The sequence below is a fragment of the Ruegeria sp. BG11 genome (assembly GCF_056538565.1).
The window spans coordinates 57,672-168,663 of record NZ_JBQFTH010000002.1; the positions used below are offsets into that span (position 1 = coordinate 57,672).

The following is a 110,992-nucleotide window of genomic DNA, read 5'->3' on the forward strand; positions in this document are numbered from 1 at the left end:
CCTGAAACACCTTCCCGACATTCCAGATGACCCCTTTGTCTAGCATCGGCGCGCCGCATCCGTAACGGTCGGCGATTTCCAGCGTTCTCTTGGCAAAGCAGATGGCGCGGCTTCCCATGCCGATCCCTTCGTGATCATCCAGAACCAACGCCGGAATGCCCTGTCGACCAAGGTCCAGCGCGGCGGCCATACCGATAGGACCGCCTCCGACGATGACAACCGGGTGGCGCACCGCAACGGGCGCGTCTTGATCTTTTGATTTCTCATAAGGGTAAAGCTTGAAGGCGAGGGAATATCGGTCCTGAAGCATCGAAATACCTAGCTTGTTGAGTTCGGAGGAGATGAGTGGGTTCAGCCTTGCAGCTGCTCCCACATTTCCAGATCACGTTTGTCAGTCCAGATGCGAGGGTGGGCGATCCCCCGAGCTTCGTCATAGGCTCGGCTGACGTTGAATGGCAGGCAGTGCTCGTAGATCGCGTAGTCCTTGAACTTAGGATCGCAGGCGTCGCGCACGGCATCCCAAGCGTCTTTTAAGCTGCCACCTTTCATCGCCACTTTCTTGGCGGGCTCGTAGGTCGAATTGACAAAATCGCGGGTGCTTTCGATGGCCCGTTCGACCGCTTCCTTACCGATCAGCGCGCCGCCGCGCCCCGGAGCGATGGCGTCGACATCATATGCTTTGATGTTGTCCAGCGTCCGGCCCCAATCGGCAAAGTGACCATCTCCGCAATAGCAGGCCGAGTGGTCCTCGACGATGTCGCCGGTGAACATGACGTTCTGATCAGGCACATGGATCACCGCATCGCCTGCCGTATGGGCGCGGCCGATCTGTTTGATATCTACGCGGCGGTTGCCCAGATAGACCGTCATGCTGTCGCTGAATGTGGTGGTGGGCCAGGTCAGGCCTGGGATGCTTTCATGACCTTCGAACAGGCGCGGGAAACGCTGGAACTCGCTGTCCCAGTCCTCTTGCCCGCGTTCCACGACCATTGAGCGTGCCACATCCGACATGATCACCTGCGGCGCGTTGAAGGCCGAGGCGCCCAGAACGCGTACCGCGTGATAGTGTGTGAGCACAACATGGCTGATCGGCTTGTCGGTGACTTCACGCACCTTCTCGATCACTTTGTTCGCAAGACGCGGGGTGGCCTGTGCCTCGACAATCATGACGCTGTCGTCACCGACGATGACGCCCGAATTCGGGTCACCTTCGGCAGTAAAGGCCCACAGGCCCTCGCCGATCTCATCGAAGGTGATTTTCTTTTCTGTCATGTCGCCTTGCGATGCGAATGCTTTAGCCATGGGTTTCCTCCGGTGCCCGTACGGGCGATTTTCGTGTCAGTTGCGTTTGTAGGGATCGTCGAGTGCTGCGAGGACTTGCCCCGTGCATTCGCCGAAACCGATCCGATAGCCGTCGCCTATCGCCGCGCCCGTCAAGGTTAGGGTGTCGCCGTCTTCAACAAAGCTGCGGGTCTCACCTGTGTCGAGCGTAAATGGCTCCTTGGCACCCCAGCTGAGTTCCAAAAGGGAGCCGCGATTGTGCTTTTCCGGGCCGGAAATTGTACCCGAGCCCAGCAGATCGCCGGTATTCATCGGGCACCCGGACGTGGTGTGATGGGCCAGTTGCTGAGCCGCCGAATAATACATTTCGTTGTAATTGGTGCGGGCAATGATTGTAGCCACCTTGCCCTTGGGAGCCAACGTGACCGACAGGTCGATGTCGTAAAGCATCGGGCCACAATCCTTCAGGTGGCCCAGCAATTCGAACTCTCGCGCTGGGGTGTTGCAGCGGAATGGCTCAAGCGCAGCTTTGGTCACGATCCAGGGACTGATCGAGGTTGCCGTGGCTTTGGCCTGGAAGGGCCCCAGCGGCTGGTATTCCCAAGCCTGAATGTCGCGGGCAGACCAGTCGTTCAGCAATACGTAGCCAAAAATGTTGTTATCCGCCTCTTGCACGGAGATCGGACCATCCGAAGGGGTTCCAACGATGGCGCCCATTTCAAGCTCGATATCGAACCGTTGCGACGGGGCAAACCGGGGCAGGGTGTCGTTTGGACCTTTAAGTTGTCCCCAGGGGCGTCGGATGTCCGTGCCCGAAACAACCACTGATGAGGCGCGACCGTTGTAACCTATTGGGATGTGCAGCCAGTTCGGGGGCAGCGCGTTTTCCGGCCCGCGGAACATGGTGCCAACATTAAAAGCATGGTGCCGACCCGCGTAGAAATCGGTGTATTCGCTTACGGCGAAAGGCATATGCATCTCGGCATCGTCTTGCGCGACGAGCAGCGGTTCGATTTTATCTCGTTCTTCGGCGCCTTCGGCCAACAGGCTTGTCAGCCTGTCCCGCAATGCCGCCCACACAGCCGGGCTCTCTTCCATCAATGGATTCCAGAAAGGCAGATCGAACAAGGGTTCGTCGCTCAGCGCGATCAGGCCTTTGGCCTCGGCGGCGGAGACGTCCAGGATCATATCGCCGATGGCCACGCCACAACGGGGTTCGCCGCCTGGGGTCGAAAAAACCCCATAGGGCAGGTTGTTCAAGGGAAAAGGATGGGCTTCATCATTGGCCGATGTCAACCAGGAGTTCATCAAAGGCATTTTGTATCCAGACTTTTGTCACGAGCGGATTTGTTGCTTCACTTTTTGCCGGGCGTGCCGTCGAATTTCTTTTCGATGTCTGCCCAGCAGTCAATATAGTCGTCCTGCAAGGGGGCCTCGGTTGCGGCGAAGACGGTCAGATGCTGTGGGAAGCGTGTTTCGAACATGAAGGACATCGTGTGGTCCAGCTTGTCCGGCCCCAGATTGGCGTTTGAGGCTTTTTCGAACGCTTGGCGGTCTGGGCCGTGCGGGATCATCATGTTGTGCAGGCTCATGCCGCCCGGAACAAAGCCCTGAGGTTTGGCGTCATACTGGCCGTAGATATTGCCCATCAACTCGGACATGATGTTCTTGTGGTACCATGGCGGGCGGAACGTATCCTCAGCCACCATCCAACGCTCGCGGAACAGGACGAAATCGATATTGGCCGTGCCGGGCTGGCCCGAAGGGGCCGTCAGGACGGTGAAGATTGACGGGTCCGGGTGGTCGAACAAGATCGCGCCGACCGGGCCATAGGTGCGCAAGTCGTACTTGTAAGGCGCATAGTTGCCGTGCCAGGCCACCACGTCCAGCGGGCTGTGACCGATCTGAGTGACGTGGAACTGTCCACACCATTTGATCGTCACGGTTGAGGGCACCTCTCGGTCCTCGAACGCCGCGACGGGTGCTTTGAAGTCGCACGGATTGGCCATGCAATTGGCGCCAATCGGTCCGCGCCCTGGCAGTTCGAATTTCTGCCCGTAGTTCTCGCAGACAAATCCGCGCGCCGGACCTTCCAGCACTTCAACACGGTAGAGCAACCCACGCGGCAGGATCGCGATTTCCTGTGGCTCCAGATCTATGATCCCCAGTTCGGTCACAAAGCGCAGGCGACCGTCTTGCGGAACCACCAGCAGTTCGGAATCGGCCGAGAAGAAATAGTCATCCACCATCGAGTCGGTGACCAGATAGACATGGCTGGCCATGCCGACCTGCGTGTTCACATCCCCCGCGGTCGTCATGGTGCGCATACCGGTTAGCCAGGTCAAAGAGGTATCAGAATGCGGAACCGGGTCCCAGCGATACTGGCCCAGGCTGATCACGTCCGGATCAACGCATGGTGCCGATTTCCAGTAGGGCAGGTCGATTTTCTCATAGCGATGCGAGTGCTTGACCGACGGGCGAATGCGGTAGCACCACGTCCGCTCGGGCGGATTGGCAGTGAACGCCGTGCCGCTGAGCTGTTCGCCATAGAGGCCGTAGTTGCAGCGCTGCGGGCTGTTCATGCCCTGCGGCAGCGCGCCGGGCAAAGCCTCGGTTTCAAAATCATTGCCGAAGCCAGGCATGTAACCCTTAGAAATGGTGTTCCCATCTTCAGCAACGGTCAATCCGCTATGTTTAACGAGTGCATTCATCTGGATCTCCTGCTCACTCGATTCGGCAAGACTTTGGGTTCGCAGTAAATATTTGTTGCATTTGCAACGTTGTCAATATTTTAGTTGCAGATGCAATGAAAATCTGAATTCAATAACGCCGAAAGGAAATCCCTGCATGAGCACCAAAAACTTGCCCGAGTTCGATTTGGAAGGGTTCTTGCCATACCGGCTTACGGTGCTGGCCGCGCGACTGAGCGCAGAAATGGCGCAGAAGTATAAACACGAGTTTGGCGTATCGAACCCGGAATGGCGCGTCCTTGTGAACGTTGGATATGCTGAAAACCCGTCGGTTCGGGACATTGAGAAACGAGTCAGTCTAGAGAAGTCAAAGGTCAGCCGTGCGGCCGCACGGCTTGAATCCCGCGGACTGATCACCAAGGTTGAAGACCCTGCCGACAGACGACTTGTCAAACTCGACCTTACGGAAAAAGGCGCGGATCTTCTCAGCCAATTGGTCCCTATTGCACTGTCGTTTCAATCCAGCCTGGAAACCAAACTTGGTGAGTCTGAGGAAGCGCTGAATGCCGCACTCGATCTGCTGTCGGAAGAATGAATGATTAAACTTTATGACTATTGGCGCTCTTCAGCCAGTTATCGCGTGCGGATCGCGCTAGGCCTTGCCGGGGAAAGCTGGGAAACTGTCATCGTGAACCTGCTGGAAGCTGAGCAGCTGTCAGACGCGCATCTGTCCAGAAACCCTCAGGGTCTGGTGCCGGTGTTGGAAATAGACGGGAATAGGTTCACCCAGTCGCTAGCGCAGATCGAGTATATTGACGAAACCAGAGGCCTCGGCCTTTTGCTCGCGGATCCTGTGGATCGCGCCGAGGTGCGTGCCTTGTCTTATGCTGTGGCAATGGATATCCATCCGGTTTGTAACCTTCGAGTAGTGAAATGGGCCGTCGAACACTCAGGGAACCAGATTTCGAAAGAAGGCTGGATGCAGCATTTTATCGGCGAAGGTCTGGCGGCTTACGAAGACATGGTGCAGGGCGGTCCGTTTTCCTACGGTGACCGTATAACGCTTGCCGATGTTTGCCTGATGCCTCAGCTTTACAATGCGCAAAGGTGGGGTGTTAATTTGGCTGACCTGCCTAAGATTACTCGGATCAAGGACAGCTTGGATCAGATCCCGGCCTTTCAGAACGCACATCCGGACAACAGCCCGCATTAACTGTTTTCGTTCTCGCGACTCTGCCCATAGTCAGCCACAGCCTTTTCAAGAGCGCGAAGTCCATCCTTAAGCTTGGCTATGTCCTCATCGCTCATGCGTTCCAAAATCGAGTCAGCACAGTTCTGCACGGCTGGAAAAACTGCGTTGAATAGCGACTTGCCTGCCTCGGTGCAGGTGTATTGGCGCAGCCGCCGGTCACCGTCCGCGACGGCGCGGCCAATCAGGCCTTTGTTCTCTAACCGGGTCGCAGCACGGCTTACCTGAACTTTATCCAACTTTGTGCGCTGCGCCAGTTGAAGCGAGTTTGACTGACCCGCGCTGGCCAATAGAAACAGCAGACGCCATTCTTCTCGCGAGAGGCCGTAGGTTCGACCATAGACCTGAACAAGTTGGCGAGAAAACGCCTCGGCGGTCGATGCAAGCTGATAAGGGAAATAAGTCTCAAGGTTCATAGGATCGCCTCTTCTGCCAACATTATAATTCGTTGCAAATGAAACGATTTGATTTGGATCAAAATACTTCAAGGCGGGCTTGGATAATCATTGCAAACGCAATGAATCTGAAGGAGGTTTCAATGAACGCTCAGAATCTCAAGCTCGACCAAATTCATCACGTCGCATATCGCTGCAAAGACGCGAAGGAAACTGTCGAGTTCTACACCAAGATGCTGAATATGGAGTTTGTTCTGGCTATCGCCGAAGATCATGTTCCTTCGACGCATGAACCTGATCCCTACATGCACCTGTTTCTGGATGCCGGAAACGGAAACGTGCTGGCGTTCTTTGAACTACCGACCAAGCCTGAAATGGGGCGTGACCCGAATACCCCGAAATGGGTCCAACACATCGCGTTCAAGGTCAAAGACCGTGATACGCTTATCGAATTTAAGGACCACCTTGAAGCTAACGGTATCGACGTGCTTGGCGTCACCGATCACTCGATTTTCCATTCGATCTATTTCTTTGATCCCAATGGCCATCGCGTGGAATTGGCCTGTCCTGACCCAGAGGAAGCGGAAATGATCAAACGGCTGGATGCGGTGAAGTGGGAAATGCTCGAAGAGTGGTCGCGTACCAAGAAGGCACCTCAGCATGCGGACTGGCTTCATGCCAAAGAGTTGGGGAAAAAGTGATGCTGAACACCTACGATTTTCCCGAATTTCTTTATGTGCAGTCAGAGGAAAAGAAATCCGGCCAGACGGTTCGCCATCCCGTCGTGATCGTCATGGGCGGGCCGGTTGGATTAACCGCCGCGCTAGATCTTGCGGCGCAAGGGATCAAAGTTGTTTTGTTGGACTACAACAGTACGGTTTCGGTCGGTTCTCAGGCTGTCTGCTACGCCCGCTTGTCCGGGCGAGATATCTTAGCCGCCTTCTGCAAAAAGGGTGGTTTAAGGGGCGGTGGACACTCCCTTGTGGAGCAACTTGTTTACCCTCGAAGCCATGTGCGATTAGCTTCACGAACACTCTGGCACTCAGTGGGAAGCCGGCTAGCCACGGCTGACGACCCCGTTTTCGACCCATTCGTCAAATTTGGCCAGAACGGCATGGCAAAATGCGGCGTCGTTGATGTGGGCGTCTAGCTCAGTCATCGGCACCTGGTCCGGCATAACCTTGCGGGCCTCATCGAGCATGTCAGCAAGGGCTGCGGGGTCATGTGCCTCTTCGCCTTCCTTGTCCCATGCTTCAACGCCTTGCAACGGCAGGAAGAAATGAACCGGCCCGGTTGCTGCTTCCAGCCGGTTTGCAAGTTCCCTGATCCAGGCGCGGCGTTCCTCACCATTGAAGACCGAGCTTTTGATCAGGCGGTTATGTTCGTGAAACGGGCGATCTGCATATTGATCCGGGATCTCTTGCCAGCCCGCGAAATCCAGCAGGTCCAGAGCGCCCGGTGCAACCATCTGCGGCGTGCCAACGCGCCCGGCATTGGTAACGCGATCCTCTCCGCTTGAAACAACGGAACCGGCCAGCAGATTGCCAAATTCCTGCATGCAGAAATCCATCACGCAGACAAACGCGTTTTCGGCGGCCAGTTTTTCAAAGGCCATGCCACCCATGCCTGTCGAGTGGAATACCGCAACCTCAAAGCCTCGCTCTTCCAGCGCAGGTTTCAGAGTTTTCATGTAACGCAGGCAGGAGGAGCCAAGGCTGGTCATGCCAATTAGGGGTTTGCTACGATCCGGCGCGATGGAGGCTTTGGCAGCACCGACCACGGCCCCCGCAGCTTGTGCCAGCGAAGACCTGCAGATCGAGTTCATACCGTACAACCCACCAGCCCACAGGATCATCTGTATGTCGGGCGCCAACCGATGTGGGGGGATTAACGGTGAGAAACTGACTGTTGAAACAATGTATTTCGGAACCCCCATGGGCAGGGCCTGCGCACAATCCAGCGCAAGATCGGTGCCCATAGTTCCACCAGTGGCCAGCATCCCGTCAAACCGGCCATCGGCATAGGCTTTTGCCACGACCTTGGCAGCCCCGGCGGACATGACGCGAAAGGCCTTGTTCTCATCTCCAAGCGCAATCACCTCGTCGATAGTTCTGCCTTCGGCCGCTCCGACGTCATGTTTCGAGATATCGGTCGGTGTTTCAGGATCGCCAAGAACGGAGACGTCCATCGTCAGCACATCTGCCCCTTGCGCCCTTACGGCGTCTTCGATGAACCGCATCTCGGCGTCTTTGGTGTCGTATGTTCCAATCAGCAGGATCGTTTTTTTGGTCATGGTTTCCTCCCGTCAGTGCGGTTTATCCGAGGTAGCGCGTTAGCGACTTTCGGGCGGTATCTTTAAACCGCATGTTTCGTGCCTCTGATCCATCTTCGCCCATGCGGGACGAAATCCAGCCGACATAAGTGACCGCACGCAGGGCCATGAACAGATCAAGATGCTCGGCGTCTAGCGCACGTTCCGACCGGTATCCCTCAAGCAGGGCCGCTTGCAGGGCGTCGTAGTCCGGCTCGCATAGGTTTTTCAGCAGTGTCGTGGCGATATCGAACAGACGGAACCCGAACCCGGCATCGTCGAAATCAATCAGCCAGAGCTTGTCGCCTCGGACCATCACGTTTTCACGTACCAGATCGGCGTGGATCAGGCCGTAGTCCAGTTGGTTTTCGATCTGCAGAAAGTGATTGTTAGCTTTCTCGCGGAACGCAGTGAACAGGGCACGATCCTCGCCAGAAAGCGTGGGGTTTTCCCAGAACCGATCCCACAATGGGGCATCGCCCAGCAGTCCAACACGATCCCAGGACCAGCGCTCAAAGTCATCGGGACGCGTCCAGGCATTGCTGACTTCGTGCAGCTTCGCCATCTCATGCCCGAGGGCCCGAAACAGCCCGGTACGATCACTATGGTCGATCCCGGTTTCGGTCGATCCAAGCGGGCGACCGGGCAACCAGTCAAGCATATCGACCTGGATCCCGTCCAGCAGTTGTAGGTAGCGGCCATCCGTGGCCGGTACCGGTGTGGGTACACCGACGCTCTTTGCGCCTAGCTCGGCGATCCACTGCAGCTCGGACCTCAAGGCGGTGTCCGAATGCAAGCCTTTGCGGTGCAGGCGCAGGGCATAGCTTTTCGCGCCGATCTGAAGCCGGTAAACATGATTTTCGCGCGCCGCGACCAGCGACCATTCAGCACTGTCCATGCCCCAAAGGGTCAGGGCTTGCTCGACAATCGGGGTCATAGAGTCAGCGGGGTTTCGGCCAAAACTTCGTCCAATGTGTCAAACAGCAGATCTGCATTCTCTTTCGAGAATGGCATCGGTGGCCGGATCTTGAGCGTGTTCTTATGGCGGCCGAGTTTTGAATGGATGATGCCCCGGTGCCGCATCGCGTTGATGATTCGATCGGTGAATTCGCTGGCCGGTTCCTTGGTCTGACGATCCAGCACCATCTCGGCCCCGAAAATCAGGCCCGAGCCGCGCACATCGCCGATGAACTCGTATTTGTGCTGCAAAGCTGTCATGCGCGCGCGGGCGTGATTGCCCACGATCTTGGCACTGGCGACGAGGCTTTTGTCCTCAATCTCTTCCAATACCGCCATCGCTGCTGCGCAGGACACCGGGTTGCCACCGAACGTGTTGAAGTACCGATACCCCTTGCGGAAGGTGGCAAGGATTTCGTTGCGCGTTACGACACCGCCCACCGGATGACCGTTGGCCATGGGTTTGCCAATGGTCATGATATCCGGTACCACGCCCATCTTCTGATGCGCCCACATATGGGTGCCGGTGCGGCCAAATCCCGACTGGACCTCATCACAGATCAGCAGGCCACCGGCCTCGCGCACTACTTCGGCCACGGGTTTCAGCCAGCCCTCGGGATGGTCGGGGAAGCCTTCGTTCAGGAAATAGGGGCAGAGGACCAAAGCACCAAAGCCGATGCCGGATTTTTCATGCTCAGCAATCTGTTCGGTTACGGCGTCGGCAAACTTACTGCCGTCCGGGTCTGGTCTTCGATAGCTGTCGGGTGCCTCCACAAACCGGAAATACTGATCCAGACCAAAACCAACGGTCGGCACGTTTGATTTGCTCAGCTGGCTGACCAGAGAAGTGTTGCCGTGATAGGTTGCATCCGTAGCAATGATACCGCGTTTGCCGGTCATGCCTTCGGCCATGCGCAGGGCGATGTCGTTTGCCTCAGACCCGGTGCAGGTCAGGATGGCGGTGTCCAGCGAGGCATCCATCGTGCCCGTTAGCTTCTCAACATAGTCAAGAATGCCGTCATGCAAATAACGAGTATGGGTGTTGAGTGTTGACGTCTGACGGCAGATCGCCTCGACCACGCGGGGGTTGCAATGGCCGACATGCGGGACATTGTTGTAGCAATCCAGGTATTTGCGCCCGTCCGCATCCCACAAACAGACCCCTTCGCCCTTCACGATATGAAGCGGTTCGTCATAAAAGGTCGAGACATTCGGGCCCAGCAGCTTGGTCCGGCGTTCAACAAGCTCGGCGGATTTCGCAGGAAGTGTCATTTAGCAGACCTTTGGTCAGAGTTTTATCCAGGCGGTTTTCAGGTCGAGATATTTCTCGAACGCATGCAGGGACTTGTCGTGCCCGTTGCCCGACTGGCGCACACCACCCAGCGGCACGGTCAAGTCAGAGCCGCCATAGGTGTTCACATGCACCACGCCAGCGCGGATGCCAGCGATCATGCGATGCGCGCGACTCAGGTTGGATGTCCACACACCCGCGGAGAGGCCATAAACCGAGTCATTGGCCAATCTGATCGCTTCGTCCTCGTCCTTAAAGGGGGTCACGGCCAGAACCGGGCCGAAAACCTCGTTCTGGAACAGATTGTCCGTGGATTTGACCCCGGTCATTACGGTCGGGGCCATATAGTAGCCACCGGTTTCCTCAAGGATGCGCTTGCCACCAGTGCGACGCTCGGCGCCTTCGGCCTCGGCTTTGGCTACGAAGTCCAGATTGGATTCTAACTCGGGCAGCGAATGAACTGCGCCGATTTGTGTGTCCAGATCGAGCGGATTGCCGACCCGCATCGCTTCGGCATGTTTGACGAGTTCGGCAACAAAGTCGTCGTGGATGTCCTCTTGGACCAACAAGCGCGATCCGGCGATGCAGATCTGGCCAGCGTTGCGGAAGATGCCGCCCGCCGAAACCTTAGCTGCCTCGCTCAGGTCCGGTGCATCGTTGAAGACGATGTTGGGGGATTTGCCGCCCAGTTCCAGATAGCAGCGTTTCATGTTCGAACGCGCCGAATACTCCAACAGTCGTCGGCCTGTGGCCCCAGAGCCTGTGAACACCATGATGTCCACATCCATCGACAGCGCCAGCGTTTCGCCCACCACCCGGCCTGACCCGGTGACGACGTTCAACACGCCGTCGGGTATTCCGGCCTCGGCTGCCAGTTCGGCCAGTTTCAGCAGCGACAAGGATGCGCTTTCAGCGGGTTTCAACACGACCGAGTTGCCGGTAGCCAGCGCAGGGGCCAGTTTCCAGCTGCCGATCATCAGCGGCATGTTCCACGGCACAATCGCTCCGACGACACCAACCGGTGCGTGATGGATCAAGCCCAGTACGTTTTCTACCGTTGGCGCGATCTGCCCGTAGACTTTGTCAATCGCCTCGGCGTAGTAGCGGAATGTGCCAGCTGCCGACATAGGCTCGGCCTTCATGGCCATGGTGATTTCGGTGCCATTGTCGCGCACCCCCAGAACAGCCAACTCAAGAGCGTGTTTTTCGATCAGGTCGGCCAGCTTCAGCAGGGCCTTCTTGCGCTCGGCAGGGGAGCGGCGCGACCAGCGGCCATCCTCGAACGCAGCCCGCGCAGTGCTAATCGCGGCCTCCATATCTGCCGGAGTGCCTTCGGCAATTTGGGTCAGTACTGCGCCATCGACAGGCGATAGCACCTCCCGATGTCCACCTTCCGAAGCGGCGACCCAGCGCCCGCCGATGAAGTGAGATCGGGGGGACAGAATCTGAGAGCGAAGGGCGTCAATATCGGACTGGTTCATGGCAGAGTTACCCTTGCTGATTGGGGTGATCGGAGTCGACTGGTTGCGCGGTCGGCTCGGGTTTCAGCTTGTTGCGGAACTCGTAGTACAGCGTGCGGAAATGCAGCAGTAGGATCAGCACGATCAGCGCGGTCAGGATCGCCGCAATCGGGCGGTCGACGAAATCGAGCGGTGATTTGACCCGCGCCATGGCACTGCGCAGCTTGACCTCCATGATCCCGCCCAGAACCATGCCCAGAATGATCGGCACAATCGGGAGGTCCAGCCGTTTGAGGATCAGGCCGAACACACCAAACCCGGCGGCAATGGCGCAGTCGGTGATTGAGTTGCGCAAACTGTAGACGCCGACGAAGGCGAGGATCAGGATCATGATGCCCAGAAACCGCGTTGGGATCTGGATGATCTTCAGCAGCAGGTTGGTCGAGAAGAGCAGAAAAACCAGAACGATGACGTTCAGCAGGATCAGCGCCATATAGAGCGCCATCACAAAATCCATCTGGTTCTCAAACAGCTGTGGGCCGGGGATGACATTGTGCACGTAGAACACTGACAGCATCATTGCGGTCAGCGCTTCGCCCGGGATACCCAGCGCCAAAAGTGGGATCATGGCCGCGCCGGGCACTGCATTGTTGGCGGCTTCAGACGCGACCAGCCCTTCTGGCGAGCCATCACCAAATTTGTCGGGGTCTTTCGAGGTTTTCTGTGCATAGGTGTAGGACAGGAATTGCGAGGTGAACTCACCCGTGCCCGGCACCATGCCCATTAATACGCCGATGCTAGAGGACACGGTTGCGACGCGCTTGATGCCCAGCAGTTCCTTGAGGCCGGCGAAGATGTTGCCGCTGACATGCGTTTCGCCGGGTGCGTGGTTCTTTTCAAGCAGCAAAAGCAAGGCCTGACTGATGGCAAACAGGCCCAGAACGACCACAATCAGATCGACACCCGACGCCAACCAGCTTTGGTCAAAGGTAAAGCGGCGGGTGTATTTGACAGGCTCAAGCCCGACCGTGTTCAGGAAAATCCCGAAAGCGGCCAGCATACCGGCGGCAAAAATCTGGCCGCGGTGGGCGAGGATCACCAGAATGATACCCAAAAGGGCGGCCAGAAATATCTCTCGACTGCCGAAATGCGGTGCGATCAATGCCAGAACCGGCGAAAGGATCATCAGGCAGATGATGGCAAAGACACCACCAAAGAACGACGCGGAATAGGCCAGTGACAGAGCACGATGCCCCTGACCGCGTTTGGTCATGGGATAGCCGTCATAGGTGGTCAGCGCGTTCACCGCCGTACCGGGCGTGTTGATCAGAATAGCGGGGATGGCACCTCCATACATGGACGAGCCATAGATGCCCAATAACAGTGTCAGGCCGACAATGGGTTCAAAAGCGAAGGTGGCAGGCAGAAGGATGGCGATGGCAACCGCAGCGCCGACACCGGGCAGCGCGCCAATGATGACCCCACCGATCGAGCCAATCAGAAGGGCGACGATCACCTGCCATTGTGTCAGGATCGAAAGACCAGACAGAAGCGTTTCCATTTGCGAACCTCAGAGATAAGTCAGCGCAAAGGCGCGCACGGAATCGGGCAGGTATTCATAGGCGGCACCGGCCGGGATTTTCACTTGCAGGAAGGCTCGGAAAATAATGGTCACCGCCACACCGAAAGCCGCCGCGAGGCCAATTGCCCCAGCGCTTCGGAACCCGGTTCGGATTGCAAGGAACACTGCGAACAGAACGGTCGAAGGAAGGTATCCAAGAAGCGGCACAACGGCGACGTAGATCAGAAAATAGGCAACGTATTCAAGGGACCGCAGCCAGAACACGACTTCGGGCCAGCGACCCGGAATCCGGTCTGACATGGCGGAGCTGAGCCAGTGCAGAAAAGCAAAGGCGGCCATTGCCCAGAGCGAGACCATTGGCCAGAAGCTCGGTTGCGCAAACCACTTGGTGCGTTTGACAACCTCGGTCTGCGTGCCCAGTTGGCTCAGCAGAAAAACCGAAAACACCAGGAAGGCCAAAGCAAAAACAACATCGCCGGGTCGGCGGTATCGTTTGAACATGTCTTGCAATGTCTTTGCGATCATTATGGCCTCCTGCTGGATAGAAAAAGGCCCGACAGTATTGCAATACGCCGGGCCAGTTTCGCGTTATTCGCCTAGAATCTCTTCGATTTTAGAGAACGAGGCTTTGTCCTGTTCGATCTGTGCATTCGAGGCATCCGGATCCTGCCAGTAGATCAGTGCTCCGGTTTCTTCGGCAAGTTGCTTGGCCTTGTCAGATTCCAGCGCTTTCTGTGCAGCGGCAGTGATCTTTTCGCGTGCTTCGGCCGGAGTGTCCTTGTGGATGAACAGACCATTCCACAGCGCCAAAGGCAGTTCGGGGTGCAGCTCGGTAACCGTGGGCGTATCCGGGACCAAAGAGATCCGTTCGCCACCGATGCTGGCCAGGACATTCACTTGGTCCAGACAGGGGAGAACAAGTTGAAGCGTCGTGTTGATCACGTCCACGTCGCCCGAAGCGAGTGTGTTGCAGTCCAGTGCGTCGAAGGCGGCTTCGCTGGCGAAGTCAAACCCACTGCTGACTGCGGCCGCAAAGGTGACCTGTGTGGGCGGCAGAACCGAGCCGAAGTGACCAAGCGCGACATCGTTTTCTTTGCCATGTTCCACCAGCTCTTCCCATGTCGCGAACGGGGCATCCTTGCTGGAGGCAATGACGAAGGGATAGGTCAGAAAAATGCCAATCGGTTCGAACGGGTTGGGGTTTAGCTCGGGAATGCCAATGTCCGGGCCGATGACTGGTACGCCTATGACGAACGAGCCAACGGTGTAGCCATCTGCCGGAGCGGTCGCAACTTCCACCGCTCCGGGGAACGGACCACCGCCGCCACCGGGCTTGTTCACGACGGCGGCAGGAACACCATACATGGCCTGAAATTCGTCGGCGATCATCCGTGTGAGAACGTCTTCCAAGTCACCCGGAGGCCATGGAACGACAAAGGAAACCGGTTTCTCTGGATACTCGGCCAGTGCGGCGGTTGCAGAAGCAACAAAAGCGGCGGCTGTTAGAACTTTCTTCATTGACACCTCCCGTCAGTGGTTCATTATTTGATCCGCGTTAACAATAATAATGTTGCTTTGTTAAGCTTGTTCTGTCAAGTATTACCTTAACAGGAGGATGTGAATCGCATGGGTACTGCCCTGAACGCCCTGAAAATGCTCAACTACTTTTCAAACGCTCGGCCAGAAATTGGGTTGAGTCAGTTTGCGCGCCTGTCCGGATTGAACAAAGCCACGGCGCTGCGCCACCTGCGGGCGCTTGAGGAATACGGGTTGATCGAGCAGAACCCCATGACCAAATCCTATGCGGTCGGACCTGCTGCTTTGCGCCTGGCCGCGCTGCGCCAGATCGCCCGTCCCGGCATCGAGAGTGCCCGTCAGAGAATGCAGGTCGCGATGCAGGACGTTGGTGAAAGCCTGCATCTTTCGCTGCTTGAAAAGGAGTGGCTTCAAACAGCGCTAGTGGTCGAAACGAACCGCCACAGCGTGCGCGTCAGCCTCGACCCCAGCGAGCTTCTTCCGATCAATGCGACAGCATCCGGTCTTTGTATGCTCAGCTTTGGACCATCCTTTTTGCTGGACCGTCTCGATCAGAATGAACAAGTACGATACACGGACGCCACGCTGACCGACCCGGCCAAGATAAAAGAGCGGGTCGCGGCAATCAGCCAGGCCGGTTGGGCGAATAGCAGTGGAAGCTATGAAGATGGCGTCTATGGCTATGCGGCACCCATATTCGGCATTGATCAAGTGGCGCTGGGAACCATTGCGATTGCCGTTCCCGAAGGCCGCGCCGGAGACGAGCGGCTTCCTGAAATTCTGACCGCCCTGCACGCCCTCTCAACTGACCTGACCGCAAGTTTTGGCGGTCAACTTCCCGACACTTTCCCAACCGAATTCCACCCGTGAGCGGGTGGGCGAAAAACCCGGAGACCAGAGAAATGAAAGACTCGAACTTTCTCAAAGAAAATAACGCGCGTTACTTCTGGCACCCAATGGCGCACCCCGCCGACAGTCAGAAGAACCCGCCCACGATTCTGAATGGCGGTGAGGGTGTCAGTATTATCGATGTCGATGGTCACAAGGCGCTGGACGCGGTCGGGGGGCTTTGGAACGTCAATCTGGGCTATTCCTGCGAACCGGTAAAGCAGGCCATCGCCAATCAGCTGAATGCGCTGCCCTACTATTCGACCTTCCGTGGCACCAGCAACGACAAGGCAATCGAGCTGTCTTATGAACTGGCGCAGTTTTTTGAGCCCGACGGCCTAACCCGCGCTTTCTTTACCTCGGGCGGCTCGGATTCGGTCGAGATCGCGCTGAAAATGGCGCGGCAATACCACAAGGTGCGCGGCGAGGCCGGGCGCACAAAATTCATCAGCTTGAAACAGGGCTATCACGGCACCCATTTCGCCGCCGCTTCGGTCAATGGCAATCAGAAGTTCCGCGCGGCCTATGAGCCGATGATGCCGGGCTGTTTCCATGTGCCCGCGCCGTGGACCTATCGCAACCCGTTCGACGAGACTGACCCTGAGCGTCTGGCGCAGCTTTGCGTCAAAGCGTTTGAGGCCGAGATTGCCTTCCAGGGCGCGAACACGGTTGCAGCTTTCATCATGGAGCCGGTTCTTGGGGCAGGGGGCGTAATCCCGCCGCATAAGAGTTTCATGCCGATGGTGCGTGAGGTCTGCTCGAGACACGGAATTTTGTTGATCTCGGACGAGATCATCACCGCTTTTGGGCGTACCGGGAGTGAAAGCGGCGCACGGCATTGGGGGGTGCGGCCCGACATCATGACGACGGCCAAAGCCATTACCAATGGTTACTTCCCGTTTGGGGCGACGATGATTTCGGGTGCTGTTGCCGAGGTGTTTGAAAATGACACCACCGGCAAAGCATCGGTAGATCAGGGCTATACCTACTCCGGTCACCCGGTTGGGGCCGCAGCAGCGCTGGCTGCGCTGTCCGAGATCAAACGCCTGCGCGTCTGGGAAAATGCCGCCTCGCGCGGGGACGAGCTGTTTGCCGGGCTGCAAAAACTGGCCGAGAATCATGACGTGATCGGAGATGTGCGCGGCGGCGAGGGGCTGATGTGTGCGCTGGAACTGGTCTCGGATCGCTCGACCAAGGCACCCATCGCGAAACACCTGCCGCTGCAGGTTCAGAAAGCGGCTTATGAAGACGGTGTGATGGTGCGTGTGTCCGGCAACAATATCATCCTGTCTCCGCCGCTGATCATCACATCAGAGGACGTGGCCAAGATCCTGTCTGCGCTGGATACCGGTCTGGCGTCTCTTTAACCAACACTTACGTGACCTCGCCCGCCCTAGGGCGGGGTCAGACTTTAACCGCCTGTAACTCTTCAAGCAGGTCCAGCAGTTGGTTCAGCTTCTCGCGGCCCATCTGAGCCTCGATATTGTTTGAGATCGCCAGCGACGTTGCAAGGTTGTCTTCCAGAACCGCGCGGCCAGCATCGGTGATCTGAACCATGGTGCGGCGCTTGTCTTGTTTGTCCTGGCGACGGGTGATCTGGCCATCAGTCTCCATCGTGCGCAGAATGCGAGTAAGGCTGGGTAAAAGCAGGCAGGCCTCGTGGGCAATTGCGCTTTGCTCAACCTCGCCCAGTTCGTCCAAAACCCTCAGGATGCGCCACTTTTGTTCGGTGAGCTGAATGTCATGAAGCATATCCCGGATCGGTGCCATGACGGTTTCCCGTGCGCGCAATAGCGCTATCGGAAGAGATCGGGCGGTACTTTTTGTGTGGCTTTGCGTGTTCATGCGGCCTTCTAAATCGCCAATTCCGAAATTGCAAAGATTAACAAGGCAAGTTCTTGACAGCGTGCTTGCAAAAAAGTAAACATGTTAACCAATAAGGGAGGGCACATGCCACATTTTCACGTCGAGTATTCCGGGAACCTAGAGGACAAGGTCGACATGGATGGCTTGTGTGAGTGCATCCGAGCAAGGGCTGCTGAGATTGACACCTTTCCGATGCCGGGAATTCGTGTCCGCGCAGTGCGGGTCGATTATTTTGCAATTGCAGACGGTAATCCGGCGCATGGCTTTATCGATATCTCGATCCGCCTGCGCGCCGGTCGGTCCGACGACGTAAAACAGGATGCCACGCAGCGTATTTTTGAGGCGGTCAAAGCGTATTTGGCACCTGTCTTCAAACATCATTCGATCGCACTTTCGCTTGAGATGCGCGACATCGACCCGAAGCTTTCGCCCAAGACTGGTACGATCCGCGATCACCTTGGCGCCACCACGCAGGAGACCTGACCCATGAGCGTACTGGACACAAACATCGAGAAACTTGCGGGCTTTCTGGAGCGGTTCAAAGAGGCAGGCATTAAGAACCGTATCGCAGGTAAAGATTTCGCCGGGTCCGCCGGTGTATTTCAGTCCACCTCGCCGGTCGACAAGTCTGTGATCTGCGATGTTGCCCACGGCAATGCAGATGACATCGACAACGCTGCGAAAGCGGCTCATGCTGCCTTTGCAGAGTGGCGCGACATGCCTGCCAGCGAACGCCGCCGCATTCTGCTTAACGTGGCGGATGCCATCGAAGCACGTGCCGAGGAAATCGCGCTGTGCGAATGCTGGGACACGGGTCAGACCCTGCGATTTATGTCCAAGGCGGCTCTGCGCGGAGCCGAGAACTTTCGCTATTTTGCAGATCAGGTTGTGCAAGCACGCGACGGTCAGCATCTGAAATCGCCGACCCTGATGAATATCACCACCCGCGTGCCGATTGGTCCGGTTGGCGTGATCACCCCTTGGAACACGCCGTTCATGCTGTCGACCTGGAAGATCGCGCCCGCTCTGGCGGCAGGCTGCACCGTGGTTCACAAACCCGCCGAGGATTCGCCTCTGTCAGCCCGTTTGCTGGTCGAAATCGCCGAAGAGGCCGGTCTGCCCAAAGGTGTGCTGAACACTGTGAACGGCTTTGGCCCCGACGCGGGCAAGGCGCTGACCGAGCACCCTATGATCAAGGCCATCGCCTTTGTCGGTGAAAGCCGCACAGGTAGCATCATCACCAAACAGGGCGCGGACACGCTGAAGCGGATGCATCTGGAGCTGGGCGGCAAGAACCCGGTCATCGTGTTTGACGATGCCGATCTGGACCGCGCTTTGGATGCCGTGATCTTCATGATCTACTCGATCAATGGCGAGCGTTGTACGTCATCCTCGCGACTGCTAGTGCAGGACAGCATCAAGGAAGAGTTCGAGGCCAAGCTGATCGAACGTGTGAACAACATCAAGGTTGGCCACCCTCTGGATCCGGCAACCGAAATCGGTCCGCTGGTGACGGAAGAGCACTACAACAAGGTGACCAGTTATTTCGACATCGCCAAAGAGGACGGCGCGACAGTCGCAGCCGGTGGTGTCAAGCTGGGCGACGAAGGGTACTTCATCCGTCCGACCCTCTTCACCAATGCCACCAACCAAATGCGCATCGCGCGCGAGGAGATCTTTGGTCCTGTCCTGACCTCGATCCCGTTCTCGACCGAAGAAGAAGCACTGCAGATGGCCAATGACACGCCTTATGGTCTGACCGGCTATGTCTGGACCAACGACCTGACGCGGGCGCTGCGCTTTACCGACAAGCTTGAAGCCGGAATGATCTGGGTGAACTCGGAAAACGTACGTCACCTGCCGACGCCCTTTGGTGGCGTCAAAGCGTCCGGCATCGGGCGCGACGGCGGCGACTGGTCGTTCGAGTTTTATATGGAACAAAAGCACATTGGCTTTGCAACCGGTCAACACAAGATCATGCAATTGGGGAAGTAAATTAGCGGCACTGTCCCCATTGGGCGGGGACAAAGCTAGGATAGAAGTAAACGCGCACAAACTGGTCCAGCATTTTACGCTTACTGCAGGACCGAAGGATGTCAGGTGGCTTCAACTTTGGTTGCCAGGCATTACAAATGCGAGGAGGAACTGCCATGGGAAAGATTGTACAGGCCGCGAAGATAACGCATGTGCCAAGCATCTGGATGTCCCACACGATGCCGAAATACAAAGGCATCCGCCAACCTGCCATCGACGGCTATGCGCGTCTTCGTCAGGATGCGATCGACCGCAAAGTCGATACATTTGTCATTTTTGACACGCACTGGATCACCAATCAGGGCTTCCACCTGAACACGAAAGAGCACCACAAGGGCCGGTTCATCAGTCATGAACTGCCGCACATGTTGGCGGATATGGAGTTCGACTATCGCGGCGATCACGAGCTTGGCGAAACCATCCTTGACGTTCTGCGCGAACGTGGCGAGCGGGCCCTTGGGCATTCGCATCCCGATATGGGCATGGAGTACGGCACCTTGCTACCGATGCACTTCATCAACGAGGGTGTGAATGCGCGGGTTTTGCCCGTGGCGGTCAACCAGTTCTCGTCGATTGCTGAAAATCGCGTCTGGGGTGAAGCCATCGCCGAAGGCATCCGACGCTCGGACCGGAACGTCTCGATCCTGGCTTCGGGGTCGTTGAGCCACGACTTCACCCCCAATGAACGCTCGGTCGATGGACTAAACTCGGTAAACGGCGAGTTTAATCGCCAGATGGATATGCGCGTGTTGGATCTTTGGGAACAGGGCCGCTTCGAAGAGTTCCTCGAGCTTCTGCCCGACTACGCCAAGAAATGCGCGGGTGAGTGCGCGATGAACGATACCGCTTTGTTGTTCGGTGCCCTTGGATGGGGCAGCTACAAGGGCAAGATCGACATCTACACCCCGTATTTCGGAAGCTCCGGGACTGGGCAGGCCAATGTCAGCTTCTCGGTTTGAATCCGGAAATACAGGTAAATTCGAATGACTGAACTGCGTCTTGACGATCCCACTTTGCTTGCCGAAAAGGCGCGGGTCGGGTCCAGATGGGTTGATGCCTCAGACGTTGAACGCGTGATTGACGTGACAAACCCGGCGACGGGTGAGTTGATCGGTCGTGTGCCAAATCTGGGTGCTGCTGAGACGGTCGAGGCGATTGCCGATGCGCAGCGCGCGCAGAAAGACTGGGCCAAACGTACCGCGAAAGAGCGCAGCCAAGTCTTACGTCGCTGGTTTGATCTGATGATGGAAAACCAGGATGATCTGGGTGCGATCCTGACCGCCGAACAGGGCAAGCCTTTGGCCGAAGCGAAGGGCGAGATCGCCTATGGCGCCAGCTTTATCGAGTGGTTCGCAGAAGAGGCCCGCCGGGCCTACGGCGATGTCACACCCGGCCATGCGCCGGACAAGCGGATCATAACCGTCAAGCAACCCATCGGCGTTGTGGCCGCGATAACGCCGTGGAACTTTCCCAACGCCATGATCACCCGGAAGGCCGGACCGGCCTTTGCGGCGGGTTGTTCGATGGTGTTGAAACCTGCTAGCCAGACGCCGTTCTCGGCCATCGCACTGGCCGTTCTCGCCGAACGCGCGGGGCTGCCCGCAGGGTTGTTCTCGGTCATTACCGGTTCGGCGCGGGAGATTGGTGGAGAGATGACCTCAAGCCCGATCGTGCAAAAGCTGACCTTCACCGGCTCGACTGAGATCGGAGCGACGCTTTATGCGCAATGCGCGCCGACGATCAAGAAACTGGGGTTGGAACTGGGTGGCAATGCGCCGTTCATTGTATTCGACGATGCCGATCTGGATGCCGCCGTCGAAGGCGCCGTGATCGCCAAGTTCAGAAATAACGGTCAGACCTGCGTTTGCGCAAACCGCATTTACGTGCAAGCCGGGGTCTACAACGCCTTTGCAGAAAAGCTGGCTGCAAAAGTTGCGGCCCTGCCAACCGGCAATGGGTTTGATGAAGGTATAGTTTTCGGTCCGCTGATCGACCATGCCGCCGTGAATAAAGTTGCCGAACATATCGGTGACGCGACTTCAAAAGGCGCCAAGGTCGCACTTGGGGGTAAACCCCACGCACTTAGCGGCACTTTCTTTGAACCCACCATTCTGACCGACGTGACCTCGGATATGGCGGTGGCGACTGAAGAAACCTTTGGCCCTGTCGCTCCCATGTTCAAATTCGAAACCGAAAGCGAGGTTGTCGCCGCTTCCAATGATACCGAATTCGGCTTGGCCTCGTATTTCTATTCTCGCGACATGGCGCGTGTCTGGCGCGTATCCGAGGCTTTGGAATACGGGATGGTCGGTGTGAACACCGGTCTGATCTCAACAGCAGAGGCTCCATTCGGCGGCGTCAAAATGTCGGGTCTTGGACGCGAGGGATCTCGATATGGCCTCGATGATTTCATGGAGTTGAAGTACATCTGCATGGGCGGAATTTCCCCATCTGAGGAGGCTTAGTGCATGAATTGGGACGAATTTTCTCACTGGGGGCAGCAAATCTCCAACTGGGCTGCTGACTACCACAAGACTTTGGCGGATCGGCCTGTTAGGGCGCAGACAGCGCCGGGTGATATCGCCGCGCAGCTTGAGGTCTCTCCCCCGGAATCTGGTGAGCCGATGGAGGCCATAATGGCCGATTTCGAGCGTATCGTGATGCCCGGGATCACTCACTGGCAGCACCCTCGGTTCTTTGCGTATTTCCCGGCGAATGCCGCCCCGCCTTCGATGCTGGCTGAGATGCTGGTGACCACTATCGCTGCGCAATGCATGCTCTGGCAAACCGCACCCGCAGCGACTGAGGTTGAAGGCGTTATGGTGGACTGGCTGCGACAAGCGCTAGGTCTGCCGGATGGTATGACCGGTGTCATTCAGGACAGCGCGTCTTCGGCGACTCTGTCTGCGGTTCTGACGATGCGCGAACGCGCCACTGGGTACACGGGCAATCGCCAGGGGCTGAACACCAAAGGGGCGCTGCGGATTTATTGCTCGGACCAGGTACATTCCTCGATTGACCGGGCCTGCTGGGTTGCTGGCATCGGCCAGGATAACTTGGTCAAGCTGCCGATACAGGGACCGACCTACGCGATTGACGCCGTCGCGCTTGAGGCCGCTATCCGCGATGATATTGAAGCCGGTCATGTGCCAGCCGGGATCATTGCGATCACAGGCGGCACAGGCGTTGGGGCCTGTGATGATCTGGAAGTTGTGGCTGACATCGCGCAGAAACACGACCTTTATACCCATCTCGACGCGGCTTGGGCCGGATCGGCCATGATTTGCCCGGAGTTCCGTGAAGAGCTTTGGCCTGGGGCGGGGCGGTATGACAGCATCGTTTTCAACCCGCACAAATGGATGGGCGCTCAGTTCGATTGCGCCATCCAGTTTCTGCGTGACGCCACACCGCAACTCAACACGCTGAAGATCGAACCCGAGTACCTCAAAACCACCGGTGCCGAGGTGACGAATTATTCGGAATGGACTATCCCGTTGGGACGTCGGTTCCGCGCGCTGAAGATTTGGTTCTTGTTGCGTTCTTACGGGTTGGACGGTCTGCGTACACGAATCCGAAATCACGTCGTTTGGGCCAATGAGGTTGCCGAGAAGATTGGCGCGATGGAGGGGTTCGAGATCACGACCGGGCCGATACTCAGCCTGTTTTCCTTCCGCTGCCCGGGTGACGATGCGATGCAGCAGCGTCTGGTTGATGCGCTGAATGATGACGGCCGGATTTATCTGACCCAAGGCATGTTTGATGGTCGCAAGATCATTCGTTTTCAGGTCGGACAATTCGATACAACACGCGACGATGTACTGATGGCAGCAGATGTTATTCGTGAGGTTTGGGAGACACTTAAATGAAATTCGCAACCTTCTCTGCCGATGGGCAGACTTTTTTTGGTGCGATCACGGACGTCGGTGCAATTGCGTTGAATGATGCGTTCCCAGATCACGCGAGCCTTTATGAGGTAATCGCTGCTGGTGCGTTTGATCAACTGGCTGCAGCCGCCGAAGGTAAGGGCGTGACCCACACGGAATTCACCTACGAGATGGTGATGCCCGATGTCCGCCGCATCCTGTGCGTCGGCGTTAACTTCCCGGACCGCAACGCCGAGTACAAAGACGGTAGCGCTCAGCCTAAATACATGTCGTTGTTTCCACGTTTCGCAAGCGGCTTCACCGGTCACAACCGCCCTCTGATCCGTCCGCCGGAAAACCACACGCTGGACTACGAAGGGGAAGTGGCGATTGTCATTGGCAAGACCGGTCGCCGAATTTCACAAGAGAACGCCTACGACCACATCGCAGCCCTGACTCTGTGTAATGAGGGTACGATCCGTGACTGGGTGCGCCACGCCAAGTTCAACGTCACGCAAGGCAAGAATTGGGATAATACGGGTGCTATCGGCCCATGGCTGGTGCCGTTCACCAACGCCGCGCAACTGGATAATGCCCGTATTCAGACCCACGTGAACGGCGAGTTGCGCCAGGATGATACCCTGAACCGCATGATGTTCCCGATCCGGCGCGAGATCGAATATATCTCGACCTTTATGACCCTGCAGCCGGGCGACATCATCGTCACCGGCACGCCGACCGGGGCAGGGGCTCGGTTTGATCCTCCGAAATATCTGGCCCCGGGTGATGTGGTTGAGGTCGCTGTCGAGGGCATCGGTACGCTGCGCAACACAGTTGAGGACGAACAGCAATGACGCCCGAAGATCATGCTCGCGCAGCTGCTGATCTGCTGATGGCTGAACGGAATGGAGATCAGATCGGCCTGCTGACCCTGCGCCACCCCGAGATGGGCATGGACGATGCCTACGAGGTGCAGAACGCCATCTATCGCCAGAAACTGGCCGAGGGGCGCAAGGTGATTGGCTGGAAGATCGGTTTGACCTCGAAAGCGATGCAATATGCGCTGAACATCGACATCCCTGACAGTGGCATCCTGTTTGACGACATGGCGTTCGAAAATGGCGGGACTGTTCCGACGGGCCGTTTCATCCGGCCACGGATCGAGGCCGAGATCGCCTTTGTGATGAAGTCTGCCGTTGGAGGCGAGAACGTCACGCGCGAGGACATCATCGCTGCCACAGACTATGTAACGCCTTCCATTGAAATACTCGACACGCGTATTCAACGCGTGGATCCCGAGTCCGGCAAAGCTCGCACAGTATTCGACACGATCAGCGACAATGCCGCCAATGCAGGTATCGTGCTGGGCGCGGACCGGCACGCCGTGGATGCTTTTGATCTCCGCTGGGTCGGTGCTCTGACCTTCCGCAATGGTGAAATCGAGGAAACCGGCCTAGGTGCGGGCGTTCTGAACGATCCGGTCGAAAGCGTTGTCTGGCTGGCCCGCCGCATGGCGCAATACGGACAATACATCGAACCCGGTCAAATCATTCTGTCCGGCAGCTTTATCCGCCCGGTCGAGTGCCCGTCGGGTACTGAAATCCATGCCGATTTCGGGCCATTTGGCTCGGTCGATATCAATTTCGCCTGAAAGGAAAGCCGCATATGCCTGCGCCAAAGAATACGTTCAAAGCCGCTCTCAAGGCGGGGCAGCCGCAGATCGGCTGCTGGATCGGGATGGCCAACGCCTATACGGCCGAGATCGCAGCAACCGCGCAGTTCGACTGGCTGCTGGTTGACGGTGAACACGCGCCGAATGATCTGCGCTCGATCTTCGAACAGGTGCAGGTGATCGAAGGATCAGGTAGCACTCCGGTCGCGCGCCTGCCGATAGGCGAAACCTGGATGATCAAGCAGTATTTGGACGCGGGCGTGCAGAACCTTCTGGTGCCCATGGTCGAAAGCGGGGATCACGCGCGTGAGCTGGTTCGGGCAGTACAATATCCACCGCATGGCGTGCGGGGCGTGGGTTCGGCACTGGCGCGGGCCTCGCGGTTTTCAGCCATCCCGGACTACCTGAAAACGGCGGACGAACAGATTTGCCTGCTGGTGCAGGTCGAAAACCAAAAAGGTATGGCTGCGTTGGACGATATTCTGGCCACCGATGTGGATGGGGTGTTCATCGGCCCATCCGATCTGGCCGCCGATATGGGCCATCTCGGCAATGCTGGTCATCCCGACGTGATTGCGGCCGTTTTGGACGCGCTGGACCGCATCGTGGCGGCGGGCAAGGCGGCGGGTATCCTGACCCTGGATCCGGAAATGCAGCGCAAATGCCTGGACATCGGGGCCACTTTTGTGGCCACCAATATTGACGTGACATTGTTCGCCACCGCAATGCGAAACGCCGCCAAAGCCGGGTTGAGCCTGTTGCCGGATCAGACCGCCCCGGGCGTTGCGGAAACCGCTGCAGCCAGCAAATATCTGCAGCAGCTGTGTAAACACTGGTCGCACAAGGCCGAGGTGTTTTTTGACGAAAAGAAGGGAAGCGTGGCCTTCGCAGATGGCGACAGCGTGACCCTTGAAGCGAATGACGACAGGCTGACGATTAAAGCTGAGACCGGGCCGCGCGGGGACATGGAGCAGTGGAAAGGCGTGATCGAAGCCCATCTGGTGCGGTTTGCCTTTCGGGAAGAGTTCCGCATCGAATGGTTTAAGTAAGAGCGCCAAAAAATGCCAGAACCTATCTATGCCATTGGTGACATCCACGGTCAGTTGTACATGCTAAAGGACGCGTTGGCCCGCATCGAAAAGGACGGTGGGCCTGATGCGCAAATCGTCTTTATCGGTGATTACACGGATCGCGGCGCCCACAGTCGACAGGTTCTCGATCTATTGGTGAAAGGGCAGTCCGAAGGCAGAAACTGGACATTCCTGCGCGGCAACCACGATCAGATGTGCGCAATGTTCCTTGAGGACTACCCGCGAAACGACGCGCGTCTACTGGTCGGGTATCATTGGCTGCATCCTCGGATAGGCGGCGTTGAGACGCTAAACTCCTATGGCGTTAAGGTCAGCGAAGGGGATCGAATATATCAGGTCCATGCTCAGGCCAAAGCCGCCGTGCCGCAGGCCCATATCGATTTTCTGGCAGGTCTGTTGCCCTACTACCTGCGCAACAACGTGCTGTTCGTCCATGCAGGCATACAGCCCGGCATCCCCTTGCATCGTCAGGACCCCGACGACCTGATCTGGATCCGAGACGAGTTTCTGGACTGTCCGGACCCTCACCCGTGGCTGGTTGTTCACGGCCACACCCACGTCGCCAACCCTGAACACCATGGAAACCGTGTGAACATCGATACCGGGGCGGGATATGGCAAACCTCTGACGGTTGCGGTTTTCGAAGGATCGAAGTGTTGGCTGTTGCACGACGAGGGGCGCAAGCCCCTGACTTACATTGGCTCCCTATAGGTTTCGGTAAACAAGAAACTCTTCGTTGCTGAAACTTCAAAACGGTCTTGTCAGAAGAACTTTGTTTGAGCGGGGCAGGGCTGTTCCGTAGCTTTTGTCAACGACCAGACCCGACTCCTTAGGGTACCTCAAAATCAGTCCCGAGATCATCCGCCTTGTGGTGATGCTGTACATCCGTTTCCCTCTCTCGCTTCTGAATCTCGAAGATCTGCGGCACAAGCTTGGCAGCGACGTAAGTCCCGAAACTTTCCACCAATGTGCTTATTGATCCTTGTCAAGAATTGAGCGGGCAAGAAGTGGTACACTCAATGGCAATCTAGGGGAGGGGATTCATGGAAGAGTTGATTGAAATCGGTAGATCCTTTGTCCAGGCGATGCGTGAGCGCCGGGGCCTCGGAAGTGTTGACGAAATGTATGCCGAAAACGCACAGTCGATAGAGGCCGTTGTGCCTCCGGTTCGACAATTCCGCGTTTCAAAGGGTCGCGAAGCCATCAAGGGAAAAAGAGAGGATTGGTTGGCATCGCATGAAATCCAAGAACTAGAAGTGGATGGCCCTTATGTCCACCCACCCAACCGCTTTGGAGTCCGCTTCAGAGCCGAAGTGGTTCAGAAGGCGACAGGTGAGCGTATGACCCTGCGCGAGATCGCAGTGTATTCGGTGGCGGAAGGCAAGATTGTGCTGGAAGAGTTCTTCATGCTGCCGAAGTGAGAAGAGTGACCAACAACATCGACTATTTGTTGGCTTAATCAGTGCGCACGGCTTTCGGGCAAAGTTAAATTCCGGACGGAGGTCGGGAATGCAACACAGAACATTGGCATATTTTGTAGGAGTTGATGCTGACAACGCGTCGATTTTGGAATGCGCTGAAAATGCCCGTATCCAGAACGACCACTTGAATTGCGTAGTGACCGGGGCATTACCAAACCTGCCTTACCTGAAGTATGGATCAAATAGGTTCGTTGAAGCAGGTCTTCCCTCAAACTGGTTGGACGTTCTTCACGCGAAAAATGCCGCCTTGAAGTCTCGGGTCACTGAAGTTGAAGCGCTTCTTGCTAGGCAGTGCGTATCGGCAAATGTAACTGGCTTCATGGGACTTGGAGCGGAGTTACAGCAACTTGTAGCAGAACAAGCCAAATGCTCTGATATCGCTTTTCTAGACGCTGGATTGCGAAGAGACCCCGATTTATTTCACAAGATCGCGTGCGGAGTATTGTTTCATTCGCCTGTCGCTCTGATGATCAATGGAGACCTGTTTGCCCAACGCGAGCGCGTTTTTTTGGCATGGAATGACAGCTTGCCTGCGTCCAGGGCGACGCATTTAGCTTTACCCATTCTTGTGGCCGCCAAAGAAGTTGTGATTGGGTGTTTTGATTTGCCGTCGCCTGAGGACCTAGAAAGTAGCGTGCCCGGAACGGACCTAGCTGAATGGCTCGGCCATCACGGTTGCAACGTGACCGTGTCGCAGTTTCAGTGCGGGGGGAATTCAATTGCAGACTGCCTTCAAGAACGAGCAAGCGAAGCGCGGGCCGATCTCGTTGTTATGGGCGCTTACGGGCATTCCCATTTGCGAGAGTCAGTTTTTGGGGGCACTACGCAAGCAATGTTGGAGCAGCCAAGTTTACCAGTGCTTTTCGGACACTGATCAAGTGAGCCGAAGACTGTGACTTTCTGGGAGGCATAGCTACTTAAATTCATCGGTAAATCATTGAGAAACCACTTTTTTAAGAGTTTGCTTGAGGTTGAAGCGTGTTTGCCCGACCGTTATCGCCAAGGAACTCTATCACAATTGACGTTAGCTCATCCCAGTCCGTAAACTCTCGTGCTCCTTCTCGTGGATCGATTTTTCGACCGAGCAAGACGACGTGCTTAAGGATCTCCCTCTCAAAATACCCGTAGTTTTCGGGCCTCACCGCGCCTGCGATCAAAGCCGTCGTATTTGGTTTAAAACCTGTTCGCAGAAGCATTTCGTCAAGATAGTCACGGGCTTCTTCTCGACCTGACGCAAAAGCAGCTTTTAAACCGACGGAAAGCACGAGAGACTTTCGCTTCATTAAGGCATCTCTATTTGAAGCGATAAATGCCTCGAACGAATTTGGGTGCCTACGCTCGTGGACAGGGGCTAGGAGAATAACCTTGACCACATCGTCAAGCGAAACGTGGCTGGGTATTTCATCGGTATTGATCAGCTTTGCGTCGAAACCGGCATTCTTCGCGACATCGCTGATAAAGCGCGCAATCTTTGCTGTCTGGCCTTCGACCGTGGCGAAGGCGATAAGTACAGTCATTCCGATCCTCCCATAAATCGGTCTGAATAGATTGCTTATTATGAATAAGTGACGTGTGTTGCCCTTGATCTCCATCAAAGGCGTTTCTTGGGACCACATCGAGATCGTTGTCGTACGCTATTGCAGTCTACGCAGCGCATGTTTTTAGGGAAGTTCGCGACGGCATCCATCTCCAAAGAAACCTGCCTTTGCGGCCGACAGCTTTGAAGCTAGCCAATTCTCGGTGGTCTAGCTTGCTACCTTAAGCAAAAGGCCAAGACAGCGACGAAGACTATAAAACTGATGAACCAAACTGCGAGTTTCACTTGTTGGCGCGCGGGCAGGTTTCTGAGCGGTCTAATCATAGTCAAACCTTTCAGACAAAATCCGGTGTGACGCGGTGCCCCGCTCAATTAGATGATCTTCGACGGTGTCCATCATGGCAGGGGGGCCGCAAAGAACAAAAAGCCAGCTTTCAAATAGTTCAGAAGACAAATTGCGGTCCAACAGAGGACCGTCGATCAAGCCTTTCTCTCCGGACCAATCCTTTGGCGGTTCGGATAGAACAAAAACTGTGTCTTCTTTGGACAACTCCTGACGAAAAACAATCTGCTCCTCCACCCGGTTGCCATAGATAAGCTTGAGATCATGCTGTGTTCCACTCAGTCGAACTTGACGCATAATGCTCAACATGGGCGCGATCCCGACGCCACCTGCGATCAGGACAATGCCTGTCTCAGGGCGATGGCTGATCGACAGATTCCCGTGCGGGGCATCCAGATAGGCCGTGGTTTGCGGAGCGATTTGTCCGAGGCCGCATGTGAAATCCCCAAGCTCCTTTATCACGAATGAAACCTCAGGGCCTTCGGCTGGTGCCGAACTAATCGAGAATGGGTTCTCATGCAGCGAAAAAGCACTGTGGCCGACGTTTAGCCAAGCAAATTGCCCTGCTTCGAAGTTTAGTCCGTTGTGACCATGGGGCTTGAGGCGCAACTCCCATTGCTTCGGTGTTAGTCGAGACAAAGAGGTGACGCGCCATGGCCTTTTCTTCTGACGTAAAGGGCGAACGAGATAGACATACAGCAAAGTCCCGACTGCTATACTGGTCAGAGTAAGCCAGAGATACGTCAATAGCGGATGCCCACCATAGCGCCCGGCATAGACCGTGTGATGCAACAGCAAGCATGCGATCACCAAGGCTCCCAGCCCGTGTAAGAGGCGCCATGTTTCGTATTTGTAATCAAGGGATTTGCGGGCAATTGCCGAGGCGACCAGAATGAACAGCAAAAAATATGCGCCGATGCCCGATACCAGCGTAGAAAAGTCGGTCGAAATCGTAAGTTGGTTTGTTTCATCCCACGGGCGGCGTCCGCCTGAAGGCGTGCCCTGATACAGCAGCGGGTGTATCAGCGCAAAGCCGAGTGCTGTACGCGCCATCAACTGATGCACCCGCATGGTTACATCCATACCAAGACCGGAAGAGATGAACCTGAACCGCCCAGACAGCAGGAACTCGACTAAGATTATTGAAAAAGCAAGCATCCCAAGCCCGGACGCGATCTCTTGATGAAACGATCGTGGTGGCCATCCCAAAGACCAAGAAAAACCCAAGGGAGCCAAGATCAGCAAAACGTAAATCAGCGCCAGATAAGGCCATTTCATACGGTTTTGCTCCACTGTGCTAAAGCTAGGCAGCTCGGGCTTATTCAAAACAAACGCTAAGCTGACCTGGGATTCCGATCAAGACTACTGAGATTGGTGTTAACTCCGGCGCGACGAGGCAAGTTTAGTGAGCGAAGTTTCCCGTTTCAGTTCGTTCAGCCGGTGCGTTCGGTCTGGCTGATGCTGAGGTTGCATGCTTGCGCAAGATCAAGGTCCTTGACCGCTTTTCCTGTCATAATGTTGCGCGCGCGAAATCCGACCAAAGGAGGAGGCTCAAAATGTTGGAAGACAAAAAGTCACCGCAACTTTTCACTGGAATGCATCCGCTCTCTGACAACTTTCGGCGTGAAATGGAAACCTTGATGTCGCGTTTTTTGGGGGGAGGATCACCCTTCCTGCCGATGGAAACGGCTGCGCAACGCACGGGTTTTCCGTCTCTTGATATGACGGGCGCGATTTCACCGGCAATCGATGTCCAAGAAACGGATTCTGCGATTGTCCTGACGGCTGAATTGCCGGGGCTCGAAGAGGATGATGTGGAAATTGAAATCAAGAACCGCAGGCTTATCTTAAGCGGTCAGAAGAAGATTGCGCATGGTGAAACGGGCGATTTGCGTGTCAGCGAAAGAAGCTATGGCAGCTTTTCCAGAGCCATGTCGCTGCCGGACACTGTAGAAATCGACAGGATTTCAGCCACATTCGACAAGGGCGTTCTGCATGTAGAAATGCCGAAGACTGAACCTCAGGATCCAAGCCGTAAGATCAAGGTATCTTCGAAATAGACGGTCTGGTGGCTCGATGCCGTGCATAAAAATGCCAAGGTAGAGGGTCGATCATGGATCGGCCTTCTTAGAGTTGCGGCCTGAAAAGTGTCTTTGGTTGAATCCGGGCGGACATCTTAAGTGTTTGTAAAAACGTGTTTCTTGCACATTCGTACCAGACCATGGGTTTGGCGTTGAAGCGTGGTAGAATGCCCTCACGCGTTTGGGTAGGGGGCCACAATGCGAAAACCAGAAGAGAGTGGCATGACACCCTCAGGACATGCTGGTGAAGGTGAGGTGCGGGCCTTTCTGGAGAGCCTGACCGGACCTTCGCGCGGAAACGTGAACTGGCTGGTCGATAGTGCCCTGACCGTTTCTGTTGACGATGGCAGGGTGTTAAGCATTCGACCCAAATACGACCTGCCTCCACATGATAACGATATTGCCACACTGCAGTGGGCTGACGACGGTTACACGATAACCGCGTCCGTTGGGCGCAATGTGTGGGTAAACGGGCAAAAAGCCTCGTTAGCGTCTCTTAGGCATGGCGACATGATCGAGTTCGGTGAAAAGGGTCCTATGTCTCGATACAGGCTGTGCGATCACTCATTTCCCGCGCACCATACAGTCGAGGATATCCTCAGTGATGCATATGCTTACACCCGAATGAGCCGCCGACCTTTCGCTAAAAAGATGTCTGGTGCCCTACGCGATAGCGGGCGGCGGCTTGCCTCTCAAACCACGATATTGTTCAGGATCACGGTTCTTGCGACGCTTCTTGTGGTCGCGGGGTTTGGGTACCTGCTTTACCAAAACGACCGGCGCTTGGCGACTATTATCGAGCAGGAGTCCCGCAAGATTGAAGCGGTCGCGGTTATGCTCGCCCAGACGCGAGAAGACGCACTTACGCCTGATGACTTGGCTTCGTTACGCGACGCTTTTGAGAACCAGGTCTTATCGACCGAGGAGCGTCTTGGAACGTTGGAGCAGCGGGCGGGAGCACCCACGCGCGTGATCGCTGCGTCAATTCGATCCGTCGCTTTCCTCCAGGGGGCTTATGGGCTGCGCCACGTGGAAAGCGGCAAGATTTTGCGGCATGTGTTGGGACCGAACGGAGAAAACCTGAAAACTCCGTTTGGCCAGCCTTGGATCGAACCGGACGGGACCGGTGAACCTGCAGAATTTCAATTCACCGGAACCGGCTTTTTGATTGCTGGGGTTCCGTTGATGGCCACCAATCGCCATGTCGCTTTGCCTTGGACTTCGGGGAACCGAGAACAAGCGCTGATAGACGCGGGTCTTGAGCCAGAGATGTTGAGGCTGCTGGCCTACTTGCCTGATCAAACGGAACCAATAGAGGCGCGTCTGGTCCGATTCAGCGACGCGGCAGATTTGGCGATTTTGGCAGTTGAGCCAAGCCGCGTTCAGGACCTCGGAATTCCTTTGGCGGATGCCACGTCGCGCGTAGGTGAAGAGTTGTATCTGTTGGGATATCCAACGGGTTTGAAAGCTTTGATCGCGCAGGCTGGTCCGGGCTTTTTGGAGGAACTGGAAGCAGAAGGAACGTTGAACTTTTGGTCGATCGCGTCCCGGCTTTCTACACAAGGCAAGATACACCCGCTAGCAAGCCGAGGGATTGTCGCGCGGACAAGTGGGAACGCCATTGTTTATGACGCCGAAACCACGACCGGTGGGAGCGGGGGGCCAGCATTGAATCGGAGGGGTGAGGTCGTTGCCATCAATGCTGCGATCCTGCCCGAGTTTGGTGGCTCAAACATCGGCGTCCCGGTCTCACATCTCAGAGCACTGCTGGCAGAGTTCGAAAGCCAATGATTATTCGCTCGTTCGGAAGCGCGAGTTTTGAACGAAAAACACTGTGACCAGTGGGACGATCACCGAGATCACGGCCACGGAGATCAGTAAGTATCCAAGTTGACTGTAGTCCGCGGTAGACGTGACCTCACCGGTTTCTGGATTTGTGACAGCGCGCGTGACGACGTATGTCTGGTTTAGGTATTTGGTGCTGAGGCTGCTGGCCGACAGAGCCATGTTTGTGAACGATGCCATCACCGCAAAGAAGGTCGCTTTCAACTGAACAGGGGCATTGCGAGCAATCCAAGCCAACATCGGGACCATGGCGATCTGTCCAAGCGGCGACTCAACTGCTGTATCAAGAATGGCAATGAACCTTGCATCGACAACTCCGCCGGTACGCGCCGCCGTCCATTCGTGCACGCCATAGTAGAGCGCAAGGTTGGGCAGGGCGAGAACGCCTGCCGCAATCGTCAGCAACACCACCACATGCGCAATGGAGCGATTGGCCATAAATGGTCGAAGGACAATTAACCCGAGCAGGGCCAGCATCGAAGTTAACAAAGCCAAAATTGCCAGGAATTGCTCATCGAACCCCAGTTCATCGATTTCAAACCATGTCAGGCCTGGCCCCGGTAGCGGCACAGCGCGAAACACAAAAATGATTGTCCCTGTCCCGATCAAGGCTTTGGCTTGGGCCGGGTCCAGCTCTTTCAGTAGACGCGACATGAGGTAAAGGATCACCGTCAGGGAAACCGCAAAAACAGTCTCTTGCGCAAACTCGAAATCCGCGGTTCCCAGCACGATGCTAAGTAAAACGAATGCAAGACCGCCTAGCAATATGGACCATTTGACTTCGGTGACTTCATCCGGTGTATGAGGCGGGTGGCCACGTTTGACAAGCTGACGCTGGATAAAGCTGTGAAGAGCCACTCCACTGGCGGACAACACCGGGATGGCCAGAGCTATCAGGTATACTTGGCCATAAAGTGCAAGGCGTTCGGTTTTTTGCAGGTCTTCGGTTCCAGAGAATATCCAGATGTTTACAGCCGCCACCACCGCAAACCCGGAAATGATCGAAACTCTGCCTAAGGTCTGCATCGTCGTGTGCTGAGCACGGGTTTCTTCAGGCGTAAACGGTAGGCCGCGCTGGTCCACCTTTGGGACCGCCTCAACCGTCATGGCGTCAGCGACAACATCCTGAATGGCATAGCCGGAAGGCGCCAATAGCAGGGCAACAACATACCAGTCTTCCAACGGCATAAACTTGGACATCTGCGCAGGCGCGGTCACTAGACCGTACATTGTGAGCAAAGACAACGTGATCAAAGACGCGCCAAACAGGATCAGCAGGGACTTCCAGCGCCAGAACAAGTCCACGATATGGCCAAGTGGCATTTTGAGGATCCAAGGTAGACCGGCCCAAAATGCAAGTCCTGCAACGAAAGAGGCGGATAAATCGAGATAATCTTTTAGAAAAAAAGCGCCAACGACCGAGGTCAGGCCGGACACGCCCGCCGCGAAATAGACCATCAATGGCGGCAAATAGGACCATTGCAGCTGCTGAACCAGATCCACAAACGTTCTTTGCCACCAGGTCGATAGCTTTGATCCTATGGAAGTTTCGTCAGTCGTCATATGCCGTGGCAGCTCGTTGTGGCCTTTGGGTCGTTGTATCTAGTTAGAGAAATCCAGATCCGAAAAGCAATGCACTGGTGATCACCCCAAGGATCGGTACCACAAGAGGAACGCGGAAGTGCTTGGCGGCCTCGTCCGGCTTCATCTTCAGCAGGATCAGCGAAATGTTGACGAGCACAAAGACGCCGAGAACGATCTGAGACGTACGCTCTGCCAGCGTACCAATCGGAATTGTTTGGGTAAGCAGAACGATGATCGCCACGACCAGCAAAGTAGCTACAACTGGTGTCTGAGTTGCTTTCGGGACAATCGCCAGAACCTTCGGCAAATGGTCACGGTCCGCCAGGCCGTAGATCACCCGCGAGGCCATGATCATCTGGATCAATACTCCATTGACCGTCGCCACAATCGCGACTGCGGAAAAACCCTGTTTGATTACCTCGGGTGCGTTTGAAAACACAAGCGCGAGGGGGGCTGCGGATGTCGAAAGAACATCGATCGGAACAACAAGTAGAACCGTCATTGAGGTTCCTAGATACAATACGGTCGCCAGAACGAGCGTTAGTAAAATCGCTTTTGGGATCGTGCGGACCGGGTCTTTGACCTCTTCTGCGACATTGGCCATATCCTCGAAGCCAACAAATGCAAAGAAGGCGAGGAGTGATGCCGCGAAAATGCCTCTCCACGCCTCGAGTTCAAGCGGGGGAAGCATCGAACTGATCCCGTATCCCTGCGGATCCTGAATTGACATGCCCCAGCCAATCACAAAGAGAAGGCCTGCGATCTCGATGATCGTAATGACAGCCGCAACAAAGACCGACTCAGTGATCCCCCAGAGCGCGATTAGACCCATGATCAAAACGACGCTGACGGTCAAAACAGGGATCGCAAAACCGGTTAAAGCGTGCAGGTATGACGCTGCGCCAATTGCAACTGCAGAGGCAGAGATAATCCCCGAAGCTGCGACCGCGAGCCCGACGAAAACCGCCATCCATCTCTTCTGAAATCCCGCCTCAACATAGGCTGCTTCACCTGCGCTGACGGGAAATCGTGTTGCGAGTTCTGCATAGGAAAGCGCGGTGAGTGATACGACGAGCGCGGCTACAACAAACGAAAACGCTGCAAACGGTCCGGCAATGTCTGCTGTCGCGCCGACTAAAACATAGATGCCCGCTCCGACCGTTACCCCAAGGCCATAGAGCGTGAGCAACGGGGTAGTAAGGGCTCGTCTGAGTTTCTGTTCGTTTGGATCAACAGAGTTCATAAGCGTTTTCCACCAACTGCCCATTCAGAACGTCGTCAGTGGCGTCCTTCCCAGTTTTGTCCGCGATTGGCGGAGCGGTGCGATCCGATGGTCAAAGCTGCACCGAATGCCTTGTATCTCAACGTCTGGGCGCATAGGGCGCCAATAAACTAACTGGGGGCTCGCCACCACTTCTGCCGAGCCCCCAATGGGTGGAACTTCCACTCCTTAAGAATTCCGTTCACCTTTGTGTTTGCTTGGGGACAGACCGGTGAACGTAGAACAAGCTGAAACATTCGTATTTCACTATGTGATTCCTATTGGTGCTTTGATCTATGTCAATCAACTCGCGGTCGCCGGTCTGCGAGGCTGAATCCCAACCAACTGTCGTTTGCCGTCGAACTTAAAGGCAAAGCAAACATGTCAGGCGGTTTGAGATTTAGGGTGGAAGGCAATTCGCAATGCTCTGGAACCTGTTACCAGCACTGGGCGGCATCGGCCTGTTCCTTATCGGCATGCTGTTGATGACGGACGGTTTGAAGGCGTTGGCAGGGGCGCGACTGCGAGATATTTTGGGTCGGTTCACGTCGACACCGTTTACCGGGGCGATAACAGGCGCGGTCACGACAGCTGCGATCCAGTCTTCCAGCGCGACGACTGTCGCGGCCGTCGGATTTGTCGCGTCTGGCCTGCTCACCTTTCCCCAAGCGCTTGGGATCATCTTTGGGGCCAATATCGGAACGACCATGACAGGTTGGCTCGTCGCGCTCTTGGGGTTCAAGCTGGACTTAGGGCAAGTGATGTTGCCCGTTGTTTTTGTTGGGGCTTTGCTGGCGCTTTCAGGAAAAAAAGCGGTTGCCGGCCTTGGGCTGGCGTTGGCCGGATTCAGCTTGATTTTTATTGGGATCGAGCAGCTCAAGTCTGGGCTGGACGCCTTTCGCGGCGTAGTTACCCCAGCCGATTTTCCACCTGACACATTGCTGGGCAGGCTGAAGCTTGTATTGATCGGCGTCCTTATCACGATGGTGACGCAGTCTTCGAGTGCTGGTGTTGCAACGGCATTGGCTGCGTTGAGCGCTGGTGCCGTGAACTTCCCTCAAGCAGCAGCTCTCGTCATTGGAATGGACGTGGGGACAACTTTCACTGCTGTTCTGGCTACCTTGGGTGGGGGCACGATGGCGCGTCGAACCGGTTTTGCGCATGTGATCTACAATGTGATGACAGGAGCAATGGCATTTTTTCTGCTGGGGCCGTTTACTTCGGTCTTAGTAAGTGGGACGGGGGCCGGAAACTCACTGACTGCGCTTGTCGCGTTCCATAGTTTCTTCAACGCAATAGGCGTAGCGCTGATCTTGCCGTTCGCGAAACCCTTCGCCAGATTTATCGAGGCGCTCGTACCCGACAGAGCTACTGAGTTGACGAGGTCTCTGGATCCGCTCGTTCTTGGGGTGCCGGAAATAGCGGTGGACGCAGCAAAAGCTTCAGTCGAACAAATTGTAAGGGCCGAAGTCGCGCACCTTCGGTCATGTATGGGGGCATCTCAGCCGAGCGGACCTGACTACGGGCGGGACAACATTGAGATAGCTGTTTCTGAGGCGCGCTCGTATCTAGACAAGATTGAACTGCCCGGCAGGTCCGACGCAGAGATATCCAGCATCAAGGGTATGTACCATGTCCTCGACCATCTTGACCGGCTGCTTTACCGGTGTAGCCAAGATGATCGGATAAGCGAGTTACCGAAAGACCGGCGTTTGAAGCGGCTCGCTTCGGTGTTGATTACAGCAACGGATGGCTACTTGGAGATCGACAATCCGGTGCAGTGTGAATACACGCTGAACCGTCTTCGCCGTTTTCTGCGGCGACAGAGGAAACTTCGCAGAGACTTGCTCATTTCCGACGCGGCAACTGACAATCTGCCGGACGACGTGGTTTGGGCTCGGCTGGATGCCCTCAGATGGTTACATCGCGTGTCTTATCACCTCTGGCGAATTCGTTGGCATTTGAACGCATTGGAACGAGAGTCGCCTGGGCGCAAGGGCGGCGAGGTCAATGACGAAGCGGCGTAGTTGGAGGCAGGCCTGGATTAGACTCGGCACTTGCTCAAACGTTCTTCGACTGAAACGCCAATCTTCGCGCTTAAGAGTGCAACATGAGCAAGGTCAAAGAAGTTTCTTAAGGATGCGGTTTAATTTGATCTGCATCCAGGGCAGCAAATTGGAGGAGCATATGAAGATTGTTCACGGGATTTTACTGGCACTGTTCGTCACGGGACCTGCTTTAGCGCAGGACATCAGCGTCGATGAGGGACGTGATTTGTACCGGACGTATTGCTGGCAATGTCATGGTTTCGAAGCGACTGGAGACGGGCCGATGGCGGAAATGATGGCTATTCGAACGCCCGACCTTACCAAATTGGCAGGCCAAAACGACGGTGTTTTTCCAACAGATGGCATAGCTGAGCAGATTGATGGTCGTTCACAATTGCTCGCCCATGGGGGCGAAATGCCGATCTTTGGCGCGGTGTTTGAAACAGACCAACAAATCGCGGTGGCTTTGCCCAACGGGCAACGAATGATGGTTGGCCTGCCGTTGGCGAATTTGCTTGCCTTTTTGGACTCGATCCAAGCTGACTAGTCACGGGCCAACCTGCTAGTCCGTATCAGCCGTGCGTCTGATTGACATGAGAGTCAGTGGCGGCCCCAACACTTCGAAGGCCACAGTGCTGGCAAGAGTAAAGGCCATGATGGACGTGGCCCAATTCGGAAATTGCTCTCCGGCGACGAGGGCCATTCCTACCGCGACACCAGCCTGTGGCAACAGAGCGGGGCCGTACCAGCGGGTCTGATGGCGAGGCACGCCGCCCAGTCTCGCTCCGCAATACCCTCCGACAAGACGGGCCACGGCGCGTAAGATCAGGAAAAGAGCACCAGCCCAGCCCATCAAGCCGAAGGCTTCGATATCCAACGTGGCGCCAGCCAACAGGAAGAACAGGATCATGAATGGCCACTGAATGTGCTCGATCTCATGAAAAGCACGGTCGTGATGGCGGGCAAGATTCCCGATCACTGCGCCTGCAACCATGCCCGCTACCAAGAAGGAAACCTCCAGCCAAAGCGCGAGGCCCGCTGTAAGAAAAACTATGCCCACTGCTTCTGCCTGCATTGGCTCTCCCGGTTTCAAGCGGCCGGTCAGGTAAGCGGATGGCACACCTAGTGCGGTACCCAACAAAATAGCCCCTCCGAAATCCCACATCGCTGTGGTCGTGACGGTTGCCCAACCATCCGAATGACCGGCCAGAACCAGGGCGATACTGAATACGATCAGACCCCAAGCGTCATCAATTGCGACGACGCCCTTTAATGTCTCGGTGAAGCTGTTGGACACTCCAGATTGTTTGATCACGTCTGTCATGGCGGCCGGAGCCGTAGCCGTAGCAATTGCCGCCAGCACCAATGCCAACCCGAAGGGTACGCCGATTGCGGTCAATCCAGCAGACACGATAACAAGGGTTGCAACCACGATTGAAATCGAAATCGTCAGAATGGCTCGGCCGTGCCGAACCAGGTTCTCGCGGGTCAAAGATCCTCCAAGAAGGAACGCGACCATCGTCAAGGCCACGATGGAAATCTCGTCGAACCACATTGCAACGTCGAGTGGGATCAGCCCCATTCCGGCGTTTCCGGCGATCAGACCGAGGAAAAGTAAGGTTGTAACACGAGGAAGATGCGTGGCCCGGCCAAGTTGGTCAGCCGCCAATCCGGCAAGGAAGAGGACACCAAGGGTAATCAGAAAGCCGGCAATGTGCATAGAAAACCAAGCATTTAGTTCTTGTCTAAACTACTCTAACTCCAACACTGCCTTCTAGGAACCGATGTCGGAGAGAATGCGGGTGTCCCGTCGCAGCTTAGGCCGAAGACCTGAAAAATAAGGGATATTGATCTGTATTAAGGCGAAAGCATGCCGCAAGTGGCACAATAACTCATTCAGGAAATGAGGAGGAACTTTCGATGCCGACAAAGAAAACTAACACAAACAGCCCGACCTCACTGTTGGATGTTTTCAAGCAAATGCAGCCACCCATGTCTGGCAATCCGGCCTTCGGAGCCCAGATCGAACAATTTTGGGACGCGCAAGAAAAATTGCTCGAAGAAACAGAGGCCTTTGCACAGCATTGGTTCGAACGGCGCCATGAGGCGGTTCGGACGGCTTTGCAAGCTGCACGCAAAGTGTCTTCCGCGAACCCGTCCGATCCATCGAAAGCCTTTCAGAGCATGGCGGAATGGCAGCGCCATTCGGCTGAACGGTTGGTTGCAGACGCGCAGGAATGGTTCGAAACCGTTTCCCGTTGTGCATCTTATGTCGCTGAAACAGAAGCTGAAGCTGTTGAGAAAACAGTTGGTGATGTTGCAGCCGCTACAAAGAGCGCGGGCAAATCGTCGAAATCTGAGCCTGTGTAGGTTTCCTGCTGCCGAAATACCAAACTGAAATCAACTGAGCAGTAGATAGGAAGTCAAATGTACAAGAATATCCTGATCCCGGTTGCTCTGGACAAAGAACACGACACTCAAGCGTCGTTTGAGGCCGCGCGCCAATTGGCTGATGCCGACGCTGTTTTCACCGTTGTGCACGTCCAAGAACCTATTCCGGCATATGTGGGTTCTCAGATCCCAAGCGAAGTGCTTGCACATACGCGGCATGAGATATTGGAGAACCTGCATCTGACTGCCTCTGAAATTCCTGACGCGAAGGTACAGCTCATCTCTGGGCACGCGGGTAGGGCTATCGTTGACTTCGCAAATCAGAACGACGTTGATTGCATCGTCTTAGCTTCACACAAGCCAGGATTCGAGGACATATTTCTAGGTTCCACTGCGAACAGAGTCGTGCATCATGCCAAGTGTTCGGTTCACGTAATTCGGTGATCCAAAGCTAGCGATACGAGATTCTTTTGTAATGGCCCCTTACTTGCTGAACCAAAATAAAGGCTTGTCAGAGGAACTTGTCTTGAGTCGGGTAGGGGGCTTTTGTAGCCCATGCTCGTGAAAAGACGAGTTCCCTTCAAGTGTTTTAAGACCAGCCCAGAAATCATTCTCTTGGCGGTGATGCTACGTGTTTGGTTTCCTCTGTCGCTTAAAAATGTGGGAGACCTGATGCGTAAGCATGGCATCGAAGTCAGCCACAAGACCGTGCGGTAGTGGCGGAACTGGTTTAGCCCGATTTTCGCATCGGGAATTCGGATAAAACGGATCCAGCAGTTGCGGGCATACCCAAAATTGAAATGGCATGTCGACGAAGTGTTTGTTTAGATCAATGGAAAGCGGCTAGACCTGCGGAGCGTCGTTGATCACGAAAGAGAGGTGTTCGAAGCTGTCGTTACCAATCGCCGAACCAGGCGGAAAGCACAGAAATTAATAGAAGAATTTTGGAAACGCCATGTTGTTGCGGAGAATGTGGTCACGAATCCTTTGGTATCATATCGGGCTGCTCTTAGAGAACTTGGTGCCAAGGGAAAACAACAAACGGGTAGTTGTCTCCACAACCGCGTTGAGAATTCGCATCTTCCTTACCGACGACGTCAATCCGCTTGCCGCTACTTAAACTTGTCAATTTGCGTCGGGTTGGTTCTCCGGGCGCGCCTGATCAAAAGCGGTAAGGGACAGCGCGTGTTTTTCGATCTAGAGCAGTCGCGGAAAGCGCGTCATGTTCACCCCGCAGCGATGCGCGTTATAGAGCTGGAGGACAAAGCAGATATCGGCGAGGGTCGGGTTGTCTGCGAAACTGAAGCGAGTACCGCCGGGCAACAGCGCCTGGTAGGCGGCAAACCCCTCGGTCATCCTATGGTGGAACCAATCGGTCTGTCCGGCAGAGTCCATTCCCATTTGAGATTTGAGGTAGGTCATGACCCTCAGGTTGTTCACCGCGTGGATGTCCATCGCTATCGTGTGCGCGGCGGCTTGGACGCGCGCGCAGTTGAGGGTGGGCTGAAAGCAGCAGAGGTTCTGGCGCGATGGCCTCCAGATAGTCGATGATTGCAAGCGAATGGGTCAGGGCCGTGCCGTCCTCAAGAACCATGGTCGGAACACCCTTGCAAGGGTTGAGCGTGGTGTACCCGGGTTCGCTTTGCTCTCCGGCGACCAGATCGACCGGGCAGTAATCGTAGCTGAGGCCTTTGAGGTTCAAGGCGATGCGAACCCGGTACGAAGTTGTTGAGCGCCAGTAGGAATAGAGTTTCACGATATCATCCTGTCGTTGCTGCAACATTGTTTCATTCGAAACTAAGTTCAACCTGAAAACATGCGACGTGAAACTGGTATTTGCCTGAGGCCGATTTCTGGGTCCCTCCGAACTCTCGATGTTGACAAGATCGGGGTGTTGCTATGACAAGCAGAAGGGGTGTGCGTGAACTTGAAGTTGTGTCTTTATGTGACCGCAGAACATGCTAAAACTTCGTGCTTTCACGCGCCCACGATACTATCTGCCAACCCGATTGAGGGGTCTTGAAAAATGAACATAGCCTGCTGGTCTGGCCCCAGAAATCTGTCCACTGCGATGATGTATGCTTTTGGCGCGCGCGCCGATTGCGCTGTCTGGGATGAGCCGTTCTACGCGGCCTATCTGGCCGAGACCGGGTTGGATCACCCGATGGGCGAGAAGATCGTTGCTGCCGGCGAGACGGATCCGTTTCGGGTCGGGCAGGGTTGCGCAGCGCAGCCGCCCGAAGGCAAAGCGCATATCTACCAGAAACACATGACACAGCACATGGTTTGGGGCTTGGATCAGCCCTGGATGGATGGGTTGAAACATATCTTTCTGATCCGCCACCCCGCGCGCGTGCTGGCTAGCTATGCCGCAAAACGCGAAAACCCGACGCTTGAGGATATTGGTTTTGTGCAACAGGCCGAGATCTACAATCTGATCTGCGCTCGAACCGGGGCAGGGGTGATCGTCGACAGCTATGACATTCGTCAGGCGCCCGAACGGATGTTGCGAAAACTATGTGCGGCAATTGATCTGCCCTTTGACCCGGCCATGTTGTCTTGGCCTGCGGGCGGCCATCCCTCGGACGGCGTGTGGGCCAGCCACTGGTACGGGGCCGTACATGCCTCAACCGGTTTTGCGGGCGCTGAGGGGGCGCTCCCGACCTTGCCGCCCGCGCTTCAATCCATATGCGACGCGGCAATGCCGTATTATGAGCGGCTCAGGTCGGATGCGCTTGTTCTGGAAGGTGATGCATGACAACCGAACTCTCAACCCATGACGCGGAATACGATGCCCGCAACGAGGACCTGAAAATCTGGGTCGATGGCGTACTGGTTCACAAGGATGAAGCCAAGGTCTCGGTCTATGATTCCGGCTTCATGCTGGGCGACGGCATGTGGGAAGGGCTGCGGCTATATGATGGATGCTGGGCCTTTTTTGACGAACACATGGATCGGCTGTTTGACGGCTGCAAGGCCGTGTCTCTGGACATTGGCAAAACGCGTGAGGATATTCGCGAGATTCTGGACGCCACCGCTGCCGCCAATGGTGCGACAACCGATGCTCACGCGCGACTGATGATCACGCGCGGTCGCAAGGCCAAGCCGTTTCAGCATCCCAAGCTCTCGCGCTGGGGGCCGACGATTGTGGCCATCGTCGAACACTCCAAACCCGCCGAAGCGCTGACCGCGCGGGGGATACGTCTGGCGACCGTGCCACAGGTAAGGGGGTTGCCGACCAGCCAGGACGCGAAGTTCAACAGCCACTCCAAACTGAACTGTGTCATCGCCTGTTTGCAGGCGGAACAGGCAGGCGCGGATGAGGGGCTGATGCTGGACCCTCATGGGTTTGTGAACACCACCAACGCCTGCAATTTCTTTATCGTGCGCAAGGGCGAGGTTTGGACCTCGACCGGGGACTACTGCATGAACGGGGTGACACGGCAGAAGGTGATCGACCTGTGCCGCGCCAATGACATACCGGTTTTAGAAAAGAACTACTCACTCTACGAGGCCTACGGTGCGGATGAGGCGTTTCTGACCGGCACCTTCGGCGCGCAAACCCCAGTGGCCGAGATCGACGGCAAACAGATCGGAGAGGGCAAGGCCGGCCCGATGACATTGCGCATCCGTGCACTGTACAAGGATTTGGTCGCCCGGAACGTGGCCGCGCAAACGTGATCCTTGGCAAATCAGTGGGGTCGCGATCGCGCTGCTTGGGTTGTTCCGCCTCTAGGAAAAAAGAGCCATGAAGTGCAGGTGAGAAAAGCGACTTTCATCTGGTTTCGGCGTTTGACAACGCTTATGATAGCGCTAACTTGGGGCGGTGTGTGGGCGCGTGATCGCCATTCAGGCTTGGGCTCTAGGGCATCCGTGAGGCTGGGACCTGTTCGGCGGTCTTACGAGCGCAGTAACTTGGGCCGGTCTTCAAGACTGCCACTGGATAGGGCCAGAGATGTCGTGGCCTGCTGGCGAAAATGGGGGCGGATTTGCAGATCGAACTGGTGCGGTTGCAAGACAAAAACATGTCCTTAAGCCTTCTGAACTATGGCGCAATCACCCAAGGGTGGTGGATTGGTGATACGTCGTTGATCCTCGGCTATGACGATCCTCGGGCCTATCTGCGCGATCCCTTCTATCACGGGGCAATTGTCGGGCGGGTCGCGAACAGGATCAAGGGCGCAGGCTTTGATCTTGCGGGTGCGCGATACCGGCTGGACCCGAACGAGGGCGCCAACACACTGCATGGCGGGGCCGAGGGCCTGTCCCGCCAAATCTGGACACTGCGGAAGCTCTCGGATCGTGAGGCGGTGATGACTTACCTCTCCCCCGATGGCGAAAGCGGCTTTCCGGGCGAGGTTAGGTTCGAGTTGCGCGTCTCGCTCAGTTTTCCCAATCTGACCTATACCGTTACGGCCCAGCCGGATCGGCCAACGCCGATCAGCATTGCGCAACATAACTACTATACACTTGGCAGTCCTGCAGGCGTTGAAGATTTCAGCCTCCGAATAGATGCCGGGCATGTGCTGGGGACCGATGCGCAGGGTGTGCCGACCGGCAACCTTGAAGACGTACGGAACTCAGCGCTGGATTTCAGGACGCCGGGTCGCCCGGGCAAAAACATCGATCATTTCTACGTGTTCGACAACGACCGCAACACGCAGCAGCCAATCGCCACTATTGACGCCGTAAATGGGCTGGGATTGCACATATTCTCGGATCAGGCAGGGGCGCAGGTCTATTCTGCTGGTTCACTGGGGGCACCGTTTCACGTAGGCGCCGGTCTGTGCGTTGAGCCATCCGGCTACCCCAACGCGCCCAACATCAGCGGGTTCCCCAGCATGGTTTTTTCACCTGAGCGGCCCTATCATCAGACACTTACACTCAAACTTACAGGGACCTAGGCATGAGGGTATTTTCGGCGATTGGAATGATGGGATTGGCCTCGGCCGCACAAGCGCTAGAGCTTGGCCCACCTCCCGAATTCGCGGAACCCGATCTGGCCGTTGTCGAGCTGGGGCAGTTGCTGTTCTACGATCCGATCCTGTCGGGAAATCGCAACATCAGCTGCGGGTCGTGTCACCATCCGCGTCTGGGCACGTCCGACGGGTTGTCGCTGGGCGTTGGTGAGGGTGGCATCGGGCTGGGAGTGAAACGTGCGTTGGACCCCGAAAACCACCCGGAACAGCGCATTCCCCGCAACTCTCCGGCCTTGTGGAACCTTGGTGCGGACGAGTTCACGGTCTTCTTCCATGACGGGCGGCTTGAAGCTGACGCGAGCCGCCCCAACGGCATTCGCACTCCGCTGGGAACGCATATGCGGCCGGGGTTCAAATCCGCCCTCGCGGCGCAGGCTATGTTTCCGGTGCTGTCGCCGGACGAGATGGCTGGGCATTATTCCGAGAATGAAATCAGCAAAGCGGTGCGTATGGGTCTGCTGACGCAAGAGGGCGGGGCCTGGGACCTGATCGCCGCGCGTGTCGCAGCCATTCCCGAATATCAGACACGGTTCGAAGACGTTCTGCCGGGGGAGGAGATCACCTTTACGACGATTGCCAACGTCATTGCTGATTTCATCGCCTTCGAATGGCGGGCGGACAACAGCCTGTTTGATCAGGCGATGCGCGGAGAGGCCGAGCTGCTGCCGGAGGCACAGGCCGGGTTGGATCTGTTTTACGGCGAGGCGGGGTGTAGTTCCTGCCATTCGGGATGGCTCCAGACGGACCATAGCTTCCACGCCATCGCCATGCCTCAGATCGGGCCGGGCAAAGGTGCGCGGTTCGAAAGTCACGCGCGCGACGATGGTCGCATGCGGGTGACCGGTGAGGCCGACGATGCCTTTGCATTCCGTACGCCGTCACTGCGCAATGTGACCCTGACCGCCCCTTATGGCCATAGCGGTGCCTATGCCGAGTTGGAGGATGTGGTGCGTCACCACCTTGATCCAGTAGGGTCGTTGCAGCGGTATTCGCTGGAAAAAGCACGCCTTCCCGCATTTCCGGGCGCCGATGATCAGCGGGCCTTGATTGAGACGACCGAAGCTATTGCTGCTGCCAATAGCCTGGACCCGATTGCGCTGAGCGATGATGAGGTCAACGCGATCCTCAGTTTTCTCAACACTCTTGAAGACCCGGCCCTGAGGCTTGGTGTTCCCGAAACTGTTCCCAGCGGGCTGCCTGTGGATCAGTGACGGAGGCGGATGATCTGGTTGGCGTCATACGCCTGCCAGTCGCTTGTGGAACCATCCGGCCAAATCATCCGCAGCTCGATCGCCTTGGCCGATCCCAAGCCGAAATGATGCAGGCCTGAAGCCCCCCCGGCATGGCCTCCGCCAATGGTGATTTCGCGGGTCTGCAGGCCGGACGGTGTTCGCATCTCGATAAACCCACCGACCGCAAAACGGTTGGAGGTACTCTGAGAGACATCGACAAGCACCCAATTTCCGGAGGTGGTTGTGTTCTGGTGAACCTCTAACGGCGCGCCTCGGTTGACGACGACCAAATCCAATTGGCCATCATTGTTCAGATCAACCAAAGCGCCGCCCCGTGACTTGGCCATCGAGGCCACGCCCGCCTCGGCGGCGGCTTCGACAAAGGACCCATCAGGCTGTTGCAGTATCAGATTATTCGGGTCGTTCAAGGCCGCGACCGGCATCTGTTCGACATTGCCTTTGGTCACGAAAATATCGTCCAGCCCATCATTGTTGGCGTCTCCGAATTGCGCATGCCATCCGGTCGAAGGTCGCCCATCGTCGCCAACATGCGGTCTGTGTGCAGTGGTGCCTTTCTCATAAGTCGCATCGCGCCAGGTGGGGCTGTCCTCGGAGGAATCAAACACCTGAAACTTCTGGTCGCCCATCGACGTCAGGTAGACATCGGAGAACCCGTCCCCCGTCAGATCGCGCGAGGCGATCCCCATCCCCCAGATCGAATAGGGCAGCCATCCGTCGTCCTCGGTGTACAGCCGCGGTTCAGCCTCCATCGCCCAGAGCTGCTCCTGCCCGCCGCGCACGTAGTAGTGGCGATCATTGCTGACCCGCAGATCTGCCCGACCCGTGCGCGCCCAGTCGGAAAACAAGATCGACAGAGAGCAATAGCCCGGCTCCAGTGGCACCGGCGCGCCGTAACCTGATCCTTCGGGACGATAGAGGAGCGTCGGACCGCAGGTCTCGAACGGCCCCTCAGGGTCAAAACGGTCGACATAGGCTCCGAAGGCCAGCGTTGGCAGCGTCTCGCCGTCTTCCCACGTGGCCGAGAAACCGGTGGTCCAATGATCATCCGACTGGAAGTTCAGATCGGAAAAGGGCGCAAACTGGCAGTCGGGCAGGCCTTGCAGCAAAAGGTCCTCACCAACCCTCAGAACCGCCAAATCCTGAAAGCCGTCGCCGTCGATATCCAATGGATAGGCCCCGGTCACAGCGGTCAGGGACAGGGCCTCTGGCGTGTCGACACGGAAAGACAGGTCGCCGTCCGAAGTGTTGCGAAACAGTTGGGACGGGTTTGATCCACCCGCGGCGAAAAGGTCGGGCAGGCTATCGCCGTTGCAGTCGAACACTGCAACGCCTCCGCCCACGAAATGTTCCCAACCGCCGTCATATACATGTTCGGCAACCTCGATCTGCTGAAAGCTTGGTACGGGCTGATCGGCCGCAACAGCTGTGGTGCTTGCCAGTAGGAGGGCGCATTCACGATGCATGAGCCGGCATCTCTCGTATCTTCAAGGTTGAGACCTGCTCGATGGCATAGGCAATGGCGCCTTTGGCCCACATGGTGTCATCCCACTGGTTGACCTTGATGTCGGGCAGGGGGGCATCGACGTGGACCACCCCCTTACGTATCCGCTCCATCACGCTGTCGGAATAGAGGTGCTGAAAACTGACCTGACTGCCCGAGATGATGATACATTCGGGATCGAACAGGTTGATCAGGTTCGAAACACCCATTCCAAATATTTGCCCCGCCCGATCCAGCACGGACAAGGCATGTTGATCACCGGACTGCGCGTTGTCATGCAGATCGGCAATGGTGATCTGGTCGCGATCCTGACCGGCAATCGAGGCCTCTCGGATCAGCGCGTATTCCCCGACATAGGCTTCAAGACATCCGTGCTGACCGCATTGGCAGAGCGCGCCATCCAGTTGCACCTTAGTATGGCCAAATTCGGCACCGCATCCGCGCTCGCCCCTGTAGAGCTTGCCACCCAGCACGATCCCAAGACCGACGCCGTGTTCTATCGTGATGACAAGGAAGTTCCGCAGACCTTTGCCCAGCCCGAACAATTGTTCCGCCTTTGCAACAAGATTGGCGTCGTTTTCAATGAAGACAGGACAATCAACCTCTTGCTGTAGAAGCGGGCCAAGGGGCACGTTCCGTTCCGAGATCGAAGAGGACCAATGGACAAAGTTATGCTCGGCATCAATCAGGCCCGCGATCCCGATCGAGACCCCTGCGATATCCGACATCGAAACGGACGCAGCCGCGCAGGCGCTTTCCAGCGCCTTTCGGATGGTTCGGGCAAAGTCGAGCGGCGTCATGCAGGCTTCGACCAGCGGATATTTGATCGACGCAATCTCGAGCCCTTCAAAATCTGCGATCAGAACCGAGACATAGTGGCGTGTGACCTTGAACCCCGCGATCAGCAATGATCCACCGTTCAGCTTGAGCAATACACGGGGCCGCCCGCGCCGTGGGGACCCGGACTGCGGGTCGCCTTCAACCTCGTGGATCAGCCCCGCAGACAACAGGTCTGCCGTTGCGGTGGTGACGGTGGCGGGGCTGGTCTGCAAAGCACCCGCAATATCAATGCGCGAGATCGCCCCCTTGCGGCGGATATGCTCCAGCACGCGCAGCCGTGTTACGTTCCGCTGCTCGGTAGAGATAGAAGAGGCTTTGTTTTTCAGCATCTTGCCCTCGCGAATCCCGTCTTGGCATTCACCTTAGTCAGATTCTTATGTTAGCGATAGCATAAATATTTTGCCGACTGAAATAAATGTGCTACTCAGGTAGGTGAAGTCCTCGAATCACTTCGAAGGGACTCGAACAACCGGGAGGAAAGCATGAAGAAATTCCTAAGCATTTCAGTTGCGGCTGCTCTGATGAGCACAGCTGCCTTTGCTGAAACTGTCGTTGGCGTCAGCTGGTCGAACTTTCAGGAAGAGCGTTGGAAGACTGACGAGGCCGCGATCAAATCCGCGCTTGAGGCGGGTGGGGCCGAGTATATCTCTGCCGACGCGCAGTCATCTTCTGCCAAGCAGCTGGCGGACATTGAAAGCCTGATCGCCCAGGGTGTGGACGCGTTGATCATCCTCGCGCAAGACTCGCAGGCGATTGGCCCGGCGGTTCAGGCCGCCGCGGACGAGGGTATCCCGGTTATCGCATATGACCGCCTGATCGAAGATGACCGTGCATTCTACCTGACCTTCGACAACGTCGAAGTTGGCCGCATGCAGGCCCGCGCCGTGTTCGAAGCGATGCCCAAGGGCAACTACGTTATGATCAAGGGCTCTCCGACCGATCCTAACGCAGACTTCCTGCGCGGTGGTCAGCAAGAGATCATTCAGGCCGCGGTCGACAGCGGTGATGTTGTGATCGTCGGCGAAGCCTACACCGATGGCTGGCTGCCCGCGAACGCACAGCGCAACATGGAGCAGATCCTGACGGCGAACGAAAACAACGTGGACGCCGTGGTCGCCTCGAATGATGGTACTGCCGGTGGTGTTGTTGCTGCGCTGACGGCTCAGGGCATGGAAGGTATCCCGGTCTCGGGTCAGGACGGTGACCATGCCGCTCTGAACCGTGTTGCGCTGGGCACCCAAACTGTCTCCGTCTGGAAAGACGCGCGTGAGCTGGGCAAAGCCGCAGGCGAGATCGCAGTCGCGCTGAGCGGAGGCACCGCCGCTGCGGATGTTGATGGCGCGGTAAGCTGGACATCGCCCGGTGGCACCGAGATGACTTCGGTCTTCCTGGCACCGGTTCCGATCACAAAAGACAACCTCTCGGTTGTTGTAGATGCAGGCTGGATTCCGCTGGAAGACCTGTGCCAGGGCGTAGAAAACGGCCCAGCCCCCTGTAACTAAACTACTATAATTCCCGGCCTGCGTAGGCGGGCCGGGATCCCAATCGCTGAACATGAAAGATCGGATATGACCGAAACTTCGTCTCAGCCGGTACCCCAGAAAAGCAAGCAAAACTTGTTCCAGCAGCTTGAGCTGGATATGCGGCTATTGGGTATGATCGGCGCGTTTATCATCCTTTGCATCGGGTTCAATATCGTAACGGATGGGCGTTTTCTGACCCCTCGCAACCTGTTCAACCTGTCCATTCAGACCGTATCGGTTGCGATCATGGCCTGTGGCATGGTGTTCATCATCGTGATGCGCCACATCGACCTTTCTGTCGGCGCTTTGCTGGCGACGACATCCGCCGTGATGGCCATGACCCAAACCGAGCTTTTGCCGAACATGCTGGGCATGGGCCTGAACAACCCGGCCACTTGGGCGATCACTCTGGTCGTTGGGCTTGCGGTTGGAACCCTTATCGGGGCCTTTCAAGGCTGGATGATAGGGTACCTGACAATTCCCGCCTTCATCGTGACCCTCGGTGGGTTTCTGGTTTGGCGCAACGTCGCCTGGTACATGACTGATGGCCAGACCATTGGCCCGCTGGATAGCACATTCCTGATGTTCGGCGGCACCAACGGAACGCTTGGCACCACGGCCAGCCTTTTGTTCGGCTTTGCCGCCACAGCCGCCGCGATCTGGGCGCTGTGGAGTGCGCGCCGGTCCAAGGCCGCACATGGTTTCCCGGTCAAACCCGTCTGGGCTGAAACAACGCTGGCCGGGATCATCGGCATCGCGATCATGGGCTATGTCTTCATCGTCAACAGCTACGCCATCCCGACCCGTCGGCTCGAGCGTATGTTCGAAGCGCGTGGTGAGATCATGCCCGAGGGTCTGGTCGTCGGCTACGGCATTCCGATCTCGGTTCTGATCCTGATCCTGGTGGCCGTCACACTGACCGTCGTGGCCCGCAAGACCCGGTTCGGTCGCTACATTTTTGCAACTGGCGGCAACCCCGACGCGGCTGAGCTTTCTGGCATCAACACCCGTATGATGACCGTTAAGATCTTTGCCTTGATGGGTTTCCTGTGTGCACTGTCCGCTGTTGTGGCTTCGGCCCGTCTGGCCAACCACTCGAACGACATTGGTACGCTGGATGAGCTTCGTGTTATTGCTGCAGCCGTCATCGGTGGGACAGCCCTGTCCGGTGGTCTGGGGACGATCTATGGCGCGATCCTTGGTGCCCTGATCATGCAGGCGCTGCAATCGGGGATGGCCATGGTCGGTGTGGATGCTCCGTTCCAGAACATCGTCGTCGGTGCTGTGCTCGTCCTGGCTGTCTATATCGACATCGTCTATCGCAAACGTCTGGGAGCGAAATGATGCAAGCTGAAGAAACGCAGAACACAAATTCGGGTCGCGGCTCTGGCAAGCCGCCTCTGGTCGAAATGAACGACATCTCGATTTCCTTCGGGGGCATCAAGGCGGTGGATCACGTGTCGGTCGACCTCTACCCCGGCGAAGTTGTGGGCCTACTGGGCCATAACGGGGCAGGGAAGTCTACACTGATCAAGGTCCTGTCTGGCGCCTACCAGATGGACAGCGGCGAGATCCGGATCGACGGTGAAAAGGTCGAGATCAACAACCCTCGGGACGCGCGGGCCAACAATATCGAGACGATCTATCAGACGCTCGCTTTGGCCGATAACCTCGACGCCAGCTCGAATCTGTTTCTCGGGCGCGAGATGGTGACACCGATGGGCTTGGTCAACGACGCCGCGATGGAGGCCGAATGTCGTAAGATCATGGGTCAGCTAAACCCGAACTTCCAGAAGTTCAATGACCCTGTCTCGGCCTTGTCAGGCGGTCAGCGCCAATCGGTCGCAATTGCCCGGGCGGTGTATTTCAACGCGCGTATCCTGATCATGGATGAACCGACAGCCGCATTGGGTCCGCATGAGACCCAGATGGTTGCGGAACTGATCCAGAAGCTCAAGGCGCAGGGGATCGGGATTTTCCTGATCGACCATGATGTGCATGCTGTTATGGAGCTTTGTGATCGAGCTTCGGTCATGAAGAACGGTCAATTGGTAGGAACCGTCGACATCCCCGATGTCACCGATGATGACCTGCTTTCGATGATCATTCTGGGCAAAAAGCCCGGCGAAAAGACTGAGTGAGGGAAGACAATGGCGAGTGGTTTCTTTCAAGAGATCGAAAAGATCCGGTACGAGGGCGAAGACAGCAAGAACCCGCTCGCCTTTCGTCACTACAATCCGGACGAGGTCATCATGGACAAGCGCATGGAGGATCACCTGCGTTTCGCCGTCGCGTGGTGGCACTCATTCGCATGGGAAGGGGGCGACCCGTTTGGTGGCACGACGCTTGAGCGCCCCTGGCATCCGCAGGACGATATGGGCCGTGCCAAGATGAAGGCCGACATCGCGTTCGAGATGTTCGATATTCTCGGGCAGCCCTATTTCTGTTGGCACGATGCGGATATCCGGCCCGAACAGGGCAACTATGCGGATAACCTGAGAACTCTGGAAGAGATCACTGACTATATCGGTGAGAAGATGCAAGTTTCGGGCACCAAGCTGCTTTGGGGAACTGCCAATATGTTCAGCCATCGCCGCTGGATGGGTGGGGCGAGCACGAACCCTGATCCGGACGTGTTTGCCTTTGCGGCTGCAACGGTGAAATCCTGCATCGACGCGACCCACAAGCTGGATGGTGAGAACTACGTGCTATGGGGCGGGCGCGAAGGCTATGAGACGCTGCTCAACACCGATATGGGAGCCGAGCTTGATCACATGGGCCGGTTCCTGAACATGGTGGTCGAGTACAAGCACAAGATCGGCTTTAAGGGTACCATTCTGGTCGAACCCAAGCCACAGGAGCCGTCCAAGCATCAGTATGACTACGATGCGGCCACCTGCATCGGTTTCCTTCGCAAGTATGGCCTTGAGGATGAGGTTAAGCTGAACCTCGAACAAGGGCACGCCATTCTGGCTGGTCACAGCTTCGAGCACGAGATCGCAACTGCGACGGCCGAAGGCATGCTGGGTTCCATCGACATGAACCGCAATGACTATCAGTCGGGTTGGGATACGGACCAGTTTCCCAATAACACGCCCGAGGTTGCCTTGGCCTACTATCACATCTTGAAGGCCGGAGGCTTCACCACTGGCGGTACCAATTTCGACGCGAAGATCCGCCGTCAGTCGATCGACGCCGAGGATCTGATCGCCGCGCATGTGGGTGGTATGGATATCTGCGCGCGCGGTTTGAAAGCGGCCGCTGCCATGATCGAAGATGGCGGGCTAGACGCCGCGCTAGAGGACAGGTACGCGGGCTGGTCGACGGAAGCCGCACAATCCATGCTGTCCTCTGGTCTGGATGAGATCACGGCCCGCGTCCTAGCCGAGGATGTCAACCCGCCGCCTCGCTCTGGTCGGCAGGAAATTCTCGAGAACTACGTCAACAGGTTCGTCTGAACCGCTACGCTTGGGTGGGCTTCCCGCCCGACAACTCTTTCAAAGGCCCGCTGCACGACCTGAGTGCGCGGGCCTTTTGCGCTTAGTCGCTCTGAACGACCTGTTGATGAACTTCGATCACGTTGCCCTCAGGGTCTTGAAAGAACACCTGATGCCATTCTTTCGCGAAGGTGGTGCCGTAGTCGGAATAGGGGATGCCTCGCTCGTCCAGCAGCTTCAGGAACGTGGGCAGGTCATCGGTGCGAAAGGCGATATGGCCGCGTTCTACTGGGTTGATCACCTGACCGTTTTTGAAGGCGACGTCAAAGGCGCGTTCGGCCAGATGCATCTGCATATGGCCCTCGGTCGCAAAGCGGATCTTGCCGTCATAACCGCTGTCCTCATCGGCCTCAGTCCGTGGGAAATTGTCCTGCGGGATGTCATCCAGCCCCAGCACGTTGGTGTAGAAATCGTGCATGCGATCAACATCATCGGCGACGAAGTTGATGTGATGGAATTCCAGTTTCATGCTCTGCCCTTGCCCTGAACCTTCGGTGTCTCAGGACCTCTAGCATGTCGGTTCGTTTCTGTGGATGGCAAATTGGCAAGGCGACCCCTTTGCGCGGGGTCGCCCGTTTGTTTATTCGAAGTTGTAGGGCACGCCAGCCTGATTGATGACGCTGTTATACTCTTGGAAGATGCCGATGATCTTCTGGTGGACTTCGCCTTCCTGAGCAATCTCGTCCCAGAACTCCTTGGCCGCGTTCTCCACCTCGGCCCATTCGCCGGGTGGAACCGAGCGCAGCTCCAGCTTGTCACCATTGGCCCGCAGCGCCGCTTCGCCACCCCAGTACCACTGGTTCCGATAGGTGTGCCCGGCTTCGATCCCGGCCATCACGACAGATTTCAGGTGATCCGGCAGCTCGTTCCAACGCTCTTGGTTGGCGAACCACGATCCGATCCACGCGCCCGAGATGTTGTTGGTCAGGAAGTAGTCGGTCACATCAGCCCAGCCGACCGTGTAATCCTCGGTGATACCAGACCATGCCATGCCATCCAACTCACCCGTCTGAACGGCCACTTCGGCGTCTTCATAGGGGATGTTCACCGGAACCACGCCGAACTTGGCAAGGAAGCGACCAGCGGTCGGGAAGGTATAGAGCTTCAAACCATCCAGGTCAGCGACCGAGGTGATCTCCTTTTTAGTGTTGAAGTTGCACGGGTCCTGACCTGCGGCGGACAGCCATTGCACACCGACCTTGGCGTATTCGTCCCGCCAGATATCGGCCAGACCGTACTGGTTGAACAGGACAGGAACGTCGAGGATGTGCTTGGTTGCGAAGGGGAAATACCCTCCGAACACGCGCAGCGGCGTGGGCGAGGCCATCGAGTCATCGTCCGAATGCACACCGTCGATAGTGCCGCGCTGAAGCGCCTGGAACAGCTCTCCGGTGGGGACGATCTGGTCGGCATAGAACAGCTCGATCTCAAGCTCACCATTGGCGTTGGCGTTGATGTAGTCGATGGCCGGTTTGGTCACATGCTCACCCAACGCACCCCCTGCGTAGGTCTGAAAGCGCCATTTGATCGGGGCCTGCGCTTTGACGATTGCGGGCGCTGCCAGCGTCGCAGGCGCGGCCAAAGCTGCAGTGCGTAAAAATCTGCGTCTTGTTGTGGTCATAGTCTTCCTCTCCTGTGCTTTTTGTTGAAATCGAACCGGTTTTTCCGGCTTCTCTTTCTTATGTGCTCAGTTTCCGTAGACGACGCCCGGAAGCCACAATGCGATGTCGGGGAAGGCCATCACCAATCCCAGTGCCACAGCCATCACGCAGACAAACGGGATGATTGAGCGATAAATGTCTTTGATGGTCACCTCAGGCGGGGCCATGGCCCGCATCAGGAACAGGTTATACCCGAAAGGCGGTGTCATATAAGCAATTTGGCAGGTGATCGTGTAGAGCACGCCATACCAGATCAGGTCAAACCCAAGCGCGCCGACCAGCGGCACGTAAAGGGGCGCGACGATGACCAGCATGGCCGTGTCATCAAGGAACGTCCCCATGAGCAGAAAGCTCAGCTGCATCAGGATCAGGATGATCCACGGGTTCAGGCCGAGTTGAACGGTAAACAGGTTCTCAATCGCTTTGACCGCGCCCAGACCGTCGAAGACGGCCCCAAAGGCGAGAGCGGCGAGGATGATCCACATGAACATACAGGTGATGCCCAGCGTCTGCTTGATTGAGGTTTCAAAGACCTGCCATGTCATGCGCCGCTTCAGAACGGCCGCCAGAAAGGCCGCGATGGCACCAAGGGCCGAGCTTTCAACCAAGGATGTCCAGCCATTTACAAAGGGCACCATCATCACGGCGAAGATGCCCAGCGGCAGCAGGCCAGCGCCCAGCAGACGCATCTTTTCGCCCCATGTGACCTCTGCGCGCTCTTCCGCGCTCATCACGGGGCCAAGTGCCGGATTTATGCGGCAGCGGATGGCGATGTAGATGATGAACATCGTGGCCATCATCAGGCCGGGGATCACGCCGGCCAGCCAGAGTTGCCCGACGGGCTGACGCGCGATCATGGCATAGAGGACCAGAACGACCGACGGCGGAACGAGAATTCCCAGTGATGATCCGGCTTGTATCACGCCGGTGACCATCAGCTTGTCGTAGTTTCGGCGTAGCAGCTCGGGCAGGGCGATGGTCGCTCCGATCGCCATACCAGCCACAGACAGCCCGTTCATCGCCGAGATCAGAACCATGAGGCCGATGGTGCCAATGGCCAGCCCTCCGGACAGGCCGCCCATCCAGACGTGGAACATCCGATAGAGGTCATCGGCAATCCGGGACTCGGACAGGATGTAGCCCATGAAGATGAACATCGGCAGCGTCAGCAGGGGATACCAGCGCATCACCTTGATCGCCGCCGCAAAGCCCAGATCATAGCCTCCGCGGTCGCCCCACAGGAAGAAGGCGGCGATCACGGCGACAAAGCCAATCGCGCCAAAGACCCTCTGACCGGTCAGCAGCATCAGCATCATGGTCGAGAACATGAGCGCGGCAATCAGTTCATAGCTCACCCGCGATGCCCTCCTTCAAGGTCTTCGGGGGCCATGTGGACGGGTTCATCATCCTTTTTGCCCATGTCAAAGCCTTTGAGGCGCAGGATGTCCTTGCAAAGCTCCGAGATCGCCTGAAGCAGCATCAGAAAGATGCCGATAACCATGATGGTCTTGATCGGCCAGATATAGGGCCGCCAGGCCGAGGAGGAGCGTTCTCCACCATACTGGAAGGAATACATCAGGCTGTCCCAGCCACCCCACAGCAGAAAACCGAGGTAGGTGATCAGAAATAACACGGTCAGCGCGTCGATCTGGCTTTTCTTGCGGTCCGTCCATTCACCATAGAGCAGGTCCATCCGGACATTCGCGCCCATCTGCATCGCATAAGGCCCGCCCAGCATGTAATAGGCCACCATCGCGAACTGCGCCATTTCCAGCGTCCAGAGGGACGGCACGAAGAACGTCTTGGAGACCGAGGAATACAGCAGGATCGCCATCATCACGAAGATGCCATACATGATCACGCGACCCAGCATCCGGTTGGCGCGGTCGATGAACCGCACATAAGTCATCATGGGTCCTGTCACGAGAGGCAGACTTTCAGGCGTTTGGGGTCATCAGACCGAACGCAACCATGCCGAGAGCGATGCTGACAGCAGCGCGTGATCCGGGCAATGCATTGGTTTGATTCAGTGTTTTTGCTCACGCTGGTATCAGAACGAGATGGTTGGATTCTGTCAAGCGCGGCTTCGGCTCAGGGCTTGCAAAACCCGACTCAGCGGTGATTGCCCGAAAATGGCCCGCCTTTTGGGCAAAATGAAACTGTTGACGCTGCGCTGCCATCTGAGAAGGTGACTGAACTCAAACGCCGTCGCAGAGCAGGTAGAACATGGCCAATCAATCCCAAGGCGAAGCCGTTTTCCTGAGTGGCAGCCTGATGAGACATGTCACGCGCATGTCTCTGACAACCAGTATCGGTCTGATGGCGATCTTTGCGGTCGATTTCGTCGACATGGTGTTTATCTCGATGCTTGGCAATGACTCGTTGGCCGCCGCCGTGGGATATGCCGGAACGCTTCTGTTTTTCACCAATGCAATCAATATCGGCCTGTCGATCTCGGCCGGCGCGTTAACGGCACGGGCCTTGGGGGCAGGGCGGCCGGAAGAGGCGCGGAAATATGCCTCTAGCGTGGCGACACTGGGTCTGTGCGTCGGGCTGGTAACCCCGGTTCTGGTGCTTTGGAACCTGAGCGCGTTGTTGTCGTTATTGGGGGCTGAAGGCGAGGTTTTGAGGCTCGCCACACGCTATGTGTCAATCATTTTGCCGACTATGTGGGTGATGGCGATTGCGATGGTGGCCATGGCGGTTCTGCGGGCGCATGGGGATGCGCGGCGATCCATGATGGCCACGATCTATGGCGGCGTGGTGAATGCGGTTCTCGACCCGATCCTGATCTTCGGGGTTGGTTTGGGGCTCGACGGTGCAGCGATTGCATCGGTGCTGGCGCGGATCTGCATGCTCGCCGCTGCGCTTTGGCCCGCCCTGCGCGTCCACCGAGGCTTTGCCCGCCCATCGCTGCGGCAAGTCGCATCCGATTTGAAACCGGTCCGGGCCATCGCGATCCCGGCCGTGCTGACCAATGTGGCAACGCCGATCGGCAATTCTATCGTCGTTCGCGAGATCGCCGAGTATGGAACGGATGCAGTAGCTGGAATGGCCGTGATCGGGCGACTTTTGCCCGTGGCGTTCTCGGTCATCTTTGCGCTGTCTGGTGCAATTGGCCCCATCATCGGTCAGAATTTCGGGGCCGAGCAATTCACCCGCGTGCGCGAGGCCTTTCTGGCAGGTATCAAATTCACGGCGATCTACGTTCTTGGAATGGCAGCGGTTCTTTTCCTGTTGCGCGCACCAATCGCGGATCTGTTTGCAGCCGAAGGCGAGACCCGTGTGCTGATCTACTTGTTTTGCGGCCCGCTGGCGCTGGCGTCATTCTTCAATGGGGTCATTTTCGTTGCCAATGCCAGTTTCAATAACCTGGGCCACCCGGTCTATTCCACTTGGATCAACTGGGGCCGCCACACCGTGGGCACATGGGTCTTTGCCTCAATCGGATCGGCACTGGCCGGGGCGTCCGGAGTTCTGTTGGGGCAGGCTTTCGGAGGCATCATCTTCGCCGCGATCAGTTGGATACTGGTCGGCCGCGTTGTGTCGGGGTTGGAGCGCTCGCAGGCGATCGATCCGTTTGCCGGTCAAAATCGCTTGCATTCTCTGTTCGGCCGTCGCGGCTGGTAACATCAGGCCGGTGCCGGTGAACCATAGCGCCGCGCTTGCCATTCGGTTCAACGATCTGCATGTGATCGAAACGGTCGAAAAGCGAGATAATCTGGCGGAGGTTTGGGGTTCTGTAACGAAAGGTTGCCTGAGTGTTTTACACAAATAGAACTGGAGCAACCACAACTGCAAAAGTATCAATAAAAGCCACAGCAAGAGGCAACAAACAGAAAACAATCCAAGATTGAAACCAGACTTCTGATTTTCTTCTAGATATTGAATGCTAGTGAAGTGGCAGCCCGTAGGGGAATCGAACCCCTCTTTCCAGGTTGAAAACCTGGCGTCCTAACCGATAGACGAACGGGCCACTGAGCCTTGGCTCACAAGCAAAAATGGCAGCCCGTAGGGGAATCGAACCCCTCTTTCCAGGTTGAAAACCTGGCGTCCTAACCGATAGACGAACGGGCCACGCTAGCTTGTGGAGGGCCTTTTACGGTTTCACCCCGACCCCCGCAAGCCGAAAAATGCAGGGATGCGAAAGTTTTTTGACCTGTCCTACCGTTGCCTTGAAACCAGTCATTTTGCCTCGGCTGCGTCCTCAAGACGAAGCTGTACGTTTTGGCGACCACCCCACGTGTTCACCTCAAGCCGACCGGCGAAATGAAAGCGCGCTCCGCCGTGATTTGAGAGCTTTTCGCCCATCGGCCCGTCGAAGGCTCCGAATGCGATCGCGTCCAGCCCTCCGCCAAGACCATCCGCAAGCGAGAGTTTCAGATGCGACTCACCGACCCGTTTGGCAAAACGCACCTGCAGGTCAGGAAGGGCGTAGCGCGGGGCAGGGGCGCTTGCCCCAAAAGGCCCTGCTTTCTCAATCTGTTCGATCAGATCAACGGTCGCGGCGCCGGGCATCAATGCCCCGTCGAGCTTCATGTCTGCGGGACCGCCTTGACCTGCGCCTTGTTTTTCCAGCAGTTCTGACAGGCGCTTCATGGCCGGTTCCAACTGATCGCGCATGACGGTCAGCCCGGCCGCCATCTTGTGTCCACCGCCTTTGACCAACAACCCCTCAGCAGCCAGCCTCTGGATCGAAGCCCCCAGATCAACGCCAGAAACCGACCGCCCTGATCCTTTGCCTTCTTCCCCGTCAAAGCCGATCACAATCGCCGGGCGATTGGCGCTTTCTTTCAAGCGCGAGGCGACGATACCGACAACGCCCGGATGCCAACCTTCGCCAGCGGCCCAAACCAAGGGCGCGTCCAAACCGCGCTCCTCCGCCTGCTCAAGCGCCGCAGCGCGTACGGCATTTTCGATATCGCGCCGTTCAGAGTTCAGCGCGTCTAGCCGTTCGGAGAGAGCCTGCGCTTCGTGCAAAGAGTCGGTGCTGAGCAGCCGCGCTCCAAGGTCGGCCTGTCCAATGCGTCCCCCAGCGTTCACCCGTGGCCCCAGAAGAAACCCCAAGTGATAGCTATTGGGCGCCGCATCCATCCGAGCGACATCCGACAGAGCCACAAGGCCGGGGCGCTGACGGCCTGACATGACCTTCAAACCTTGCCGAACCAAAGCGCGGTTCGCCTCAATCAGCGGGGCAACATCGGCGACAGTCGCCAGCGCGACCAGATCCAGCAGAGGCACCAGATCTGGCCCTTTGGCCCCTGCCTCGCGCATTTGCCGCCCAGTCTCGACCAGCATCAGGAAGACAACGCCTGCCGCACAGAGATAGCCCAGATCGCCGCTTTCATCCTGCCGGTTCGGGTTCACCACGGCCACGCAATCCGGCAAGGTCTCACCGCCCAGATGGTGATCCAGCACGATCACATCTGCGCCCTGTGCTGCCGCGATCGGGTCATGGCTCAGCGTGCCGCAATCCACGCAGATGATCAGGTCATGCGCTGCTGCCAGAGATTGCATCGCAGGCACGTTCGGCCCATAGCCTTCGTCGATGCGGTCCGGCACATAGAGCGTCGCCTGCAGACCCATCTGACGCAGCCAGACCAGCAGCAACGCCGCCGAACTGCCTCCATCCACATCATAATCCGCAAAGACTGCGATCCGCTGTTTTTCGCGCACCGCTTTCAGAAACCGGGTCGCAGCGGCATCCATATCTTTCATGCTGCGAGGGTCGGGCAAAAGCTCTTTCAGCTTTGGCTCCAGAAAACCGGCAGCCTCCATCGGAGGGACGCCCCGCCGCGCCAGCACTTGGCAAACGGCACGCGGCAAACCTGCCTGTTGCACCAACACTTCAGTCGCGCGCTCAACTTCGGGCGAGGGCCCCACCCAGCGCCGACCTGTCAAAGATTGCTCAACCCCAAGAAAACTCATCGCGCCTCTCATATGCCAAGGCCGGACCCATTTGGACCCGGCCTCTTCATCTTTTCACAAATACTCTCGCCGAAGGCATCGGCGCAAGCCGCTTAGGCTTCGTCGTGCGACCACATTGGCGTGCGGTAAGACATGCGGCGAACCGATCCGGTTTTCGAGCGCATCAAAAGGGTGGTGGTTTCAACCCAGCCCGGCTCGCGCTTGATGCGCGGCAGCAGAGAGCCACCGGTTACGCCGGTTGCGGCAAAGATCACATCCGCCGTCACCATCTCGTCACGAGCATAAATCCGATCCAGATCGGTGATGCCTGCCTTGGCGGCGCGGCCACGCTCGTCATCGTTGCGGAACAGGAGGCGACCGAAGATTTGACCGCCCATGCATTTCAGAGCAGCAGCGGCCAGAACGCCCTCGGGCGCGCCGCCCTGGCCCATATACATGTCGATGCCGGTGGTTTCGCTTTCGGCACAGTGCATGACACCCGCCACATCGCCGTCAGTGATCAGACGGATCGAGGCACCGGTTTCGCGCACCTCGGCGATCATGGCCTCGTGGCGGGGACGTTCCAGAATGCAAACGGTAATATCGGCCGGTTCGCAACCCTTGGCCTTGGCCAGTGCCTCAACACGTTCGCGAGGGCTCATATCGAGCGAAACGACGCCTTCGGGGTAGCCGGGGCCAACGGCCAGCTTGTCCATATATACGTCCGGCGCATGCAGCATCGAGCCGCGCGGGCCCATAGCAATCACGGTCAGCGCGTTTGGCATGTCCTTGGCCGTCAGCGTGGTGCCTTCCAGCGGGTCCAGAGCGATATCCACACCGGGGCCTTCGCCGGTGCCGACCTCTTCGCCGATATAGAGCATCGGGGCCTCATCACGCTCGCCTTCGCCGATGACCACGACTCCCGCGATATCCAGCAGGTTCAACTGCTCGCGCATCGCGTTCACGGCAGCCTGGTCGGCGGCTTTCTCGTCACCGCGTCCCACCAGCGAGGCCGAGGCAAGCGCGGCCTGTTCCGCTACCCGCGCTAGGCCCAAGGACAGCAGGCGGTCGTTAAAATCGATTTTGGCAGCGTTCATGCGTTGTATTCCTTTGGCAGGCAATGGCGTTTCGTCTGGCATAGCCTGCGGATGGCGCAGGCTGCAAGGGTTCAGACCTGTTCAATCCGAAGCGCGACAGGCTCACCCGCGACAACATCGGTCGTGCGAAACCCGTCCAGCGCCACATCCAGAGTGGCTCGAGTGGTCTTGTGCGTGACAATCAAAACGGGGGCTGTGCTGTCGCTGTGGCCGTACTGGCGCATCCGGTCAATCGACACGCCCGCGTCGCCCAAAATGGCCGCAACCTTGGCCAGCGCTCCGGGTTTGTCCAGCAAGCCCAGACGCAGGTAATACGGCGCAGGCAGGCCTGTGATGGCTGGGGTGGCGTCTTCAAGGCTGGACGCAGGGCGCCCGAAGGTCGAGATTTTCAAACCCCGCGCAAGGTCGCAAACATCGCCCATCACTGCGCTTGCGGTCGGGCCTTCGCCTGCTCCGGGGCCGCGCAGCACCACTTGTTCAACCGCGTCGCCTTCGATCACCACCATATTGGTGCCGCCTTCGAGTTGACCAAGCGGCGAGTTGCTGGGCACGAGGCAGGGCTGCATACGCTGTTCCAGACCGCGCGCGGTGCGCTGGGCCAGACCCAGCAGCTTGATACGGTAACCCATGTCATGGGCCTGATGGATGTCGTCTAGGCTGATTTGCTGGATACCTTCAATCTCGATCCCGTCGAAATTCGGTTTCGTGCCAAACGCGATCGAGGACAGCAGGGCCAGTTTATGTGCCGCGTCAATCCCGCCTACATCCAGGTTCGGATCCGCTTCGAGGTAGCCCAGCTCGGCGCATTCATCGAACAGCGCGTTGTAGCCTTTTTCCTGCGACTGCATTCGGGTCAGGATGTAGTTGCAGGTGCCGTTCATCACGCCCATCACGCGGGTGATCTCGTTTCCGGCCAGACCTTCGGTGAGGGATTTGATCACCGGGATGCCCCCGGCGACGGCGGCCTCGAACCGGATCACGCGGCCTGCGGCTTCGGCTTTTTCGGCCAGTTCCTGACCATGGATGGCCAACAGGGCTTTGTTGGCCGTGACAACATCCTTGCCGCTGGCCAGCGCTGCCTCGACCGAGGCTTTGGCCGGGCCGTTTTCACCGCCCATCAACTCGACAAACACGTCAACGTCATCGCGTTTTGCCAAGGCTACGGGATCGGTTTCCCACGCATAGTCCGACAGGTTCACGCCCCGATCCTTGCTTGCATCACGGGCCGAGACTGCGATGATTTCAATCGGGCGTCCGGTGCGTGCCTGCAACAGATCGGCATGACGCCGGACAATCCGGACAACACCCACGCCAACAGTTCCCAAGCCCGCAATTCCAAGCCGCAGCGCCTGTGTCATCCCGTGGGTTCCTTTCGCTCGTACCAGTCTGATTTCGGGCCTTTTGCCCGTTCAGCGCTGCCTTAGCCGGTTCAGGGCACGGGCGCAATCCGTCACGCGTTGGCCGGGGCTGGGAAAAGCCGATCTTTAGTTGATCTGCGCGTTTTGCAGCGCCTCGGCTTTCTTTGCCAAAGCCTCGCTTCGAGCTGTCAGGTCCTGCTCAACGGCTGAGGCTTCGCTGACCGGATCGGCAGGCGCGCCCAGAACGTTGGGTAGGGGCAAAAGCTTGGGGTAAGGCGCCGCCTTGATCGCACGGGATTCGCTACCCTCCAACTCGGGGAAGTTGGTGCATCCGGCAAGGGTCAGAATCAGAACCAGAACGGGCAGGCGCTTCATAACAGGTGCTTTCACAAAGGACTGGTCTTGTGATGCCTCTTTTACCCGATCTGTTCAAGCGGGGTTCTATCTGAACGTACGTTCAGATAGTGTCGGTCCATGGCTCGTACACAGGGATCACATTCGGACATCACCGGCCCGCGCATCCGCAAGGCAGCGTTGGGTCTTTTTGCGCGCCATGGCTATGCCGCCGTTTCGATGCGCCAGATCGCCAAAGAGGTCGGCGTTCAGGCCGGGGCGCTATATAATTACACCCCCGACAAGCAAAGCCTGTTGTTTCGCCTGATGCGCGACCACATGCAGGAGCTGCAGCAAGCCTATGATGCCCTTGGTGAAACCGGCGACGCGCAAGAGGCTCTGCGCCGCTTTGTCGGGTTCCACATCCGGTTTCATCTGGAACGCCCCGACGAGGTTTTCATCGCCTATATGGAGTTGCGCAATCTGACGCCGGACAACTTCGCAGAGATCGAGGATCTGCGCCGCGCCTATGAGGACTCTCTGGAGCGTATCTTGAGTGAGGGCCAGAAAGCCGGTCACTTCGCGATCTCGGACACCAAGATCGCCACGCTGGCGGTGATTGCGATGCTGAATGGTGTGATGACCTGGTATCGCTCGGGTGGGCGATTGTCGTTGGACGAGGTCGAGCAGATCTATTGGGACATGGTCCGCCGCGCAGTGACGGCCTGACCCAAAGGCGGGTCAGGCTCGACCTTAGTGGGCAGGGCGAATGAAGGTTCCATTGCGGAGCTCACGAAACGCATGTTCCAGTTCGGCACGCGTGTTCATGACGATGGGTCCGTGCCAAGCTACAGGCTCGTCAATCGGAGCGCCCGAGATCAGCAGAAAGCGAACACCTTCGGGCCCGGCCTGAACGGTGATCTCATCCCCGGCGCCGAATCGTACCAGAGTGCGGTCTCCGGACATGTCGCGGATATTGACCTCTTGCCCGGCGACTTCCTTTTCCAACAAAACCCCAGTCGGTTGGGACGCATCGGCAAAGGCCGCCTGACCTTGGAACACATAGGCAAAGGCGCGGCGGTAGGTGTCGATCTTGAAGGTCTTTTTGACACCGGCCGGAATTTGCACGTCCAGATATTGGGGATCTGCAGCAATACCGTCCACCGGGCCGATTTTACCCCAGAACTCACCCACAATAACACGCACTGTTGTGCCGTCATCGTCGATGGCCTCGGGAATCTCTTTGGCCTGAACGTCCTGATAGCGCGGAGAGGTCATTTTCTGATCCGAGGGCAGGTTGCCCCAGAGCTGAAACCCGTGCATCTGGCCCGAGGCATTCCCGTGCGGCATTTCCTGATGCAGAATGCCCGACCCCGCCGTCATCCATTGAACATCGCCCGCGCCGAGCGTCCCGCTGTTGCCCAGCGAATCCGAATGCTCGACCGTACCGGACAGCACATAGGTGATCGTCTCGATCCCGCGATGAGGATGCCAGGGAAAGCCGGCCTGATAGTCCTGCGGGCGTTCATTGCGAAAATCGTCGAACAACAGAAACGGATCTAATTCGGACGGGTCCTGAAACCCGAAGGCGCGATGCAGCTTGACGCCCGCACCTTCCATCGTCGGTACGGCCTTGCGTGTTTCCAATGTGGGTCTGAGGGACATAACAACCTCCTTAATTTGTTTGCAGGATGTATGCCCAGCCGGGGACTGGTCAATTTGCGCAGAGGCACCATGAATGTGCGCAAATGTAGGGCAGGGGAGGGCCTGTTTATTTCCGCGCAAAGCGGATACACGAAACTGCAGACAGACAGGAGGCAGTCATGCAGGACGAAGTGCTGGCAACGATCGAGGCATCATCCCCAAGACGGGTGGCCGGTGTTGCTATGCTGGGCAGCGTAGGTGTTTTGGTGATTTACGTGGCGCTGGCTTCTCCGCCCGAACTTGTCTGGCAGGTATTTTTGTTGGCGGTTGGCGCGTCGTCCTTGTGGCTGGCCTATCGCGTTTGGATGGCCACTCAGGACAGGATTGAGCTGACTGCGTCTGAACTGCGAACCGGATCGGGTCAGGTGATTGCACGGGTTGAGGAGATTGAGGCGGTCGACCGAGGTGTTTTCGCCTTCAAACCGTCCAACGGATTTCTGGTACGAACGCGCGAAAAGGCCAGCAATGTCTGGGCCCCCGGTCTGTGGTGGAGGCTGGGCCGCCGGGTTGGCGTCGGCGGCATGACAGCATCCGCCGAGGCCAAGTTCATGTCCGAGATACTCTCGGCTATGGTGTTACAGCGTTGATGGCTCCACGGTGGTGTTATCTTCCGGAGTACTGTCGTCATGTCCGCTATCAACAGTGCCATCATCCACGTTGTTGGCGTCCTTGCATGAGTCTGGCCCTTCGATGAAAGTGTACCCACGAGGTTGCGTGAAGATGAACTTGTCGATGAAGAAATCGTTGCTGCCAAACCCGAGTTTGAACGGACGCACGTAGTGATGCCTTGTCTCGACCAAAATCATGGTGGCATTGTCTGCCATGATCGGAATGCGATCCGAAACCTGTTCAACTGTTGCGTTGGACCAACGCTTAAGCCCATCGCCGCGTGTGCAGGACCATTCCACAAAGTGACGGTCATCAGTGTCCGTGCTTTCGTCGCCAGTATCCCAGCGCACGAAAGAGATCCGCAACGACAATCCGTTGCCTTCCTCGATCATGTAATTCTGCAGGTCGTACATTGATGTGATGTACTGATCCGTCACCGTGTCTTTCTCTCGGGACAGGATATCGGCAACGGCGTAGGCTGCTTTCAGGTTGCTGGCGCCCTGACGATATCCGTCGAAATAGGAATAGGCCGTGAAGACTGACCAGAAGAGTAGGGGAAACACCATAATGGCTTCGATGCTGACGACGCCATCTTCTTTCTGAAGAAAACGCGCGGCAGTATCGCCAAAGCGCTTTTTGAAGAGTGATTTAAGGTTCATGGACAAACACCGTCGTTGCATGCAGTTCATATTGGCCGTCGGGATCTTGACGAACTAAGTAGCCAAACGTTGTGCCAATGAACAAAGGCGATACCTCCACACAAGCACGTATGATCATCAACTCATTTGCTGTTCCGGGAGAAAAGATTTGGTCGTCTTTGCCGCGAATTTCTTCAGGTGTATCGACGCAAAACGGTTTATCAAAATCGCCAGAAAGGACTGCGCTACTGTCGAATTGATTGACCCTCGTCATCTCAACGGCAAGGTTTTCCTGGCATTTTGGAATGGCACCGGCTTCTTCGCAGATGATCCGCTTTATCAGATCGTGTGTCCAGCCAGTTTCGCCTTCGTAAAGATCAATCCGATTCATGCGCACATCCTGGATTGTGGAATCCAGGGCGCGCTCCAGATTGGCATGGTTCCACGCCAGGATCCCGTATTCGACGCCAGTATAGGTGGTCATGATGAAGATTGGAAACCACATCACAAATTCGATTGTGGCCATCCCCTTTTCTTCGCGGCGAAACCTTCGCAGCACGTTTTTCAGATGTCGGATCATTGGGTTAGCCTCAGATTCTGGATGCTGGCAGCGATATCGTCGAAGACTTCGCCAATCTCGGATCCCGTCGGCGCGAAATATGCGTTTTCATCCGATTTGCAGTACCATAGAAGGTTTCGACCGTTGGTGGTGGCCTCGTAAGCTACCGAGAAGATCAAGATGTTTCTTGCGCCCGATTTTGCATAGTCGCACATCGCTTCGACCTGGTCGTCTTTTGTCGAACGGTTTTCGGTCTCGGTCGCCGCATAGTACCAGTTGTATGCATAGGTCGAACCGACAGAATCATACAGCAACCGATAGATTTCGTACCGCGAGGTGCGCTCCCACAAGGCAGGCCATGTCAGAGATAGGGCACTTCCATCTTCATCGAGCTGGCGAACCTCGTCCTTGTCGAGGTTGTCGCAATAGCCGCTGCTGTAGTAGTTTCCTCTGCAAAGATAGACATTGAAATCGCCGTTGCCAAAAGCGTGGTCCTGAAACTCGTCGCGCACCCAGTATCTGCCAAGGCTACTGTCCCAATATGCCCTGTCTACACCCAGCCATGCATACTTGAAGCTATCCTCGTCTTCGTCGTAATGGTTCACGTTGACGGAATAGACGTCTTCATCTCCATTCCACCAGATGCCCGATTGCCCATCGTTATATGGCGGTTGGACCCATGTGCGAGAGGTGTTTTCACCATCGGTCATCAAAACAATGACTTTCATCGTGTCACTGCCGACGCTATCGGCGGGGCGACCTGCAAAATCTGCCGGTATCTGGCCGTTTGAGATCATGTTGGTGACAACGGGGCGGAAGTTTTCGTCTAGCACTGTCAGTGCCCATTTCATTCCGACATTGATCGATGTGTTGTCGCGGGCATAAAACGAGTCAATATAGGTGTGCAGATTGGTCTCGTTGTTCTGGTGAACAACAAGCTGACGGCTGGCTTCAGAACGGCACCGCTCGTCGATGCGCGGAGAGCTGAACCCGCCGGACGGACGTTGATCTCCGCCGTAGCGAGAATAGTACAGCGATTGATTGTAAGTCTTTGATAGATCAAATGCCCCTGCTGCCAGATCTGCGGTTTCAAAGTCGATACAATTGGCAAATCTGTTGGAGCCGGCAGTCGTAAGCTGGTTCATGACGGCAGAAGGGACACCCACCTGTGTTGCGTAAGGAATGATCGAAATCGAGAGTTTTTCGGAACTCGTGTTCTCATACATTTTGGTGACAAAGCTCTTGGCCGCACCTTTAAGGTTGGTCAGGCGCGACCCTCTCATGGAACCTGAAACATCCAGAACCATAGCGATTTCAACGTTGCCGATGGATTCTTCGGCGACGCTGACGACATTTACGTCAATCGAGTCGACGTCCCACCATTGCATGAAATGCATGCCAACCGGCATCGTAGCACTCGCCTCAACGCGGCGCTGTCCGACGATCAACTTGTTGCCATCATCATCGCAGGACCTTGGGGTGACTATGACTTCTCCGTCGAGAAACCTATCCAGTTCTTCTTTGACCAGGTAGTCTTGCACGACGTCCTTTGGACAAAGATCCTGCTGCAGATCGGCGGCGGCCAGAACGGCGCGGTCCAGCGAATACTGAAGGCGGGCTCTTTCATGATCATAGCGCATCATATCGACGGCAAATCCACTCACCGTGAAGATGATAAGTATCAAACTCAGCGTTAGGATGGTCATCGTCCCGCGCTCCGAGCGCAGGAACGACGCAGCACCTTTGTTGGAGCGGCTGGATTGCTCAAGTCGTTTGGATTCAGAATTCCTAAACACTTTTCTCATATCTAGTCCCTGCAAGTAATCCGGCGCACGGAAGGCGGGTCATATCAACTTTACGACTGTAGTCGGCGAACGTGGCGAGATTTGGGCGACTTTGCCACTATGCTGCTGGGATTGAACGGCAAACCGCTGCATTTGGCAGGATGGCGGGCGCTTTGTTTCTGTTGTGTCGACAATGGTCGCCGCGAAAATTTCCAAGGCGACTCAGTAGGTGGGTTTTATCACCCGTTTATAAAGTGATGAAATTTTCATCATAAAAGATTGCAGCTTCGAGCCAGTGGTGCGACAAAACGCCATAACGTTCGTCATTCACCGGTACGGAGGGATTAATGACCAGCACCAAGGAACCGAGCTTTCGTGAAAGTGTGGATCTGATGTTCAACAGGGCGGCGTCCCTGATGGATCTGCCGCCCGGTCTTGAGCAGAAAATCCGGGTCTGCAATGCCACCTACACTGTTCGTTTCGGGGTGCGTCTGCGCGGTGAGATTCACACCTTTACCGGCTACCGTTCCGTGCATTCTGAGCATATGGAGCCGGTCAAGGGCGGGATCCGTTATGCCTTGGCGGTGAACCAGGACGAGGTTGAGGCGCTTGCTGCGCTGATGACCTACAAATGCGCCCTGGTTGAGACGCCGTTTGGCGGCTCAAAAGGCGGGCTGTGCATCGATCCGCGCAAATACGAAGAACATGAGATGGAGCAGATCACCCGGCGCTTTGCCTATGAGCTGGCCAAGCGTGATCTGATCAATCCATCGCAAAACGTTCCGGCCCCTGACATGGGCACGGGTGAGCGTGAGATGGCCTGGATGGCTGACCAATACGCTCGGATGAATACCACCGACATCAACGCACGCGCTTGTGTGACGGGCAAACCGTTGAACGCAGGAGGCATCGCGGGTCGGGTCGAGGCAACGGGGCGCGGTATCCAATATGCGCTGCGCGAGTTCTTCCGTCACCCTGAGGACATCGCCAAGGCCGGTTTGTCCGGCAAGTTGGACGGCAAGCGTGTCGTTGTGCAGGGATTGGGTAACGTGGGCTACCACGCGGCCAAGTTCCTCGCTGAAGAAGACGGATCGCGTATTATCGGGATCATCGAATGGGACGGCGCGCTGTATAACCCGGACGGTATCGACGTTGAGGCGGTGCGCAACTGGATCGTCAAACATGGTGGCGTGAAGGATTTCCCGGACGCGACCCACTCAACTGATGGCGCTTCGGTGCTTGAGGCAGACTGCGACATCCTGATCCCGGCGGCTCTGGAAGGTGTCATCAATCTGGACAATGCCGACAGGATCAAGGCGCCGTTGATCATCGAGGCCGCGAATGGACCGGTGACCGCGGGTGCAGATGAAATTCTGCGCAAGAAGGGCACCGTCATCATTCCTGATATGTATGCTAATGCGGGCGGTGTGACGGTCTCGTATTTCGAATGGGTGAAGAACCTCAGCCACATTCGATTTGGTCGCATGCAGCGCCGTCAAGAAGAGGCACGGCATGAGTTGATCGTAAGCGAGCTTGAACGGCTGGATCGTTATCTGGGCGATGCCTGGTCAATGTCGCCGAACTTCAAGGCCAAGTACCTCAAAGGTGCGGATGAGCTGGAGCTGGTACGCTCGGGCCTCGATGACACGATGCGGATCGCTTACCAGTCCATGCGCGAGGTCTGGCACAGCCGCGACGATGTCGAGGATCTGCGCACCGCGGCCTATATCGTTGCAATTGATCGCGTGGCCAAAAGCTACCGGGCCAAAGGCCTGTGACAACTGGCGCACGGGGTGGCTTTTCTGCCCCGTGCGCAAACTGAATGCAGCGCGTCGATTGCGAAAACGGTACTGGCGAGTAAGCTGCGCGCAGACAAACGAATCCAGGAGACCTCAATGTTGCGTATCGCCATCGCTGCAGCCTTGCTTGCAACGCCTCTGGCCGCCGCCGAAACCAAGGAACAAAGCTGCCAGTATCAGGCCGATGTCGTGGCCGCGATCCAGAAAGCGCGTCTGGACAAGGTGAAAGAGCGCGACGTTGTGGAGGCCGTGGCTGAAACCAGCCCCACTTGGCCCGAGAACTATAACGCTGCGATTCCGTTAATCACGCCCTGGGTCTATGAGCAAAAGATGCGCGACGTGCGCAAAAAGGATCTTGGTGCGGCATGGCTCGAGCTGTGTTTGCAGCAATAATCCACAGCTCAGCAATTTCCCTGTGGACAACCGCGCGTCATCCCCTTGGCGCGCGTTTTCATTTCTGGCAGGTTTGAGACATGTCATTGCCCCCCGGATTTCTCGATGAGCTGCGCACCCGGCTGAGCCTGTCTCAGGTTGTTGGGCGTAAAGTCATGTGGGATCAGCGAAAATCCAATCAGGGCAAGGGGGACATGTGGGCGCCGTGCCCGTTTCACCACGAAAAAACGGCGTCTTTTCATGTAGATGACCAAAAGGGATTCTACTACTGCTTTGGCTGTCATGCCAAAGGGGACGCGATCACCTTTGTGAAAGAGACCGAGAACGTCTCGTTCCTCGAAGCCGTTGAAATTCTGGCGCGCGAAGCTGGCATGCCCATGCCAGCGCGCGACCCCAAAGCGCAGGAAAAACAGGACCGTCGAACGCAACTGGCCGAGGTGATGGAGCAGGCGGTTCAGTTCTTTCGCCTGCAACTCAAGACCGGGGCAGGCAGTGCGGCGCGCGACTATCTGGCCCGTCGGGGTTTGGACGCCGAGGCGTTGGAGCGATGGGAGATCGGCTTTGCCCCGGACGGCTGGCAGGCCTTGTGGGATCATCTGACTGGAAAGAACGTAGCCGAAGATCTGATCCTCGGGGCGGGTCTGGCCAAGCCGTCGAACAAGGGCAAAAAACCATATGACACGTTCCGCAACCGTATCATGTTCCCGATCCGTGATCCGCGCGGTCGGTGTATCGCATTCGGCGGCCGGGCGATGGACCCGAATGGCAACGCCAAATACCTGAACTCACCTGAAACCGAGTTATTCGATAAGGGCCGCAGCCTGTACAACCACGGGCCTGCGCGGCAGGCGGCCGGGAAGGGGCAGCCGCTGATCGTGGCCGAGGGCTATATGGACGTCATCGCGCTGGCCGAGGCTGGGTTCGGCGCGTCGGTTGCTCCGCTTGGAACGGCGATTACCGAACATCAGTTGCAGTTGCTCTGGCGAATTTCGAATGAGCCGATCATTGCGCTGGATGGCGACACGGCCGGCCTGCGGGCGGCGATGCGGGCCGTTGACCTGGCCTTGCCGCTACTTGAGGCCGGAAAGTCCCTGCGCTTTGCGCTGATGCCCGAAGGAAAAGACCCGGACGATTTGCTGCGGGCCGACGGAGCGGGGGCTGTTCAGGCCGTGCTGGACGGGGCCATCCCAATGGTCAAGCTGCTGTGGCAGCGAGAGACCGAGGGCAAGGTTTTTGACAGCCCTGAACGCAAAGCCGCGCTCGACAAGGTGCTGCGGGACAAGATCAAGCTGATCCGTGACCCCTCGATCCGGTCCCATTACGGGCAAGAGATTAAAGATCTGCGCTGGCAATTGTTTCGCCCGCAGAGGCAGTCACAAAACCGTGCGTGGCAACCAAAAGGGAAGTGGCAGCCGCAGAAACAGCCTGCGACCGCGGGTGCGCGGGCCTCGTTTCTGGCGTCTTCGGACAATGCGGATATCCATCTGCGCGAAGCCGCGATTCTGGCCATTGCGATTCTGAACCCGCAGGTCGTGGTGCAATTTGAGGCGCAGCTGGAAGAGATGGACTGCCATGATCCTGATCATGCTGCTCTGCGTCACGCCATTCTGCGCCATGCGATTGATGATCCTGAAAACCTGCGGGACCATATCGTTGAAACTTTGGGGGCCGAACCCCTTGAAAATCTGCTGAGCCTTCGCCATGTCGCAGTGATCCCCTGTGTGTTCAAACCAGGCGACGTTGAAAAGGCCGAGATGACGCTGGCCGAGGAACTCGCGAAAATCAAAGCGCTCCGGGGGTTGGATGCTGAGATTGCCGAAGCCGCAGAGGAACTGTCTGATCTGGCCGATGAGGCGCTGACATATCGGCTGGCTCAAGCCGCCGAAGAGCGTAACCGCACAAGCCGCAGCCAGAATGAGGACAGGGCCGTTTTCGACATTGCCGACAATGGCGCGCGAATCAATCGCGACGAAAAGGATGCGTTCAAGGCAATCATGTCCGGGATCAATTTCGAACGGAAACGTCGCTGAAGTGATGTTTTCGTAAAGCACTGGAAAAGAAAAACAGGTAAACGGGTGGCCGAATCAGTTTCACGCGCTAATGATTCGGATCAAACGAATCACCCATCCCTGCAGGAGCATTGAATGGCCGCCAAAGACACGTCAGAAGATCGCAAGTCAGACGAGCAGGAACAGGAAATCTCGCTGGACATGAGCCAGGCCCAGGTCAAGAAGATGATCGCCGAGGCCCGCGAGAAAGGTTACATCACTTACGACCAGCTCAATCAGGTTCTGCCGCCTGATCAGGTCAGCTCGGAACAGATCGAAGACGTTATGTCGATGCTGTCCGAAATGGGCATCAACATCATCGAAGATGAAGAGGCCGAGGAAGAAGAAAACAAAGGTTCCACCGAACTAACCACCACGGACAACAACCGTGAGGTGGCTCTGGCAGGTGCCGCAACCGAAAAGCTGGACCGTACCGACGACCCCGTACGCATGTATCTGCGTGAGATGGGTTCGGTCGAACTGCTGAGCCGCGAGGGCGAGATCGCTATCGCCAAGCGGATCGAAGCGGGCCGGAACACGATGATTGCGGGTCTCTGCGAAAGCCCTCTGACCTTCCAGGCGATCACCATCTGGCATGACGAACTTCTGTCCGAAGACATTCTTCTGCGCGACGTTATTGATCTGGAAACCACTTTTGGCAACCAGATGGACGAAGATGGTGACGTGCAAGAGCCGGTCGTCGATACCTCGGCCGTGCAATCGGCCAAACCTGCCAAAGACACCGGGCCTGAACTGGATGCCGATGGCAACCCGCTGAGCAATGACGATGATGATGACGAGGACGATCAGGCCAACATGTCGCTGGCCGCGATGGAAGCCGCCCTCAAGGATCAGGTTCTGACCACGCTGGAACGCATCTCGACCGACTTCTCGATGCTGTCAGAGATGCAGGACAGCCGGATTTCTGCCACTTTGAACGAGGATGGGTCGTTCAGTGAAAAAGACGAAGAGACCTATCAGAAGCTGCGCGCTGAGATTGTTGAGCTGGTGAACGGTCTTCACCTTCACAACAACCGGATCGAGGCGCTGATCGACCAGCTCTATGGCATCAACCGCCGCGTGATGTCGCTGGACAGCTCGATGGTGAAACTGGCCGACCAGGCCCGCATCAACCGACGTGAGTTCATCGACGCCTATCGCGGGCGCGAATTGGACCCGAACTGGCTGTCCGAGATGGCGGAAAAGCCGGGCCGGGGCTGGCAGATGTTCATCGAACGCTCGACCGACAAGGTTGAGGAGCTGCGCAGCGATATGGCTCAGGTCGGTCAGTATGTCGGTCTGGATATCAGCGAATTCCGCCGCATCGTGCAGCAGGTTCAGAAGGGCGAGAAAGAAGCCCGGCAGGCCAAGAAAGAAATGGTCGAAGCCAACCTGCGTCTGGTGATCTCGATTGCCAAAAAGTACACGAACCGTGGCCTGCAATTCCTTGATCTTATTCAAGAAGGTAACATCGGCCTGATGAAGGCGGTGGATAAGTTCGAATACCGCCGCGGCTACAAGTTCTCGACCTATGCGACTTGGTGGATCCGTCAGGCGATCACGCGCTCGATCGCGGACCAGGCGCGGACCATCCGTATTCCGGTTCACATGATCGAAACGATCAACAAGCTGGTTCGGACCGGCCGTCAGATGCTGCATGAAATTGGTCGTGAGCCGACGCCGGAAGAACTGGCTGAAAAGCTGCAAATGCCGCTTGAGAAGGTTCGCAAGGTGATGAAGATCGCCAAGGAACCGATCAGCCTTGAGACGCCGATCGGCGACGAGGAAGACAGCCAGCTGGGTGATTTCATCGAGGACAAGAATGCCGTGCTGCCGCTGGACAGCGCCATTCAGGAAAACCTCAAGGAAACCACGACCCGGGTTCTGGCCTCTCTCACCCCGCGTGAGGAGCGGGTTCTGAGGATGCGCTTCGGCATCGGCATGAACACTGACCACACTTTGGAAGAGGTCGGTCAGCAGTTCAGCGTGACCCGCGAACGTATCCGTCAGATCGAGGCGAAAGCCCTGCGGAAGCTGAAACACCCAAGCAGATCGCGGAAACTTCGGTCCTTCTTGGATCAGTAAGATCAAAGGCGCCCCGGACGGAGGCGCCTTTTTTCGTTTCACCGTTCACATTGGCAAAGTCGCCAAACACATTGGCGCGACTTCACATGTGTTGCGGCGTGTCAGTTTCTATATCTGTCTGGTCCACTCATGGGGCGGGCCGGGGCGAGGTGTCTATGCTGATGACCCCCGGTTTCCAAGCGTCAGCGGACGCTCAACCCGCGTTTTGAAGGCGCTCGGCGGTTGACCTGTCCAACGCTTGAACGCCGTAGAAAACGCGGATTGATCGGCGTATCCCAGAGAATAAGCGATCTCGGACAGATTCATTCCATTGGTGATAAAGGTTTGTGCCAGATCGCAGCGCAAATCCTCGGTGATGTCGCGGTAGCTGGTGCCTTCGCTTTGTAACCGGCGGGCAAAGGTGCGGGCGCTCATGCCGAGTTTTGCCGCGACGTCATCCGCGCTGAGGATTTTGCCCGGCAGTGAGCGGGTGATCAACCCTTCGACCTTGGCGCGGGTCAATTGCTTCGGCACGCGACACTCGGCCAGAACGCGTTCCCCGTATTCTAGTAGATGGGCGCGCAGGCTGGGGTCGTAGGTCGGGACGGGCAGGTTCAGCGAGGACGGGGACAAGACGATTTCGAGGCTTTCAGAGCCGAAGACAACCGGAAAACCTGCCAGTTGCTGGAAGGCATAGATATGATCCCCAACCTCATGCTGAAACCGTATTTCAATAGGGTGGAAATCGGTCTGTGTCAGGTTGCGCATTCGGGCGACGGCGGCAAACATCAAGAACTCAGTTCGGCGGTGATAGCGAGCAAAGCTGGCGTCTTTCCACCGGGCCTCTAACGCGGCGAAATTCCCCGAAACCCGCAGGCTGAAGGCGATAGCAGGGTCGATCATGTCGTGGAAATGAGACGTGTTTTCAATCACCTGCTCCAGGTCTCGTGAGTATTTGCTGATGTAGGCCGTCAAGGTCGATGAGGACGTGACGCCAAGCCCGACACTTGCCGCAAAGGTGATATCGTTCAGAGCGTCGCAGGCATAGCGGACAAACAGCGCCTCTTTGTGGGCGCAAAAGGAGGTCGCATCCTCCGGCAGATCCCGCGGGCCAAGTCCGCTGCGATCCAGCACCTTCAGGGTGCTCCGTTTTTCCAATCGCGCGTCGAGCGCCTCGCGCAGAAAGTGAAGGCGGTCAATATCCACATTCATCGCAGCGAAGCCTTCCTTTCTCTGGACCGGGGCCGTTCCAGCATACTGCTTTTCTGTCAGAAATTCGAATGGATTTGGCAGCTGGCCACAAGCCTGGTTAATCTTTCCTGCCTATATCCTTTTCGTTGCCGGGTCAGTACCTTGTTGGGGATGAGGTCAGAGCCACCGCCGGTCTTACCAACCGGTCACCGGGTTCCCCGGCACACCTCTCCTTCTTGTCGCATTGTCCACCCATTGGCCCTATGTCACGCTATGCGGGCAAGCTTGAGTAGGTATCAGCGTCATGGCAGGAACTGAAACAACTGATCTATTCAAAGGGCGCAATCTGATCGTCTTTGATGGAGAATGCGTGCTGTGCTCAGGCTTCTTCCGGTTCATGCTGAAACGCGACAAAACCCGACGCTTTGAGTTTGCAACAGCGAAGTCTCCGCTTGGTCAAAGGATGTACAAGGCGCTGAATCTGCCCGTTACGGATTTTGAGACCAACCTCGTGATTGTAGATGGTAAGGTTTTTCAGAGGGTTGATGCCTTTGCGGCGGCTGTGCGCGCGCTGCCGGCGTTTTGGCCGTTGTTGTCACTTGTGCGGTTCCTGCCGAGCGCTGTGAAAGACCCGCTGTATTTCTCGATTGCCTGCAATCGGTATGCCCTGTTCGGGCGGTATGATACCTGTATGATGCTCTCCTTCAGCGTTTTGCCGAGCAGGGGTTTGACGCGTGACGGATCCGTTTCTTCAGGCTTTGGCGGACCCAAATGTTCTGCCCCAATCCGTGCGAGACCTGCATCTCGGGCCGGGTGAATATGTCGGCGAATGCGATATCGAACGTGGCAAGGGTATTCTCATCCAACTCGCGCTTAAACTGGGGCAGTTTCCCCCTGCAGGCCGGCATTTGCCCGCTCGACTGGTGACCCAAACTCAGGATAAAGACCACAGCTGGTTGCGAGACTTCGGGGGACACAAAACAACGTCAGAGCTTAGGTTTAACGCAAAAACGGGCGATGTTCATGAGCGTTTCGGGCCGCTTTCGATCCGGCTAAGGCCGGTTGCGTCGAAACGAGGGCTGGAAGTTCATATCCATCGCCTGACGGTTTTCGGCGTGTCGCTCCCTCAGATTTTGCTGCCGCAATAGTCAACGAGTGAATGGCAGGATGATTTGGGGCGCTTTCGATTTGACGTAGCGGCTTCGATGCCGGGATTGGGCCTGCTGATCCGCTACTACGGCTGGCTCACGCCACTTCACGGTAGGGCGCAAGTTGGTTGAAATGATTGTGAGACCTGCTTTCCGCGGGCGCGATGACCTCTAAACTAAGGGGTGCAGCAAGTGAGGAAAGAGTATTATGAAACAGTTACAATATTGCGCCGCTTTGGCGGTATTTGCCCTGAGTGTTCCGGTAACGGCGGACGCGGCGCGTTTGGGTTTTCAAGCCAATGCAATCAATAGCACTGACTTCGAAGTCATTCCCCGCACACGGGATGACACGGACGGGTATTGGTGCGCGGCGGCAGATTTCGCGCGCCGCAGCCTTGGGGCAGGTTGGCAGGATCCCATCTATGTGTTGCGCGGCTATGGACCTAGTGTAACAACTGGGCGTGTAACAGCGGTTCAGTTTTCGTTGAAACCGCCTCCGGCTGATGCTCCAACACAATCTGGTGGTGTAGCGGGACCCTTCGTTGTCGGCTCCAGCATTTCCGTGCAGGGTGCAAATGCGCGGTGCGGTCGCCGGCAGATTTTTTGACAACTAGAACAAAGGCCAAGACGCAATGCAGACGGAATTCGCGCTCCAGACCGATGGGCCCGGCTTGTACGAATTCACATCCCTGGTAGCAGGTTGGCTTAGTTCCTTTGAACGGGATGGTGTCCTGACGTTGTTCGTCAGGCACACCTCCTGTTCTTTGCTGGTGCAAGAGAACGCAGACCCCGAGGTGCAGACGGATTTGCATGCGTTTTTTGAGCGTCTTGTGCCTCCGTCTGATCATCCCTCAATGTCTTACCTGCGCCATACCTATGAAGGGCCGGATGACATGCCTGCCCATATCAAAGCAGCGATGATGCCGGTATCCTTGTCCATTCCTGTCCGTCAGGGGCGGATGGTTTTAGGCACATGGCAGGGGATTTACCTGTTTGAACACCGCCGCGCCCCGCATCAGCGGCTGGTCGCTGCATATCTTTCCTGACCCTTTATTTTGGGGTGCGAAATTCCGACTACCCAAATCCTAGCGGCTGCCCTATAGTTGTGGATAAGTAAGCCAAAGCGCTTACAAAAGAGGCCAGCTAGGGACGAGGAGACGGCGGATGCGCTGCCCGTTTTGCGGAAATATCGACACTCAGGTGAAAGATTCACGCCCGGCAGAGGATCACGTTGCAATACGCCGACGTCGGTTTTGCCCGGCCTGTGGAGGGCGTTTTACGACCTATGAACGGGTTCAGTTGCGCGATCTGGTAGTTATCAAAACCAACGGAAAACGCGAAGATTTTGACCGCGACAAGCTGGAACGTTCGATCCGTATCTCGATGCAGAAACGCCCGGTTGATCCTGAACGGATTGATCAGATGATCTCGGGAATTGTTCGGCGTCTGGAAAGCATGGGCGACACGGATATTCCGTCCAACAGAATTGGCGAGATCGTCATGGAAGCTCTGGCGCGGATCGACACCGTCGCCTATGTTCGCTTTGCGAGTGTGTACAAGAATTTCCAGGCGGCCGATGATTTCGAGGAGTTTGTCCACGAACTGCGCCCGCCGCAGCCTTCGACGGACGAGTGAGCGAAACAGATAAGCGATTTATGGCGCTGGCTTTGTCTTTGGGTCGGCGCGGTCAAGGGTCGTGTTGGCCCAACCCGGCCGTCGGGTGCGTGATTGTGCGCAACGGGAGGATCGTTGGGCGAGGGTGGACTCAACCCGGCGGACGTCCCCATGCAGAGCCTGAGGCTTTGGCGCAAGCAGGTGCGCGGGCAAAAGGGGCCACGGCCTATGTCTCGCTGGAGCCATGCGCCCACTACGGCAAGACACCGCCCTGCGCCGAGGCGTTGATCTCGGCCGGTGTGGCCCGTGTTGTTGCGGCAATTGAAGATAGCGATCCTCGGGTCTCGGGGCAGGGCTTCGCGATGCTGCGCGAGGCCGGGATCGAGGTTGAAACCGGCGTGCTGGCGCAAGAGGCCGAGCGTGATCTGGCCGGTTTCTTTCTGAAAACCGAACAGGACCGTCCGTTTGTGACGTTGAAACTGGCCAACAGTTTTGACGGGCGGATCGCCACTTCCACTGGACATAGCCAGTGGATCACCGGAGCAACCGCGCGGCGCGAGGTCCACGCGATGCGCGCCCGACACGATGCGGTCATGGTCGGCGCTGGCACAGCGCGCGCAGATGACCCTTCGCTGACAGTTCGAGATTTAGGGATAGAGCGTCAGCCCGTGCGCGTGGTTGTCTCGCGCCATTTAGATTTACCCTTAATGGGTCAACTGGCGCGTACGGCCTCAAAAACGCCCGTCTGGCTCTGTCATGGCCCGCATCCCGACGCCGAGCGCGCCCGCACGTGGGAGGGGTTGGGCGCGAGGCTGTTGCCTTGTGCGTTGCACGACCATCAGGTTGACGCGCGCGACCTGCTGCAACAGCTGGGTCAGGAAGGTCTGACAAGTGTTTTTTGCGAAGGCGGTGCGGCTTTAGCTGCATCTCTACTGGCGCGGGATCTGGTCGATGAGCTTGTCGGTTTCACTGCTGGTTTGACCATCGGCGCCGAGGGTCTTTCAGCGATTGGCGCACTAGGGCTGGAAAAACTGGACAGCGCCCCTCGGTTTGAGTTGATCGAGGCGCGCCCTGTCGGTGGCGACGTATTGCATCGTTGGGCCCGAACGACACATTAGCGTCGCCAGAGATGGGCGTGGGTGGAAAAAGCACCCTGTAGCTTTGACAAGGCGCGATTTAGCGGCCCGCGCTTGGGGGGCTGACCGTGGGCCAGCCGTTCGATGGCGACTTCAACGGGGCAGGGTGCGCTTGTTAACGGGTCCAGATAGCGGGGATAGTCGATCAGGCTGGTATGCACCAAACCCAGCAGGGAAGGTCGCGCACCGCGACGGGCCGGAACACTTCCTAGATCGGTTGTCAGGCCCCAACCTGCGTAGAACGGCGCTCCAAATGTGGTTACAGGAATGCCGCGCAGCAGTGCCTCGAACCCCATAAGCGAGGTCATGGTCCAGACCTCCTGCACCTCGGACAGCAAGGTGGATGGGTCGGTCTCAGTCGCGATCACGTCCGCCAGCCCTTCAGCGTCGATCCGGCCCGAGCGCAGGCCAGCCTCGACATCCGGATGGGGTTTGTAGATCACCACAGCATCTGGGTTGGTGGCTCGAACTTCGCGCAGCAGGTCCAGATTGGTGCGGATGGCGCTGGTGCCCAGCAGGATTGAGGCGTCATCTTCGACCTGCCCCGGCACCAGGATGCGGTGCCCTTTGGGCAGAGGCGGCGCAGCGCCGCCGGTGTTGTATTTGCTCAGCCCCTCAGACACGAGGGCTGAGATCACCCGCTCGGCCCGGTATTCCTGATCCGGACGCAGGGTCTCGCGCTTGGAAATCCACTCTTCCAAGCGGCTGGTTTGGGTCGGGTCGTAATAGATACCCAGATCATCCGTGACCAGCGACAGCGGAGGCACTAGGTCGGCCCCCAATCCGCGGGAGCGGAGAAAGCCATCCTCGATACGGGTGACGCCCTCGGCTTCGCGGGATTGATTGGCCCAGACCATGTGGGGACGGGTGGATGAGGCCGGAGGCGACGGCAAAAACCGTATTTTCCGGTGCTGGCCAAACATGGCCTGCAGATGCTTGCGCTTCCACATCCGCATGCCCGACGCTGTCCATCCCAAACGATCTTGCCGCCACGCACGGGTCTGTGCCTCAAGCGTATCCAGCACGACCTCTAGCTCACACAATTGGTCCCGATAGGGATCATACCAAACGGGGTAGAGCATCATGGCTGCAGCAAAGAGCTGCGCGCGCGTCAGATTGCGTTGTCTGCGTTGAACGGGGTTTTCATCCTGCGTCAAACCCCATCCGGCATAGAATGGCTGCCCGAAGACGCGGGGTTTGTGACCGGCGAGAATGGCCTCGAACCCCATTTGTGACGAGAGCGTATAGACACTGACCGCGCCGTCCAACAGCGGCCATGGGCTGATGTTATCCGCAACGAAGGAAACGCGTTCCGAGAGGTCTTGCTCGGTGTAGTGCCCGGTGCGGTGACCAGCCAGTGTTTCGGGATGGGTCTTGATCAGAACCTGCATCCCTGGATTTTCTTCCTGCGCGATCACCAGCATCTCAAGAAACCGGGCACGATCACCTGCGCTGGCCGTGACCGAAGCATCACCGACTGTTTGATCAACTACCAGCACATAGCCGGGGTCGGGGATCGGCGCGTCGGGGTCGAAGGCGGAATACTTGCTGAGGTTCAATTCCTTCAAGCGCTCAATCGCGCCACGCGCCCGGTTCAGAAGCGCGGTATCATCCAGCGGATGTGTCGCTAGAAGCGTTTCCAGATCCGACGGTTGGGCCGGGTCAAAGTGTAGGCCCGAGCGATCCAGAAGCAGACCCAGAGGCGGCTCGCCCTCGCGGCCGGGATGGAGAGATCGTAGAAAGGCGTCCTCGACTCGCAGCAAAGGGGTGCCCCGCTCCTGAGCGATACGTCGCCCGCGATGGGCGGTAGGGCTGTTGCCCCAAATGGCGACGGTGTCTTCGGGTCGGGGCAGGCCCAGCCGGATGTCATATCCCGAAAGGGATAGAATGCGCCGGAGGCGCCGGTTGGTCAGAAACCCGCCATTGTAGACAAATGCCCGGGACCGCGCCGCGCCAGTTGCGGTGGGGTCCCCATGGGTCATGGTTTAGTTGCCGGTCAGGGTGGCTACGTTCGCGACCGGCGTCAGGCCCCCGGCGATCAGAGAGATCGACTTTGTCCACTGCGCATACGGTGCCTCGGTCACGTAGATTGTGTCATCGTCGCGGATCACGAAATCACGCGCAATGAACAGGCCATTGGGCGCGGTCAAGTTCAGCAGATAGATCATGCGCTGATCGCCCTGCAGATCGGAACGTCCCATAACCTGGCGGGCGATGTCCTGACGTTCGCGGCGTAGGACGAAGATACCGGTTGGATCAGATGAGACGGATACCAAGCCGCCAACCTGAGCCAGAGCCTCAAGCGCGGACAGGTCCTGACTGTCGAAGGCGACGCGCGATTGCCCACCGGTTGCGCCAAGCGCGATGTAGGAGCGGCTGTCTTCCTCGACCAGAATGCGGTCGCCGCCGCGCAGCGCGACATCCAATTTGGGATTCCGGAACAGGTCTTCGTACCAGACTGTCCCGCGTTGATCGCCTCGGATCAAGGTGACCAGCGCGATATCGGAGGCCACTGAAACCCCTCCAGCCTGAGACAGCATGCCAAGCAGTGTGCGGGTTGGTCTTTCAATTGGGTAAATACCAGGAGCGCCGATGGTGCCCGTCAGCGAAACGGTCGACCCGTCTCCGGCCAAGCGACGTACTTCAACCTGAGGGTCAGGAGTTTGCTCTTCCAACTCGTCGGTGATCAACCCGCGCAACTCTTCCGGAGTGTTACCTGCGGCACGCAAACGGCCCGCATAGGGGACGAAAATAAAACCTTCGCTGTCTACCTGAACTTGTTCCAGCGCGGTCGAGGAACCGACTTCGCCAGCCAGCAACCCGTCATCGACGTTCTCCCAGATCGTCAAGCCCAAAACGTCCCCTGGGCGCACGGTGTCTGCTGTTAGCGACGGGGCTGAGGTAAAGGAGGAAGAGAACCCAAACTGAGGCACGGATGACGTGGCCCGCGAAACGCGGTCATCGACTTCTACCACAAACGCGTTGCCGCCATTATTGACTGAGCCGGCCAGAATCTCGTTCTTGTTTGGACCCGCTTTGGGCAACTGGCATGCACTCAGCATGACGAGCGAGGTCACAAGGGCGACCCCCCGTACCCAACGGATTGGAAAGCGATGCACTGCCGATAACCTCAGTTCTACTTGTTTTTCGGCAAACTACTCTTTTATCGCTACAACTTCCAGAGAAGGATGGCCGGGTCTACTCAACGATTTTCAACTGTGGCTCTGGGGCCGCGTCGTCGGACAGCGTGACCTGATAGGGATCATCAGCCCTCAGCATCATGTCGACAGCGCGGCGCAGCAATTGCCGACGTCCGCGTCTGGAGTAGTAGCCGCCCGGAACCTGACTGGTTTCCAGCAGAAACCGTCGATACAATTGGTAGGCCTCAATATTGGGTAATTCAGGGGCGGCGAAGAAACGGCTAACCTCCTGTTGTGACACAAGTTCCGGCTTGTCATAGACCGCACGACCAAAAATCCGCAGGGGAATGCCACGCCACAGCACCTGCTGCCCGGCGGTCGAGTTGATGGTCACGGCCGAGTTGGCGTCGTCCAGAAGTTTCGCCAGTTTGCCGCCGGGAACGTAATGCACCCGGCCCTTGATCCCGAATCTGACCGCCAAATCCCGAACACGTCGGCGTAAGGGTTCGCGGTGGTTCTCAAGCGGATGCTCCTTGATGACAAGGTGGTGATGCGCGGGAGCGCCTTTGGCGAAGCCCTCCATCATTTGTTCTAAAAAAGCGCACATTCCCGAATAGTCTGAATGGGACTGGACCGAGCTGTCATGCCCTAGTTGCAACAGTACAAGGTGATAAGGAAAGGCCCCGCTACGTACCCGCGCTGTGGCCAGACTTCGTTGCAGCCGGTGGAAAGGCATCAGCATAAGGCGTTTGAAATAAAGGCGAAACTCTTTCGAGACTGGCAGCGCGCGGTGCGGTTTGAAATTGCGATAGCGCCCGTTCAGAAACAGTACGAACCAGTGGTAAAGAGCGCCGTAGAAGATGTGTTGTTGCGTGTCTCCCCAATGGGACGGCGGCGGTGGGGATTGCGCGCCCGAATGCGACAGGGCCTGCGCCATTTGGTCCAGATCCAGAGACATCAATCGCGAGTTGCCGTTTGAGCCGTCACGCTCATAGGTGACCCACCATGGGCGCAGGTAGCCTTCCTCGAACACATGCACGGTTATGCCTCGTGTCTTGGCAATCCTGACAGCGTTGGCGTGAATCGGACGGGTGTCACCGTATAGAACGATGTCTGTCACTTGTTTCTCGACGATCAGCGCCTGCAGTACCTCGGGCCAGTGTTCTGGCGCGTCGCGATAGGGGATGTAGCTTTTCCTGTCGAACCAGAACGCCTGATCGCCCGCGTTGAAGCCAACACGCCATGTCTGCGCCCCCGAGGCCCGCAGCATCCGGCCCAACGCGTTGAAAAACGGGCCATGCGGGCCTTGCAGGAACAGAAAGACCCGAGGGTCAGCGTGTGGGTCTTGGTGGTGCATCTGCGCGATTTAGCCAATATTCTTGTCGAAACTATGCCCGCCCGAGGATTTCTCGGCAAGGTTGGGCTTGCCGGGCGGCGCGGATCAGCTTACCTCGGCCCTGATAGTCTGAGACAGGGTAGAACGCGAGGGTTGACGGAATGTTTACAGGGATCGTGACCGATATCGGAACAGTGACCGAGCTGGACCAGCAAGGCGACCTACGTGCGCGTATCCAGACGAGCTATGACACGGCCTCGATTGACATTGGCGCATCGATTGCAAGCGATGGCGTTTGTCTGACCGTGATTGCGCTGGGCGATGATTGGTATGACGTTCAGATCAGCGCCGAGACCGTCTCGAAAACCAACCTGAACAGCTGGGCGTTGGGCAAGCGTGTCAACCTTGAGCGGGCGTTGAAAGTTGGCGACGAACTGGGCGGTCACATCGTATCGGGACATGTGGATGGCGTCGCCGAAGTTGTCGATGTGCGCGACGAAGGCGACAGCACCCGCGTTACCTTGCGCGCGCCCAAGGACTTGGCGCGCTTCATTGCTCCCAAAGGCTCGGTTGCGTTGAACGGGACGTCTCTGACGGTAAATGATGTCGAGGGGTGCGATTTCGGCATCAACTTCATCCCTCACACCAAAGAGGTCACCACATGGGGTGATGTCGCCGTGGGGGATCGGGTGAATCTGGAAATCGACACTCTCGCCCGCTACGTCGCCCGCCTGGCCGAGACCGTCTGAGCGTTAGAATACGTCGCGTATGAGCCCGCTCAGGCCGTTTGCGCTCTGGCTTTTGGATGCGGGGTGGTCTATCCCGCCTTGCAGAAATGCTCTTGTGAAAGGCTGCCCCATGAGCTTTGAAACCCCCGGCCCGGTCGAGGCCCAGCTGCGCGACGCGATCAGCCCGATCGAGGACATCATTGAAGAGGCCCGCGCAGGCCGGATGTATATCCTTGTTGATCATGAAGATCGCGAGAACGAAGGTGATCTGGTCATTGCCGCAGAGTTTGCCGATGCCGAGGCGATCAACTTCATGGCTACCCATGGGCGCGGCTTGATCTGCCTGCCGATGACGGCTGAACGGGTCGAAGCGCTAGCGCTTCCGATGATGGCGGTGAACAACTCTTCCCGCCACGAGACGGCGTTTACGGTTTCGATTGAAGCGCGTGAGGGCGTGTCGACCGGTATTTCGGCCGCAGATCGCGCGCTGACCGTGGCGACGGCGATCAATGAACAGAACACCATGGCCCATATCGCAACACCAGGTCACATCTTCCCCTTACGCGCCAAGCGGGGTGGGGTGCTGGTCCGCGCAGGCCACACCGAGGCTGCCGTGGATATCTCGCGCCTGGCCGGGTTGAACCCCTCGGGCGTTATCTGTGAGATCATGAAGCCCGACGGCACCATGGCCCGTCTGCCCGATCTGGTCGAGTTCGCCAAAATCCATGACATGAAGATCGGTACGATCAGCGACCTGATCACCTACCGCTCGCGCAATGATAACCTCGTGGTCGAAACCTCGCGCGAGATGGTCTCGTCGGAATATGGCGGCGAATGGGAAATGCGCCTGTTCACCGATCAGCTTCACGGCATCGAACATGTCGTCATGATCAAAGGCGACATCACCACGCCCGAGCCTGTCCTGACCCGCACCCACGCGCTGCACGAAGCGCCGGATATCTTGGGCCTCGGTCCGAAGTCCTCTCGCGAATTGCCACGCGCAATGGAGAAGATCGCGGAAGAGGGCCGGGGGGTCGTCTGTCTGTTCCGCCAGCCGCGCAACTCTCTCTATGCAGCCGAAGATGAAGGCCCGCGGACCATCAAGCAAACCGGTCTGGGATCTCAGATCCTGTCCAAACTGGGCATTCAAGAGCTGGTCCTGCTGACCGACTCGCCCGAAACCGTATATCTGGGTCTGGACGCGTTTGGGCTTTCCATCGTTGGCACCCGTCCGATCCTGAAGGAAGACTGATCATGGCTGAACAAGACAAACATGGCATTCTGCCGACACCCAGCTTCGACAAGCCGGTAAAGCTGTTGATCGTCGCGGCGCCGTTCTACCGCGCGATTGCCGACAATCTGATCGCAGGCGCGAAGGCCGAGATCGAAGCGGCGGGCGGCACCTGTGAGATTGTCGAAGTACCCGGCGCGCTTGAGATCCCATCCGCTATCGCGATGGCTGATCGTCAATGCGACTTCGACGGCTATGTCGCGCTGGGCTGCGTTATTCGCGGCGAGACCACACACTATGAGACCGTCTGCAACGACTCCAGTCGTGCGATCCAATTGATGGGCCTGCAGGGGCTTTGCATCGGCAACGGCATCCTGACCGTCGAGAATGACGATCAGGCCGAAGTCCGCGCAAATCCCGAAAAGATGAATAAAGGTGGCGGAGCGGCCGCTGCGGCCTTGCATCTGATCGCACTCAGCCGTAAGTGGGGCTCTTCCAAAAAGGGCGTGGGTTTCAAGCCGCCGTCCGAGTCCATCCTTGTGGCGGGCGACAGCAACGGATCCACGACAGCATGACCCAGACAGACGCGCCGAAACCGGCCAACCAGAAACGCCTGATGAAATCCGCCGCCCGGCTTTACGCCGTGCAGGCACTGTTCCAGATGGAGCAATCAGGGCAGACGACCGAAGCGGTCGTGAATGAGTTTCTGGATCACCGGTTCGGTGCAGTCTATGAGGGCGAAGAAATGCTGGATGGCGATATCAGCGTCTTTCGGTCGCTGGTCGACAATGCGGTGAACTATCAGGCGCCGATCGACCAGATGACAGACCGCGCTCTGGTCGCCAAATGGCCGATCTCACGCATCGACCCAACCCTGCGGGCGCTGTTCCGTGCCGCCGGGGCCGAGCTGACCCAAAGCGACACGCCTCCCAAAGTAGTCATCACCGAGTTCGTTGATGTTGCACGCGCCTTCTTCCCTGAAGGCAAAGAGCCGAAATTCGTCAACGCCGTGCTGGATCACATGGCCCGTGAGGCACAGCCCGAGGCATTCTGACGCCTTTACTCGAACCAAACATGCGCTAGCCTGAATGTCATAGCGCAATGAGGTTCGCCATGCCCAAACTGATCCGCCTGTATATCACGCAAGTCGCCTGGGGTTTCGTTATCTCGGCCGTGTTTGTAGGGGTGCTTCTGGCATTTAATGTCGCAAACCTTCGACATTTGATCACCAACTCGGAAATCGGTCTAGTCGCGCTTGTTATGATCTGGTTCATGAACGGGATCGTATTTGCCGGTGTGCAGTTCGGCTACAAGATCATGAGCATGGCAGAAAAACCCGGCGGCCCGCGTCGCGGCTCGCCCGTGGTCGACCGCTTCAAGCCGGCATTGGCCAAACAGGAAGCCCGCGCAGAGCGCTGAATTTCAGGGAAAATGTGGCGGGACCACCAGTCAACCGTGCGGTGTGATTCCCGAGGACCTGTATGTACAGGTGGGCGCCAGGTAATCAGGCCAGGACCTGAACAGAGCCAGCCCCCTCGGAATTGCTTAAGGCCACCAGAATGCTACCAGTCACAAGAAGGGCAGAACCCGCCAAGCGCCTACGTAGGGCGTCCAGCGGGTTTACACAAGGGGTCAGGCATCAACAGTTTCGTGCAGCGCTGTGCGCATCTTGCCGAAATGCTCATCCCAGCCATTGTCGAGCGCAAGGATCAGGCCGAACGCATCCGCACCCTGAGGCAAACCTTCATGTTGAAGGCTAAGCTTTGTACCGCCTGCGACGGGGGTCAGAGTCCATTTGACTAGACTGACCGCGTCTCCCATTGGTTTCACAGTAAATGTGTATTCAAGATATTCAGGGGCACGTGCTTCCCGTACCTCGCCCCAGATCAGCAGATCGCCGCTGGTGGTTCCGAACATTTGCAGTTTGCTTCCCTTGGTCAGCGTGCGTTCCGGCTTGTGAAACCACTCTGCCAACCGTTCGGGCTCAGTCAGATAGGCCCAGACGGCATCTGGATCGGCCCGTAGAAAAATCGTTTTTTGCAATACGGCATCCGTCATTCTTTTTTCCTTTCAATAGCTTCCTTAAGAGAGTTGAGGCGTTCATCCCAGAACTGGTCAAAGTAGCTGAGCCAATCCAAGATCGGGGCCATGCCCTGAGGTTCAATTCGGTTGATGCGCTCTCTGCCGCGGGCTTCCACCGTAATCAGCCCACCATCAGACAAGACCGTCAGGTGCTTTTTGACGGCAGCCCTCGTCATGTCGAACCGGTTCGTCAGCTGCCCAATCGTCATGTCTTGAGAGGCAAGTAATTTGATGATGTCCCGACGGGTTGGGTCTGCCAGCGCACGGAACGCGTTTTGGGTTAGGGTCTGCATTCGTCTCCCCGGTAAAGATACCATTTGGTATCTTATTAATGAGATACCATATGGTATCATGTCAAGTGTTGAGCGAAGACTTTACTTTTGTTCACTAATTGTTCACAATCTCAGCATGACACTGGATTTGCAGCCCGGACAGAAACTTGCGCGCGGCGTCGCGCGCCACCTAACCGCCCACGGTTTTGTTTCCGTTGAAGAATTTGTGCCGACGCGAGGGCTACGCGTTGATGTGATGGGGCTAGGTCCAAAGGGCGAGCTTTGGGTGATCGAGTGCAAATCCAGCCGTGCCGACTATCAGTCAGATTCGAAGTGGCAAGGCTATCTGGAGTGGTGCGATCGATTCTTTTGGGCTGTCGATACCGAGTTCCCAACGGACCTCTTGCCTCAGGAAACCGGTCTGATTATCGCAGACGCCTACGATGCTGAGATCATTCGCATGGCACCCGAGGACAAGCTGCCTCCGGCCCGGCGTAAAAAGATGATCCAGAAATTCGCCACAGATGCTGCACGTCGATTGCAGGGGTTGCGCGACCCGCGGCTGTGACGCAGATCAGCCTTTGACGGCCAGGGCAGCTTGTGCGGCGGCACGCAGCTCGTCTGCGATCTCTTCGGCTTCCTCGGGATCGAAATCCATCGGAATCTCAAGGCCGTCGGCCTCGATAAACAGACGCACCATACCCTGATCGGTAGGGCCGATCTGAAGGTTGGCCTGAATGTCGCGTTCGGTGTTGATACCCATACTCGCCTCCGGGGACTGAGCGTTCCTGCTAGCGCGCACGGGGTTGAGAATCAAGCCGCCTTTGCGCTCTGATACGGTATGGAGAATGTAAGGATCAGACCCTTTCAGCCCCAGGATGCGCCTTGGTTGGTCGAGCGCCATGGAACCCTCTATGCTCGCGATGAGGGGTTTGATGACAGCTTCGCCCCGCTGGTCGCGCGCATTCTGGATGGTTTTATTGCCGATCATGACCCAGCGTGTGAGAAGGGCTGGATCGCCGAGGCAGAAGGCCAAAGACTGGGGAGTATCTTTTGCGTCAAACTGGACGCGCAGACCGCAAAACTGCGCCTGTTTCTTCTGGTACCCGAGGCACGCGGTCTGGGGCTGGGAAAGCGGCTTCTTGGCTCCTGCATGGGCTTTGCCAAGACGGCTGGGTACCAGCAAATGCAGCTATGGACGCATGAAAGCCACAAGGCCGCCTGCGCCTTGTACCGGTCCACGGGATGGCAGTTGGTGGACAGCAAGCCGGTGCATTCTTTCGGTGTCGATCTTGTCGAACAAAGCTGGAAAATTCGGCTTTAATCCTCTTGCATTCCCGTGGCGTGTTCGGTACATCGCCCCTCACAAGTGCCGCCTTAGCTCAGTTGGTTAGAGCGCTGGATTGTGGATCCAGAGGTCCCCTGTTCAAGCCAGGGAGGCGGTACCATTTCCCCTCGATCAACCTAGGTTTCGAACAATAAACCGCGCTGGAAGCGCGGCGTAGAGTGTTAGATTTTGATGCTCAGGCGCGCTGGAGATCAGCGCGCCAGGTTCAGCCGCAACTTCATCTTGCTTTTCCGAGCGGCGGGCAGGTGCCGGTTCAGTCGCTTGTTGACCAGTCCAAAGCCCCAGATGATGACCAACGTCAGCAGGATGAAATAGAAGGCCAGAATCGGATAGGGGATGAACGGGTTGAAGGTCTTGTCCGCGAAATAGCTGGCGTAATACAGCGCGTCTCCGCGCTGTTGCCATGCTGGGAAGGCCGAGAAAAAGACCAGCGTTGTCGCGTGGAACAGAAAGATTGCCTCGTTAGTGTAGGCGGGCCAAGCCAGTCGCAGCATGGTCGGCCAGACAATCCGGCGGAAGCGAGCCCAGCCGGTCATGCCATAGGCATCTGCGGCCTCGATATCACCCTTGGGGATCGAGCGGAGGGCGCCATAGAAGATCTCACCCGTATAAGCGGCTGTGTTGAGGAACAGTACAATCAGCGCACCCAACCAGGCCGACGTCAGGGCGTCGAACATCGGATAGGGCTTCTTCAGCGACAGGAAGAAGAAATAGGCAAAGAAGAACTGGATGAACAGCGGAGAACCTCTGAACAGAAAGATGAACCATTCCGAAGGTTTGCGCAGCCATTTGTTCGGAGAGGCTTTGCCGACGGCCAGCGCAGTGGCCAGAAAGAAGCCAGTCGCAAGGGCCATGATGCCGAAATAGACATTCCAGATCATACCCGAGCCGATCAGCGTGAACTGTTCGCACAGGGTAAAGTCTGATTTGGGTAGCAGGCGTTCGCCAAGGCCGACAGAGCGCAGGGCGTAGTCCTGGATCGTCTGGATGCAGCTCATGCCGTCGTCTCCTTGCGCAACAGCTCTCCACCGGATGTGGCCTGACCGTGGGACAGGCGGCGCATCAGCTTTTCAAGCACAATTTCCGAGACGCGGGTCATGCCGAGGTAGAAGATCAGCAGGAACAGGAAATACCACATGCGCCAGTCGCCATGGGGGTAATCGGTGAAGCGCGACGTCTTCGTGCCGCCCAACTCACGCGCCCAATAGACGATGTCTTCGATGCCCAGCAGGAACAGAAGCGGGGTGGCCTTGATCAGCACCATCCACAGGTTGGACAGACCGGGCAAGGCGTAGACCCACATTTGCGGTACAAGAATGCGCCAGAATGTCTGGCGACGGGTCATGCCATAGGCCTCGGCCGTTTCAAGCTGAGCATGCGGCACGGCGCGCATACCGCCGAACAGAACGTTGGCCGCAAACGCGCCAAAAACGATGGAAAAGGTGACAACGGCCAGGAAGAACCCATAGGTCTCGTGAACCCATTCCGGGGCGCTGCCCAAGGGCAGTTTGGCGGCCTGACAAACGATAAAGTCATTGCCTTGACGGACCGGATCTGTCCATTCTGGACACATGACCTGGTGGCGTGTCCACTCAAAGGCCTGATCCAGGGCGATGACGAAAAACAGGAAAAATGCGATGTCCGGGACGCCGCGCACGATGGCAATGTACCCTTTGCCCAACCAGCTGAGCGGCGCGACATCAGACCTGGCTGCCATCGCGCCCGCAAAGCCAAAGCTCAGCGCGACCGGCGCTGTCACGGCCAGCAGGCCAAGCACCTTGAGGAAGGACAGGTAGAACGACCAATGCACGCCGTTGGTCAAATAGCACGAAAACCAGCGGAACGTGCCCAGCATGTCGGGATCAGCGCAATAGGAAAACATGTGGCGTCTTTCGAACGTCAATTCCGGCGCGAGGCCGGGGCAGGTTCGGCGCATTCAAGACGCCGAACCTTTTAGTGCAGATCAGTTGGAAACGACAGAGCCGTCGGCGTTGTAGGTCGGAACGCCTTCGCCGAACCATTTGACGATAAGCTCGTTCAGCGAACCATCCGCTTTCATCGAAGTGATCGCTTCGTCGAACTTGCCGCGCAGTTCACCGTCGGATTCACGGATACCAAGGCCGATACCGCCGCCCAGCGGGACGTCATCGCCTACGAACACCAGCTCTCCGGCCGATTCTTCGACGATCGGCACAAGAAAGTCCTTGTCTGCAAACACGGCGTCTGCTTCGCCGTTGCGCACGGCTGCGATGGTTTCTTCCGGGGTCGCGAACTCGACCAGAGTCGCGCCGGATTCAGCTACGTGACCAGCTTGAATGGTTGCAGTCTGTGCCGCAACGATACCGCCGCCTACGTCAACTCCGTCCGATGCGCCAACATAGGCCGACGCAGCAGGAGGGAAGTAGTTTTGAGTGAAATCAATCACTTCATCACGCTCGTCGGTGATCGACATGCCTGCAATGATGGTGTCGTAGTTACCCGAGACCAGGTTCGGAATGATCGAGTCCCAGTCATTCTTGACCCACTCGCATTCCAGGTTTGCGCGCTTGCACAGCTCGTCGCCCACTTCACGCTCAAACCCGTCGATTTCGCCGGCGTCATTGATGAAGTTGTACGGAGGGTAGGCGCCCTCGGTCCCCATACGGACGGTGTCGGCCATGGCGATACCGGCGGTCAGCGCAAGTGCTGCGGTAGACAGAATCAGGTTTTTCATTGGTTACTCCCCAGTTTGGTTCTGTTTTTGAAACTTATGCCGCCTGAGTGGCGGAAAGAAAGCCCCGAAGCCGCTCGGATTCAGGCGCTGTAAAGATATCTTCGGCGCTGCCTTCCTCTTCGATTCGGCCTTGATGCAGGAACACCACGTGGCTTGAGATATCGGCGGCCATCTTCATGTCATGGGTCACGATGATCATCGTCCTGCCCTCAGCGGCAAGATCCTTGATCACCTTGATCACTTCCTGCTCCAGCTCGGGGTCGAGTGCCGAGGTGGGTTCGTCGAACAGCAGCGCTTCGGGTTCCATGCACAAGCCGCGCGCGATGGCCGCGCGCTGTTGCTGACCACCGGACAGTTGCGCAGGGTAGACATCGCATTTGTCGCCGATGCCAACTTTTTCCAGATATTTTCGCGCGCTGTCTTCCACTTCGGCCTTGTCACGGCCCAAAACGGTCACCGGGGCCTCCATGACATTTTGCAAAATGGTCATATGTGCCCACAAATTGAATTGCTGGAACACCATGGACAGATTGGTACGAATGCGCAGGACCTGTTTGGGATCGGCGGGACGGCGGGCGCTGCCCGAGCCGCTCCATTTCACAGGCTCACCCTTGAACGTGATCTCACCCTGTTGGCTGTCTTCCAGAAGGTTGCAGCACCGAAGCAAAGTGGATTTCCCCGAGCCGGAGGACCCGATAAGCGAGACCACATCGCCGCGTTTCGCGGTGATATCCACGCCCTTGAGCACCTCGAGATTACCGAAGCTTTTGTGAAGGTCCTTGATCTCGATTACGGCAGAGGCGTCTGTCACGGAAGCTCCATTCATGAGTGGTGTTGGTGCGGTAATAGGGCGGAAAATCCGGCGCAATGCAATGCGCAAAACACAGAATCGAGCGGGGAATCAATCAAAATGACCAAAGGTCGTGATCAAATTGGTTAGCTGCTGCGCAACTGTGCTTTGGGCGAAGGCGCAGTTGGAATAGCGAGGTACGCGCTTGCGGGAATATTGATCAACCCACGGATGCGCAGATTGCCTCGATCCTCATCCGTCAGAGCATCAATGGCGGCCTGAACCGCGCGTGCGATCCGAAGCGCATCCTGCGATTTCGAAGTGATGTAGGGCAGCCCTGGGGTCGGTTCCGTTGCGGCAACGTCGCGCAATGCGTCTCCCAGATCGGTATGCTCCTTAAGAAGCTCCCAGGTCAGCGCGTCGAGCGCGGCGAAATCGCTCATGCCCTCGGCCACGGATTGGGCCGAATTGGCGTGCGCTCCGGTCTGCTGCAGGTGCTTCGGTGCAAGCCCCATCTGGGACAAATGCGTGATCGGAGCGGACCAGCCGGATTGAGACAGCGCTTCGTTATAGGCAAAGACCCCGTCCGTCAGCTCCGCCAGACTGCGCGGATCATCGGCGCGGGCGACAAAGACAGATCTGTAGTAACCCTCTGGACAGCCGGGCAGACCATAGTCCGGCGTGCCGATCAGTTGCACGGCGTCATGAAGCTGCGTTCGGTAGGGCATACCGCAGGTTTGGGCAAAGATCAGATTGGGATCGCGCCAGATTTCCCAGAAATCGCGCGACCGCTCAAGACTGGCGGGACCGACCCCCAAATGCGTCCTGATCAGATCCCAGAAGCGATCGTTGGAGGCGCGCAGGGCGGGCATGTCATACATGCCCAGCATCGCTGTCACGCTTTGGCTGCCTTCTGTCGGGCGAGGGCCGAATCCACATCGCTAACACCCAGTAGGCTGACGACCAGGCGCAGCAGCGAATCTTCCTCGCCAGTCCTTTGCCCATCTGCGAGGGCGACCGACCACATTGCCTGTACAACGGCCAAACGATCATCGTAGGCGACGGCCTCTTTGATCGCGCGGGTGAAACGGACGGTATCGGGTGCCTCTGCCTCAAGTTCTTCGGCGCGGGCGCGCAGGCCTGCGGCCTCAAAAGGCGAGAGGCCATAGCGTTCGACCGAGACCTTGTCGATTCGGGCCATCTCCGAGTCGGCGTAGTCATTGTCGGACCGGGCGATGCGCACCAAAAGCGCCGTCAGCGCAAGACGGGCATCGTCTTCGGCCAGAGGGTCGGGGTCAGGCTGTGTCAGCCGGGACAGAAAATCACGAAACATGAGACAGATATAGAGGCAGGTTAGTGAGCTTCCAAGCGGCTTTGCACGCGTTCACGTGCGGACTTGCTGTCATTGAAGCTGAGTCCCATCGCCATGCGGGCCTCTTCAACGATCTTGATCTCACCCTCATCCGTGTCACCATCGGCCAACACAACCTCCCACAGCGCGTCCAGCGCGGCGAGGCGTTCGTTCAGGTCGGTGGTTTCGCGGATCAACTTGCCAAACGTGTCGGTTTCCGGTGCTGCTGCGTGCAGTTTCTCGCAGGTGGCGCGGACCTTTGCAGCCTCGATCGCGTTGTGCTGATAAAGGCGGGCCAGAATGCGATCAATCAGGCTGATCTCTTCCAGTTTGTAGTCCCGATCAGCCTGCGCAACACGTACCATCAACGCACCCAGCGCCAGTTCAGCGTCGGGGTCGGGCAGGTGTTCTGTCTGTGGCGGTCGAAACGCTTGGAAGAATTTTTTCAACATGAGGCCAATCTAATCCATATTTTGTGGCGCGCCAAGTTGAGACTACCCGTCATAGCCCTCAATGATCACAAGATCGCCGAGAGAGACAGGATCGCGCAGCGCTTTGGCCTTTTGGTAGCCTTCGCTTTCGTAACAGGCGAGGGCCTGTTCGTAGCTGGGAAACTCGATCACAACTGTTCTTGCCCGTGCTGCGCCCTCTCTGACCTCGCGCGAGCCGCCGCGCACCAGAAAGCGAGCGCCATAGGCGGAGAAAGGTCCTGCATTCGCCGCGATGTAGTTCTTGTATGTCTCCATATCTTCGACATCGACATGGGCCACCCAGTAGCCTTTGCTCATGTATTTCTCCCGTTTCGGTTTAGAGCAAGGTGCGAAGTTTGCGTAAAAATTGCAAGCTGCGCCTATTCGGCGTAGCCGATGGCCTGACGCGCCTGTTCGGTCAGCCAAGCGATCATCTGGCGATAGGGCACCGGGCCATAGCTGATCCGGGCGACACCCAGCTTGGCGAGAGTCGCCGAATCCGGCGCGCCCGGCAGAGCGATGATGTTGACCGGCAAATCGGTGGCCTCACAGAGCTGTCGGATCATGGCCTCATCTTTCAGGCCCGGGGCAAAGAACCCGCTGGCGCCTGCGGATTGGAAGGCGGCGGCGCGGGCAATGGCGTCGTCCAGCATTGCAGAATCATGCGTGTCAGCCGGTGCTTTCAGGAAGATATCCGTGCGGGCATTGATATAGGCGGGAATACCGGCCGCGTCGCAGGCCTTGCGCATCGCTTCGATTCGCGCGGCTTGATCGGGGATGCTGTGAAGGCTGTCTCCGCCGACGATCTGATCTTCGAAGTTAAAGCCCACAACTCCGCAATCCAACGCCCGTGCCGTATTGTCGGCGATGCCAGCAGGATCGACGGCATAGGCGCCTTCAAAGTCCAGCGTGACGGGCAGATCAACGGCGCTGACGATGCGCTTTGCGTTGTCCAGCGCAGCCTCCAGCGGGATGTGCTGCCCGTCCGCATAGCCTTGCGCCATAGCTACCGGAGCGCTGCCCGTTGCGATCGCCTGCGCGCCTGCGTCCCGTACGGCGGCTGCGCTGCCCACGTCCCAGATGTTGAACAGGATGACCGGGCCGCCTTTAACATGCAGGCGCGTGAAGGTTTCAGCACGTTGGGCTTGGGTCGTCATGGGGTATCTCCTGTCGAAACTCGATCAACAGTTAATCCCATGACGCCGGATTCCTAAGCGCTTAATTGTGTCGGTACATCACGTTGCAGCGACCGGATCAGACCAGTCGAGAGCTGTCCTTGGCCGCGCGCACGAAGTCGCGGAACAGGGGATGCGGGTCAAACGGCTTGGATTTCAGCTCGGGGTGATACTGAACGCCGATGAACCACGGGTGATCCGACCATTCGACAATCTCGGGAAGGCGGCCATCGGGGGACATGCCCGAGAAGTTCAGGCCCGCTTTTTCAAGCTGCTCGCGATATTTGATGTCGACCTCATAGCGGTGACGGTGGCGTTCTTCGATCTGGGTGCCACCATAAACATTCGCAACTTTCGACCCTTCGGCGAGAACCGCGTTATAGGCGCCAAGACGCATGGTGCCGCCCTTGTCGTCGCCCACTTTGCGTTCGACCTTGTGGTTGCCCTGAACCCATTCCTTGAGGTGATAGACCACCGGCTCAAACCGTTTCTTGCCAGCCTCGTGGTCGAACTCTTCCGAGCCCGCCTCGGTGATACCAGCCGCGTTGCGCGCGGCTTCGATCACAGCCATCTGCATGCCGAGACAGATGCCCAGATAAGGCACCTTATGCTCTCGCGCGTATTGCGCGGCTTTGATCTTGCCCTCGGTGCCTCGTTCGCCAAAGCCGCCGGGAACGAGGATGGCGTGGTAGCCTTCCAGATAGGGGGCGGCATCTTCGTGGTCGAACACCTCGGCATCGACCCATTCGATCTTGACCCTGACGCGGTTGGCCATGCCGCCATGGGTCAGCGCCTCGGCAATCGACTTATAGGCGTCTTCCAGTTGGGTATATTTCCCCACGATGGCAACCTTCACCTCGCCTTCGGCGTTATGGATACGGTCGCTGACGTCTTCCCATTTCGCCAGATCGGGCTTGGGGGCAGGGCTGATCTGGAACGCGTCCAGAACCGCCTGATCCAAACCTTCCTTATGATAGGCCAGAGGTGCGTCGTAGATGGTGGACAGGTCCTGCGCCGCAATCACGCTATCCGGGCGCACATTGCAGAACAGGGCCAGCTTTTCGCGCTCTTTTGTGGGAATCGGCCCTTCGGACCGGCAAACTAGAATATCGGGGGCCAGGCCGATCGAGCGCAGCTCTTTTACCGAGTGCTGGGTCGGTTTGGTTTTCAGCTCACCCGAGGCCTTGATGTAGGGCAGCAGTGTCAGGTGCATAAAGATACACTGCCCGCGCGGCTTGTCCTGACTGAACTGACGGATGGCTTCAAAGAAGGGCAGGCCTTCGATATCGCCCACGGTGCCGCCGATCTCACACAGCATGAAATCGACCTCATCCTCACCGATCGCGATGAAGTCTTTGATCTCATTGGTGACGTGCGGGATCACCTGAATGGTTTTGCCGAGGTAATCTCCGCGGCGTTCTTTCTCTAACACGTTGGAATAAATCCGCCCCGAGCTGACCGAGTCGGTCTTGCGCGCGGCCACACCGGTGAAGCGTTCATAGTGACCAAGGTCCAGATCGGTTTCGGCGCCATCATCGGTGACGAAAACCTCGCCATGCTCGAAAGGCGACATGGTGCCGGGGTCAACGTTCAGATAGGGGTCCAGCTTGCGCAGACGCACCGAGTATCCCCGCGCCTGCAACAGCGATCCCAGAGCCGCCGAAGCCAGTCCTTTACCCAAGGACGAAACCACACCACCAGTGATGAAAATAAAACGCGCCATGTTTTTTCGGCTGCTCCCGTGAGACGTCAAAATCAGCTGCCCGGCGATTGTCGAAAAACCGCTGCATCACGGGACTTCACGTATAAAGGATTCGCGCCAATAGCGCAAGAGAACCGCAAGATGCTGTTGCAGTTCTCTTTCAGTTTTCTAGGTTTTGTGGCTTAGTCGGCCTGCGGGATCAGCGGAGCATTGTCGCCCTGCGCCGGAGGCAGCAGGTCATCTGCGGACGGAACTGCAGGCGCGCTTTCTTCAGTTGCTGCCGGGGCCGGAACGCCCAAACGGTCGATGACCGAGCTGCCCGAAGACTTCTGCGCTGCCAGAATCGTCAAGGTGATCGAGGTAACGATAAAGCAGGCGGCCAGGATCCAGGTCACCTTGCCCAGAGCCGTTGCAGCTGCGCGGCCTGTCATGGCGCCGCCACCACCGCCACCCATGCCAAGACCGCCACCCTCGGACCGCTGCATCAGAACGACGGCGATCAGGCCCAAAGCCAGAAGAAGATGGATGATGAGAACGACGTTTTCCATGGTGGTCCTGTACAGCGTGGCGTGTATCGCGTGGTACTTATGCAAGTTTGGTTCTGGGGGCAAGTCACGAGTTGGCATCACAGTTGATGATGTTGCACATCACGCCAAAGGGACTGGACAGATCGGTCAAGCTTGGCGCACCCTGCGGCTATGCCTCATGATCATTCTGACCACCCGCACGCCTTGTTGCCCCCCGAACCCGCGCTGCGCGTCAAAGCGCTTGAAACGATTCTGACCCAGAAGGGGTTGATCGACCCGGCGGCGCTGGATGAAATCATCGACACGTACCAGAACAAGATCGGCCCGCAGAACGGCGCGCGCGTTGTCGCCAAAGCCTGGTGCGATCCTGCGTTCAAGGCCGCATTGCTTGAAGATGCAACGCCAGTCGTGGCCGAGCTTGGGTACTATGGTCGTCAGGGCGAGCATATGGTTGTGGTCGAAAACACGCCGGAGCAGCACAACATGGTCGTTTGTACACTGTGCAGTTGCTACCCTTGGCCGCTACTTGGTATTCCGCCCGGCTGGTATAAATCGGACGCTTACCGCGCCCGCGCCGTGCGCGAGCCGCGCAAGGTTCTGGCTGAGTTTGGTATCACGCTGGCCGAGAATACGTCTGTACGCGTCTGGGATTCCACGGCCGAGATTCGGTACCTTGTGCTGCCCATGCGCCCCCAAGGGATAGAAGGGCTGGGTGAAGCGGAACTCGCGGCTTTGGTCACACGCGACAGCATGATCGGTACTGGCCTGCCCAAGGAGGCATCATGACGCGCGTTCACGATATGGGAGGGCGGTTTGGCGACGGCCCGATCAACCCGGAAGCTGAAGACGCCCCGATCTTTGCCGAGGACTGGCACGCGCGAGCCTTGGCGGTGACGCTGGCCTCCGGCTTTTTGGGACAATGGAACATTGACACGTCGCGCCACGCGCGTGAGCAGCTGTCGCCGAAGGACTACACCCGGTTTTCCTACTATGAGAAATGGATCTCTGGGCTGGCCGATCTGTTGGTCGCCAAAGGGGTGCTGACCCTTGAAGACTTGCGCGGAGAAACCTCGGTCGGGGATCATCCACTGGCGGACCGCATGCTGAAAGCCCAAGCCGTCGCAGCCGCGTTGTCCAAAGGCGGCCCTGCGGACCGCAACTCGAACATTGCGGTGCAGTTCGAGGTCGGGCAGATGGTGCAAACAGTGCGACCCGCCGCAAACCGTTTGGTGGATGGTGGGCATACACGTTTGCCGACCTACGCCGCTGGGGCCCAAGGCCGGATCGTTCGCCTGCACGGAACGCATGTTCTACCCGATTCCAATGCCCACGGTTTGGGGGAGGCCCCAGAACCTCTCTATGCCGTTTCGTTCCTGGCGTCCGAGCTATGGGCCGATCCGGAACACCCCAAGGACGAAGTGGTGCTGGACCTGTGGCAATCTTATCTGGAGCCTGCATGAGCAACTGCATCACAGCCACCGCCCCAGAGCCTGTGTTCTTAGAACCCTGGCATGCACAGGTCTTTGCGGTCACCGTCGCACTGAACGAGGCTGGGCGTTTTGACTGGCCCGACTGGGCCGCCCGGTTTTCGAACACGTTGAAACGGAACGGTCTGAACAAAGAGCTGGATGGCGGGGATGACTACTTCCACGCATGGCTAGAAACCCTTGAGGCCTTGTTGGCTGAACAAGGGGATGCACGCTCGGATGAGGTCACCTTGCTGCAGAGCGCTTGGGAAAAGGCTTATCTGACCACGCCTCATGGTAAACCGGTCCGATTGCCGTAAAGCGAGGTGGGGGCGCAGCCCCCGTGGCCTGTGGCGACTCCCCCGGGATATTTTCGGCCAGATGAAGCAGGGGATCCGTACTTCATCTGGCTAAAAATATCCCCGCCGGAAGCATTGCGCGCAGCGCGATTTGCAGATGCGGCGAAATATCGGTTTCCCTACCGTCTGAGCCTCGTTATATCAGCCGAGTTTGATATCTTTTCGCGAAAAGGACCGGATATGGCCAACGTGGTTGTTGTCGGCGCCCAATGGGGTGACGAAGGAAAAGGCAAGATCGTCGACTGGCTCAGCGAGCGGGCGGACGTGATCGCGCGTTTTCAGGGCGGGCACAATGCTGGCCACACTCTGGTTATTGATGGCGAGGTTTACAAACTGCACGCGTTGCCCTCGGGCGTTGTACGTGGCGGTAAGCTGAGCGTGATCGGCAATGGCGTGGTTCTGGACCCGTGGCATCTGGTCAAAGAAATCGCGACTGTGCGCGCTCAGGGCGTTGAGATCACGCCTGAGACGCTGATGATTGCCGAGAACACCCCTCTGATTCTGCCGATCCATGGTGAGCTGGACCGCGCGCGCGAGGAAGCCGCGAGCAAGGGGACCAAGATTGGTACCACGGGGCGCGGGATTGGGCCAGCTTATGAAGACAAGGTCGGTCGCCGTTCGGTGCGTGTTGCCGATCTCGCCGATGAGGCGACGCTGGAAGCCCGTGTTGATCGTGCGTTGCAGCACCACGATCCTTTGCGCAAAGGTCTGGGGATTGAACCTGTTGACCGCGATGCTCTCTTGGCGCAGCTGAAAGAAATTGCAGCAGAAATTCTGCCTTTTGCGGCTCCGGTCTGGAAGGTTCTTAACGAAAAGCGCAAGGCGGGCAAACGTATCCTGTTCGAAGGCGCGCAAGGTGCGCTGCTGGATATCGACTTTGGCACCTATCCTTTCGTGACCTCCTCGAACGTGATTGCCGGTCAAGCGGCGACGGGCGTGGGGATCGGGCCGGGCTCGATCGACTTCGTGCTTGGGATCGTCAAGGCCTACACAACCCGCGTGGGTGAGGGGCCGTTCCCGACCGAGCTTGAGGATGCTGACGGTCAGCGACTAGGCGAGCGTGGGCATGAGTTCGGCACGACCACCGGTCGTCAGCGCCGCTGCGGCTGGTTCGATGCCTGTCTGGTGCGCCAGACCTGCGCGACGAGCGGGGTGAACGGGATCTCTCTCACCAAACTGGATGTGCTGGACGGTTTCGAAACACTCAAAATCTGCACCGGCTACGAATTGGATGGCGACCGTCTGGACTATCTGCCGACAGCTGCCGATCAGCAGGCGCGCTGCACGCCCATCTACGAAGAGATGCCCGGTTGGAGCGAATCCACCGAAGGCGCGCGCAGCTGGGCGGATCTGCCCGCAAACGCGATCAAATACGTGCGCCGGGTCGAAGAGTTGATCGAATGCCCAGTGGCGCTGCTGTCTACCAGCCCGGAGCGGGACGACACCATTCTGGTGACCGACCCGTTTGCAGACTGATGTCGGACGACAAGACACCCGGCCTCAGCTACAAGGCGCGCAGGCGTTGGTCTCTGTTCATTCTGGTGATCGGCCTGCCTGTCTATGTTGTCGCCGTAGTCACGGTAGTGAACTGGCTGGATCGTCCTCCGATCTGGCTTGAGCTGTTGGTTTACGTGGCGCTGGGCATTCTGTGGGCTTTGCCCTTCAAGTTCGTGTTCAAGGGTGTTGGGAAAGAAGACCCGGACCAAAAGCCAGACTGATCAGTATCTCTGCTTGGGTCACAGTCTTGCGTCATTTCCCTGCGCACCACCGAGATAGTGAGATGAGGGCAAGTCCGAAGTTTCAGCTTTCGACGGTTCGATTCTAAGAGCGCATTTGGTCGTCAAAGGCGCTGCGCGTCTATGTCTGACCCTAGCCGGTTCGCCGATCGTTTCCCGGCCAACTTAGGATCGCTCGGGCCATGGCATGATACTCGCCCGAGATTTCTTCGGCGACACTGAAGGGGGTGGGCCAGGGCGCTATCAGGGTCGCCTCGATCTGTCCTGTCGTCAGTTTCAGCTCGGCCTCGTGTTTTGCAGCCAGACGGCGCATTTTTTGATTGGTGGCAAGGCACAACATGTGGACTTCGCGAAATCCACGATTGCGGGCTGCAGTGACTATCCGCGACAGCAGTGCATCGCCGATCCCTAGGTCCTGCCAGACGGTTTCAACGGTGAAGGCCAGTTCAGCCACATGGTTGTGGCTGTCGGGAACAGCCCGCAATTCTCCGACACCACGCAGGCAGGAATCGGGGAACGCGCCAAATACCAGCGCAGAATTTTTGAATATGCCTGCAAGGTACGCCTCAACAAAGGCCGGGCTGACCGGAACGCCAAATCGAGACGTCAGCGCTTCTGCATCGAGACTCTTGAAATGGCTTTCTATTTTGGGCTTGTCGAATGCTCTGAGGCGTCGAATTGGTAGTTCATACATGGCGGAGCCTTGATTTGAACACGAACTGAAAGATCTGTTACCTTTACTCAGAAGATATCATTTTTCTGCAATGCAGCATAGCGGCATCATGTCCGCATCGGGATTCCATAGCGAAAGTGCAAGAAAAATGGGTCGAAGAAATCTCCGACCCACTCTTGATAGTGATAAAAAGAGTATCAGCCTACGGCGCGTTCGCCTTCTGGGCGAAAACCGATGTCACTGGAAGCCGCAAAGCGCCCTCCGCCGGCTTTTTCGATTTTGCCGTCGCGCAGAAGCTGTCCGAAGGACTTCAGGCTTTCTTCGCGATTGAACTCATCCTGTTTCAGCGAGCGAACCTTGTTCATCAATTGCGGGCGCGAGAATTGTTCCTGCCCTTCGATGAAGGATAAGTACGCCGCAGCCGCTTCGAGAAGGTCGGACAGTGACTGCGCGCCCTGATCCTGTGCAAATTGTGCAAAGCCGCTTTCTTCTGACGCGTCCTCGGACTGATCCGAGGTGACACGGCGGGGGGTCACCGGGCCTGTATCCGCGTTGGGCGCGTCAATACGCTGCTCGGCGACCAGCTTCAGAGGGGCCGCCATGTCTGCATCAGGGCGTTTGCTGGTAACCTGAACATCATCCGGACGGCGGGGGCTGACGACCGAGGCCAAATCGCCACGATACTCTTCATCAGTCGCGGCCTGCTTGGCCACATCTTCCGCCGAGGTTGCAGCAACGGCCGTACGCAGATGGGAATAGGCCTCACGCGTGCCGCTAGTGGCCGGGTCGTCCATCTGCTCATCTGCTTTTGCCATCAGGCGCGAGACATCCTGATCCAGATCCGAGGACGCCACGGTCGCTTGAGCATCCATTTCCTCTTCGATCTCGTCAATCTCGAGGAACAGGCTTTCTTCATCCTCAGCGGTCAGAACACCTTTCTGGTCGTCTTCTGCTTTGTCTGCCGGGCTAAGGATATTCTCAACCGCATCGCTGTCATCGGTTTCCGTCTCAACGTCTTCGTCGAAGATCACCTCTTGGGCCTCTTCTTCCTCTGCGTCTTTAAACTCGATCTGCATTGGGGTCTCATCTTGCAAATCAAGCGGCGCCGATTCCATGGCTGGCGCATCCGGCAGTTCCGGCGCGTGTGCCTCTTCAACGGCTTCGACGGCAGGTTCCTCGGTAGGGGCCGGGGCCTGAGGGGTCAGATCGTCGGGGCTCAGCGAACCTGCTGCAAAGGCGGCTGAGACAGCGTCCATCGGCGCCGGGGTGTCGGCCGTTAGGGGGGCGACATCTTCCTCGGCATAGTTGTCCGTGTCCACATCCGAATGGGAAACAACCGCGCGGATGCGTTGCAGCTTGGCAGCCAGGCTATCGGGCGCCGGGTCCGCGTCGGCATCGACCGGCGCAGCCTTGGAAAAGAACGACGCGGCAGTGTCTGTTTCAGGTGTCGCAGAGGGGGTCGGCTGGACAACATTCAGATCGGGGGATTGGGGCATGGCGTTATCCTGTGGCAGGGTCGCTTCAGGGGCGGGGGGCGTTTTAGTACGGGGGGGTGTTTCCGTCGCGCGCAGAAGCAGGCCGGTATCGCTCGGGCGCGCTTCGACTTGTTGCGCGTTGTCGCGCTGTGCAATCCGTGTCAGCATTTCGGCGTCAGGTTGCGGGGGTTCAGAACCAAAGTATCTGTCTTCTGCCGCAAGATCGCGGAAGTATTCGGCTATGGCTTTCATAGTCTCGAAAGAGTCGTCGAACCCTTCCAAAGTGCACGAGAAAGTCCCATAGGAAACGGTCAATACCTTGTTGTTCTGTACCATCAGACATGCGTCCTTTACAAACTAACTGAGCCGATCCGCCCGGACAGGGGCAACCCGATCGACTCGGAACTAACTGCATGAACCTATCATTTTGTGGTCTCAATGTGTCCAAATCCGGGAAAAATGATCAATCTTAGAAAAAATGGGGCAATTGTACGTTCAAATGGCCCAATCGGGTTGTTTGGAGGGGGGCAGATCGGCCCTGAAGACCTGAATTTGGTGCTGAATCGCGTCAGTTTTGCGGTCGCGGCCGACGGTGGAGCCTCGGTTCTGGTCGATTCGGGGCGCATTCCGGATGCCGTGATTGGTGATTTCGATTCGTTGTCCCCTGAAATCAGAGCTCGTATTCCCCAGGATCGCCTTTTTCCGATTGCGGAACAGGACAGCACGGATTTCGACAAGGCGCTGCGGAACGTGCAGGCCCCTTTGGTGTTGGGGGCCGGTTTCCTTGGCGGGCGGCTGGACCATCAATTGGCGGTCTTGAACACTCTTGTCCGATATCCGGACAAGGCCTGCGTTCTGATCGGCGCGCATGAGGTCTTATTCCACGCACCGCCCAACATCGCGCTGGATCTGACGCCGGGTGAGGTCGTCTCTCTCTTTCCGCTGAAACACGTCACCGGGCGCAGCCGCGGGTTGGAGTGGCCGATCGAGGGGCTTCAATTCGATCCGAGCGGGCAGGTGGGCACCTCGAACCGTGTCATTTCAAAGGTTGAGCTTCAGATGGACGGCCCGGGCATGCTGGTGATGGTGCCGCGTAGCGCTCTGGATCAGGTCATGCAGGCGTTTCAGTCGGGGCAGAGCGCGCCGTGGCCCTCTCGCGCAGAATAACATAGAGGCCTGCTGCGATAGTGATCAGGATTCCAAGCGCAGCCAGACCGTTCGGCAGGTCGTGAAAGATCAGCCAGCCGATCAGGGTGGCGACGGGGATTTCCAGATACTGCATCGGCGCAAGTGTAGCCGAAGGTGCATAGCGCAGCGACCAAGTCATCAGCAGATGGGCGACAGTCCCCAGCACTCCGATAGACAGAAGCAGCCAGTGTTCGTTGCCCGAAGGGAGGGTGAACGACAGTTCCCAGATGCCGGACTCCGTTCCCAAGATCAGAAGCGGCAGCAGCAGGATCGTGGCAAACACGCCCGAGACGGCCTGTAACGACATCGGGTCGGTCTCTTTGGCGATCTGGCGCGTGACCAGCATGAACAAGGCAAAGACAACTGCGACGATCAGGGGCAAAAGCGCGGGCAGTCCGACTTCGGCAAAGCTGGGCTGAATGACCAGAAGCGTTCCGGCGAACCCGACGATACAGGCCGCAAGGCGGCGGTGCCCGACCTCTTCGTTTAGTATGTATTTCCCGAGCAGCAGCATGATGAAGGGCATCACGAAGGCGATGGCGACCGCGTCCGCCAAGGGCAAGAATTGCAACGCCGAGAACATCGCGGTGATGCCCGCGATGTGCAAAAGTGTGCGGATCACGGTCAGTCGCAGAATACGGCCCCGCATGCGCCATGGCCTGCCGGTAAACGCGACCAAGGGCACAAGGATCGCCGCCTGAATGGCAAAACGTACGAAAACCAACAGCGCCAGCGGGGTTGTTTCGCCCAACAGCTTTGCCAGCGCATCCCCCATCGGGGCAAGCACGCAGAAACCAAGCATCAGTACGATGCCGAATACGGGACGATCCTGAGTCATGGCCGCGACGCTAGCGGTTTCCCGAGGCCGAGAAAAGCTCTGTTCTCAAGCCTCCGGAAGGGGTTGAACCTTGGTGTAGTCCGGACCGATGCAATTGGGCAGATCATCATCTAGTTTCAACCAACTCAGCTTCTCTTCATGTGACACATGAAGAGTTGGCTGCAAGGCTTCGGGGCTCTCTAGAGTCGCGACATAAAGGTGAAGAATGTCCGACATCTTGGTTGACCGAAATGAGATTGGTGTTCCACAATGTGGGCAGAAGCTCCGCTCAACTCCTGGCGAAGAGTTGAAGCGCTTCGGTTCTTCTCCAGTCCAGCGCCATTGGCCGTCGCGCACACCGAAATAAGTCGTCATAGGGGCGGCACACTGGCGGCGGCAACTGTCGCAATGACAGGAGACACAGGACAAGACCGGAGGATTAATTTCATACGCAACCTTGCCACACAAACAATGTCCACGCATCACGCCACCTCCTTTCTGACCTCAGCAGTTCGGGACGTTTACGGCCAAACCACCTAATGAGGTTTCCTTGTACTTCTCATGCATATCATGCCCGGTCTGACGCATGGTTTCGATCACTGCGTCCAGAGGTACAAAATGCTGCCCATCCCCGCGCAATGCAAGCGACGCGGCCGAAACCGCCTTGATCGCGCCAAGACCATTGCGCTCGATGCACGGCACCTGAACCAGCCCTGCAACCGGATCGCAGGTCATGCCCAGATGATGCTCCAGCGCGATTTCGGCGGCGTTCTCGACCTGCTCGGGCGTGCCGCCCATGACGGCGCAAAGACCAGCCGCCGCCATCGCCGAGGCACTGCCTACCTCGGCCTGACATCCAGCCTCAGCCCCTGAGATCGAGGCGTTGAATTTCACCAGCCCCCCAATGGCGGCTGCGGTCAGAAGGAAATCCTCGATATGGCTTTCCGACGCACCGGGCACGTGGTCGAGGTAGTAGCGCAGCACTGCAGGCAGAACGCCTGCCGCGCCGTTGGTCGGCGCGGTGACCACCTGACCTCCGGCCGCGTTTTCCTCGTTCACGGCCATGGCATAGACGCTCATCCAATCGTTGATGGTGTGCGGCGCGGTCAGGTTCATACCGCGCTCGGCCATAAGTGCATCATAGATACCCTTGGCGCGGCGTCGCACGCTGAGGCCGCCGGGCAGGATACCATCGGTCGTCAGACCACGCTCGATACAGTCGTTCATCACCTGCCACAGCCGGGCAGAGCCTTTGGCAAAGCTGTCCGCGCAGCCGCGCGCGATTTCGTTGGCGCGCTTCATTTCGGCAATGGACTTGCCACTGGACTTAGCCATCTCCAACATCTCGACAGCCGATTTGAAGGGGAAGGGCACTGGAGTGCCTTCGTCTGTGGCCTTGCCAGCGGCCAGTTCCTCTTCGGTCAGAACAAAGCCGCCGCCAATCGAGTAGAAGACCTGCCGCAGTATCACATCGCCCTGCGCGTCGGTTGCCATCAGGATCATGCCGTTCGCATGGCCGGGCAGATTGTGGTCGTAGTCAAAGACCAGATCGGTCTTGGGGTTGAAGGTCAGCGTCGGTAGCCCCTCAGGCGTTACCGTGTGCGTTTCCGCAATCGCGGCCAGCGCAGCCTCGGCCTTGTCATTGTCATATGTGTCCGGCACGAATCCGGCGAGGCCAAGGATGGTGGCGCGGTCGGTGGCATGACCCACTCCGGTAAAGGCCAGCGAGCCGTGTAGTGAGCCGCGCAGCCCGGCAAATTCAAACGGCGATGCACGCATCATGTCCAGAAAACGCGCGGCGGCCACCATGGGGCCCATGGTGTGGGATGAGGACGGGCCGATGCCCACTTTGAACATATCGAAGACAGAGAGGAACATGTCAGATAGCTGAGCCTTCAGGAGGGTTGGCATAGATGGGTGATGTGAACGGCGTGGCCCCAAGACCTTCGGCGGCTATGGCCGTTCGCGTTGCGGGGCGCATCTCTAGCTGTGTCAGGATGCGCTGAAGATAGGGCGTATCGGCCAGTTGGTACCAGCTGCGGTCAGCATTGGATGGGTAGAGCGCCATCCACCGCATCATGCAGGCGATATAGTATGTGAGAACTGACGGTCGATCAGCGCTGAGCCAATCCGGTGCCTGCGCGGCCACTGCGTCCAGATTTTTCAGATGGGTGCGCAGCCTTGGACGTATTCCGGCCCGCAGGGTCTCGGCCTGTTCCGTGGCTATGTATTTCTCGGCATAGAAAAGGATACGCAGATCGGCATGGAGCGTGTTGGACGCGAAAAACAGCCATTTCAGAAAGGCGGCCCGGTCAGGGCTGGTCGACGCGGGTGCAAGTTGCCCATGGCTATCGGCCAACCACAGCAGAATTGCTGCCGTCTCGAATATTGGCCCCTGAGGGGTTTCGAGAACCGGGATCAGCCCGTTCGGGTTCAACGCTCGGTAGGCTGCGCTGTCTTGCGCGTTCTGACGACGATCAACCAGCACCGTCTCATAGGGCTGGCTCATTTCGTCCAGCACCAGCCGGATCACCAGCGAGGCGTTATCAGGGGCATAGTGCAGGCGATAGGGCGTCATCATACGGACTAGATATACAGCAACGGAAACCTGAAAAGCCTTGTTTGCGACGTTTCCGATAGGAAACGCGCAATTGAGCGACATCTTTCGCATCCGGGCGACGTGAATTGGGTCTCGAAGTTGGGGGGAGCATTGCATATAAGTCTTGCAGAGCATTTGGGGAAGACTGCCAATGACCGCGGATTTGTCGCCAATCGACACAGCCAAATACGTTGCGGCCTACCGCGCGGCCGACATGGTCGAAGACGGAATGCGGGTGGGGCTGGGCACCGGCTCGACCGCTGCCTGGCTTGTTCGCCGTTTGGGCGAGCGTGTCCAGCAAGAAGGCCTGCGTATCAAGGGCGTACCCACCTCAACCCGGACCGCGCAATTGGCGCGTGAAGTCGGGATCGAAGTCGTGTCGCTGGATCAGGCCGGATGGCTGGACCTGACGATTGACGGTGCGGATGAGTTCGACGGTGA

114 protein-coding genes, 3 tRNA genes and 3 pseudogenes (2 of these 120 only partly in view) are annotated in these 110,992 nt (G+C 57.3%); 61 read left to right on the plus strand and 59 right to left on the minus strand.

Going from position 1 to position 110,992, the window contains the following annotated elements:
- The 4 genes in view from ACR0JF_RS04400 to hmgA are tightly spaced (at most 41 nt apart) and all read right to left on the minus strand, a layout consistent with a single transcriptional unit that may run on beyond the window.
- Positions 1–310, minus strand: partial view of an FAD-dependent oxidoreductase gene (locus tag ACR0JF_RS04400; protein ID WP_170662439.1) — the 5' end (the start) only. It extends 1,304 nt beyond the left edge of the window; only the first 310 of its 1,614 coding nucleotides appear in the window; it begins with the start codon at positions 308–310; the stop codon falls past the left edge of the window.
- Between the two features lie 41 nt (positions 311–351).
- Positions 352–1,302, minus strand: a complete 951-nt coding sequence (locus tag ACR0JF_RS04405; RefSeq protein ID WP_170662440.1) for an MBL fold metallo-hydrolase — start codon at positions 1,300–1,302, stop codon at positions 352–354.
- A 36-nt stretch (positions 1,303–1,338) separates the two neighbouring features.
- The gene (gene fahA / locus ACR0JF_RS04410) at positions 1,339–2,598 is read right to left on the minus strand and encodes a fumarylacetoacetase (RefSeq protein ID WP_170662442.1); all 1,260 of its coding nucleotides are present in this window, start codon (positions 2,596–2,598) and stop codon (positions 1,339–1,341) included.
- 38 nt (positions 2,599–2,636) lie between these two features.
- Complete coding sequence (hmgA, locus tag ACR0JF_RS04415; protein WP_170747510.1) at positions 2,637–3,992, minus strand: homogentisate 1,2-dioxygenase; 1,356 nt, start codon at positions 3,990–3,992, stop codon at positions 2,637–2,639.
- 136 nt (positions 3,993–4,128) lie between these two features.
- Here hmgA and ACR0JF_RS04420 point away from each other — a divergent pair, with 136 nt between their 5' ends.
- Both ACR0JF_RS04420 and maiA read left to right on the plus strand, forming a co-directional pair.
- Positions 4,129–4,566, plus strand: a complete 438-nt coding sequence (locus ACR0JF_RS04420; protein ID WP_170660543.1) for a MarR family winged helix-turn-helix transcriptional regulator — start codon at positions 4,129–4,131, stop codon at positions 4,564–4,566.
- Complete coding sequence (gene maiA, locus ACR0JF_RS04425; protein WP_170747509.1) at positions 4,567–5,184, plus strand: maleylacetoacetate isomerase; 618 nt, start codon at positions 4,567–4,569, stop codon at positions 5,182–5,184.
- Here the strand turns inward: maiA and ACR0JF_RS04430 are convergent.
- Positions 5,181–5,636: a MarR family transcriptional regulator gene (locus tag ACR0JF_RS04430; protein ID WP_170660541.1), complete on the minus strand. Its 456-nt coding sequence runs from the start codon at positions 5,634–5,636 to the stop codon at positions 5,181–5,183. The two genes, maiA and ACR0JF_RS04430, sit on opposite strands and share 4 nt — an antisense overlap.
- Before the next feature lie 122 nt (positions 5,637–5,758).
- Between ACR0JF_RS04430 and ACR0JF_RS04435 the strand changes: the two genes are divergently transcribed.
- Positions 5,759–6,316 carry a VOC family protein gene (locus ACR0JF_RS04435; RefSeq protein ID WP_170660563.1) on the plus strand — a complete coding sequence of 186 codons (558 nt, stop codon included), beginning with the start codon at positions 5,759–5,761 and terminating at the stop codon, positions 6,314–6,316.
- Entirely contained in the window at positions 6,316–6,765 is a 450-nt protein-coding gene (locus ACR0JF_RS04440; RefSeq protein ID WP_170660540.1) for an FAD-dependent monooxygenase, read from the plus strand. The genes ACR0JF_RS04435 and ACR0JF_RS04440 overlap by 1 nt, the downstream gene beginning before the upstream one ends.
- Here ACR0JF_RS04440 and ACR0JF_RS04445 read toward each other — a convergent pair.
- From ACR0JF_RS04445 to ACR0JF_RS04475, 7 genes are all read right to left on the minus strand, one after another.
- Positions 6,673–7,908 (minus strand): Tm-1-like ATP-binding domain-containing protein, encoded by a 1,236-nt coding sequence (locus ACR0JF_RS04445; protein ID WP_170660539.1) that lies wholly within the window; start codon positions 7,906–7,908, stop codon positions 6,673–6,675. The two genes, ACR0JF_RS04440 and ACR0JF_RS04445, sit on opposite strands and share 93 nt — an antisense overlap.
- 22 nt (positions 7,909–7,930) lie before the next feature.
- On the minus strand, positions 7,931–8,863 hold the full coding sequence (locus tag ACR0JF_RS04450) for a homoserine kinase (RefSeq protein ID WP_170660538.1): 933 nt from the start codon (positions 8,861–8,863) through the stop codon (positions 7,931–7,933).
- Positions 8,860–10,155, minus strand: a complete 1,296-nt coding sequence (locus tag ACR0JF_RS04455) for an aminotransferase class III-fold pyridoxal phosphate-dependent enzyme (RefSeq protein ID WP_170660537.1) — start codon at positions 10,153–10,155, stop codon at positions 8,860–8,862. The genes ACR0JF_RS04450 and ACR0JF_RS04455 overlap by 4 nt, the downstream gene beginning before the upstream one ends.
- Positions 10,156–10,170: 15 nt before the next feature.
- Positions 10,171–11,655, minus strand: a complete 1,485-nt coding sequence (locus ACR0JF_RS04460) for an aldehyde dehydrogenase (RefSeq protein WP_170660536.1) — start codon at positions 11,653–11,655, stop codon at positions 10,171–10,173.
- A 7-nt stretch (positions 11,656–11,662) separates the two neighbouring features.
- Positions 11,663–13,195, minus strand: a complete 1,533-nt coding sequence (locus ACR0JF_RS04465) for a tripartite tricarboxylate transporter permease (protein WP_170660535.1) — start codon at positions 13,193–13,195, stop codon at positions 11,663–11,665.
- 9 nt (positions 13,196–13,204) lie between these two features.
- Entirely contained in the window at positions 13,205–13,741 is a 537-nt protein-coding gene (locus ACR0JF_RS04470) for a tripartite tricarboxylate transporter TctB family protein (protein WP_170660534.1), read from the minus strand.
- A gap of 63 nt (positions 13,742–13,804) precedes the next feature.
- The gene (locus ACR0JF_RS04475; protein WP_170747508.1) at positions 13,805–14,734 is read right to left on the minus strand and encodes a tripartite tricarboxylate transporter substrate binding protein; all 930 of its coding nucleotides are present in this window, start codon (positions 14,732–14,734) and stop codon (positions 13,805–13,807) included.
- A 108-nt stretch (positions 14,735–14,842) separates the two neighbouring features.
- Between ACR0JF_RS04475 and ACR0JF_RS04480 the strand changes: the two genes are divergently transcribed.
- Positions 14,843–15,622 (plus strand): IclR family transcriptional regulator, encoded by a 780-nt coding sequence (locus ACR0JF_RS04480; protein WP_170660532.1) that lies wholly within the window; start codon positions 14,843–14,845, stop codon positions 15,620–15,622.
- Between the two features lie 32 nt (positions 15,623–15,654).
- Entirely contained in the window at positions 15,655–17,007 is a 1,353-nt protein-coding gene (locus tag ACR0JF_RS04485) for an aminotransferase class III-fold pyridoxal phosphate-dependent enzyme (protein WP_170660531.1), read from the plus strand.
- Positions 17,008–17,044: 37 nt separating this feature from the next.
- Here the strand turns inward: ACR0JF_RS04485 and hpaR are convergent, their stop codons facing one another.
- Positions 17,045–17,485, minus strand: coding sequence for a homoprotocatechuate degradation operon regulator HpaR (gene hpaR, locus ACR0JF_RS04490; RefSeq protein ID WP_170660530.1), 441 nt, complete (start codon positions 17,483–17,485; stop codon positions 17,045–17,047).
- Positions 17,486–17,590: 105 nt separating this feature from the next.
- On the opposite strand from hpaR, the gene ACR0JF_RS04495 reads away from it, so the two are divergent.
- The 12 genes and pseudogenes from ACR0JF_RS04495 (at position 17,591) to ACR0JF_RS04550 (ending at position 28,521) form a co-directional block, all read left to right on the plus strand.
- Positions 17,591–17,989, plus strand: a complete 399-nt coding sequence (locus ACR0JF_RS04495; RefSeq protein ID WP_170660529.1) for a 5-carboxymethyl-2-hydroxymuconate Delta-isomerase — start codon at positions 17,591–17,593, stop codon at positions 17,987–17,989.
- Positions 17,990–17,992: 3 nt separating this feature from the next.
- On the plus strand, positions 17,993–19,501 hold the full coding sequence (gene hpaE, locus ACR0JF_RS04500) for a 5-carboxymethyl-2-hydroxymuconate semialdehyde dehydrogenase (protein WP_170660528.1): 1,509 nt from the start codon (positions 17,993–17,995) through the stop codon (positions 19,499–19,501).
- Positions 19,502–19,656: 155 nt separating this feature from the next.
- The gene (hpaD, locus tag ACR0JF_RS04505) at positions 19,657–20,499 is read left to right on the plus strand and encodes a 3,4-dihydroxyphenylacetate 2,3-dioxygenase (RefSeq protein WP_170380896.1); all 843 of its coding nucleotides are present in this window, start codon (positions 19,657–19,659) and stop codon (positions 20,497–20,499) included.
- A 24-nt stretch (positions 20,500–20,523) separates the two neighbouring features.
- The gene (locus tag ACR0JF_RS04510; RefSeq protein ID WP_480668907.1) at positions 20,524–22,005 is read left to right on the plus strand and encodes an NAD-dependent succinate-semialdehyde dehydrogenase; all 1,482 of its coding nucleotides are present in this window, start codon (positions 20,524–20,526) and stop codon (positions 22,003–22,005) included.
- Positions 22,006–22,008: 3 nt separating this feature from the next.
- Positions 22,009–23,406: a pyridoxal-dependent decarboxylase gene (locus ACR0JF_RS04515; protein ID WP_170660527.1), complete on the plus strand. Its 1,398-nt coding sequence runs from the start codon at positions 22,009–22,011 to the stop codon at positions 23,404–23,406.
- Positions 23,403–24,257, plus strand: a complete 855-nt coding sequence (locus ACR0JF_RS04520; RefSeq protein WP_170660526.1) for a fumarylacetoacetate hydrolase family protein — start codon at positions 23,403–23,405, stop codon at positions 24,255–24,257. Before ACR0JF_RS04515 ends, ACR0JF_RS04520 begins: the two co-directional genes overlap by 4 nt.
- Entirely contained in the window at positions 24,254–25,054 is an 801-nt protein-coding gene (gene hpaH / locus ACR0JF_RS04525; RefSeq protein WP_170660525.1) for a 2-oxo-hept-4-ene-1,7-dioate hydratase, read from the plus strand. Before ACR0JF_RS04520 ends, hpaH begins: the two co-directional genes overlap by 4 nt.
- A 14-nt stretch (positions 25,055–25,068) precedes the next feature.
- A complete protein-coding gene (locus ACR0JF_RS04530) occupies positions 25,069–26,124 on the plus strand; it encodes an aldolase/citrate lyase family protein (RefSeq protein WP_170660524.1) in 1,056 nt (351 codons plus the stop codon).
- A gap of 12 nt (positions 26,125–26,136) precedes the next feature.
- Positions 26,137–26,877: a metallophosphoesterase family protein gene (locus tag ACR0JF_RS04535; protein WP_170747507.1), complete on the plus strand. Its 741-nt coding sequence runs from the start codon at positions 26,137–26,139 to the stop codon at positions 26,875–26,877.
- Between the two features lie 94 nt (positions 26,878–26,971).
- Positions 26,972–27,124: pseudogene (locus ACR0JF_RS04540) on the plus strand (IS6 family transposase); the annotation flags it as partial.
- A gap of 85 nt (positions 27,125–27,209) precedes the next feature.
- Positions 27,210–27,587 carry a SnoaL-like domain-containing protein gene (locus ACR0JF_RS04545; protein ID WP_170376164.1) on the plus strand — a complete coding sequence of 126 codons (378 nt, stop codon included), beginning with the start codon at positions 27,210–27,212 and terminating at the stop codon, positions 27,585–27,587.
- A gap of 88 nt (positions 27,588–27,675) precedes the next feature.
- Positions 27,676–28,521, plus strand: coding sequence for a universal stress protein (locus ACR0JF_RS04550; protein WP_170660522.1), 846 nt, complete (start codon positions 27,676–27,678; stop codon positions 28,519–28,521).
- Between the two features lie 79 nt (positions 28,522–28,600).
- On the opposite strand, the gene ACR0JF_RS04555 is transcribed toward ACR0JF_RS04550, so the two are convergent.
- Entirely contained in the window at positions 28,601–29,164 is a 564-nt protein-coding gene (locus ACR0JF_RS04555) for a flavodoxin domain-containing protein (RefSeq protein ID WP_170660521.1), read from the minus strand.
- A gap of 336 nt (positions 29,165–29,500) precedes the next feature.
- Positions 29,501–30,805 carry a ferredoxin reductase family protein gene (locus tag ACR0JF_RS04560; protein WP_170660520.1) on the minus strand — a complete coding sequence of 435 codons (1,305 nt, stop codon included), beginning with the start codon at positions 30,803–30,805 and terminating at the stop codon, positions 29,501–29,503.
- Between the two features lie 278 nt (positions 30,806–31,083).
- On the opposite strand from ACR0JF_RS04560, the gene ACR0JF_RS04565 reads away from it, so the two are divergent.
- Both ACR0JF_RS04565 and ACR0JF_RS04570 read left to right on the plus strand, forming a co-directional pair.
- Positions 31,084–31,587: an Hsp20/alpha crystallin family protein gene (locus tag ACR0JF_RS04565; RefSeq protein WP_170376171.1), complete on the plus strand. Its 504-nt coding sequence runs from the start codon at positions 31,084–31,086 to the stop codon at positions 31,585–31,587.
- 243 nt (positions 31,588–31,830) lie between these two features.
- On the plus strand, positions 31,831–33,399 hold the full coding sequence (locus ACR0JF_RS04570; protein ID WP_480668908.1) for a trypsin-like peptidase domain-containing protein: 1,569 nt from the start codon (positions 31,831–31,833) through the stop codon (positions 33,397–33,399).
- On the opposite strand, the gene ACR0JF_RS04575 is transcribed toward ACR0JF_RS04570, so the two are convergent.
- Together ACR0JF_RS04575 and ACR0JF_RS04580 are read right to left on the minus strand one after the other, a co-directional pair.
- Positions 33,400–35,016, minus strand: coding sequence for an MFS transporter (locus ACR0JF_RS04575; RefSeq protein WP_170660518.1), 1,617 nt, complete (start codon positions 35,014–35,016; stop codon positions 33,400–33,402).
- Positions 35,017–35,059: 43 nt separating this feature from the next.
- Entirely contained in the window at positions 35,060–36,280 is a 1,221-nt protein-coding gene (locus tag ACR0JF_RS04580) for an amino acid permease (protein ID WP_170660517.1), read from the minus strand.
- Between the two features lie 440 nt (positions 36,281–36,720).
- On the opposite strand from ACR0JF_RS04580, the gene ACR0JF_RS04585 reads away from it, so the two are divergent.
- The gene (locus ACR0JF_RS04585) at positions 36,721–38,325 is read left to right on the plus strand and encodes a Na/Pi symporter (RefSeq protein WP_170660516.1); all 1,605 of its coding nucleotides are present in this window, start codon (positions 36,721–36,723) and stop codon (positions 38,323–38,325) included.
- A gap of 160 nt (positions 38,326–38,485) precedes the next feature.
- On the plus strand, positions 38,486–38,893 hold the full coding sequence (locus ACR0JF_RS04590; protein ID WP_170660515.1) for a c-type cytochrome: 408 nt from the start codon (positions 38,486–38,488) through the stop codon (positions 38,891–38,893).
- Positions 38,894–38,908: 15 nt separating this feature from the next.
- Here the strand turns inward: ACR0JF_RS04590 and ACR0JF_RS04595 are convergent, their stop codons facing one another.
- Positions 38,909–40,066 (minus strand): cation:proton antiporter domain-containing protein, encoded by a 1,158-nt coding sequence (locus ACR0JF_RS04595; RefSeq protein ID WP_170660514.1) that lies wholly within the window; start codon positions 40,064–40,066, stop codon positions 38,909–38,911.
- A 200-nt stretch (positions 40,067–40,266) separates the two neighbouring features.
- Between ACR0JF_RS04595 and ACR0JF_RS04600 the strand changes: the two genes are divergently transcribed.
- From ACR0JF_RS04600 to ACR0JF_RS04610, 3 genes and pseudogenes are all read left to right on the plus strand, one after another.
- On the plus strand, positions 40,267–40,716 hold the full coding sequence (locus tag ACR0JF_RS04600) for a phasin family protein (RefSeq protein WP_170660513.1): 450 nt from the start codon (positions 40,267–40,269) through the stop codon (positions 40,714–40,716).
- A 57-nt stretch (positions 40,717–40,773) separates the two neighbouring features.
- Positions 40,774–41,181, plus strand: coding sequence for a universal stress protein (locus ACR0JF_RS04605; RefSeq protein ID WP_170660512.1), 408 nt, complete (start codon positions 40,774–40,776; stop codon positions 41,179–41,181).
- A gap of 111 nt (positions 41,182–41,292) precedes the next feature.
- A pseudogene (locus tag ACR0JF_RS04610) lies at positions 41,293–41,844 on the plus strand (IS6 family transposase); the annotation flags it as partial.
- A 250-nt stretch (positions 41,845–42,094) separates the two neighbouring features.
- Here ACR0JF_RS04610 and ACR0JF_RS04615 read toward each other — a convergent pair.
- Complete coding sequence (locus ACR0JF_RS04615) at positions 42,095–42,493, minus strand: glutathione S-transferase N-terminal domain-containing protein (protein ID WP_480668965.1); 399 nt, start codon at positions 42,491–42,493, stop codon at positions 42,095–42,097.
- A gap of 270 nt (positions 42,494–42,763) precedes the next feature.
- Between ACR0JF_RS04615 and ACR0JF_RS04620 the strand changes: the two genes are divergently transcribed.
- From ACR0JF_RS04620 to ACR0JF_RS04635, 4 genes are all read left to right on the plus strand, one after another.
- Positions 42,764–43,495: a sulfotransferase-like domain-containing protein gene (locus ACR0JF_RS04620; RefSeq protein ID WP_170660511.1), complete on the plus strand. Its 732-nt coding sequence runs from the start codon at positions 42,764–42,766 to the stop codon at positions 43,493–43,495.
- Positions 43,492–44,418: an aminotransferase class IV gene (locus ACR0JF_RS04625; RefSeq protein ID WP_170660510.1), complete on the plus strand. Its 927-nt coding sequence runs from the start codon at positions 43,492–43,494 to the stop codon at positions 44,416–44,418. Before ACR0JF_RS04620 ends, ACR0JF_RS04625 begins: the two co-directional genes overlap by 4 nt.
- A gap of 296 nt (positions 44,419–44,714) precedes the next feature.
- The gene (locus ACR0JF_RS04630; protein ID WP_480668910.1) at positions 44,715–45,641 is read left to right on the plus strand and encodes an aldose epimerase family protein; all 927 of its coding nucleotides are present in this window, start codon (positions 44,715–44,717) and stop codon (positions 45,639–45,641) included.
- A gap of 2 nt (positions 45,642–45,643) precedes the next feature.
- Positions 45,644–46,927 carry a cytochrome c peroxidase gene (locus ACR0JF_RS04635; protein WP_170747505.1) on the plus strand — a complete coding sequence of 428 codons (1,284 nt, stop codon included), beginning with the start codon at positions 45,644–45,646 and terminating at the stop codon, positions 46,925–46,927.
- Here ACR0JF_RS04635 and ACR0JF_RS04640 read toward each other — a convergent pair.
- On the minus strand, positions 46,921–48,432 hold the full coding sequence (locus ACR0JF_RS04640; RefSeq protein ID WP_170660507.1) for a CRTAC1 family protein: 1,512 nt from the start codon (positions 48,430–48,432) through the stop codon (positions 46,921–46,923). The genes ACR0JF_RS04635 and ACR0JF_RS04640 overlap by 7 nt on opposite strands.
- Positions 48,422–49,639 carry an ROK family transcriptional regulator gene (locus ACR0JF_RS04645; protein WP_170660506.1) on the minus strand — a complete coding sequence of 406 codons (1,218 nt, stop codon included), beginning with the start codon at positions 49,637–49,639 and terminating at the stop codon, positions 48,422–48,424. The genes ACR0JF_RS04640 and ACR0JF_RS04645 overlap by 11 nt, the downstream gene beginning before the upstream one ends.
- Before the next feature lie 153 nt (positions 49,640–49,792).
- Between ACR0JF_RS04645 and xylF the strand changes: the two genes are divergently transcribed.
- The 4 genes from xylF to xylA all read left to right on the plus strand — a co-directional run bounded on the left by xylF (position 49,793) and on the right by xylA (position 54,291).
- Positions 49,793–50,812: a D-xylose ABC transporter substrate-binding protein gene (xylF, locus tag ACR0JF_RS04650; protein ID WP_170660505.1), complete on the plus strand. Its 1,020-nt coding sequence runs from the start codon at positions 49,793–49,795 to the stop codon at positions 50,810–50,812.
- Positions 50,813–50,878: 66 nt separating this feature from the next.
- A complete protein-coding gene (locus ACR0JF_RS04655) occupies positions 50,879–52,177 on the plus strand; it encodes a sugar ABC transporter permease (protein WP_170660504.1) in 1,299 nt (432 codons plus the stop codon).
- Complete coding sequence (locus ACR0JF_RS04660) at positions 52,177–52,974, plus strand: ATP-binding cassette domain-containing protein (RefSeq protein WP_170470561.1); 798 nt, start codon at positions 52,177–52,179, stop codon at positions 52,972–52,974. Before ACR0JF_RS04655 ends, ACR0JF_RS04660 begins: the two co-directional genes overlap by 1 nt.
- 9 nt (positions 52,975–52,983) lie before the next feature.
- Positions 52,984–54,291, plus strand: a complete 1,308-nt coding sequence (xylA, locus tag ACR0JF_RS04665; RefSeq protein ID WP_170660503.1) for a xylose isomerase — start codon at positions 52,984–52,986, stop codon at positions 54,289–54,291.
- An 82-nt stretch (positions 54,292–54,373) separates the two neighbouring features.
- Here xylA and ACR0JF_RS04670 read toward each other — a convergent pair whose 3' ends face one another.
- The 4 genes from ACR0JF_RS04670 to ACR0JF_RS04685 all read right to left on the minus strand — a co-directional run bounded on the left by ACR0JF_RS04670 (position 54,374) and on the right by ACR0JF_RS04685 (position 57,903).
- A complete protein-coding gene (locus tag ACR0JF_RS04670; protein ID WP_170660502.1) occupies positions 54,374–54,799 on the minus strand; it encodes a VOC family protein in 426 nt (141 codons plus the stop codon).
- 111 nt (positions 54,800–54,910) lie between these two features.
- Positions 54,911–55,951, minus strand: coding sequence for a TRAP transporter substrate-binding protein (locus ACR0JF_RS04675; protein ID WP_170376212.1), 1,041 nt, complete (start codon positions 55,949–55,951; stop codon positions 54,911–54,913).
- A gap of 66 nt (positions 55,952–56,017) precedes the next feature.
- On the minus strand, positions 56,018–57,346 hold the full coding sequence (locus tag ACR0JF_RS04680) for a TRAP transporter large permease subunit (protein ID WP_170551721.1): 1,329 nt from the start codon (positions 57,344–57,346) through the stop codon (positions 56,018–56,020).
- The gene (locus ACR0JF_RS04685) at positions 57,343–57,903 is read right to left on the minus strand and encodes a TRAP transporter small permease subunit (RefSeq protein ID WP_170376848.1); all 561 of its coding nucleotides are present in this window, start codon (positions 57,901–57,903) and stop codon (positions 57,343–57,345) included. The genes ACR0JF_RS04680 and ACR0JF_RS04685 overlap by 4 nt, the downstream gene beginning before the upstream one ends.
- Positions 57,904–58,217: 314 nt before the next feature.
- Here ACR0JF_RS04685 and ACR0JF_RS04690 point away from each other — a divergent pair, with 314 nt between their 5' ends.
- Positions 58,218–59,621, plus strand: coding sequence for an MATE family efflux transporter (locus ACR0JF_RS04690; protein WP_480668914.1), 1,404 nt, complete (start codon positions 58,218–58,220; stop codon positions 59,619–59,621).
- 271 nt (positions 59,622–59,892) lie between these two features.
- Here ACR0JF_RS04690 and ACR0JF_RS04695 read toward each other — a convergent pair.
- From ACR0JF_RS04695 to ACR0JF_RS04720, 6 genes are all read right to left on the minus strand, one after another.
- Positions 59,893–59,967, minus strand: a tRNA-Glu gene (locus ACR0JF_RS04695).
- 26 nt (positions 59,968–59,993) lie between these two features.
- Positions 59,994–60,068: transfer RNA gene (locus tag ACR0JF_RS04700), tRNA-Glu, on the minus strand.
- Between the two features lie 108 nt (positions 60,069–60,176).
- Positions 60,177–61,919: a single-stranded-DNA-specific exonuclease RecJ gene (gene recJ, locus ACR0JF_RS04705; RefSeq protein ID WP_170660501.1), complete on the minus strand. Its 1,743-nt coding sequence runs from the start codon at positions 61,917–61,919 to the stop codon at positions 60,177–60,179.
- Between the two features lie 92 nt (positions 61,920–62,011).
- Entirely contained in the window at positions 62,012–62,995 is a 984-nt protein-coding gene (glpX, locus tag ACR0JF_RS04710) for a class II fructose-bisphosphatase (RefSeq protein WP_170660500.1), read from the minus strand.
- A 71-nt stretch (positions 62,996–63,066) separates the two neighbouring features.
- A complete protein-coding gene (locus ACR0JF_RS04715; protein ID WP_170660499.1) occupies positions 63,067–64,353 on the minus strand; it encodes a homoserine dehydrogenase in 1,287 nt (428 codons plus the stop codon).
- A 126-nt stretch (positions 64,354–64,479) separates the two neighbouring features.
- Complete coding sequence (locus ACR0JF_RS04720) at positions 64,480–64,743, minus strand: hypothetical protein (RefSeq protein ID WP_480668916.1); 264 nt, start codon at positions 64,741–64,743, stop codon at positions 64,480–64,482.
- Positions 64,744–64,827: 84 nt separating this feature from the next.
- On the opposite strand from ACR0JF_RS04720, the gene ACR0JF_RS04725 reads away from it, so the two are divergent.
- Positions 64,828–65,415, plus strand: a complete 588-nt coding sequence (locus ACR0JF_RS04725) for a TetR/AcrR family transcriptional regulator (RefSeq protein ID WP_170660497.1) — start codon at positions 64,828–64,830, stop codon at positions 65,413–65,415.
- A 24-nt stretch (positions 65,416–65,439) separates the two neighbouring features.
- Here the strand turns inward: ACR0JF_RS04725 and ACR0JF_RS04730 are convergent, their stop codons facing one another.
- A complete protein-coding gene (locus tag ACR0JF_RS04730; protein ID WP_170660496.1) occupies positions 65,440–66,351 on the minus strand; it encodes a pirin family protein in 912 nt (303 codons plus the stop codon).
- A 158-nt stretch (positions 66,352–66,509) separates the two neighbouring features.
- Between ACR0JF_RS04730 and ACR0JF_RS04735 the strand changes: the two genes are divergently transcribed.
- On the plus strand, positions 66,510–66,977 hold the full coding sequence (locus ACR0JF_RS04735) for a hypothetical protein (protein ID WP_170660495.1): 468 nt from the start codon (positions 66,510–66,512) through the stop codon (positions 66,975–66,977).
- Here ACR0JF_RS04735 and ACR0JF_RS04740 read toward each other — a convergent pair.
- The 3 genes from ACR0JF_RS04740 to ACR0JF_RS04750 are packed head-to-tail and all read right to left on the minus strand — an operon-like array spanning position 66,966 to position 70,001.
- Entirely contained in the window at positions 66,966–67,658 is a 693-nt protein-coding gene (locus ACR0JF_RS04740) for a hypothetical protein (protein WP_170660494.1), read from the minus strand. The genes ACR0JF_RS04735 and ACR0JF_RS04740 overlap by 12 nt on opposite strands.
- Entirely contained in the window at positions 67,648–68,217 is a 570-nt protein-coding gene (locus tag ACR0JF_RS04745; RefSeq protein WP_170660493.1) for a TadE/TadG family type IV pilus assembly protein, read from the minus strand. The genes ACR0JF_RS04740 and ACR0JF_RS04745 overlap by 11 nt, the downstream gene beginning before the upstream one ends.
- Complete coding sequence (locus ACR0JF_RS04750; RefSeq protein WP_170660492.1) at positions 68,214–70,001, minus strand: Tad domain-containing protein; 1,788 nt, start codon at positions 69,999–70,001, stop codon at positions 68,214–68,216. Before ACR0JF_RS04750 ends, ACR0JF_RS04745 begins: the two co-directional genes overlap by 4 nt.
- A gap of 326 nt (positions 70,002–70,327) precedes the next feature.
- Between ACR0JF_RS04750 and ACR0JF_RS04755 the strand changes: the two genes are divergently transcribed.
- The 4 genes from ACR0JF_RS04755 to rpoD all read left to right on the plus strand — a co-directional run bounded on the left by ACR0JF_RS04755 (position 70,328) and on the right by rpoD (position 76,305).
- Entirely contained in the window at positions 70,328–71,758 is a 1,431-nt protein-coding gene (locus ACR0JF_RS04755) for a Glu/Leu/Phe/Val family dehydrogenase (protein ID WP_170660491.1), read from the plus strand.
- 117 nt (positions 71,759–71,875) lie between these two features.
- Positions 71,876–72,172, plus strand: coding sequence for a hypothetical protein (locus tag ACR0JF_RS04760; RefSeq protein WP_170376237.1), 297 nt, complete (start codon positions 71,876–71,878; stop codon positions 72,170–72,172).
- Positions 72,173–72,252: 80 nt separating this feature from the next.
- Positions 72,253–74,202 (plus strand): DNA primase, encoded by a 1,950-nt coding sequence (gene dnaG, locus ACR0JF_RS04765; RefSeq protein ID WP_170660490.1) that lies wholly within the window; start codon positions 72,253–72,255, stop codon positions 74,200–74,202.
- Positions 74,203–74,316: 114 nt separating this feature from the next.
- Positions 74,317–76,305: an RNA polymerase sigma factor RpoD gene (rpoD, locus tag ACR0JF_RS04770; RefSeq protein WP_170639014.1), complete on the plus strand. Its 1,989-nt coding sequence runs from the start codon at positions 74,317–74,319 to the stop codon at positions 76,303–76,305.
- 153 nt (positions 76,306–76,458) lie between these two features.
- Here the strand turns inward: rpoD and ACR0JF_RS04775 are convergent, their stop codons facing one another.
- The gene (locus tag ACR0JF_RS04775) at positions 76,459–77,496 is read right to left on the minus strand and encodes an AraC family transcriptional regulator (RefSeq protein ID WP_170660489.1); all 1,038 of its coding nucleotides are present in this window, start codon (positions 77,494–77,496) and stop codon (positions 76,459–76,461) included.
- A gap of 283 nt (positions 77,497–77,779) precedes the next feature.
- Here ACR0JF_RS04775 and ACR0JF_RS04780 point away from each other — a divergent pair, with 283 nt between their 5' ends.
- The 6 genes and pseudogenes from ACR0JF_RS04780 to ribD all read left to right on the plus strand — a co-directional run bounded on the left by ACR0JF_RS04780 (position 77,780) and on the right by ribD (position 81,355).
- Complete coding sequence (locus ACR0JF_RS04780) at positions 77,780–78,292, plus strand: DCC1-like thiol-disulfide oxidoreductase family protein (protein ID WP_170660488.1); 513 nt, start codon at positions 77,780–77,782, stop codon at positions 78,290–78,292.
- Positions 78,264–78,755, plus strand: a pseudogene (locus ACR0JF_RS04785) (DUF4166 domain-containing protein). The gene ACR0JF_RS04780 and the pseudogene ACR0JF_RS04785 overlap by 29 nt, the downstream one beginning before the upstream one ends.
- Positions 78,756–78,831: 76 nt before the next feature.
- On the plus strand, positions 78,832–79,230 hold the full coding sequence (locus tag ACR0JF_RS04790) for a hypothetical protein (RefSeq protein ID WP_170660485.1): 399 nt from the start codon (positions 78,832–78,834) through the stop codon (positions 79,228–79,230).
- Between the two features lie 25 nt (positions 79,231–79,255).
- Entirely contained in the window at positions 79,256–79,669 is a 414-nt protein-coding gene (locus ACR0JF_RS04795; RefSeq protein WP_170660484.1) for a secondary thiamine-phosphate synthase enzyme YjbQ, read from the plus strand.
- 118 nt (positions 79,670–79,787) lie between these two features.
- Entirely contained in the window at positions 79,788–80,258 is a 471-nt protein-coding gene (nrdR, locus tag ACR0JF_RS04800; RefSeq protein WP_170376254.1) for a transcriptional regulator NrdR, read from the plus strand.
- On the plus strand, positions 80,255–81,355 hold the full coding sequence (gene ribD / locus ACR0JF_RS04805) for a bifunctional diaminohydroxyphosphoribosylaminopyrimidine deaminase/5-amino-6-(5-phosphoribosylamino)uracil reductase RibD (protein WP_170660483.1): 1,101 nt from the start codon (positions 80,255–80,257) through the stop codon (positions 81,353–81,355). Before nrdR ends, ribD begins: the two co-directional genes overlap by 4 nt.
- Here ribD and ACR0JF_RS04810 read toward each other — a convergent pair.
- The 3 genes from ACR0JF_RS04810 to ACR0JF_RS04820 all read right to left on the minus strand — a co-directional run bounded on the left by ACR0JF_RS04810 (position 81,352) and on the right by ACR0JF_RS04820 (position 85,870).
- Complete coding sequence (locus ACR0JF_RS04810; RefSeq protein ID WP_170660482.1) at positions 81,352–83,355, minus strand: capsular polysaccharide export protein, LipB/KpsS family; 2,004 nt, start codon at positions 83,353–83,355, stop codon at positions 81,352–81,354. The genes ribD and ACR0JF_RS04810 overlap by 4 nt on opposite strands.
- 3 nt (positions 83,356–83,358) lie before the next feature.
- The gene (locus ACR0JF_RS04815) at positions 83,359–84,435 is read right to left on the minus strand and encodes a polysaccharide biosynthesis/export family protein (protein WP_170660559.1); all 1,077 of its coding nucleotides are present in this window, start codon (positions 84,433–84,435) and stop codon (positions 83,359–83,361) included.
- Between the two features lie 136 nt (positions 84,436–84,571).
- On the minus strand, positions 84,572–85,870 hold the full coding sequence (locus tag ACR0JF_RS04820; RefSeq protein ID WP_170660481.1) for a capsular biosynthesis protein: 1,299 nt from the start codon (positions 85,868–85,870) through the stop codon (positions 84,572–84,574).
- Positions 85,871–86,010: 140 nt separating this feature from the next.
- Between ACR0JF_RS04820 and ACR0JF_RS04825 the strand changes: the two genes are divergently transcribed.
- The 5 genes from ACR0JF_RS04825 to ACR0JF_RS04845 all read left to right on the plus strand — a co-directional run bounded on the left by ACR0JF_RS04825 (position 86,011) and on the right by ACR0JF_RS04845 (position 89,227).
- Positions 86,011–86,598: a riboflavin synthase gene (locus ACR0JF_RS04825; protein WP_170551668.1), complete on the plus strand. Its 588-nt coding sequence runs from the start codon at positions 86,011–86,013 to the stop codon at positions 86,596–86,598.
- Positions 86,599–86,707: 109 nt separating this feature from the next.
- A complete protein-coding gene (ribB, locus tag ACR0JF_RS04830) occupies positions 86,708–87,829 on the plus strand; it encodes a 3,4-dihydroxy-2-butanone-4-phosphate synthase (protein WP_170660480.1) in 1,122 nt (373 codons plus the stop codon).
- A 2-nt stretch (positions 87,830–87,831) separates the two neighbouring features.
- The gene (locus tag ACR0JF_RS04835) at positions 87,832–88,383 is read left to right on the plus strand and encodes a 6,7-dimethyl-8-ribityllumazine synthase (RefSeq protein WP_170660479.1); all 552 of its coding nucleotides are present in this window, start codon (positions 87,832–87,834) and stop codon (positions 88,381–88,383) included.
- Positions 88,380–88,862 carry a transcription antitermination factor NusB gene (gene nusB, locus ACR0JF_RS04840; RefSeq protein WP_170478264.1) on the plus strand — a complete coding sequence of 161 codons (483 nt, stop codon included), beginning with the start codon at positions 88,380–88,382 and terminating at the stop codon, positions 88,860–88,862. The genes ACR0JF_RS04835 and nusB overlap by 4 nt, the downstream gene beginning before the upstream one ends.
- Before the next feature lie 59 nt (positions 88,863–88,921).
- Positions 88,922–89,227 (plus strand): hypothetical protein, encoded by a 306-nt coding sequence (locus ACR0JF_RS04845; RefSeq protein WP_170660478.1) that lies wholly within the window; start codon positions 88,922–88,924, stop codon positions 89,225–89,227.
- 213 nt (positions 89,228–89,440) lie between these two features.
- Here the strand turns inward: ACR0JF_RS04845 and ACR0JF_RS04850 are convergent, their stop codons facing one another.
- Together ACR0JF_RS04850 and ACR0JF_RS04855 are read right to left on the minus strand one after the other, a co-directional pair.
- On the minus strand, positions 89,441–89,866 hold the full coding sequence (locus tag ACR0JF_RS04850) for an SRPBCC family protein (protein ID WP_170660477.1): 426 nt from the start codon (positions 89,864–89,866) through the stop codon (positions 89,441–89,443).
- Positions 89,863–90,183, minus strand: coding sequence for an ArsR/SmtB family transcription factor (locus tag ACR0JF_RS04855; protein ID WP_170376274.1), 321 nt, complete (start codon positions 90,181–90,183; stop codon positions 89,863–89,865). The genes ACR0JF_RS04850 and ACR0JF_RS04855 overlap by 4 nt, the downstream gene beginning before the upstream one ends.
- Before the next feature lie 115 nt (positions 90,184–90,298).
- Between ACR0JF_RS04855 and ACR0JF_RS04860 the strand changes: the two genes are divergently transcribed.
- Positions 90,299–90,730 (plus strand): MmcB family DNA repair protein, encoded by a 432-nt coding sequence (locus ACR0JF_RS04860; protein WP_170660476.1) that lies wholly within the window; start codon positions 90,299–90,301, stop codon positions 90,728–90,730.
- Positions 90,731–90,736: 6 nt separating this feature from the next.
- On the opposite strand, the gene ACR0JF_RS04865 is transcribed toward ACR0JF_RS04860, so the two are convergent.
- Positions 90,737–90,925, minus strand: a complete 189-nt coding sequence (locus tag ACR0JF_RS04865) for a DUF6324 family protein (RefSeq protein ID WP_170376278.1) — start codon at positions 90,923–90,925, stop codon at positions 90,737–90,739.
- 78 nt (positions 90,926–91,003) lie between these two features.
- On the opposite strand from ACR0JF_RS04865, the gene ACR0JF_RS04870 reads away from it, so the two are divergent.
- Positions 91,004–91,486, plus strand: coding sequence for a GNAT family N-acetyltransferase (locus ACR0JF_RS04870; RefSeq protein ID WP_170660475.1), 483 nt, complete (start codon positions 91,004–91,006; stop codon positions 91,484–91,486).
- Between the two features lie 47 nt (positions 91,487–91,533).
- Positions 91,534–91,610: transfer RNA gene (locus tag ACR0JF_RS04875), tRNA-His, on the plus strand.
- Positions 91,611–91,701: 91 nt separating this feature from the next.
- Here ACR0JF_RS04875 and ACR0JF_RS04880 read toward each other — a convergent pair.
- From ACR0JF_RS04880 to secG, 11 genes are all read right to left on the minus strand, one after another.
- A complete protein-coding gene (locus tag ACR0JF_RS04880) occupies positions 91,702–92,508 on the minus strand; it encodes an ABC transporter permease (protein ID WP_170470205.1) in 807 nt (268 codons plus the stop codon).
- Positions 92,505–93,392, minus strand: coding sequence for an ABC transporter permease subunit (locus ACR0JF_RS04885; RefSeq protein ID WP_170660558.1), 888 nt, complete (start codon positions 93,390–93,392; stop codon positions 92,505–92,507). The genes ACR0JF_RS04880 and ACR0JF_RS04885 overlap by 4 nt, the downstream gene beginning before the upstream one ends.
- Positions 93,393–93,473: 81 nt before the next feature.
- Positions 93,474–94,223: a transporter substrate-binding domain-containing protein gene (locus ACR0JF_RS04890; protein WP_170551634.1), complete on the minus strand. Its 750-nt coding sequence runs from the start codon at positions 94,221–94,223 to the stop codon at positions 93,474–93,476.
- A 34-nt stretch (positions 94,224–94,257) separates the two neighbouring features.
- The gene (locus tag ACR0JF_RS04895; protein ID WP_170718231.1) at positions 94,258–95,034 is read right to left on the minus strand and encodes an ABC transporter ATP-binding protein; all 777 of its coding nucleotides are present in this window, start codon (positions 95,032–95,034) and stop codon (positions 94,258–94,260) included.
- Positions 95,035–95,159: 125 nt separating this feature from the next.
- Positions 95,160–95,903 carry a PhnD/SsuA/transferrin family substrate-binding protein gene (locus tag ACR0JF_RS04900; protein WP_170660556.1) on the minus strand — a complete coding sequence of 248 codons (744 nt, stop codon included), beginning with the start codon at positions 95,901–95,903 and terminating at the stop codon, positions 95,160–95,162.
- A gap of 5 nt (positions 95,904–95,908) precedes the next feature.
- Positions 95,909–96,346, minus strand: a complete 438-nt coding sequence (locus tag ACR0JF_RS04905) for a tellurite resistance TerB family protein (RefSeq protein ID WP_170660473.1) — start codon at positions 96,344–96,346, stop codon at positions 95,909–95,911.
- A gap of 20 nt (positions 96,347–96,366) precedes the next feature.
- Entirely contained in the window at positions 96,367–96,816 is a 450-nt protein-coding gene (locus ACR0JF_RS04910; protein ID WP_170470193.1) for a tellurite resistance TerB family protein, read from the minus strand.
- Positions 96,817–96,858: 42 nt separating this feature from the next.
- Complete coding sequence (locus ACR0JF_RS04915) at positions 96,859–97,152, minus strand: DUF1330 domain-containing protein (protein WP_170660472.1); 294 nt, start codon at positions 97,150–97,152, stop codon at positions 96,859–96,861.
- Between the two features lie 62 nt (positions 97,153–97,214).
- On the minus strand, positions 97,215–97,991 hold the full coding sequence (locus ACR0JF_RS04920) for an isocitrate lyase/PEP mutase family protein (RefSeq protein ID WP_170660471.1): 777 nt from the start codon (positions 97,989–97,991) through the stop codon (positions 97,215–97,217).
- Positions 97,992–98,088: 97 nt separating this feature from the next.
- Positions 98,089–99,732, minus strand: a complete 1,644-nt coding sequence (locus ACR0JF_RS04925; RefSeq protein ID WP_170487733.1) for a CTP synthase — start codon at positions 99,730–99,732, stop codon at positions 98,089–98,091.
- Between the two features lie 161 nt (positions 99,733–99,893).
- A complete protein-coding gene (gene secG, locus ACR0JF_RS04930; RefSeq protein WP_170376300.1) occupies positions 99,894–100,259 on the minus strand; it encodes a preprotein translocase subunit SecG in 366 nt (121 codons plus the stop codon).
- A 150-nt stretch (positions 100,260–100,409) separates the two neighbouring features.
- On the opposite strand from secG, the gene nthA reads away from it, so the two are divergent.
- The 5 genes from nthA (at position 100,410) to ACR0JF_RS04955 (ending at position 103,781) form a co-directional block, all read left to right on the plus strand.
- Positions 100,410–101,024, plus strand: a complete 615-nt coding sequence (nthA, locus tag ACR0JF_RS04935) for a nitrile hydratase subunit alpha (protein WP_170660470.1) — start codon at positions 100,410–100,412, stop codon at positions 101,022–101,024.
- Positions 101,021–101,698, plus strand: coding sequence for a nitrile hydratase subunit beta (gene nthB / locus ACR0JF_RS04940; RefSeq protein ID WP_170470175.1), 678 nt, complete (start codon positions 101,021–101,023; stop codon positions 101,696–101,698). The genes nthA and nthB overlap by 4 nt, the downstream gene beginning before the upstream one ends.
- Positions 101,695–102,024, plus strand: a complete 330-nt coding sequence (locus ACR0JF_RS04945) for a nitrile hydratase accessory protein (protein ID WP_170660469.1) — start codon at positions 101,695–101,697, stop codon at positions 102,022–102,024. The genes nthB and ACR0JF_RS04945 overlap by 4 nt, the downstream gene beginning before the upstream one ends.
- A gap of 219 nt (positions 102,025–102,243) precedes the next feature.
- Positions 102,244–103,539, plus strand: coding sequence for an adenylosuccinate synthase (locus ACR0JF_RS04950; RefSeq protein WP_170660468.1), 1,296 nt, complete (start codon positions 102,244–102,246; stop codon positions 103,537–103,539).
- Positions 103,539–103,781, plus strand: coding sequence for a DUF2842 domain-containing protein (locus ACR0JF_RS04955; protein WP_170660467.1), 243 nt, complete (start codon positions 103,539–103,541; stop codon positions 103,779–103,781). Before ACR0JF_RS04950 ends, ACR0JF_RS04955 begins: the two co-directional genes overlap by 1 nt.
- 151 nt (positions 103,782–103,932) lie before the next feature.
- On the opposite strand, the gene ACR0JF_RS04960 is transcribed toward ACR0JF_RS04955, so the two are convergent.
- A complete protein-coding gene (locus ACR0JF_RS04960) occupies positions 103,933–104,493 on the minus strand; it encodes a GNAT family N-acetyltransferase (RefSeq protein ID WP_170660466.1) in 561 nt (186 codons plus the stop codon).
- A gap of 176 nt (positions 104,494–104,669) precedes the next feature.
- Positions 104,670–106,283: a hypothetical protein gene (locus ACR0JF_RS04965; RefSeq protein ID WP_170660465.1), complete on the minus strand. Its 1,614-nt coding sequence runs from the start codon at positions 106,281–106,283 to the stop codon at positions 104,670–104,672.
- A gap of 123 nt (positions 106,284–106,406) precedes the next feature.
- On the opposite strand from ACR0JF_RS04965, the gene ACR0JF_RS04970 reads away from it, so the two are divergent.
- The gene (locus ACR0JF_RS04970; RefSeq protein WP_170660464.1) at positions 106,407–107,114 is read left to right on the plus strand and encodes a thiamine diphosphokinase; all 708 of its coding nucleotides are present in this window, start codon (positions 106,407–106,409) and stop codon (positions 107,112–107,114) included.
- Here ACR0JF_RS04970 and ACR0JF_RS04975 read toward each other — a convergent pair.
- From ACR0JF_RS04975 to ACR0JF_RS04990, 4 genes are read right to left on the minus strand one after another with little or no spacing between them, the layout of a single operon-like run.
- Entirely contained in the window at positions 107,059–107,973 is a 915-nt protein-coding gene (locus tag ACR0JF_RS04975; RefSeq protein ID WP_170660463.1) for a DMT family transporter, read from the minus strand. The genes ACR0JF_RS04970 and ACR0JF_RS04975 overlap by 56 nt on opposite strands.
- 45 nt (positions 107,974–108,018) lie before the next feature.
- Positions 108,019–108,435 (minus strand): GFA family protein, encoded by a 417-nt coding sequence (locus tag ACR0JF_RS04980; RefSeq protein ID WP_170660462.1) that lies wholly within the window; start codon positions 108,433–108,435, stop codon positions 108,019–108,021.
- 21 nt (positions 108,436–108,456) lie between these two features.
- Positions 108,457–109,830 carry an L-serine ammonia-lyase gene (locus ACR0JF_RS04985; protein ID WP_170660461.1) on the minus strand — a complete coding sequence of 458 codons (1,374 nt, stop codon included), beginning with the start codon at positions 109,828–109,830 and terminating at the stop codon, positions 108,457–108,459.
- A gap of 1 nt (position 109,831) precedes the next feature.
- A complete protein-coding gene (locus ACR0JF_RS04990; RefSeq protein WP_170660555.1) occupies positions 109,832–110,533 on the minus strand; it encodes a glutathione S-transferase family protein in 702 nt (233 codons plus the stop codon).
- A 169-nt stretch (positions 110,534–110,702) separates the two neighbouring features.
- Here ACR0JF_RS04990 and rpiA point away from each other — a divergent pair, with 169 nt between their 5' ends.
- Positions 110,703–110,992: the 5' end (the start) of a ribose-5-phosphate isomerase RpiA gene (gene rpiA / locus ACR0JF_RS04995; protein ID WP_170660460.1), read on the plus strand. It continues 499 nt past the right edge of the window; 290 of the gene's 789 nt are visible here — the first part of the coding sequence; the start codon lies at positions 110,703–110,705; the stop codon falls past the right edge of the window.

Bases quoted from the DNA above. Each gene is read 5' to 3' on its own strand.
- ACR0JF_RS04405 (WP_170662440.1), bottom strand. From the start codon at position 1,302: ATGGCTAAAGCATTCGCATCGCAAGGCGACATGACAGAAAAGAAAATC.
- fahA (WP_170662442.1), bottom strand. From the start codon at position 2,598: ATGCCTTTGATGAACTCCTGGTTGACATCGGCCAATGATGAAGCCCAT.
- hmgA (WP_170747510.1), bottom strand. From the start codon at position 3,992: ATGAATGCACTCGTTAAACATAGCGGATTGACCGTTGCTGAAGATGGG.
- ACR0JF_RS04420 (WP_170660543.1), top strand. From the start codon at position 4,129: ATGAGCACCAAAAACTTGCCCGAGTTCGATTTGGAAGGGTTCTTGCCA.
- maiA (WP_170747509.1), top strand. From the start codon at position 4,567: ATGATTAAACTTTATGACTATTGGCGCTCTTCAGCCAGTTATCGCGTG.
- ACR0JF_RS04430 (WP_170660541.1), bottom strand. From the start codon at position 5,636: ATGAACCTTGAGACTTATTTCCCTTATCAGCTTGCATCGACCGCCGAG.
- ACR0JF_RS04435 (WP_170660563.1), top strand. From the start codon at position 5,759: ATGAACGCTCAGAATCTCAAGCTCGACCAAATTCATCACGTCGCATAT.
- ACR0JF_RS04440 (WP_170660540.1), top strand. From the start codon at position 6,316: ATGCTGAACACCTACGATTTTCCCGAATTTCTTTATGTGCAGTCAGAG.
- ACR0JF_RS04445 (WP_170660539.1), bottom strand. From the start codon at position 7,908: ATGACCAAAAAAACGATCCTGCTGATTGGAACATACGACACCAAAGAC.
- ACR0JF_RS04450 (WP_170660538.1), bottom strand. From the start codon at position 8,863: ATGACCCCGATTGTCGAGCAAGCCCTGACCCTTTGGGGCATGGACAGT.
- ACR0JF_RS04455 (WP_170660537.1), bottom strand. From the start codon at position 10,155: ATGACACTTCCTGCGAAATCCGCCGAGCTTGTTGAACGCCGGACCAAG.
- ACR0JF_RS04460 (WP_170660536.1), bottom strand. From the start codon at position 11,655: ATGAACCAGTCCGATATTGACGCCCTTCGCTCTCAGATTCTGTCCCCC.
- ACR0JF_RS04465 (WP_170660535.1), bottom strand. From the start codon at position 13,195: ATGGAAACGCTTCTGTCTGGTCTTTCGATCCTGACACAATGGCAGGTG.
- ACR0JF_RS04470 (WP_170660534.1), bottom strand. From the start codon at position 13,741: ATGATCGCAAAGACATTGCAAGACATGTTCAAACGATACCGCCGACCC.
- ACR0JF_RS04475 (WP_170747508.1), bottom strand. From the start codon at position 14,734: ATGAAGAAAGTTCTAACAGCCGCCGCTTTTGTTGCTTCTGCAACCGCC.
- ACR0JF_RS04480 (WP_170660532.1), top strand. From the start codon at position 14,843: ATGGGTACTGCCCTGAACGCCCTGAAAATGCTCAACTACTTTTCAAAC.
- ACR0JF_RS04485 (WP_170660531.1), top strand. From the start codon at position 15,655: ATGAAAGACTCGAACTTTCTCAAAGAAAATAACGCGCGTTACTTCTGG.
- hpaR (WP_170660530.1), bottom strand. From the start codon at position 17,485: ATGAACACGCAAAGCCACACAAAAAGTACCGCCCGATCTCTTCCGATA.
- ACR0JF_RS04495 (WP_170660529.1), top strand. From the start codon at position 17,591: ATGCCACATTTTCACGTCGAGTATTCCGGGAACCTAGAGGACAAGGTC.
- hpaE (WP_170660528.1), top strand. From the start codon at position 17,993: ATGAGCGTACTGGACACAAACATCGAGAAACTTGCGGGCTTTCTGGAG.
- hpaD (WP_170380896.1), top strand. From the start codon at position 19,657: ATGGGAAAGATTGTACAGGCCGCGAAGATAACGCATGTGCCAAGCATC.
- ACR0JF_RS04510 (WP_480668907.1), top strand. From the start codon at position 20,524: ATGACTGAACTGCGTCTTGACGATCCCACTTTGCTTGCCGAAAAGGCG.
- ACR0JF_RS04515 (WP_170660527.1), top strand. From the start codon at position 22,009: ATGAATTGGGACGAATTTTCTCACTGGGGGCAGCAAATCTCCAACTGG.
- ACR0JF_RS04520 (WP_170660526.1), top strand. From the start codon at position 23,403: ATGAAATTCGCAACCTTCTCTGCCGATGGGCAGACTTTTTTTGGTGCG.
- hpaH (WP_170660525.1), top strand. From the start codon at position 24,254: ATGACGCCCGAAGATCATGCTCGCGCAGCTGCTGATCTGCTGATGGCT.
- ACR0JF_RS04530 (WP_170660524.1), top strand. From the start codon at position 25,069: ATGCCTGCGCCAAAGAATACGTTCAAAGCCGCTCTCAAGGCGGGGCAG.
- ACR0JF_RS04535 (WP_170747507.1), top strand. From the start codon at position 26,137: ATGCCAGAACCTATCTATGCCATTGGTGACATCCACGGTCAGTTGTAC.
- ACR0JF_RS04545 (WP_170376164.1), top strand. From the start codon at position 27,210: ATGGAAGAGTTGATTGAAATCGGTAGATCCTTTGTCCAGGCGATGCGT.
- ACR0JF_RS04550 (WP_170660522.1), top strand. From the start codon at position 27,676: ATGCAACACAGAACATTGGCATATTTTGTAGGAGTTGATGCTGACAAC.
- ACR0JF_RS04555 (WP_170660521.1), bottom strand. From the start codon at position 29,164: ATGACTGTACTTATCGCCTTCGCCACGGTCGAAGGCCAGACAGCAAAG.
- ACR0JF_RS04560 (WP_170660520.1), bottom strand. From the start codon at position 30,805: ATGAAATGGCCTTATCTGGCGCTGATTTACGTTTTGCTGATCTTGGCT.
- ACR0JF_RS04565 (WP_170376171.1), top strand. From the start codon at position 31,084: ATGTTGGAAGACAAAAAGTCACCGCAACTTTTCACTGGAATGCATCCG.
- ACR0JF_RS04570 (WP_480668908.1), top strand. From the start codon at position 31,831: ATGACACCCTCAGGACATGCTGGTGAAGGTGAGGTGCGGGCCTTTCTG.
- ACR0JF_RS04575 (WP_170660518.1), bottom strand. From the start codon at position 35,016: ATGACGACTGACGAAACTTCCATAGGATCAAAGCTATCGACCTGGTGG.
- ACR0JF_RS04580 (WP_170660517.1), bottom strand. From the start codon at position 36,280: ATGAACTCTGTTGATCCAAACGAACAGAAACTCAGACGAGCCCTTACT.
- ACR0JF_RS04585 (WP_170660516.1), top strand. From the start codon at position 36,721: ATGCTCTGGAACCTGTTACCAGCACTGGGCGGCATCGGCCTGTTCCTT.
- ACR0JF_RS04590 (WP_170660515.1), top strand. From the start codon at position 38,486: ATGAAGATTGTTCACGGGATTTTACTGGCACTGTTCGTCACGGGACCT.
- ACR0JF_RS04595 (WP_170660514.1), bottom strand. From the start codon at position 40,066: ATGCACATTGCCGGCTTTCTGATTACCCTTGGTGTCCTCTTCCTTGCC.
- ACR0JF_RS04600 (WP_170660513.1), top strand. From the start codon at position 40,267: ATGCCGACAAAGAAAACTAACACAAACAGCCCGACCTCACTGTTGGAT.
- ACR0JF_RS04605 (WP_170660512.1), top strand. From the start codon at position 40,774: ATGTACAAGAATATCCTGATCCCGGTTGCTCTGGACAAAGAACACGAC.
- ACR0JF_RS04620 (WP_170660511.1), top strand. From the start codon at position 42,764: ATGAACATAGCCTGCTGGTCTGGCCCCAGAAATCTGTCCACTGCGATG.
- ACR0JF_RS04625 (WP_170660510.1), top strand. From the start codon at position 43,492: ATGACAACCGAACTCTCAACCCATGACGCGGAATACGATGCCCGCAAC.
- ACR0JF_RS04630 (WP_480668910.1), top strand. From the start codon at position 44,715: ATGGGGGCGGATTTGCAGATCGAACTGGTGCGGTTGCAAGACAAAAAC.
- ACR0JF_RS04635 (WP_170747505.1), top strand. From the start codon at position 45,644: ATGAGGGTATTTTCGGCGATTGGAATGATGGGATTGGCCTCGGCCGCA.
- ACR0JF_RS04640 (WP_170660507.1), bottom strand. From the start codon at position 48,432: ATGCATCGTGAATGCGCCCTCCTACTGGCAAGCACCACAGCTGTTGCG.
- ACR0JF_RS04645 (WP_170660506.1), bottom strand. From the start codon at position 49,639: ATGCTGAAAAACAAAGCCTCTTCTATCTCTACCGAGCAGCGGAACGTA.
- xylF (WP_170660505.1), top strand. From the start codon at position 49,793: ATGAAGAAATTCCTAAGCATTTCAGTTGCGGCTGCTCTGATGAGCACA.
- ACR0JF_RS04655 (WP_170660504.1), top strand. From the start codon at position 50,879: ATGACCGAAACTTCGTCTCAGCCGGTACCCCAGAAAAGCAAGCAAAAC.
- ACR0JF_RS04660 (WP_170470561.1), top strand. From the start codon at position 52,177: ATGCAAGCTGAAGAAACGCAGAACACAAATTCGGGTCGCGGCTCTGGC.
- xylA (WP_170660503.1), top strand. From the start codon at position 52,984: ATGGCGAGTGGTTTCTTTCAAGAGATCGAAAAGATCCGGTACGAGGGC.
- ACR0JF_RS04670 (WP_170660502.1), bottom strand. From the start codon at position 54,799: ATGAAACTGGAATTCCATCACATCAACTTCGTCGCCGATGATGTTGAT.
- ACR0JF_RS04675 (WP_170376212.1), bottom strand. From the start codon at position 55,951: ATGACCACAACAAGACGCAGATTTTTACGCACTGCAGCTTTGGCCGCG.
- ACR0JF_RS04685 (WP_170376848.1), bottom strand. From the start codon at position 57,903: ATGATGACTTATGTGCGGTTCATCGACCGCGCCAACCGGATGCTGGGT.
- ACR0JF_RS04690 (WP_480668914.1), top strand. From the start codon at position 58,218: ATGGCCAATCAATCCCAAGGCGAAGCCGTTTTCCTGAGTGGCAGCCTG.
- recJ (WP_170660501.1), bottom strand. From the start codon at position 61,919: ATGAGTTTTCTTGGGGTTGAGCAATCTTTGACAGGTCGGCGCTGGGTG.
- glpX (WP_170660500.1), bottom strand. From the start codon at position 62,995: ATGAACGCTGCCAAAATCGATTTTAACGACCGCCTGCTGTCCTTGGGC.
- ACR0JF_RS04715 (WP_170660499.1), bottom strand. From the start codon at position 64,353: ATGACACAGGCGCTGCGGCTTGGAATTGCGGGCTTGGGAACTGTTGGC.
- ACR0JF_RS04725 (WP_170660497.1), top strand. From the start codon at position 64,828: ATGGCTCGTACACAGGGATCACATTCGGACATCACCGGCCCGCGCATC.
- ACR0JF_RS04730 (WP_170660496.1), bottom strand. From the start codon at position 66,351: ATGTCCCTCAGACCCACATTGGAAACACGCAAGGCCGTACCGACGATG.
- ACR0JF_RS04735 (WP_170660495.1), top strand. From the start codon at position 66,510: ATGCAGGACGAAGTGCTGGCAACGATCGAGGCATCATCCCCAAGACGG.
- ACR0JF_RS04740 (WP_170660494.1), bottom strand. From the start codon at position 67,658: ATGAACCTTAAATCACTCTTCAAAAAGCGCTTTGGCGATACTGCCGCG.
- ACR0JF_RS04745 (WP_170660493.1), bottom strand. From the start codon at position 68,217: ATGATCCGACATCTGAAAAACGTGCTGCGAAGGTTTCGCCGCGAAGAA.
- ACR0JF_RS04750 (WP_170660492.1), bottom strand. From the start codon at position 70,001: ATGAGAAAAGTGTTTAGGAATTCTGAATCCAAACGACTTGAGCAATCC.
- ACR0JF_RS04755 (WP_170660491.1), top strand. From the start codon at position 70,328: ATGACCAGCACCAAGGAACCGAGCTTTCGTGAAAGTGTGGATCTGATG.
- ACR0JF_RS04760 (WP_170376237.1), top strand. From the start codon at position 71,876: ATGTTGCGTATCGCCATCGCTGCAGCCTTGCTTGCAACGCCTCTGGCC.
- dnaG (WP_170660490.1), top strand. From the start codon at position 72,253: ATGTCATTGCCCCCCGGATTTCTCGATGAGCTGCGCACCCGGCTGAGC.
- rpoD (WP_170639014.1), top strand. From the start codon at position 74,317: ATGGCCGCCAAAGACACGTCAGAAGATCGCAAGTCAGACGAGCAGGAA.
- ACR0JF_RS04775 (WP_170660489.1), bottom strand. From the start codon at position 77,496: ATGAATGTGGATATTGACCGCCTTCACTTTCTGCGCGAGGCGCTCGAC.
- ACR0JF_RS04780 (WP_170660488.1), top strand. From the start codon at position 77,780: ATGGCAGGAACTGAAACAACTGATCTATTCAAAGGGCGCAATCTGATC.
- ACR0JF_RS04790 (WP_170660485.1), top strand. From the start codon at position 78,832: ATGAAACAGTTACAATATTGCGCCGCTTTGGCGGTATTTGCCCTGAGT.
- ACR0JF_RS04795 (WP_170660484.1), top strand. From the start codon at position 79,256: ATGCAGACGGAATTCGCGCTCCAGACCGATGGGCCCGGCTTGTACGAA.
- nrdR (WP_170376254.1), top strand. From the start codon at position 79,788: ATGCGCTGCCCGTTTTGCGGAAATATCGACACTCAGGTGAAAGATTCA.
- ACR0JF_RS04810 (WP_170660482.1), bottom strand. From the start codon at position 83,355: ATGACCCATGGGGACCCCACCGCAACTGGCGCGGCGCGGTCCCGGGCA.
- ACR0JF_RS04815 (WP_170660559.1), bottom strand. From the start codon at position 84,435: ATGCTGAGTGCATGCCAGTTGCCCAAAGCGGGTCCAAACAAGAACGAG.
- ACR0JF_RS04820 (WP_170660481.1), bottom strand. From the start codon at position 85,870: ATGCACCACCAAGACCCACACGCTGACCCTCGGGTCTTTCTGTTCCTG.
- ACR0JF_RS04825 (WP_170551668.1), top strand. From the start codon at position 86,011: ATGTTTACAGGGATCGTGACCGATATCGGAACAGTGACCGAGCTGGAC.
- ribB (WP_170660480.1), top strand. From the start codon at position 86,708: ATGAGCTTTGAAACCCCCGGCCCGGTCGAGGCCCAGCTGCGCGACGCG.
- ACR0JF_RS04835 (WP_170660479.1), top strand. From the start codon at position 87,832: ATGGCTGAACAAGACAAACATGGCATTCTGCCGACACCCAGCTTCGAC.
- nusB (WP_170478264.1), top strand. From the start codon at position 88,380: ATGACCCAGACAGACGCGCCGAAACCGGCCAACCAGAAACGCCTGATG.
- ACR0JF_RS04845 (WP_170660478.1), top strand. From the start codon at position 88,922: ATGCCCAAACTGATCCGCCTGTATATCACGCAAGTCGCCTGGGGTTTC.
- ACR0JF_RS04850 (WP_170660477.1), bottom strand. From the start codon at position 89,866: ATGACGGATGCCGTATTGCAAAAAACGATTTTTCTACGGGCCGATCCA.
- ACR0JF_RS04855 (WP_170376274.1), bottom strand. From the start codon at position 90,183: ATGCAGACCCTAACCCAAAACGCGTTCCGTGCGCTGGCAGACCCAACC.
- ACR0JF_RS04860 (WP_170660476.1), top strand. From the start codon at position 90,299: ATGACACTGGATTTGCAGCCCGGACAGAAACTTGCGCGCGGCGTCGCG.
- ACR0JF_RS04865 (WP_170376278.1), bottom strand. From the start codon at position 90,925: ATGGGTATCAACACCGAACGCGACATTCAGGCCAACCTTCAGATCGGC.
- ACR0JF_RS04870 (WP_170660475.1), top strand. From the start codon at position 91,004: ATGGAGAATGTAAGGATCAGACCCTTTCAGCCCCAGGATGCGCCTTGG.
- ACR0JF_RS04880 (WP_170470205.1), bottom strand. From the start codon at position 92,508: ATGAGCTGCATCCAGACGATCCAGGACTACGCCCTGCGCTCTGTCGGC.
- ACR0JF_RS04885 (WP_170660558.1), bottom strand. From the start codon at position 93,392: ATGTTTTCCTATTGCGCTGATCCCGACATGCTGGGCACGTTCCGCTGG.
- ACR0JF_RS04890 (WP_170551634.1), bottom strand. From the start codon at position 94,223: ATGAAAAACCTGATTCTGTCTACCGCAGCACTTGCGCTGACCGCCGGT.
- ACR0JF_RS04900 (WP_170660556.1), bottom strand. From the start codon at position 95,903: ATGCTGGGCATGTATGACATGCCCGCCCTGCGCGCCTCCAACGATCGC.
- ACR0JF_RS04905 (WP_170660473.1), bottom strand. From the start codon at position 96,346: ATGTTTCGTGATTTTCTGTCCCGGCTGACACAGCCTGACCCCGACCCT.
- ACR0JF_RS04910 (WP_170470193.1), bottom strand. From the start codon at position 96,816: ATGTTGAAAAAATTCTTCCAAGCGTTTCGACCGCCACAGACAGAACAC.
- ACR0JF_RS04915 (WP_170660472.1), bottom strand. From the start codon at position 97,152: ATGAGCAAAGGCTACTGGGTGGCCCATGTCGATGTCGAAGATATGGAG.
- ACR0JF_RS04920 (WP_170660471.1), bottom strand. From the start codon at position 97,991: ATGACGACCCAAGCCCAACGTGCTGAAACCTTCACGCGCCTGCATGTT.
- ACR0JF_RS04925 (WP_170487733.1), bottom strand. From the start codon at position 99,732: ATGGCGCGTTTTATTTTCATCACTGGTGGTGTGGTTTCGTCCTTGGGT.
- secG (WP_170376300.1), bottom strand. From the start codon at position 100,259: ATGGAAAACGTCGTTCTCATCATCCATCTTCTTCTGGCTTTGGGCCTG.
- nthA (WP_170660470.1), top strand. From the start codon at position 100,410: ATGCCTCATGATCATTCTGACCACCCGCACGCCTTGTTGCCCCCCGAA.
- nthB (WP_170470175.1), top strand. From the start codon at position 101,021: ATGACGCGCGTTCACGATATGGGAGGGCGGTTTGGCGACGGCCCGATC.
- ACR0JF_RS04945 (WP_170660469.1), top strand. From the start codon at position 101,695: ATGAGCAACTGCATCACAGCCACCGCCCCAGAGCCTGTGTTCTTAGAA.
- ACR0JF_RS04950 (WP_170660468.1), top strand. From the start codon at position 102,244: ATGGCCAACGTGGTTGTTGTCGGCGCCCAATGGGGTGACGAAGGAAAA.
- ACR0JF_RS04955 (WP_170660467.1), top strand. From the start codon at position 103,539: ATGTCGGACGACAAGACACCCGGCCTCAGCTACAAGGCGCGCAGGCGT.
- ACR0JF_RS04960 (WP_170660466.1), bottom strand. From the start codon at position 104,493: ATGTATGAACTACCAATTCGACGCCTCAGAGCATTCGACAAGCCCAAA.
- ACR0JF_RS04965 (WP_170660465.1), bottom strand. From the start codon at position 106,283: ATGGTACAGAACAACAAGGTATTGACCGTTTCCTATGGGACTTTCTCG.
- ACR0JF_RS04970 (WP_170660464.1), top strand. From the start codon at position 106,407: ATGATCAATCTTAGAAAAAATGGGGCAATTGTACGTTCAAATGGCCCA.
- ACR0JF_RS04975 (WP_170660463.1), bottom strand. From the start codon at position 107,973: ATGACTCAGGATCGTCCCGTATTCGGCATCGTACTGATGCTTGGTTTC.
- ACR0JF_RS04980 (WP_170660462.1), bottom strand. From the start codon at position 108,435: ATGCGTGGACATTGTTTGTGTGGCAAGGTTGCGTATGAAATTAATCCT.
- ACR0JF_RS04985 (WP_170660461.1), bottom strand. From the start codon at position 109,830: ATGTTCCTCTCTGTCTTCGATATGTTCAAAGTGGGCATCGGCCCGTCC.
- ACR0JF_RS04990 (WP_170660555.1), bottom strand. From the start codon at position 110,533: ATGATGACGCCCTATCGCCTGCACTATGCCCCTGATAACGCCTCGCTG.